This window comes from uncultured Tateyamaria sp., from assembly GCF_947497045.1.
Classification (GTDB): domain Bacteria; phylum Pseudomonadota; class Alphaproteobacteria; order Rhodobacterales; family Rhodobacteraceae; genus Tateyamaria.
In genome coordinates this window covers 393,506-506,846 of the sequence record NZ_CANMEU010000002.1, presented here as the reverse complement: position 1 = coordinate 506,846, position 113,341 = coordinate 393,506, and the positions used below count along the sequence as shown (strand labels likewise).

The window sequence follows — 113,341 nt, the reverse complement described above, 5'->3', positions numbered from 1 at the left end:
TGATGGAGTTTGCGCCCGAAACGATGGCCTTCGTCACCTTCCTTGGCGCGGCGACGGCGCTGTTCGCGGCCTCTGTCGGCCTTGTGCAGACCGACATCAAGCGCGTGATCGCCTATTCCACCTGTTCGCAGCTTGGCTACATGTTCGTAGCTGCGGGCGTGGGCATGTATTCGGCGGCGATGTTCCACCTGCTGACGCACGCCTTCTTCAAGGCGATGCTGTTCCTTGGGGCCGGGTCGGTGATCCATGCGATGCACCACGAACAGGACATGACCAATTACGGGGCCTTGCGCAAAAAGATCCCTTATACCTTTGCGGCCATGATGATCGGTACGCTGGCCATCACCGGGGTGGGTATTCCGGTCTGGATCTTCACGCTTGGTGAAATCCCGATCGGGTTCGCAGGCTTCCAGTCCAAGGACGCAATCGTCGAAAGCGCCTTTGCCGCCGGCACCGGCTTCAGTTTCTGGGCGCTGGTCATCGCGGCGCTGTTCACCAGTTTCTATAGCTGGCGGTTGATGTTCCTGACCTTCTACGGCGAAGCGCGCGGCGACAAGCACACGCATGACCACGCCCATGAAAGCCCTGCCGTCATGCTGATCCCCCTTGGGGTGCTGAGCCTCGGCGCGGTCTTTGCGGGGATGGTCTGGTATGGCTCGTTCTTTGGACACACGGACAAGGTCGCGACGTTCTACGGCATCCCATATGCCGAGGCCGGGGACCATGGCGCGGCCAAGGACGACCATGCTGACGACAGCCACGGTGACGACAAGGGCAAAAAGGATGAACACCACTATGCCTTTGCCGGGGAGCCGGGGCAGGGTGCGCTTTATATCGGGCCTGACAACACCGTTCTGGATGACGCGCACAAGGTGCCTTATTGGGTGAAAACTTCGCCCTTTGCGGCGATGCTGCTTGGGTTCCTGACGGCCTATTGGTTCTACATCAAGAACCCTTCGCTGCCCGGACGGCTCGCCGAGAACCAGCGCCCGCTCTACCTGTTCCTCAAGAACAAGTGGTACTTTGACGAGCTTTATAATTACATCTTCATCCAGCCCGCACTCTGGATCGGCAAGCAGCTGTGGAAAAAGGGCGATGGGGATGTGATTGACGGCACCATCAACGGTGTCTCAATGGGCATCGTGCCCTTTATCACGCGACTCGCCGGGCGGGCGCAGTCGGGCTACATCTTTACATACGCGTTTGCGATGGTGATCGGGATCGCGATCCTGATCACGTGGATGACGCTGAGCGGGGGCGCCAACTGATGCCACTGCTTGGCCTGATCTGTCTGGGGGTGATGTTTGCGGGTGTAATGTACATGCGCGACGACCGGCAGGATGTGCGGCGCGTCGCCAAGGGCGGTGTGATCGGCGGGACCATCGGGGCGACCCTCGTGGCGATGGTGGCGTTTGGGCCGATGATTGCCCTGATCCTTTTTGCGGCGTTTGTTGCGCTGTCCTTTCTTAATCAATTCTGGACCTGACACATGGACAACCTTCTTTCCATCGTCACCTTTATGCCGGCCCTCGCGGCCCTGATCCTAGCTGTGTTCCTGCGTGGTGAGGACGAGGCGGCGCAGCGCAACGCCAAATGGGTTGCGATGGCGACAACGGGGCTGACCTTTCTCGCCTCGCTGTTCATCCTGTTCGAGTTCGACCCCAACGACACCGGCTTCCAGTTCGTGGAAGAGGGCACCTGGATCATGGGTCTGACCTACAAGATGGGGGTCGACGGGATTTCGGTGCTGTTCGTGATGCTGACCACCTTTATGATGCCGCTGGTGATTGCGGCCTCGTGGTCGGTGACGGACCGGGTCAAGGAATACATGATCGCCTTCCTGCTGCTTGAGACGCTGATGCTGGGTGTGTTCATGGCGCTGGATCTGGTGCTGTTCTACCTGTTCTTCGAGGCCGGGTTGATCCCGATGTTCCTGATCATTGGTATCTGGGGCGGGGCGAACCGCATCTATGCCAGCTTCAAGTTCTTCCTTTATACCTTCCTTGGCTCGGTGCTGATGCTGGTGGCGATGGTGGGCATGTTCGCGGATGCGGGCACCACCGACATTGAACAGCTTCTGACCCACCAGTTCGGCTCCGAAAGCTTTTCGCTGCTTGGCATTCAGGTCGTGGGGGGCATGCAGACGCTGCTGTTCCTGGCCTTCTTCGCCAGCTTTGCGGTCAAGATGCCGATGTGGCCGGTCCATACGTGGTTGCCGGATGCGCACGTGCAGGCCCCCACCGCCGGATCGGTGGTGCTGGCGGCGATCCTGCTGAAACTCGGCGGCTATGGCTTTATCCGTTTTTCCATCGGGATGTTCCCGGTCGGCTCTGACGTGATGGCGCCGCTGGTCTTGTGGATGTCGGCCATCGCCATCGTCTACACCTCGCTGGTGGCGCTGGTGCAGGAGGACATGAAAAAGCTGATCGCCTATTCCTCGGTCGCCCACATGGGCTTTGTGACCATGGGCATCTTCGCTGCCAACCAGCAGGGGCTGGATGGCGCGATCTTCCAGATGCTCAGCCACGGGTTCATTTCGGGGGCGTTGTTCCTGTGTGTGGGCGTGATCTATGACCGGATGCACACGCGCGAGATCGACGCCTATGGGGGCCTCGTGAACAAGATGCCCGCCTATGCGCTGATCTTCATGCTGTTCACCATGGCAAATGTGGGCCTGCCCGGCACCTCCGGTTTCGTGGGCGAGTTCCTGACGCTGATGGCGGTGTTCCAGGTCAACACCTGGGTGGCGGCCGTGGCAACGACCGGGGTTATCTTTTCGGCCGCTTATGCGCTGTGGCTTTACCGCCGCGTGGTGATGGGCGATCTGATCAAGGAGAGCCTGAAGTCGATCACCGACATGAGCCGGCGCGAGCGTGCGATTTTTGCACCGCTTGTGGTGATGACGATCCTGCTTGGGGTCTATCCTGCGCTGATCCTCGACATCATCGGGCCATCGGTGGCCGCCCTTGTGACCCAATATGACACGGCCCTTGTGGCGGCAGAGGCCGCAACGCAATTGGCTGCAAACTAAGAACGGTTTTGAACAATGTCCGCTGATCTGACCATCATCCTGCCTGAAATCCTGCTGTCGGGGTTTGCCATTCTGGCCCTGATTGGGGCGGTCTATACGTCCAAGGACGACCTGGCCTCGCCCCTCGTTTGGTCAACAGCGGCTGTGTTCCTGGCGCTGGCGGCGTGGATCGGGTTCACGGGGGAGGGCAGCAACGCGGCCTTCTCCGGCATGTTCATCGATGACGGGTTTTCGCGCTTTGCCAAGGTGACGATCCTGATCTCGGCAGCTGCCGTTCTGTTGATGAGCGAAGGGTACATGGCCGCGCGCGGATTGCTGCGCTTTGAATATCCGGTGCTGGTTGCGCTGGCGGTCGTGGGCATGATGATGATGGTGTCAGCGGGCGATCTGATGGCGCTGTACATGGGCCTCGAGCTGCAATCGCTGTCGCTTTATGTCGTTGCGTCCCTGCGCCGGGACTCGGTCAAGTCAACCGAGGCGGGCCTCAAGTATTTTGTGCTGGGTGCGTTATCCTCGGGCTTGTTGCTGTACGGTGCGTCGCTGGTCTATGGCTATGCGGGCACGACGCTGTTTTCGGGTATCGTGCAGGTCGCACAAGAGGGCGTGTCGCTCGGGCTGCTCTTTGGTCTTGTGTTCCTGATGGCGGGTTTCGCGTTCAAGGTGTCTGCCGTGCCGTTCCACATGTGGACGCCGGATGTGTACGAAGGTTCGCCCACGCCCGTCACCGCCTTCTTTGCCACCGCACCCAAAGTCGCGGCCATGGCCCTGTTTGCGCGCGTGATGCACGACGCCTTTGGCGGCGCGGTCGCGGACTGGCAGCAGATCATGGCGTTGCTGTCCGTCTTGTCCATGTTCCTTGGGGCCTTCGCGGCCATCGGGCAGACCAACATCAAGCGGCTGATGGCGTTTTCGTCGATTGCCCATATGGGCTATGCGCTGATGGGCCTCGCGGCGGGCACGGTGCTTGGTGTGCAGGCGATGCTGGTCTACATGGCGATCTACGTGACGATGAACGTCGGTACCTTCGCCTTCATCCTGATGATGGAGAAGGATGGTCAGCCCGTAACCGAAATCTCGTCCCTCAACAGCTATGCCAAGAAAGAACCCGGCAAGGCGCTCGCGATGCTCGTCCTGATGTTCTCGCTCGCCGGTGTGCCGCCCATGCTGGGCTTCTTCGGCAAGTTCTATGTTCTGCGCGCCGCCTATGAGGGGGGCCTTGCGTGGCTTGCCATCGCTGGTGTGATCGCCTCCGTTATCGGAGCCTATTACTATCTGCGCATCGTGTTCTTCATGTATTTTGGCGATGCGGGCGAAGATCGTCTGAATGGCGGCAAATCCCCGATTTTGTGGGTGATGCTTATGGGCTCGGCTGCGGTCATGGTTCTGGGCATCGTCAACATGTTCGGTGTCGAAGGCGCGGCAGCGGCGGCTGCGGCCACGTTGGTGAACTAGGCGCCGTTGGTTAGCCGACCGTCCGTGAAACACCTTCGGAACGCGGGCACGTTATGACCGGGTGGCCTGAAGGCTATGGCCGCACTGTCCTGACCGAGGTTGATTCCACGTTGAGCGAAGCGGCACGTCGCGCGACTGATTTGGCGGGGCTTGAGTGGATCTTGGGACTGAACCAGACGGCTGCACGGGGGCGACGTGGCCGCGCTTGGTCCATGCCTGCGGGCAATTTTGCCGCGACTTTGGTGTTGCCGATGCGCGAGGCACCGGGCGATGCCGCGCTACGCTCTTTTGTCATATCGCTGGCCTTGCATGATGCTTTCGTGGCGGCCACGGGGCGTGGCGATGCCTTTGCGCTGAAGTGGCCCAACGACGTGCTGCTGCGCGATGGCAAGGTGGCGGGCATCCTGCTTGAGAGCATCAGCACAGGTGCGGCGGTGACACATCTGGCCATTGGTGTCGGGGTCAACCTGAAAACAGCACCGGGCGCGGATCAGGTCGAGGAGGGGGCTGTGCGCCCCGTGGCCCTGAAATCCGAGTTGGGAGTGAACATCACGCCGCAGGCGTTTTTGAACCTGCTGGCCCAATCCTATGCTCGCTACGAGGCCCAGTTTGTCACCTACGGCTTTGCGCCTATTCGCACCGCGTGGCTGGCCCGCGCCGCCCGTCTGGGCGAGGTCATCACCGCCCGCACAACCCGCGAGGCCTATCAGGGAACGTTCGCAGATGTGGACGCAGACGGCCAACTTGTTCTAGAGACGCCCAAAGGCCGGGTGCGCATCCCGGCGGGCGACGTTTATTTCTGAAGGGACGCACCCCATGCTCTTGGCCATCGACTGCGGCAACACCAACACCGTGTTTTCCATCTGGGACGGAGAGGCGTTTATCGGCACCTGGCGCACCTCGACCGAATGGCAGCGCACGGCGGATCAATACTATGTCTGGCTGTCGACATTGATGAAGTTCCAGAACATTGATGTTGAAATCACCGATATGATTATCTCCTCCACGGTGCCGCGGGTGGTGTTCAACCTGCGCGTTCTGGCAGATCGCTATTTCAACACGCGCCCCATCGTGGTGGGCAAGCCCGATTGCCTGCTGCCGGTGGGGGTGCGCGTGGATGAAGGCACACAAGTTGGCCCTGACCGTCTTGTAAATACGGTTGCGGGGCACGATCTCTATGGCGGTGACCTGATCATGGTTGACTTCGGCACCGCCACGACATTCGACGTGGTGGACAGTGATGGGGCCTATATCGGGGGGGTGATCGCACCTGGTGTGAACCTCAGCCTTGAGGCGCTGCACAACGCGGCTGCCGCACTGCCCCATGTGGACATTACCAAGCCCCAGGCCGTCATTGGTACCAACACTGTCACCTGCATGCAGTCGGGGGTGTTTTGGGGTTACGTCGGATTGGTGCGTGAGATATGTGCCAGGATCAAGGCGGAACGCGCCCGTGAGATGCGCGTGATTTCAACAGGGGGCCTTGCGCCGCTGTTTCAGCAGACTGAAGCCCTCTTTGATCATTATCAAGACGAATTGACGATGCATGGCCTGACGGTCATCCATCGCTATAACAAGGAAAATACCTGAAATTATGAGCAGTGAACGACTGATCTACCTGCCCCTTGGGGGGGCGGGTGAAATAGGCATGAACGCCTATGTATATGGCTATGGCAAACCCGAACAGGAACGCCTGATCGTGGTGGACCTTGGCGTAACCTTTCCGGATATGGACGGCTCGCCCGGCGTGGACCTGATCCTGCCCGACATCACATGGCTTGCCGAACGCAAGGATCGCATCGAGGCGATCTTTGTCACCCATGCCCACGAAGACCATGTGGGCGCTATTGCACACACCTATGACCAACTTGGCGTGCCTATCTATGCGCGCGCCTTTACCGCCAATATCGCGCGGCGCAAGATGGGCGAACATGGCCACGATGAAGAGGCGGTGCGCGTCACCGGCGCATGGCCCGAACAGGTCGAGGTGGGCCCGTTCAAGGTCGGCTTTCTGCCCATGTCCCACTCGATCCCCGAAAGTGCGGCCCTGATCATCGACAGCGCCCATGGCCGGGTGATCCACTCGGGCGACTTCAAACTGGACGAGACCCCCATCGTGGGCGAACCCTTTGACCCGGACCTCTGGGCCGAGGTGTCCAAGGGCGGGGTCAAGGCGTTCGTCTGTGACAGCACCAACGTCTTTTCACCCAATCCGGGTCGGTCCGAAACGAGTGTCGGGCCGGAGATTGAAAAGCTGGTGCGCGACCATACTGAGGGCGTCGTGGTTGCCACCACCTTTGCGTCCAATGTGGCCCGTGTGAAGACATTGGCGGATGCGGGTGCGCGGGCGGGCCGTTCGATTGTGCTGCTTGGCCGTGCCATGCGGCGGATGATCGAAGCCTCAATCGAGACCGGGGTCCTCAAGGATTTCCCGACCGTGGTCAGCCCCGAGGATGCGCGCAGCATTCCGCGCGAGAACCTGATGTTGCTTGTGACCGGATCACAAGGCGAGCGGCGCGCGGCGTCGGCCCAACTGGCCAACGGCAAATATATGGGGCTGGAGCTGAAAGAGGGCGATCTGTTCCTGTTTTCCTCGAAAACCATTCCCGGCAATGAACGTGGTGTAATCCGGATTATGAACCAGCTGTCCGAAAAGGGCGTGGATGTGGTCGATGACTCCTCGGGGCTTTATCACGTGTCGGGCCATGCGAACGGGCCGGATATCGCGCGCCTGCATGACATCGTTAACCCGCAGATCGTGGTGCCGATGCACGGTGAACACCGGCATTTGCGCGAACACGTCAAGATGGCGGAAAGCGCCGGGCGCACAGGTGTGCTGGCGGTGAACGGGATGATGATCGACCTGTCGGGCAATGCACCCAAAGTGGCCGAATATATCGAAACCGGGCGGACCTATCTGGACGGGTCGGTGCAAATCGGTGCGCTGGACGGGGTTGTGCGGGATCGTATTCGCATGGCGCTGAATGGGCACGTTCTGGTGACGCTGATCCTGGATGAAGAGGATGAGCCGCTTGGCGATCCATGGTGTGAAACCATGGGGCTGCCGGATATGGGCACCTCCAAGGCTGCATTGGTCGAAGTGTTGGAAGCGGATATCGGCCAGTTTCTGGGCCGAGCGGATGCCAAGACCTTACGTGATGATGACAAGCTGACCGAAGCCTTGCGCCGCATCGTGCGCAAATCCGGGCAGGACGAGATTGGCAAGAAGCCGGAAGTCACGGTCGTTATCAGCCGGATGCACTAGGAAAGGCACCGCCCCAATCTTGACAGAGCGGGGCGGCTCACGCCTTAAATGCAAACAGTATTGCAATCGGGTCAATTTGGGCCCGCACAGGCATTTTTTCGGCAAGGGCATTTCGATGGCAGATGAGAAGATAAAGAAACCGCCGAAGATGGATTTCAAGAAAAAAACCAAGCGGATGGATTTTTCTGTGCTTGGATCCAAAGGGCAAATCTGGGTGCAGCAGTTCTGGTCGTACAATTATACGACCAAGGGGGGCGCAACCGCGTGGACCTCGAAGGAAAAGAAGGATTTTCACAAGGAAATCGAAAGGGTCATTCGCAAGGCCTGGAACGGGAAATTCGTGCTATCTGTCAGCGGCACATCCGATTTTGCCAACTATTTCAAGGACAAGCCCTTTGTCGTGAAATTCGACATCGACCCCAAGACATCCGGCGCGCATTGGAAGGTGACGGCCGTGAAGGTGCCCAAGGGCAAGTTCAACGGCAGCGTGGTCAACTGGGGCAAGCAGGAGATGACGCTCGATACCGAGGATACCGTCGAGGTGAACAAGGGCGGGGGTAAAGGTGTCAAACAGTCGGGTGCGGCGCATGAGTTCGGGCACGCCATCGGAAATTCCAAACATTCACCGGCCGGGCACGGCGATGAGTACAAGAGCTCAAGCGCGTTCAAGGATCACAAGAAGTCGATCATGCATTCGGGCATGACGATCAAGAAGCGCCATGCGGACTATCTGGTGATCGAATTGAACAAGATGATTCCCGATACAACATTCAGTGTAAAAAGCGTCAAATGATGCGCGCTGCGGCGGCCCTTCTGGCGCTTGCTGGTCTGGCGTGGATCGCCGCAACACTCGTTCAAGGCAATGAGGGAGAGACACACGTGAACAAACAGATTGAACGGGATGCGCCGGTCGAGGCCTTTGTCGGCATTGACCAGGAAGGTGCACGGGACCTTCTTGGTGTCGCGCTGCGCGAAGAGACGTTCACCATGTCACCGGGCGTTCCCGAATTTCGGATCGAGCTGCGCAATATCTTTGACGCCGATCAGACGCCGGATATCCGCGAAGTGACATGGGCGCGCAGCAGTGAAGAAAACCTCACGCTGTGGTTTGCCCAAAACGATGGCGTGTGGCGGGCCGTGCATGGGATGTCATGGCACCCCGGTGCCGAGTTCTGAGCACACCTTTCAGCTGGCGCGCCGCTCGTCGAAACTCAGCTGGATGAAGGTTGGCGTGTGATCGCCCAGGCCGACAACCTTGTTACCACCTCGATCATCATTGCGCCCCTTGCCGCGTCCACCGCGGTCGGACGAACGCCCACCCCGGCTGCTTGACGCTTTGGCTGTCGCCTCCTGTTCAGGCTTGGGCGTTTCCTTCGCCTCGACCTCTTGCATGGGCGCGTCGGCCTTTACCTCTTCGGCGTGGGGGGCGTCGTCCTTGGCCTTACGTGGGCGGCGGGTGCGCTTGGGCTTGTCCTCGACCTTGTCGTCTGGGTTTGTGTCCGCAGGCTCGGGCGCCTTGGTGCCAAGCGGGTTGTCCAGACGCGGAATTTCCTTCTGGATCAGCTTTTCAATGGCATCGAAGTTCTTTTCATCGCGCGGCACGCAGATCATCATCGCCTTGCCGTCACGTCCTGCACGGCCCGTCCGGCCAATGCGGTGCACATAGTCTTCGGCGTGGCTTGGGACGTCAAAGTTGAACACGTGGCTGACCGAAGGCACATCAAGCCCGCGCGCGGCCACATCCGAGGCGACAAGGAAACGCAACTCGCCATTGCGGAACCCTTCCAGCGTGCGGGTCCGTTGCGATTGGTCCAGATCACCGTGGATGGGTGCCGCGTCATAGCCGTATTTTTTCAGGGACTTGGCAACCGTGTCCACATCCGTCTTGCGGTTGCAGAAGATGATGGCATTGGTGCATTTCTCACCTTCGCCATCAATTATCAGGCGCAGCACCTTGCGCTTTTCGCTGCCTTCACGATCCTTGCGCGAGCCTTTGAACATGACCACGCCCTGCTCGATTGTCTCGGAGGCTGTGGCCTGGCGCGCAACCTCGATCCGCTCGGGATTGGACAGGAAAGTGTTGGTGATCCGCTCGATTTCAGGGGCCATGGTCGCCGAGAAAAACAGGGTCTGGCGGGTGAATGGCGTCAGACCAAAGATGCGCTCGATATCGGGAATGAACCCCATGTCAAGCATGCGGTCAGCTTCGTCCACGACCATGACCTTGACGTCATTCAGGATCAGCTTGCCGCGTTCGAAATGGTCAAGCAGGCGGCCCGGTGTGGCGATCAGCACGTCAACACCCTTGTCGATCAGGATGTCCTGTTCCTTGAACGACACACCGCCGATCAGCAGGGCCTTGGTCAGCTTCACATGCTTGGCATAGGTGTCGAAGTTCTCGGCCACCTGCGCGGCCAATTCGCGCGTGGGGCACAGCACGAGGCTGCGCGGCATCCGTGCGCGAGCGCGGCCACGGGCCAGCATGGTGATCAGGGGCAGGGTAAAGCTGGCGGTCTTGCCGGTGCCGGTCTGGGCGATCCCCAGAACGTCGCGTCCCTCAAGGGCAGGGGGAATCGCACCCGCCTGAATGGGCGTGGGGCTTTCGTAGCCCGCTTCGTCGATGGCTTTGAGGACCTTTGGATTGAGGTTCAGATCAGAAAATTTTGTCATGTATGTCCGTATGTTGCGGACACTGACTTGGCCCGCGGCATCATCTGCTGCCGGCCCGAATGGCCCAAGCGGAGGCCTTTGGCCCCGACACGCGCTGCGTCCATAACAAAGGCGTGGGTTGGCGTCAAACCGCAGCGTCGGGGAAGTGTCGGGCGAGCGCGGCATCAAGGGCCAGATCAACCTCGCGCAGCAACCCCTGTTTTGACAGGCGCGCGCGCAAGGCGGGGCTGTCACTGATCACTTCGTCAAAAAAGGCGCGCAAGCCCTCCTCGCCCTGATCATCGTATAGGTGGGCAAAAAGATCATGCAGCGACATGCCGCCATTTTCGGGCGGGATCGCGGGGCGCAGATCCGACCGGTAAGAGCCTTTGGCGTGGCGATAGTCAAAGGCGGTGCGCCATGCGTCCCAGGACGGGGCATGACAGTGGGCAAGGTCAATCTGCGCAATGTCCGCGCCACTTTCAAGCGGACCGCCATTTTGAAACGCGTTGTGAATCTGGATCGAAATATCGTCCAACCCTTTGCGTACAAAAACCTTTCCCGCGACATGGCTGAGGAAACCACCTTTGACGTAGGCCCCGAATGTTGGGTAAATCTCGCTGACCAGCTTGCGGCGTGCGGGGCCTGCGGGAATGAACGTCTTAAAGGCCGTCGCACTGCCGCCAAGCAGTTCCATGGGCCGGATCCGTGCCACGGCCTGCTGCTCTGGCAGGCCTGACAACAGGTCGGCCACCGGGGCTTGGGGCACCAGAAATTCGTCGACATCCATATGGATCAGCCAGTCCACCTCGGCACGCCGATGATAGGCATGGGTCGCATTCATCGCCTGACGCACCTGATGCTTGCCGGGCCGCTTGCCCCCAAGCCGCTGCCAATGCGCGGTATCACAGGTCTGAACCCGTACTTTCGGGTGTGCTTTCAGATGGTTAAAGGCTGCGTCATTCGGCGCATCCAGATAGATATATAGCCGATGCGCGCCCTGTTCGAGATGATAGGCCGCAAAGCGCAGCACCTCGGGGGCAGGGGCGAGGATGGTGGCCACAAGGCCCCAGGTGGTCACGGCCTAATCCTCCAGCTTGCCGAAAATGCGGGTCACCTTGTCATCAAGGTCCAGTCGCGCTGTGATCAGCATGTCATGCGCCGCGAGGAGGTCAAGCCGTTCGGGTGTCGCCGCACTCATCTCCTGATGGAAATGGCGCAGCGCATTTGGGTCTGTATCCTCCAGCAACACGCGGATCAGGTGCCCAAGCGGGTTGGCGCGGCCTTTGCGGTCGTGATAGCTGCCCTTGGCGAGGCGATAGGCCATATGTCTTTGAAATGTCTCGAAATCCGGGGCATGGGCGTGACCAAGATAGAGGTCGGTGGTTGCGCCCAAACCGTCCATGTTGTGCCCATTGCGCTGAAACGCGTGGATGCCAAACCGGGCCTCTGGCAGGCCGCTGCGCGCGATCAGTTTCGGACTGAGCGTGCTGATGAAGCCGCCCGGAACATGAGGGCCATAAGTGGGATATAGGTGGCGAGCCGCCTTGGGCGTGGCCGCCTTTTTGAAATGATGCAGTGCGCCTGCGCTGTTGAGCATCTCGACCATGGGGACTTCGATATGGATCGTCTCGGCGCTCAGACCCCCGAGCAATTGGCGCATGGGGGCCGGGGCCAGTAAGTATTCGTCCACGTCGAAATGCGCGAGCCAGTCCAGTTTCGTTTGCCGATAGATGCGCGTCGCATTGAAGGCCTGGCGCATCTGGTGGTTTTGAAAGCTTTGCGGGTGTTTGCCCCGCCAATAGGCCGCATCGCATTGGAAAAACCTGACGCGCCGATGATCGAGGCGGTCGGCTAGGGCCGGGTCGGGCGCGTCCAGATGCACAAAGATTCTGTTGGCACCAAGGTGCAGGTAATGCGCCAAAAAGCGTGCCACCTGAGCGATCGGTGCTTTGACAGTGGTGACGACGCCCCACCGCAGATCCGGCTTTGCGGTTTCGCCAAGGGCCACCGTTCAGACCATCATTTCCTTGGTCGCGGTTAGTTTCACGTCCGGATAGTCGCGCCCGACCCGGTCGATATCCCACTGCAGACGGGTCAGGTAAACGATGTCGCCATCATTGTCGTGCGCGATATGTTGTTTGTTGCTTTCTGTAAATTTTTCAACGGCTTGCTTGTCCCCGCTCACCCACCGTGCCGAGGTGAACTGCGACTGTTCGAACCGTACGGGCAGTCCGTATTCCAACTCAATCCGGCTGGCGAGCACTTCAAATTGCAACTGGCCCACCACGCCGACAATGAACCCCGATCCAATAGACGGTTTAAAGACCTTTGCGGCCCCTTCCTCGGCGAATTGCATCAGCGCCTTTTCCAAGTGTTTCGCTTTGAGCGGGTCGCCCGCGCGCACCCCTTGCAACAATTCCGGCGCAAAGGATGGGATACCTGTAACACGCAAAGGTTCCCCTTCTGTTAACGTGTCACCGATGCGCAATTGGCCGTGGTTGGGGATGCCGATGATGTCACCGGCCCACGCCTCTTCGGCCAGTTCGCGATCCGAGGCCAGAAACATGACCGGGTTCGAGATGGCCATTGGTTTTTTGCTGCGCACATGGGTTAATTTCATGCCGCGTTTGAAATGCCCCGAGGCCATACGCAGGAAGGCCACACGGTCGCGGTGCTTGGGATCCATGTTGGCCTGAACTTTGAAGACAAAGCCGGAAACCTTTGTTTCTTCTGGTAAAATCTCTCGCGGTTGGGCCTTTTGGATTTGCGGTTGAGGGCCGTATTGGGCGATCCCGTCCATTAACTCTTTGACGCCGAACGAGTTAATGGCCGAGCCGAACCAAATCGGGGTCAATGTACCTTGCAACAGTGCTGTCGCATCGAGAGGCGGCAGCAATTCGCGCGCCATTTCAAGCTCTTCGCGCAGTTGGGCAAGCTGGTCGGCGGGTACATGTTCGGCCAGTTTGGGGTCGTCCAAACCGTTAATCTCGATGCTTTCGGCAACCTTGTTGCGGTCGGCGCGGTCCATCAACTCAAGCCGGTCGCGCAAGATGTCATAACAGCCGATAAAATCGCGCCCGACCCCGATTGGCCAAGAGGCTGGGGTGACGTCAATTGCAAGGTTTTCCTGAATTTCGTCAATGATCTCAAATATATCGCGACTTTCTCTGTCCATTTTATTGCAAAATGTCAGGATCGGCAGATCGCGCAAGCGGCAGACTTCGAACAGCTTTTGGGTCTGGCTTTCGACGCCTTTGGCCCCATCAATTACCATCACGGCGGCGTCCACCGCCGTCAGAGTGCGATAGGTGTCTTCCGAGAAATCGGAGTGACCCGGCGTGTCTACAAGATTGAACCGGAACTCTTTGAAATCAAACGACATTGCAGAGGCAGAGACCGAAATCCCGCGGTCTTTTTCCATCGCCATAAAGTCCGAGCGCGTACGCCGCGCCTCGCCCTTGGCCCGCACCTGCCCGGCCATCTGAATGGCACCGCCAAACAGCAGGAATTTCTCGGTCAGCGTCGTCTTGCCCGCATCGGGGTGCGAAATGATCGCAAAGGTGCGGCGACGGGCGACTTCGGGGGGCAATTCTGGACGGTTATCAAGCATATGTGCCCTATATCGGCGCGCGCCATACGGGGCAAGCACAGGCGTGATGGACGCTGGTCGGGTGCGATTTACCAAATGTTGATACATTCATGGAATACCCCCGGAGGAAGCGGCGCGATCAGCTTTGAAGGGGTGCTGACAAAATATGGCAGGGGCGAGTGCTATACCATAAGCATCACATCTATGGAGGGTGCCCCGATGAACTTGAATGAAATAGCCACAGAACTTGTAGCAGGCTGCCGCGAGAACCGGACGCAAGCCAATCTGGAGGTGCTCTATGCCCCTGATGCCGTGTCGGTTGAGGCCACTGACAACGGCATGGGCCGCGAGGCCAAGGGGCTTGAGGCAATTGCCGGCAAGCACGCGTGGTGGGACGCCACGTTTGAAATGCAGGGCGGTGATATCTCTGAGCCGATGATGCACGGCCCCGACCGGTTTGCCGTCATTTTTGAACTGACCGTCAAGCACAAGGAAAGCGGCGAGGTCAGCGATATGAAAGAGGTGGCGCTTTACACTGTTGCCGACGGGAAAATTGCACGCGAAGAATTTTTCTATCCAACCTGAAGGGTCGATTGATTGTGATCGAACCGCCGTAGAATGTCGGTTGCCGTATCTCGCCCCACCGTGCAAGCCTGCGCGGTGGAGGATGGGCGATGGACGAAATGGCGATAGGTATTCTGACGCACACGGCGGCGTTGAACCTTTTGGCAGCAATGCTTTGCGGTGCTATGATTGGATCGGAACGTCAGATCCGGCGGCGGATGGCGGGCCTGCGCACCAACGCATTGGTCGCCGTGGGGGCTGCGGGTTTTGTTGTCTTTGCGGCCTTGTTTCCGGATGATATGAGCCCCACGCGCGTGGCTGCGCAGGTGGTGTCGGGCATCGGTTTTTTGGGTGCGGGCATCATGTTTCGTCATGGGTTTACCATCCATGGTCTCAATACGGCAGCAACCCTGTGGTGTTCAGCGGCGGTCGGTTTGATGTGTGGCACAGGTGCGTATCTGATTGCGCTGACGATGACCGGCATCATCATGTTCATCAATATCGGTTTGCGCCCCGTGGTAACGTGGTTTTCGCGTCTGACCAAATCGGGGCACGATGCATCGGTCGAGTTTCACGTGACGCTGTCCTGCGCGCCAAGTGATGAAGGCGCGGTGCGCAATCTGGCCGCAGAGATCCCATCCACCCCCGGTTTCCGATTGCTGGGACTGGAGCGGGAACAGGAGGCCGAGCGCGTTCTGCTCGAAGTGATCATATGTGCTGGCACGCGCGGCGAAGAGGCGCTGCGCCAAAGTCTGATGCCCTTGCTGCGCGATCCGCGAGTGTCAAACCTGCATTGGGAGCGGGTGGGGGCCAGCAGGGTCTAGTGGTGACTTGTACTGGTTATGGTCAAAGAAGGTCGCCTGACCCGAAACACCATCACACTGCCTGGGTCGGTCCGCTTGTTCCAAAGAGGGCAGTGTGCCCGAGTGCGTCGTTTACAACCACAAATCACGCCCGCCGAAACGCCAACAACGCCCCGGTCGAACAGCCCGGATCGTAGGTCAGATTGGTTTGTGACATGCAATCCACGATCTTTTTGATCACACTTGGTGCGTATTTTCGCGGATGAAGTTCGACGATGACATGGCGGACAAATCGGGGCCACGGCTGGTCAAACAACGACTGCTCTGCCCCTTCAATATCCATGATGACCACGTGGGGGCGATAGGTCTCCAAGAGGTCGGCAAGCAGCAGGGTCGGCACCTCGACCACATCTTCGGGGGACGCGGTGTCGTCGGCGATGGACGACCCCCAAAAGACCCGGCCCACACGGAACAAGAGGTGATCGCTGCCAATGGACCCGCCGATAACCGCGCCGTGAATGACGCGCGCCGTGTTCGCCCCGTTGCGGTTCAGGTTTTGGCGGATGACGTCGACGGTCTTGGGGTTGGCCTCGACCGTGGTGACGTTCTGGGGGGCGGTGATCTGGGCGCAGATCGAACTGATATAGCCAATGCCGCCGCCCAGTTCGAGCACGCGGTGATCCTTTTGAACCCGCATGCGCACGGCCCGCGCTTCGGGGCCCTCATAATCCTTGGACGACATCTTTTGCGTCAGTTTCTTGTCCAGAAGTGCGTCGGGCACATCCAGCGAGACATCGTCAAATTCAAAAAGAGCCATGGGGCCGCCCGTGTCCTGAGGGTTGCATGAACGCTGCTGACTGCATTACCGGGTCGAGGCGCGGCGCAGGATCTCTACTGCATCCGGGCGATCGAGCAGAGTCTCCGTCACATCAAGGCCGGACAGCCCGGCATCTGTGTGCGCAGTCAGCAATGCGCTGACTTCGGTGGGCACCACGGGCGCGCTGCGCGTGTCGATCAGCATGGATTCCGCTGCGATCCCTTCGGCATAGATGATCTGATGGGTATCAAACAGCAGCTCGAAATAGTCGACAAAGCCGCCATCCTGCACGATCACCGTCTCGCCGTTGACCAGATGGCGCGCCTTGACCAGCAACTCGGAGCGGCCTGCCCCCAAGCGATCGGTGCGCTGGTAGATGAACAGGCGGTGGTCGGGCGAGACGATCAGATCTCGGTCATTGTTCAGCGTGCCCGCGCGGATGCGGATTGGGGCGAAATCACCCACCGCCCGCACGGTCGCTTCGCCGATCCAGCGGATGGCCTGCACGCCGTCATTGCGGGTGAGGATCCGGTCGCCCACGCGCAAATCCTCGATCGGGGTTTGTGCGCCCGAGGCCAGCGTGATGTGGGTGCCGCGTGTGAACCGCGCGCAGGTCAGGTGTGCAATGCGGGTGCGCAGGTTTTCCGTGTCGATACCCACAAGCGCATAGTTGGTCCGCGGTGCCAGCCGCGCCATCGGCAACAGGTAGGTCTGCGCGATGTGACCCATCATGTCGACCTCGACAAGCACAAGGGTATCGGTTGTTTGCCCATCCGGCGACATGAACGTGGCGGCGCAGTCGAGGTGGACCGAATTGCCCGGCTGCCCGCGGGCGCTGGTATCGGCCACAGTGAAGTGCGTGTCATCAATGACGTTCAATGTCAGGCGATCGGTTTCGGCAGCACTGGACAGCGTATAAACATCGTCGAGCATCAAATCGTCCGCACAACCGATGGCATCACCCAGATTTGCACCCTCGCTCACCACAAAGGCTTCGGCCTGAAAGACAGGCAGATTTTGGGTGGGGGGCAAGTGGGCTTGGGTCATATATATGGGTCTGTTGGTCCTGTTCGCCGACGGTGTAATCTAGAATTGTGGCACGATCCGGTCAACGCCCCGGTGTTTTACTGGCGCTTGTGTGAACAGCCCGTTACCGATGGGACAACAACGATCAAGGAGAGACGTGATGGATCTGGGACTTTCGGGCAAGCGGGCGGTCGTGTGCGCGTCCTCCAGGGGATTGGGTTTGGGCTGTGCCGAGGCGCTGGCGGCTGCGGGCGTGTCGCTGGTGATGAACGCGCGCGGTGCTGAGGCGCTTGAAGCCTCTGCGCAAGCCATTCGCGATGCCCACGGCGTTGAGGTGACGACCGTCGCCGCAGATGTGACCACATCCCAAGGGCAGGCGGCCTTGATCGCGGCAGCGGGTGACGCTGACATCCTGGTCAACAACGCGGGCGGCCCTCCTCCGGGGATGTGGACGGACTGGGATCGGGACGATTTCATTGCAGCACTGGATGCCAACATGCTGGCCCCCATCGCGCTGATTAAGGCGCTGGTGCCGGGCATGATGGACCGGGGGTGGGGCCGTGTGGTCAACATCACCTCGCAATCCGTCAAGGCTCCCATTGCGGTTCTGGGGCTGTCCAATGCGGCGCGCACGGGCCTCACGGGCTATGTCGCGGGCACCTCGCGGCAGGTCGCAGGCAGCGGCGTGACCATCAACAACCTGCTCCCGGGCATTCACGCCACGGACCGGGCTGACGCGCTGGATGGCGGAGTGGTGAAGGCCCAAGGGATCACGCTGGACGAGGCCCGTAGCCAACGCGCGGCCACGATCCCGGCGGGGCGCTATGGCACGCGCGAAGAGTTTGGCGCAGCCTGCGCGTTCCTGTGTTCGCAACATGCGGGGTTCATTGTGGGTCAGAACCTGCTCTTGGATGGCGGTGCGACGGTGGCCACGATCTGATGGCCCGCGCCCCGGCCACGTTTTCATTGAAGGACCAGTTGTTTAACGCAGAGTCCTTGGGTGATCTGGCGGGCGAATTTGCAGCCGGAGTTCCGGGGTTCGATCACGCCGCCTTTCACGCGGCGGCGTTGTCGGGGATTGCGGATCGCACGTTGATGGAGTGTCTGGATTGGTTCGCGGACTGTGTTGAGCCCTATCTGGCCGCCGACTTCCCAACCATGGCGGATCAGTTGGAGGCGGCCATGCCCGCACCACTTGACCCCACCTTGCGCGACGATGACTTTGGCCGCTTCATCCATGCGGTGCCGGGGGTTTTGGCGGTGCGTCATGGGCTTGAAGATCACCGCGACCGCGCCCTTGATCTGCTGCATGCGGCCACGCAGCGGTTTTCGATGGAGTTCTATATCCGTCCCTTCCTGAACCGCTGGCCGGACGAGGTGCTGGCCCGGCTGGCGATCTGGGCGCGAAGCGACAATTATCATGTGCGCCGTCTGGTCAGCGAAGGTACAAGGCCCAAGCTGCCATGGGCGCGCAAGGTCGAGGTGGGCGGGGCGCAAACCTTGCTGCTGCTGGATGCGCTGCACGGCGATCAGACCCGCTTTGTCACCCGGTCGGTAGCGAACCATCTGAATGACGTGGCCAAGGACGACCCCCAAACGGTGCTGGACCGTCTGGCCAAGTGGGACAAGGCAGGCAAGCAATCCCCGAAAGAGCTGGACTGGATGCGCCGCCATGCCTTGCGCACGCTGATCAAGGACGGGCATCCCGGCGCGATGGCGATGTTGGGCTATGCGCGCGATGTTGCCGTGGATGTGGCTCTTGAGGTGGCAACCCCTGTCGTCGCAATGGGTGATCCGCTGGACTTTGAGGTCACGATCACCACGTCCGAAGCGGCCCTCGTGTTGGTGGATTACCGCATCCGTTTTGCGCGCCCCGGCGGCAAGACGGGCGAAAAAGTGTTCAAGTTGAAGGTGGGCAAGGTTGCGCCGGGCATCCCTCTGGTCTTGCGCAAGGTCCACAAGCTGAAGGCCAACGCCACCACGTTTGCGCTGTATCCCGGTGCGCATGCGGTGATGGTGCAGGTGAACGGCGTGGACCGGGCCGAGGCGGCATTCGAGATCACCTGATGCGGGCGGTCGGAGGCTGGTCTGTTTTGAGCGATGCTCAAAAGGCACCCACCCACCGTCCCCCGAAGCCGTTCCATCACATTTGTGTGGCCGTGCTGGCGTGCGGGCCTTTGCCCTGTTAGGCCGCGCAAAAAAACCCATTGCGAGAGTACATCCATGTCCCCCACCATTCTGATCGCCAGCTTTGTATTCCTGATTGTGATCAGTGTGTTGGCCGCACCCCGCCGCGCGACGGTCGAGGGCTTTTTTGTGGGCCGTGCCGGGGTGCAGGCACCGGGATTGTGGGTGTTGGTCCTGAGCCAGGTCACCACATGGATTTTTGCGCGCAGTCTGATGAACGCGGCCATTTTGGGCTATTTCTACGGGATTGCGGGCACGTTGGCCTATGCGGCCTATTACGGCAGTTTCCTGACGGGTGGTTTTATCGTGACCCGCTTGCGCGCCGGTGGGGCAGGGTCGGTTCAGGACTGGCTGGGTGCGCGCTTTGGCATGATCGGGACGGGTACATATAACGTGGTGATCGGGCTGCGCCTGCTGTCCGAAGTCTTTTCCAATCTGCTGGTCGTCGGTTTGATCGCAGGTGCCGTGATTGCGGGCAGTGCGACCTATGCCATTGTGTTGGTGGCCATTGTCGGCCTTTCCTATGCGGCGTGGGGCGGCTTGAGTGCGGCCCTGCGCACGGATGTCATGCAGATGGCGGTGTTTCTGATCGTGTTTGTGGTCGCCTTCGTGTTTTTGATCCTCAGCCCCGGTTTTTCATGGGGTGCGGTGCTGAGCGCGCCGGGCACGGCGGGGGCCTATAACGGATGGGTTTTGCTGGTGGTCGCGCTGTTGCAGGTGTTTTCCTATCCGGCCCATGACCCCGTGATGATGGATCGCGGGTTTCTGGCGGATGAGGCCACGACCCGGCGATCATTTGTGCACGCGTTCTGGCTGTCCACCTTGTGTATCATTGGATTTGGCTTTTTCGGGATACAGGCCAGCCTTGTGGGCGCAGAATATGAAGGTGAGTTGATCGGCACATGGGCGGGGATGTTCCCGCCGTGGGTCTTTGCATTGCTGATGGTGTCATTGTTGGTCTCGGCCATGTCGACGCTGGATTCGGCACTGGCCTCGGCCGCCCGATTGGTGGTCGAAGAACTGCGCGCAGCGCCCCGTTCGCTCGCAGGCGGGCGGGCCGTGATGGGGGTGTTCATGGCGCTTGGGGCGGCGCTGACGCTTTGGGGCAATGCGACGCTGTTTGACGCGGTGGCGGTCAGCGGTACGGCTTCGATGTTTCTGACGCCCGTGCTGATTGTGGGCCTCGTGATGGGGCGTGCGGTGCCGGTCTGGTCTTATGGGGTCGCGTTCGGGGCTGCGATCCTTGGGGCCTTCGCCTATTTCGCGCGCGGTTGGCCAAGCATTGCCGCGCTGCTGCCCGAGGGACATAAATACGAGCAGCTGCTGGTGATCTGCGTCATGGTTTTTTTGGTTGGATTTGCGGCAGTGCTTGCGGGCGCGCGCCGTGCCTGATACCTCCCGACTGTTTTGATCGGGAATTGACGTGACGTGACTGCCCCTCGGCTTGAAATTCGCAATCTGGTCCGCAGTTTCGGAGGACGCCGCGTGGTCGATGGCGTCAGCCTGACCATTCAGCCGGGGCAGGTGACCTGTCTGCTTGGCCCGTCGGGATGCGGCAAGTCCACCACATTGCGTATGATCGCCGGGGTTGAGATGCAGGATTCGGGCGAGATTTACGTCGATGGTGCGTTGATCTGTGACACACGGTTCCGCGTCCCCCCCGAGCGGCGCGAGATCGGGCTGATGTTTCAGGACTTTGCGCTGTTTCCGCATCTGAGCGTGGCTGGTAACATCGCCTATGGGCTGAGCGGATCGAAGGCTGAAAAGCGCGCCCGGGTCGAGGAAATGCTGGACCGGGTGCGCATGTCGCGCTTTATCGACGCCTTTCCACATCAGCTGTCGGGCGGGGAACAGCAGCGCATTGCGCTTGCGCGCGCGCTTGCACCGCGCCCCCGGATTATGCTGATGGACGAGCCGTTTTCGGGTCTTGATAACCGCCTGCGCGATGGCATTCGCGACGAAACCCTCGCGATCCTCAAGGAAGAGGATACCGGGGTCTTGCTGGTCACGCATGAACCGGATGAGGCGATGCGCATGGCGGATGAAATCGCGCTGATGCGCGATGGGGTGATCGTGCAGCGTGGCGCGCCCTATAATGTCTACACGCGCCCCGTCGATCGCGCCTCAGTCGCGTTTTTCAGTGACGCCAATCGGTTGTGCTCCGTGGTTCAAGGCGCGCTGGCGATGACCCCCTTTGGCCGTTTTCTGGCCCCCGGCCTGCCGGATGGGACGCGCGTGGACATTGTGTTTCGTCCCCAACACGTCAAGATCGACTTTGACCGTGCAGGGGTCGGGCCCGGACCCACCCCGACCGAAGGCACCGCTGCGCGTGCCCATGTGATCCGCGCGCGGTTCATGGGCAACGAGAGCCTGATTGAGTTCCGCATGGATGACACCGGAGCTGTTATCAAATCCACAGTGCCCGGCGTGTTTTTGCCCCCTGCGGACACGGTGATGTGGCTGCGCATCCGGCGCGACAAATGTTTCGTTTTTGAAAGTGGAGAGGCCCCATGAGTGGACCAATGATTGTGGAATTCGGGTTCGGGACGTCGCTGCGGCGGGGCAGTTACACGCAAGCCGCTGCGCGCGCAGTCAGGGCGGCTCTGTGGCGCAATTCGATCAATCTGGCTGAATATATGGGCGTATCCAAAGAGGATATGGTGATTGAGGTGCGCATTGGATGCGCCCGGCCCGATCAGGTGGATGTCTCTGTTCTGGCTGAGGTTTTTCCTTATGGGGCCACATCCTTTGTGGTCGAAAAGGGTGGTCTGGATGTGGTGCGCCCCGAAGGTGTGGGCAATCCGACGGTGATGGCGCAAGCCGCGCTGATCGTGTCGGTGGAGGGCGCGGCATGAGCGGGCAGCGGTTGATCATTGAGATGGCCCAAGGCGTTGATCTGCACGGGCGCGACGACACCAAAGCGGCGCGACGTGCGGTCGAGCAGGCGTTGCAGGGCGCGTCCCTGCCGATCTTTAGGACGCTGGATGTGGAGCGTGATACCATGCGCGTCGTCGTCCATGTCGGCGTGCCACGGCCCGAAGCGGTCGATGTGGCGGTGATCGCCGGGCTCTTGCCCTATGGATCGGTTGAGGTCGTCGTGGAAAAGGGCGGTTTGGATGTTCCGGTCGCAGGCGAGGTGCATGTGATGGCCGTGGCCGCGCTTGAGGTGTTTTTGCCTGTGCGCTGATCGCCGGGCGGCTCTGTTTGCTGGCGCAAAAGCGCCCGCCCGCCGACCCCCGTGGTGGTTACAAATTCGGATCGTAATCGCTCAGCCGTTTGCCGGGTTCATCCACGAACATCTGCGGCAACGCTTCGGCAGATTGAATAAGATCGACCCGGAACACGCGAAAATCATTGCGTAATTCACACCATGACGTGAGCGTCCAGACCCGCCCCCAATATTCCATATGCAGCGGGCGGATGGTGCGTGTGGTGATCCGGTCGCCTTTGGAGTGATAGGTGAGGCGCAGCTTTTGCCGTGCCCGGATGGCCGCCCGCAGCGTCGGCATCTGGGCGAAGCCGCGCACCGCATCGGCAAAGGGATAGACCGCGAATTTCCATTTGTCCGCGTCGGCGACCGTGCGTTCGGGCAGTACCGCGTCGATTTTGTCCGCGAGACTTGTGGCGGCGGCTTTCAGGTCGTCATCCGCAGCCTGGGCGACGATGGCCATGCCGAGGTTCAGCGCCTCAAGTTCCTGGGCCGTCAGCGTCAACGGGGGCAGGCTGATCGCTTCGGTGATCATATAGCCGACGCCGCGTTCGCCCTGCACGGGTACGCCGGAGGCCACAAGCGTGTCCATGTCGCGATAAATCGTGCGCACCGACACCTCAAGCGCCTCCGCCATGTCCTGCGCGCGGTGCAATTGCCCGTCGCGCAGGATCTGGATGATGTCAAAAAGGCGGTCGGTGCGGCGCATGTCAGTCCGGACGCAAGTGAACGACTGCGTGGCGCATGACCATGTCCGCAGGCTCAATCAACGCCATGAACGGGCCGGCCTCGGGGCGTTCGAACATGGCCTTTGCAGCAGCATCAGCCGCAGTCCGGCTGGTCCATGTGATGTGATCGGTCCACAGCCCGTCCGCATCACAGCTGAGCGTGCGGGCGATCATGTCACCGGTGCCGGTCAGGAATGGCATCAACCCCTGAGCCGTTTTCACAAAGGCGGCTGTGTCAGTGTCTGGTTTCAAGCGGAACGTCACGATTTCAGCGGTGGTGGTCATTGAGATATCCCTCATCAAAGTTGCGATGGGGTGGGTATGGCAGAGTCCAACTGACATTAACCTGTCAGTTGAATCCACGCCAGCCCAAATTTATCGGTCAGCATACGGGTTTCGCGCGGTTTGCCTGCCGCAATGGGTTTGCGCGCGCGGCACTTGCCCCTAAAACGGAGCGCGACTGGCGGCATGACCGCTGCACGAAAATGGAGAAGATTTCATGTTGAACAATATTGGACTTCCGGGCCTGCTGCTAATTGCGGTTGTGGTTCTGGTTCTGTTTGGCCGTGGCAAGATTTCGAGCCTGATGGGCGAAGTCGGCAAAGGCATCACCAGCTTCAAAAAAGGTGTGAGCGAAGGCAATGACGAGCTGGAGGCCGCGAAGGTCGAAGAGGCCAAGGACATCACGCCTGAGGCGACGGATACGGACGTCAAAACGGACCTGAACGTCGAAAAAGACAAGGTTTAACAGATGTTTGACCTCGGCTGGACCGAGTTATTGGTCATTGGGATCGTGGCGTTGATCGTGATCGGGCCCAAGGATCTGCCGATGGTGTTCCGACAGGTGGGCCGGTTTGTGGGCAAGGCCCGTGGCATGGCGCGCGAGTTTTCGTCAGCCATGAACCAGGCGGCGGACGAATCCGGCGTGCGTGACTTGCAGAAAACGATCAAGACAGCGACCAACCCGGTCGGGTCTGCCATGGACGGGGTCAAGGATGCGGCGCGCGATGTGACGTCCTCACTCAGCAATCTTGATCCCGAAAGCGAGACGGGCAAGATGGCCGCGGAACGTGCTGAAAATGCGCGTAAAATTCAGGCCGCCACCGCCCGTGCGCAGGCCGAGCGCAAGGCCAAGGAGGCCGCAGCCGCCCTCAAGAAGGCCGAAGAGCTGGAGGCCGCCGCGCCGCCCGCCGCAGACCCTGCGAAAGACACCTGAGCCATGAGCGATACCCAAGACGTCGACGCCTCCACGGCCCCCCTGATCGAGCATCTGGCCGAGTTGCGCACCCGGCTGATCCGCTCGGTCATGGCGTTCATCGTCGGCATCGTGCTGGCCTTCACCGTGGCCGAACCGATCCTGCAATTCCTGCTCGAACCGATCGAGGCGACGCTGCGCGAGTTGGGTGATCCGTCACCCACGATGCAATACACCAGCCCGCAGGAATACCTGTTCACGCTGTTTCGCATTTCGATGGTGTTTGGCTTTGCGCTCGCCTTTCCGGTGATTGGCTATCAGATGTGGCGCTTTGTGGCACCGGGGCTGTACCGGCAGGAGAAAAATGCGTTTTTGCCGTTTCTGATCGCCTCACCGGTGATGTTCATCCTGGGCGCGTCGTTCGCGCATTTCGTGGTGACACCGCTCGCGATGGCCTTCTTCCTTGGGTTCGCCGATGTGCCCTCGATCATTGCGGACCTCATGGGCAGCTTTGTTGGCACTGGCGCGACCCCGTTGCCACCCGATGGTGGCTTGTCTGAAATCAGCGGCATTGCCCCTGTGACGGAGGATGGCATTCGCATTACCTTCTTCGGAAAGGTCAACGAAAGCCTTGATATTACACTCAAATTCATCATGGCCTTTGGGTTGTGTTTCCAGTTGCCCGTGCTGCTGACGCTGATGGGCAAGGCGGGTTTGGTCAGTTCCGAGGGTTTGGGCAATGTGCGCAAATACGCGATGGTTGGCATTCTGGTGCTGGCCGCGTTGGTCACGCCGCCTGATGTCATCACCCAAGGCATCCTGTTCACCGTGGTCTATGGCCTTTACGAAATTTCGATCTTCCTTGTGCGCAGTGTCGAAAAGAAACGCGATGCCAAGCTGCGCGCCGAAGGCTATTTCGATGATGAGGACGAAGACGACCTTGGCGATCTGCCCGAGGACTCGCCCAAGTGATTGACGACCCCATGGACCGCATCGCCGCCGCGCTCGAGCGGATGGCCCCCGCGCCGATGCCCGTGCCGGATTTTGATGCAGCGCGCGCCTTTGTGTGGCAAACGGGCCCCGACCGATTGGTGCCTGTGCCGGATGTTGCCCGCATACCGCTTGATCTGCTGGTCGGGGTTGACCGGGCGCGCGATACGTTGCTGGCCAACACACGCCAGTTTGCCAAGGGCTTGCCTGCGAACAACGCGTTGCTCTGGGGATCGCGTGGTATGGGAAAATCGAGCCTTGTCAAGGCGGTACATGGCGCGCTTGAAGCTGAATATCCCACCCTCAAGATCGTTGAACTGCACCGCGAGGACCTGCCAAGTGTGGGCCGTTTGCTGAATATGCTGCGCGAAGGCAGGCACGCGCAGTTTATCCTTTATTGCGATGATCTGTCCTTTAGCCATGACGATCAGCACTACAAATCCCTCAAGGCGGTGCTGGATGGCGGGATCGAGGGGCGGCCTGACAATGTAATCCTGTATGCCACGTCCAACAGGCGCCACCTGATGCCGCGCGACATGATCGAAAACGAGCGGGGCAGCGCGATCAACCCCTCCGAAGCGGTCGAGGAGAAGGTGTCGCTGTCGGATCGGTTTGGCTTGTGGCTGGGCTTTCACGCCTGCGATCAGGACCAGTATCTGGCGATGATCCGGGGCTATTGTGCCGCTTACGGTGTCGAGATTGACGACGATACGCTCTGGGCCGAGGCGATTGAGTGGCAAGCCACCCGTGGGTCCCGTTCGGGGCGGGTGGCGTGGCAGTATTTCTGTGACCTTGCAGGGCGGAGAGGCGTCGCCCTTTAAGCGGCCAGCAGCTTCGCCTCATACCCACGCAGGCAGGGCGCAACCATCGGCCCATACGTCGCGATATCGGGAAACAGGCGTTCGATTTCCGCACGCGCTGCGTCGTTGACGGCCCCCATGGCCACAGCGCCGGGATAGAGTGTTTCGCTCCAGACCCCATGCGCCTGCACCACCTGATGCTGGTCCAGAAGGATATGACAATAGGTGACCCGCCCGCCGACCTTACGATAGACGCCGTCCATGTTCAGCAGATCGACTGCGCGCACAAGCACCTGATCCTGTCCATAGAACAATTCGGCCCGCCAGTCGTCCAACAGGATCGCGTGTTGCGGAGAGACCACCAGATCGCGGTCGTTGCCGAGCGTCCCGGCAGTGATGACGATGGGGGCGAGTGCATCGTTGGCGGCCACCGTGGTGCTGCCCGCCCAAAGGATGGGGCGCGGGCCGTCAGATGCGGTCAGGACCAGATCGCCAGGCGCAAGGTCTTCGATCCGCACCGGCCCATCGGGCGTTTCGATACATGTGCCAGTGGTAAAGCACACCACTTGCGCGCCAAGGCCAAGGTGGGGCGTGCTGTCATCGTTTTCGACGATGGCCCCGGTGGTGAGGTCGGTATTGGGGGGCGGCATGCCATCGGGAAAAACCAGAAAGTAACCGTTTTCGCCCGCGTCCTGCACGTCGTTGTCATTGTTGAGGTCCACGTCAATGACGCCAATGCGCCATGTGGTCGTGCCGTCCGTCACCTCGAAGGTGTAGTCCCAGATGATCTGGCGCTCGACGCCGTCGACCACCGCGGTCTGTTCCCACGTGCCGCCAATGCGGTCGTTTACATCGACGAATTCATTGGTGTCGCCGTCACCGTTGAACAGGGTTGCCCCATCATTCTCCTCGACCACAAAATAGGTGGTGTTGCCCGAGTAGCTCCACGTGCCATTGGGCGCAAAGGCGTAGTCGACGGGTGCGCCGTCAATCGTGGTCTGCGTGCCCCGCAGAGCAAAGGTGTAGGCGTAGAAAACGGCCATAACGTGAAACCAATCCAAACTCTTTCGTTGGATTGTTTCTGAATGCGCAACAGGGCGTAGATGGGGCCGTACGGTGCCGTTTGAGCTAAATCAAAGGTCATTTTTAGGCAAATGCGGCGGATCTGCACGTCAGAGTAGGCATCCGGCCACAGTTGCCCCGGAACTGCCTTATTGCAGGTAGGGGCCGGGGTTCACGCTGTCAAAGCCGTCGCGAACCTCGAAATGCACATATGCGTCCTCATCATTGGTCCGCAATTTGGCGATGGGTTGGCCGCGTTTGACGGCATCGCCCTTGGATACGCTCACATCGGCTACATTGGCATAGACGGTCAGCAGGTTGTCCGGGTGGCGGACCACGACGATGGGCACGCCGTCCGCACTTTTGGTGATGGCCGCGACGGTGCCGTCGGTGGCGGCGTTGACAGGGGTGCCGGGGGCGGCCTTGATGTCGATGCCCTCGTTGCGACCCTTGGCGTAGTCGCGGATGATGCTGCCCTGTACGGGGAATGCCATGTCCGAGGTTTGTGCGGGCGCGGTTGTTGTGCCCACATCCGCGACAGGTTTGGCCGGGTCCGGCGTGGCGGCGGGTGGATTGGCGGTATCATCTTCGGGCAGGGGCTGCGCGGCACTTGGGGGCAGTGGTGTGGGTGACCCGGTGCCGGGCGCTGTTGTGTCACTATCGCGGGCGGGGGCGGCTGCGCGGGCCACGGGGATCAACAGGAACTGCCCTTCGCGCACGGCAAAGTCGGCGCCAAGCCCATTCCATTCGGCCAGCGACTTGGCCGGGACCTGATAAAGCCGCGCGATGGTAAACGCGGTCTCGCCCCGTTCAACCCGGTGGCGGATCGGCTCCTGACCCGTTTGGGGCAGGGGCGTTGTGGCCACGCCGGGGGCCGCAGGGGTGGGGGCTGCATTGTCAATGGCGGACCCGGCAAGGGTGGTCACATCGACCGCGCCGGGCTGGATCGGTCCTGTGCCGATGGCCCCTGTCGCCGGAGAGGGCTCGCTGACGCGGCGGGGCAGGGCGATCACTTCGCCGGTCCGCAAGGGCACATCCGGTGACACCCCGTTAAAGCGCCCAAGTTCGGCCGGGGGCAGGCCCACCCGGTTTGCCACATCCGCCAGCGTGTCACCGCGCCGCGCCACCGCCACCTGATAGTTGGGATAGGAGATCACACCTCGATCATCCGCCTGAGGCCGCGACGTTGTTGCATTGCGCACCGCCTCGCGGGTGTTGAACCCGCCATCCGGGCCGCGCAGGTCGAAATCAAGCGGTGTGTCACAGGCGGCCAGCAGCGCAAGCCCCCCGCAGGTAGCCATCAACAGCGCGCCACGGCGTGCGGGGAAATATCGGGTCATCTGCATCGTCCTCTGCCGGGCCCCTCGTAGGCGGGGGCGTTACCGGTTTGGCCCTGTTCTACACCAGTTTTATTCTTTGCCCAAGCCCTCGAGCAGCGGGACAAAGCGGACATCGCGCAATTCGTCATACTCAAGCCCTGTCGCGGTCTTGTGGACCCGGATCAGGCTTTGCACCGCGTCTGACTGACCCACGGGCAGCACCATGATCCCGCCCTCTTTGAGTTGGGCCAGCAGGGGGCCGGGGGGGTCTTCGGCAGCGGCTGTGACGATGATCCGATCAAAGGGGGCCTGATCGGGTAACCCGTGCGAGCCGTCGCCCGTGATGGCGGTGATCGTATGCAAATCAAGGTCTTCGAAGATCGCGCGCGCCTCGCGCACCAGCCGCCGGTGCCGGTCGATCGTATAGACCCGGCGCGCCAGTTTGGCGAGGATCGCGGCCTGATAGCCGGACCCGGTCCCGATTTCGAGCACCTTGTCGCGTGGCGTGATTTGCAGGGCCTGTGTCATCAACCCCACAACCGAGGGCTGGCTGATCGTCTGCCCGCAGGCAATCGGCAGCGGCATATCCTCATAGGCGCGATCCGCGAAAAGCCCACGTACAAAGGGCCCCCGGTCGATTTCTTCCATTGCGCCGAGCACCCGTTTGTCCGTCACCCCGCGCGAGCGCAGCGCGTAGAGGAACTGCATTTTGCGTGTGGCAAGGTCGGGCTCGCTCATGTGGTGATGCCGGGCAATTGGGTGAGCATGTCATGCGCTGTCAGATCCGCGCGCATCGGCGTGACAGAGACGTAGCCGTCAAGGTTGACCTCTGCATCTGTGCCGGGTGCGGTTTGAACCTGTTGATTGCCGCCCTTGATCCACAGATAGTCGCGGCCTGTGGGCGAGGTCGCCGCCTCGGTGTGAAAGCCCGTGCCGGGGCGCAGTCCCTGGGGCACCAGCTTGATGCCTTTGACGTCTGCGGCCGCGACGGGCGGCACGTTGACATTGTAAAACAGTTGATACCCCGGTTGGACCAGTGGGGTGGCGGCAATAATCCGCTCAACCACCGCTTTACCATGGGCAGCAGAGGCCTCGAACGGGTCCGGGAGGGCCCGGTTCGCAGGCCCAAAATATTGCGACAGCCCGATCGAGAGCACGCCCTGAAGCGCCCCTTCGATGGCCGCCCCGAGCGTGCCGGAATACAGCGCGTTTTCGGCAGAGTTGTTCCCGCGGTTCACCCCCGACAGGATCAGGTCTGGTGGCGTGTCGAGCACCTGGTGCAATCCGGCCAGAACGCAATCTGCCGGGCTGCCTTCGACAGCAAAGCGGGTTGGCCCGATCTCCTGGATCATAAAGGGGCGGGCGTAGCTGATGCAGTGGCCGACGCCCGATTGTTCAAAGGCGGGCGCGACAGTCCACACGGCCCCATCCGGGCCTGCAAGGTCATGGGCGATCTTGTCCAGCACCGCCAGTCCGGGTGCCGAAATACCGTCGTCATTTGTGATGAGAATGCGCATGTGCTGCCCCTTTGTCCCTTAGTAGGGCAGCGGCGGTGTGCGGGGCAACTGCGGGAGCCTCTCGGATGGACTTTTTTGGAAGACAGGCAAGCGAGCGTTGCGTGCAGGTTACGCCCGCTGCGCGATGTAGCCATAAGAGACCCGCGAGGGCGGGCCGCTGGTGAAGGGATGCGCGCTGATTGCGGTGAACCCGGCGGCCTTTAGCATGGCGTGGGCTTTATCGGGGGTATAGGCTGCATTGCCCCACCGCCAGCGCACCAGCGCCGTACACCAGTGCGGCTTGGAGATCGCCATGATCAGCGTACCGTCCGGGCGCAATCGGTCGCGCAGCCACGTGAGGGCGGCATGGGGGTCGTCGAGATGTTCAATGACATGCGCGCACAGCACGATGTCCTGGGGCGGCACGTGTGGCACCTCGTCCCCCACGCCAATGGTGAGCACTTGTGTCGCGGGCAGTCTGGTGGCCGCGACCTGCAACATGGCGCGCGAGATATCCGTCAGGGTGAGCGTTGCGGGTGTGCCATGCGCGTCGATCCAGGCCTGCGCAAATGCGCCGGTGCCTGTGCCCGCATCCAGCACCTTTGGCGGTGTGGCGGGTGAGGGTGCGTTGCGCATCAACTGGGCGTAGGCGTTGATAAATCCCAGTTTGGAAATCCCGTCCTGCCAGCCGGTGGCGGCAGCGTCATAGATCGCTTGCAACGCGCCTGACTGGGCAGCGCTGCGGGGGCGATCAAAGCGGGGCAGAAGGCGCAACATGTCCCATTGGGCCACGCTTGCGTGGTGTGATCAACCGTTGAATTCCGCCAGAATGCGGTCCGCTTCGATTTTGGGGTCGGTCAGGGCCGCGCGGTCTTCGCCCGGATGGAAGCGGGCGCGGGTGGCCGTGGGCATCGGGTGGGGCGTCGCGATATGGACACGCGGCCCGGTTTTGACCGTTTCGGCCTGCCAACTGCGCGCCAGCGCGATCTGCGCGGCCTTGGTGGCCCCGTAGCTGCCATAAAACGGCGCGCCCGAGGTCGTGTCATCAAAGAATAGCGCAGCACCGTCCGTGCCCAAAAGGGGTGCCATATAGGTGATCAGCGTCGCGGTAGCGGTCATGTTGGCGTTCACCGACTTGGCCATATCCTTGGCATCGATCATGCCCGCCGGCGCAAGCGGGGCGGCATGGATGGCGGCGTGGACCCATAGATCAAGGCGGCCCCACCGGTCATAGATCCCGCGGCACAGTGTCTGCATCGCGGCCTCGTTGGTGATGTCCATGGGCGCAAGTGTCGCCGCGCCGCCAAGTGCCTTGATCTGGTCATCCAGTTCTTCGAGGGCACCTGTGGTCTTGGCCACAGCGATGATGTGATGGGTGGGGGCAAGGGCCAGTGCCAACGCGGCCCCAAGGCCCCGTGACGCACCCGTGATAAGAGCGGTTTTGGTCATGCACGCGTCTTGCCCTGTGCGGCAAGGGGCGTCAAGCGGCGCTGGCGGTGGACGTGTCCCGGGGCATTTCGAACTGGCGCGTTCCGGTCCGCGTGCCGAGGATCACTGCACTGTCCGAAATTGCGACCACCGTGCCCTGACGCAACCTGGTTCCGGTGCTCACATGCACGATGTCCCCATTGGCGGTCCGCAGCAGGGCGCGCCGCGCCTCGACCGGGCCCACGATCCCGATCAGGTGCATTTGGCGCAAGGGCAGCGCATTGCTTTGAGTGGCCGCAGTGGCGGTGGTTGCGTTGGTTGTATCGCGCATGAGAGCCTCGGGTCATCATCAGTCGAGGCGGGCGCTATCACGCGGGTTTTGGGACGAAAATCCGCTTTTCCGTGATTTGAGCGCAGCTTTGCCGATGACGCATGGGCAACCGGCATCTGAATGCCTAGGCGGTCTGACGTTTCGTCAGGTGGTAGGTGAACGTGAGGTGCGCAAGTTGTCGCACGGCATCCGTGGGCAAGTCCGTGTCCAGATCAAAGCCCAGACTGCGCCGCCCGTCATTGTGGAACGCGCAAGGAAAGCGGGCGGCCATCTGATCGGCCAGATCGGTTTTGCAATCCACATAGGCCATCAGGCGGTCAGGTGCAGCGCGGGACCAATCCAGCCGCAGCGTGGACCCGGTGCGCGGCTTGCGGGGCCGCCATGCGGGCTGCCCCCATTTCAGTGACTCCTCAAGGGGGCCGATATCTGCCTGCGCCGCCACGTCAAGAAACAGCGCGCGCATCGCGCCAAAGTGGTGCTGCGCGGTATCTGGCCATCCGGCGATGAGGGTCAGTTGACCGGGGTGCATGTGGGTCATGCGGGCAGGCTAGCCCGCTGTGCTGTCAGGTATCGGCAGCAGGTGTGGTGGTGCAGCGCGCGCGCAACATGGCGATATTGGCGGTGCCAACGCCCGTCCATGCGGTCAGCACTTCGGGGTGGCAGGTGGGGTCAATCTCTTGCAGGGCGATCTGCGCATCCACGATCACCACATTGCGCCGCTTTGGATGGAAAAACGGCCATGACCCATAGAAGTCCCACTCCGTGCTTTGGGTGATGGACACGCCTTGCGCCCCGAGCGTGGCGATGTCGTCGGACACGCCAAGCGCCTCCAGATGCGGGTCTGTGACGGGGGCTGCACTGTCAACAAAGATCAAGAATGCCTCGGCCTGGTCGGCCACGGGCCTGTCGTCGCGAATGGCACCGCTTATGTCAAAAAGCTCCGCCCAAGGGGCGAACGTCTCACCGGACCCATCGGACAGGGCGACACCCCACGTTTTCTCAAGATAAATTGCCGCGACGGGTTTGCCTGTCAGTGTGGTGCGCCAGGTCGAGTGGGGCGCGTAGGCTTCGATCATCGCGAGGCCAACTGACCATAACCACACCCCTGCAACGAGGATGACAGTCGCGATGGCCGGACCTTTGATCGACATGCGGCCCTATTCCGCCGCTTTCATCTCGAACCCTTTTTCGATCATGTCCGCAGGCTCGACCGGGTACTCGCCCGAAAAACACGCATCGCAATATTGCGGGCTTGAGGCGTCGCGCCCCTTTGCCTCGCCCACGGCGCGATAAAGCCCGTCGAGCGAGATGAACTTGAGGCTGTCGACGCCCAGATGTTGGGTCATTTCGGCCTCGGACATGGTCGCGGCCAGCAGCTTTTCGCGTTGCGGTGTGTCCACGCCGTAAAAACAGGGCCATGCGGTCGGGGGTGAGGCGATGCGGAAATGGACCTCGGCAGCGCCCGCGTCCAGGATCATCTCCTTGATCTTGCGCGAGGTCGTGCCGCGCACCACGCTGTCATCTACGAGGATCACGCGTTTGCCCCGGATCAGGGCCCGGTTCACGTTCAGTTTCAGGCGGACACCCATGTTGCGGATGCTCTCGGACGGTTCGATGAAGGTGCGGCCCATGTACTGATTGCGGATGATCCCCATCGCATAAGGGATGCCCGATTCCAGCGAATAACCGATGGCGGCAGGTGTGCCGCTGTCGGGAACGGGGCAGACCAGATCGGCCTCGACCGGCGCCTCCTTGGCCAGTTCGCGCCCGATGTTTTCGCGAGTCTCATAGACCGAGCGACCCCCGAGAATACTGTCGGGGCGGCTGAAATAAACATGTTCAAAGATGCAGAACCGGGATTTCTTGGGCCGGAAGGGGTGGCGGCTTTCGATGCCTTGTTCGGTGATCACCACCATCTCGCCCGGTTCGATCTCGCGGACGAACTCGGCCCCGATGATATCCAGCGCGCAGGTCTCGGAGCTGAGCACATAGCCGGTTTCCAGCTTGCCCAGCACCAGTGGGCGCACGCCAAGCGGGTCGCGCACGCCGATCAGTTTGGTGCGGGTCATGGCGACGACGGAAAACGCGCCCTCAACCCGGCGTAGCGCATCCTCCATCCGCTCAGGGATGTTGCGTTGCAGGGACCGCGCCATGAGGTGGATGATGCACTCGCTGTCAGAAGAGGACTGAAAGATCGAACCGCGTTCGATCAACTCGCGGCGCAGCGCATCGGCATTGGTGATGTTGCCGTTATGGGCAATCGCGGCCCCGCCCATGGCAAACTCGCCAAAGAACGGCTGTACGTCGCGGATGGCCGTCTGACCTTTGGACCCGGCGGTGGAGTAACGCACATGTCCGATCGACAGGGCACCGGGCAGAGTCTCCATGACCTTTTGCGAGGTGAAGTTGTCGCGCACATAGCCAAAGCGGCGCGCCGAGTTGAAGCCGTGATCGGGGTCGTATGATACGATCCCGCCCGCCTCCTGGCCCCGGTGTTGCAGGGCGTGCAGGCCGAGGGCCACAAAGTTGGCTGCATCCATGGTGCCAAGGACGCCAAAGATCCCGCACTCTTCTTTCAATTTGTCATCATCGAAGGGATGGGCAGGGGGCATCAGCGCGTCAGCGTCAAAGTCGGACAAGGGGCAGCTCCGAATCCAGTGCGGGTTGAGGCGGGGTGTACCAAGCGGGGCACGCCCTGTCACGACGCGATAACGTGTTGTGATGATGACTTTGCGTCTTGTGTTGCCGCACCGATACGAAAGAGACGGATGTGGGCCGCGTCCCTATTCGCCGCAATTGCCCACAAGGGTTTCGTATTGGGTTGTGATCCAGCCAAGCGCCTGTTCGGGGTTCTGATCTTCGATCTGGCCGGTAAAGCGGCCAAAGACAGCCGCGGACCGGCTTTCGTCCACAATCGTGAACTCCTGACCTGTGATCACGGTGTCATAGACAAAGAACGCAATCGCAACCAGCAAGACGCCGCGTGCGACCCCAAACAGGAACCCGAGCCCCTGATCAAGTCCCCCAAGAGCCGAGCGTTGGACGAGGGACGAAAATAGCGGGGTAAACAGCGACACCACGATCAGCGCGAGGGCAAAGACGAGCGCGAAAGCCCCGATAATGCTCAGCTCGCAACTGTCGGCGATGAATTCGCCCACAACCGGGATCTCGCGCACCAGCGGTTCGACCCGTGGCGCAAACAGAAAGGCGAGGATGGCAGCGGCGATCCAGCCTGCGATGGCCATGGCTTCGCGCACCAATCCGCGCCCATAGGCCAAAAGGGCCGACAGGATAATGACCACGGCGACTCCGCCGTCAATGATAGTGAACCCTTCCATGGTCCTTGTCCTTCTTACTGCCCTTGTCGCCGCTATCCTGCGCCGAACACTTCGCCCACGAAACCTGTCAGATCGCTCATCTGGTTCAGTGCCATGCCTTGAACGCCAGGGGCTTTACCCCCTTTTGGCGCGATTGCGCTGGTGAAACCAAGTTTTTGTGCTTCTTTCAACCTATTTTCGGTCTGGGGGGCAGGGCGCAGGGCCCCTGACAGGCTGATTTCCCCGAAAACAACGGTGTCGGCGGGCAATGCACTATCCTCGCGTGCACTGAGCAGGGCCGCGGCCACGGCCAGATCGGCGGCGGGTTCGTTGATCTTCATGCCCCCGGCCACGTTCAGGTAGACATCCAGGCCCGCAAAAGGAATGCCGCAGCGCGCTTCGAGCACGGCGAGGATCATCGCAAGTCGTCCACCGTCCCAGCCTACGACCGTGCGCCGGGCTTGGGAATGGGGCGAGGGGGCGACGAGCGCCTGCAATTCGCACAACACGGGCCGCGTGCCTTCGATCCCGGCAAAGACGACCGATCCGGGTGAGGGCGTGCCACGTTCGGACAGAAACAGGGCCGAGGGATTGGTCACTTCGGCCAGACCCGCGCCCGTCATTTCGAATACTCCGATTTCGTCGGCGGGGCCAAAGCGGTTCTTGACCGCGCGCAGGATGCGGAACTGGTGGCCGCGCTCGCCCTCGAAATACAGCACGGTGTCGACCATGTGTTCGACGACGCGGGGGCCTGCGATCTGCCCTTCCTTGGTGACGTGGCCCACCAGCACGACACTGATGCCCTTGCGTTTGGCGAATGTGGTCAGTTCATGCGCGGCGGCGCGGACCTGACTGACCGAACCGGGCGCGCTGTCCACGGTATCGAGCCACATGGTCTGGATCGAGTCGATGATGGCAAGGCCGGGGGCTTCGGCTTCCAGAGTGGTGAGGATGTTGCGCAGGTTGGTGTCAGCGGCGAGTTGCACGGGTGCGTCATCCAGCCCGAGGCGTTGGGCGCGCATGCGCACCTGTGCGCTGGCCTCTTCCCCGCTGACATAGATCGTCTTCATGCCCGCCTTGGCGAAATGCGCCGCCGCCTGAAGCAGGAGGGTCGATTTGCCGATGCCCGGATCACCGCCCACGAGGATCGCCGAGGCGGGGACAAGGCCACCGCCCAACACGCGGTCCAGTTCGGTCATTCTGGACTGGGTGCGAGGGGGTGGCGTTTCCTTGGCGCGCAAATCGGTCAGGGTGACGCCCGTGCCGCGTTTTGCGCCAAGCGCCTTGGCCCCGGGGCCGGTGGACAGCCCAGCATCTTCGGTGATGGTGTTCCATTCGCCGCACCCATCGCAGCGCCCGGACCATTTGGTAAAGGACGACCCGCAAGCCGAACAGGAATAGGTGGGGTTTTTAGCCATGGCCGAGGGTGTGCCAGCGCAGGGCGGGGGGGTAAAGCCCTATTCTTGACCCTACTCTGCGCCCTGTTCCAGCCGCGTGGGCAGCTTGGTGATCTTGGCCGTCGTGGCCAGTTTGGGTGTGGGCGTGTTCAACTCGGGCAACATGGTTTCCAACTCGTCCAGCAAACGCTCCATCTGAGTGCGGGCCACGGCCTCGTCCAACTCGATCCGGTTGATCCACAGCGAGAATTCGGACTGGATTGCGGTGGCATGGGCCAGCCGCTCGTTAAAGCGGTCGACCTCGAACTGGCGTTCCTTGATGAAAGACCGGGCGCGTTCGACCCGATCATCCGAGAACGCTTCGGCCAGATCGCGGCTGACATGGGACATCTTGGCCGCAAGTTCCAGCACCTCGGGTTCCAGCTGGGCCAGATCGGGGTGGTCGCGCATATGCATCATCCGGTCGCGCATTTCGTCAAAGGCGTCGTTGATGCGAAACGCGCCCTGCCGGTCAGCGGTGTGGGCCAGATGATAGGCGCGAGTCACATCATCAAGGCTGATGTCAAAGCGGCGATGTGAAGTTTCAAGTTGCAGGATGCGCCAGTTGGACGGCAGGAAGAAACACAAGGTGAGCGCAAAGACGGTCAGTCCGACCTGGGCGTAAAGGCCCGCATTCGCGACACTTTGCCCGTTCCATTGAACTGCAAGGTCCACCCAAGGCCAGATGCCCGCGGCTGCAAGTCCGGTGCTGATCAGCAAAACCAAGGCAAGAGCAGCAAACAGGATGAGCGAGATACGCTGCATGAAGACGGTCAGAACCTGACCAAAAAATCGTAACTTTTCCATAAGCCTTCCCCCCAGAAGACGTGACTTGGATCAGCTTACAGGGCTAAGATCCTGTGCAGCAACGATTATTTATATGAATTTACGCGGGCGGTGGCGACAAAGGGCTTTGGATCAGGGAATTGTTTCTGATTTTGGATCAATCGCGCGGGCTTTTGTGCGTCGATCTGTGCGCCAACTGACCCAAAGCGAGGTCAGGATGCAGGCGGTGAACAGGTACAGCCCCCATGCGGTTTCAAGCCGGCCCACCCCGATTCCCTTGGCCAGCGTGATGTAGAGCGCGATCAGGAAGATGTCTGCCATGGCAAGCTTGCCAAGGATGCTCAGCACAGGCGTGAGACGCGGGCTGAGCAGGTCCCAGTGGATCAGTGCCAGCCCGATGGTTTTTAGCAGCGGGGCCACAAGTGCAAAGAGGGTGACGATCAGCGCGAGGATCACATCGGTTTTCCACAGGGATTGCAGGCCGGTGATGACGGAGATTTCCTTGAGATTGAACAGCGGCAGCAGACCGGCGCGCATCAGCGGCGCAAACCACGACAGCGGAAAAAGAACAAGAAGGCAGAGGTTTATCCAGCGGTGCATATCTACTCTTGATGGGGGCGGGATGGGACTGTTTGGCCCCTGAACGGGCCCAAATGCGCCCACCCGCCGCCCCTCTATCTGACGGCCTCGATTGGTCCTGTGGCGCGTCCATGGATGAATTGATCGAGATAGGGATCGCCTGCGCTGTCCATCTCGCTGACCGGGCCTGTCCAGCGGATCTTGCCAGCATGCAGCATCGCCACATGGTCCGCAATCGTGCGCACGCTGCTCATGTCGTGGGTGATTGTCATGGTGGTCGCTCCCATTTCATGCACGATTTCGCGGATCAGGTCGTTGATGACCCCGGCCATGATTGGATCAAGCCCGGTGGTGGGTTCGTCGAAAAAGATGATCTCGGGGTCGGCGGCGATGGCGCGCGCCAGTCCGACGCGCTTTTGCATGCCGCCGGAGAGTTCTGCCGGAAGCCGATCGGCCACATCCGGGGTCAGACCGACCCGTCGCAGTTTTTCGATGGCGATGTCGCGTGCCTCGTCGCGTGGTTTGGCAAGGCTGCCGCGCAGCAGCCTGAACGCGACGTTTTGCCAGACGGGCAGGGAGTCAAAGAGTGCGGCCCCTTGAAACAGCATCCCGAAACGCGCCAGAAATGCGTCGCGGTCGGTTTGCGTGACGTCTGTGCCGTCCACCGTGATTGTACCTGCATCGGGGCTCACAAGCCCCAGCACGGATTTGATCGCGACCGACTTGCCCGTCCCTGATCCGCCGATGATGACCATGGATGTGCCTTTGGCCACGTGCAGGTTCACGCCCCGCAGGACGTGGTTGGTGCCGAATGCTTTGTGCACGTTGTCCAGTGTGATCATCGGTTCGCGCTCGCTGCGGGGGCGGGATTCGAGTTTATTTGGCAAGATGAAGAGGGGGATCGGGGTCGGGTCATAATGAAAAGAACACCCCCGTCAGGACAAAATTGGCGGCGAGGATCAGCACCGCTGCGGCCTCGACCGAGCCTTTGGTGGCACGCCCGACGCCTTGTGCACCGCGCCCCGAGTTCATGCCGAAGTAGCATCCCATCAGCGCCGCGATACAGCCGAACACCGCCCCTTTGGCGAGGCTTGAGGTGATGTCGCGCAGTTGCAGGAAATCGACTGTGTTCTGGATGTAGGCGGCGGCGTTGAACCCGAGTGTGCCCGTGGCCACCGCATAGCCGCCGAAGATGCCGATGATGTCCCCGACGCCCACAAGCAAGGGCACCACCAGCGTGGCGGCCACCACCCGCGGTGCGGTCAGGTATTTCATGGGATGTGTGGACAGGGTCACCAGCGCGTCGATCTGTTCGGTCACTTTCATCGTCGCGATTTCGGCAGCGATGGAGGACGTGACCCGTGCCGCGATCATCAGCCCCACAAGGACTGGGCCTAGTTCGCGCACCATCCCGATAGCGACGATCTGTGGCACGACCGCTTCGGCGTTGAACCGCGCGCCACCTGCGTAGATTTGCAGCGCCAGCGCGCCGCCGGTGAAGATCGCCGTCAGCCCGACGACCGGCAGGGACAGCCATCCGATGTTCAGAAGGGCCAGCCCGAACTCGCGCGGGTAGAAGGGGGGTGTCAGCGCATGGCGCAAGGTCGCAATCCCGAACAGGCTGACCCGCCCGATGGCGGCCAGCATGCCAAGCACCAGGTGCCCAATCGCGGCCAGAATCCTCATTCGGCGTAGGTCCGGTGGTACCGCTGGCCGAGGGATGTCAGGATTTCATAGCCGATGGTGCCTGCGGCCTCGGCCACCATGTCCACGGTTTGACGGGCACCCAACAATTGCAGCGTGTCCGGGTCATGCCCCAGATCGGTCACATCGGCGGTGATCAGGTCCATCGACACACGGCCCACAACCGGGCAGGGGGTCGCGTCCGCAAAAAGCGTTGCATGTGCCCCCATCGCGCGGATCAGCCCATCGGCATATCCCCCTGACACGGTGGCAATGCGCGCATCGCGCGGTGCCTGCCAGACGTTGCCGTAGCCCACGGTTTCACCCTTGGTGACATCGCGCACCTGAATGACCGGCAGATCGAGGCTGACCACGGGGGCGGCCCCCTCGAACGGCAACCCGCCATAAAGGCCCACGCCGGGGCGGGTCATGTCGAAATGGTAGGCTCCGCCCATCAGCGTCCCCCCCGTGGCCGCCAGCGAGCGTGGTGCATCAAGCCCGTCGGTCATCGCGTGAAATTCCGAGAGTTGATGTGCATTCATCGGGTGGTCAGGGTCGTCCGCGCAGGCCAGATGCGACATGATCAGCTGCGGCCCCTGGGCGATGGCGATATCGCGCACCGCAGACCATTCCGGCGGCTCCATCCCCAGACGGTTCATGCCTGTATCAAGCTGGATGCCAAAGGGTGCGCCCGGCAGCGCCTCCACATGGCGCAGCATCTGATCGACGGAGTTGAGCAGTGGGGTCAGCGCAGCCTCGCCCATGAGGCGCGTGTCCCCGGCCATATGTCCCGAAAAAATATAGATCGCGGGGCCTTGTCCCAAAGCGGCGCGCAGGATGGCCCCCTCATCTGCGGTGGCCACGAAAAAGCTGCGCACCCCCGCGCGCGCCAGGGCCCGCCCGGCGACAGGTGCCCCGATGCCGTAGCCGTTGGCCTTGACCACGGCCCCTGTTTCCCCCTCTGACAGCGCGTCCAGCGCTTGCCAGTTGCGCACCAAGGCGCCCAGATCAATTGTCAGCGTCGCAGAAGTCATGGGCGCGGTTTTGACAGGCAACGTCGCGGGGGGAAAGGGGAAAAAGGGAAATGTCAGCACGTCAGGCGCTGCGGTAGCAACCAGTCAGGGCAGCACAAAGAGGTCGCGGTTACGCTCCCAGATCTGTTCGCCGATCAGGCAGTCATAGCGACGGGTCTGCGCGCGATAGATCCGTTCGGGCCCACCTGCGATTTCAAGAACCAGTTTGCGCCGCACCGCATCCTCAAAGGCGGTCCAGGTGTAGACCGGCACCACAAAGGCCCCGGTGCCGCCGATCACGCAGGCGGTGTAATAGGCGTCGAGATCAGGGATGTTCCAGCGCGAGGTCAGATCATCACTTTGGGTCATGAGGGGCAGGCCGTTGATGGTGATCCCTTGGGCCAGGACCGTATCGCGTGCTGCCGTGACCGGGGGCCCCATATTGTTGGGCCCATCGCCCGAGACATCGATCACCCGGCGCAACCCGTCAAAGGCGTTGTCCTGGATGGAACCTGCCGCAAAAGCCAGTGCGCCGGAGATCGAGGTGCGGCGCAGCGCATCGCTGTAATTGGCGGTGATCTGCGTGGCGACACGGGCGGCATCCTGCGGTGTGGCGATCACTGTCCATGGCACGATTGTACGCTGATCATAGGCCCCGGCCCATTCCACATAGGTCAGTGCGACCCGGCCCAACAGGCCCGAAGCGATGGCCCCTGTAACCTCGTCCGAGGTCAGGGCCGCCGCATATCCGCGCCGCTGAATTTCCAACTCGAAAGGCTGCATGGAGCGGGAGACATCGACCGCCAGAAACAGCTCGATATCGACTTCTACCCGGTTTTGGGCAGACATCGGGCTGGCCCAGATCGTCAATAACAAGAGTAAGGCACGCATGAAACCAAAGGGCCGCACATTGGCGGCCCTGTCCAATCAAAACTGCGTAGAGCAAGCCTGGGGTGGTCTGGTGATTAGAATTCGCGCGTGCCGTCGCCGCCGTTTTGCCAGGGCTGCACAAGGTTGCCAAAGCGGGTGAAGCGCCCTTCAAAGGACAGATCGACCGTGCCGATGGGGCCGTGGCGCTGCTTGCCGATGATCACCTCGGCGCGGCCGTGCAGGCGCTCCATCTCGGCCTGCCATGTCGCCATCGCCTCAAGCTGGTCATCGCCGGGTTTTTCCCGTTCTTTGTAATACTCTTCGCGGAATACGAACATGACCACATCCGCGTCCTGCTCGATCGAGCCTGATTCCCGCAAGTCTGACAGCTGGGGGCGTTTGTCTTCGCGGTTTTCAACCTGACGGGACAGCTGGGACAGGGCCACAACGGGGATGTTCAGTTCCTTGGCGATGGCTTTCAGGCCCATGGAAATCTCGCCGATCTCCTGTACCCGGTTTTCGGCGACACCGCGCACAAGCTGGAGGTAATCCACGATCAGCACATCGAGCCCATGGGTCCGTTTCAGGCGGCGGGCGCGGGCGGCAAGCTGGGCAATCGGGATCGCGGGCGTGTCGTCGATATAGAGCGGGCAGGCCTCGAGCTCCTTGGCGGCGTCCACAAAGCGGCGGAATTCCGTTTCGGTCATATCGCCGCGCCGGATCTGTTCGCTTGGCACTTCGGAGGCTTCCGACAGGATGCGCGCGGCAAGCTGTTCGGCGCTCATCTCGAGCGAGTAGAAGCCGACGACGCCGCCCTCGATTGCACCCTCGGACCCGTCGGGTTTCACGCCGCGCTTATAGGCCTTGGCGATGTTGAAGGCGATGTTCGTCGCCAATGACGTCTTGCCCATCGATGGACGCCCCGCAAGGATCAGCAAGTCAGAGGGGTGCAGCCCCCCCAGCTTTTTGTCCATGTCGATCAGACCGGTCGAGATGCCGGCCAGCCCGCCTTCGCGCTGATAGGCCGCGTTTGCGACATTAACCGCGTCCGTTACCGCCTTGAGAAAGCTCTGAAATCCACCCTCTGAGGTGCCTTGTTCGGCCAGTTTGTAAAGCGCCTGTTCGGCTTCAACGATCTGTTCCTTGGGTTCGTTGGCCACATCGACCTTGGCCGCCTTGGCCGAGATGTCGCGGCCCAGAATGATCAGATCGCGGCGCACGGCCAGATCATAGATCATCTGGGCATAGTCGCGCACCGCAAAGGCACTGATCGCCGCGCCCGCGAGACGGGCAAGATAGGCGGGGCCGCCCAGTTCCTTGAGGCCCTCGTCATCTTCCATGAACGATTTGAGGGTCACCGGGCTGGCGAGGTTGTTCTTGGCAATCCGTGCGGCGGAAATTTCGAAGATGCGGGCGTGGACGGGATCGTAGAAATGCTGTGGATTGATGATTGCCGCGACGCGGTCATAGATGTCGTTATTGGTCAGGATCGCGCCCAAAAGCTGCTGCTCTGCCTCGATGGAATGGGGCATCGTGTCGGCATCCTGGACGGCGACTCCGGTTGGATTGATTGCTGCGATTTCGTTCATGCCTGACCCCGTTGTCCCGTGTGTCGATCCCCGGTGTCGTCTTAGCGGAGGGGCGCGCGGAGGTGCAAATTGTATAAGTCTGGGGAAAACGTGTGGACGCCCCGTGCGCCACTACATATTGGCGCAGGTAAGGTGCGCGCGTCAATATAAAGTGGGTGCGCTCGCGAGGGCGCGCGCAGAAATCAGCTGCGCGCCGCTTGCCAGCCGCGTGGATCGTTCAGAAATTCCTCAACACCGCTCAGGGTTGCAGAATCAAAGGCCCCACTCGCGTGAGCCTCGGCCAAAACGTCCCACCATGTGCACAGGGCGTGCAAGGTGACCCCGTGATCCCCAAGTGTCTTATCGGTTTCGGAGAAGATGCCGTAGTTGAAGATCACGGCCGTGTGGGCGCAAGTCGCACCGGTGTCGCGTATCGCATCCACAAAGGACAGTTTCGAGCCGCCATCGGTGGTCAGATCCTCGACCAGCAGCACGCGCTGGCCTTCGCGCATGTCGCCTTCGATCCGGGCGTTCTTGCCGTAACCTTTTGGCTTTTTGCGCACATATGTCATGGGCAGCGCCATGCGTTCGGCCACGAATGCGGCAAATGGAATGCCTGCGGTCTCGCCACCGGCGATGTTGTCGAACGCTTCGAACCCTGCGTCGCGCATGACGGTTACGGTCAGGAAATCCATCAGCGTGGTGCGGATGCGCGGATGCGAGATCAGCTTGCGGCAATCAATATAGGTCGGGCTTGGCAGGCCCGAGGCCAGCGTGAACGGCTCGGCCGCGTTGAAGTGGACGGCCTTGATTTCGAGCAGCATCCGGGCGGTCAGGCGCGCCATCTCTTCGGGGGTTGGGTGGCTTGTCGGGATCATATGCGTGACTTTCGAATGGTGCGCCGGGTGTGGGGTGGGGAGCCTCCGGCGGGAGTTTAGGTGGCAAGATGAAGACAGATCAGCGCACGGACCACTCAAGATCAAAACCGGGGTCAAAGACGGTGACAGGGCCATCTTCGGTGTCGATATGGGCAGGGTAGTCGGGCGCGGATTTGGTGAGCGTGATTGTGTCGGAATTGACGGGCAGGCCGTAAAAGGCGGGGCCGTTGCGCGATGTGAAGGCCTCGAGCCGGTCGAGCGCGGCGTCCTGTTCGAACACCTGCGCAAGGATCGCCATCGTGTTGGGGGCGGTGAAACAGCCCGCGCATCCGCAGGGCAGCAGTTTGTTTGCATCCGTATGCGGCGCACTGTCGGTGCCAAGGAAAAAGCGCGCCTCGCCCGATGTCGCAGCGGCGCGCAGGGCAAGCCGGTGCTCTTCACGTTTGGCGACGGGCAGGCAGTAATAATGCGGTTTGATCCCCCCGGCGAGGATGTGGTTGCGGTTGATCACCAGATGATGCGTCGTGATCGTCGCCCCGAGGCTGTCGTCCTGGGCGCGGGCATAGTCGACCGCGTTGGAGGTGGTGATATGTTCCATGACAACGCGCAAACCGGGCGTGGCGCGCCGGATCGGGTCAAGGACGCGGTCGATGAACACGGCCTCACGGTCGAAAATGTCGATATCCGCGTCCGTTACCTCGCCGTGGACACACAAGGGCAGGCCGATCTCGGCCATGCGTTCGAGCGTGGCGCGCACGATATCGAAATTTGCTACACCAGAGGCCGAATTGGTGGTGGCCCCCGCGGGATAGAGTTTGACCGCCTTGATCAGCCCGCTGGCATGGGCTGCGGCCACATCGTCGGGGTCGGTGTCTTCGGTCAGGTAAAGCGTCATCAACGGCTCGAATGCCAACCCATCGGGCAACGCGGCGAGAACCCGGTCGCGGTAGGCGCGCGCCTGATCGCCTGTCACCACAGGGGGGACCAGATTGGGCATGATGATGGCGCGTGCAAAATGCTGGGCTGTATGCGGCAGAACGGCGCGCATCATCGCACCGTCGCGCAGATGCAGGTGCCAATCGTCGGGGCGGGCAATCGTCAATGAAGTCATGGTCGCGCGTTAGCACGGGGTGCGGGGCGGTTTCTAGCCCTCCTTGGCGACGTTCTGTGCTGCTGCGGCCTCGCGGGCGGCCTCAAGCTTGGCAAGACGGCGTTGAAAGCGCGGCTCTTCCATCCGGGCGGTCACGTTTTTGATCAGCATATGCGTCAGCGCAGTGCGGTCCTGACGATCAAGTGCCGCCAGCACACGGCGCAGATACCAGGGATGGGTGCGCCGGGCACGGTAGGCTTTGGCAAAGCTGAGATCGTCAAGCGTACCGTCAGCCACCATGGTCAGCAGATTGGGCAGGATATCGTCCATGGCCAGAAGGTCGCCCTGAATGGCACCCCCCATATTGCGCAGGCGCAATTGCTTGACGGCTGCGCGGGTGAACAGGGCGGCATGCATCGCATCCATCGTCTCGGCCGGATCATAAAGCACAAAGGCCTGATCGCAGGCATCCAGCATGTCCGGCGCATAGCCATAGCGGGAGGTAAAATCGGTGCGCCGCATCTCGCGAAACCGATCGTCCCATTCGGTCACACGCGGATCAAGGGTGGCTTGGGGCTGCACGATCATCACGCGTGCGCCGGGTGCTGCGACGGAAAAGGCGGCGGCCCCATATCCGCAAGGGCCTGCGCCGTAAAAGATAACCTGTTCGAAATCATCGAAAAAACCGTCATCGATCATCCGGTCAAACAGACCGATCACGTGGCGGTCGCGAAACCATGTGTCTCCGTCCGAAGCCACGCACAGGTGGGACCAGCCTTGCTTGCGTACCATGGACCAGCCGAACGGTTCGGCTGATTTTGCCAAGCCGCGCATGCCCTGCACGGATTCAAAGGTCACAAGCAACGTGTCGCCGCGCCGGATGTGGGCCGCAAAATGCTTGCGCCCAAGGGGTTGGAAAAACCCTTGCTCTTCAGCCACCTTTGCCAGTTCGGTCAGCCACTCACCTTTCGGCAAGCCAGCCAGATCGGTGTAAAAATCGTACTCTGCGTCCTGCATCGCATCATCCTCATCTCCCGCGTTTTTGGGCGGGTTGGCAGTGGGATTAGACGCCCAATACGGCAGAAATAAGAAAAATTTGAGCGACTATTGCGCCGGTGGGGTGGTGATGGGTCAATCTTGGGCGGCTTTTGCCATGTTGGCAAAACGGATCATAAACTGTGCCGCCTTGGCAGGCACGGGGCGTGTGGGTGAGGTCATCAGCAGCCGGCCAAAAAGCGCGCGAAACGGTTCGTGCGTCATCAGCGTCTCAAAGCGTGCCTTGCGCCAGGCGACGGCATCGTTGTGCAGCGCCGCAAGGGTGTAATCGCTGCGCAGTTCGGCCAAATGCGTGTCGCGTGATGCGTCGTAGCGGCGGATCGAAGTGTCTGTTTGTGAACAAAAATTCCGCTCGACCCAGTAATCCAGACCCAGCATGTCATCCGAATGCACCGCGCGCCCCCGGTCGGCTTTGAGCACATAGCTTTCCATGGCCCCAAGAGGGTAGTGATTGATCTGTGCCAGCCCGTAATTGGGCCGTCCATAGTTCGAAAAAATCCGTCGGGTTTTGAACTGATCGTCCAGCGCGCGGCCATGGCTGTCATACCAGCGTGCGGCGACCAGTTTGGCCTCATCCGCGTCGCGGGGGCGGTGAACGCCCGGTTTTCTGTAGGTGCCATCATTGGCGTAAAGCGTCTTGAACATCGACGCCCGCCACGGCCAGTTCAGGATATCGGGGGCCCCTTTGATAAACGTCTCGGTCACAGGCGAATCGGCATAACGCACCTGATCATCATTGCCGAACAGCCGCCACGTGAGGGTGATCGCGCTGGCATCCGGCAGGGCGGCGTGCAGGGCAGACAGGGTTCCGTCGCCGGTGTGAATGTTCACAAACTCGTCCACATCCAGCGGCAAGATCCAATCGGCCCGTTTGACCCGCCCCATCTTGGCCGCGTGTTTCAGAGCGGTAAATTGGATGCCGCCCTTGTCGTAGGGGCCATCATTGCGCACATGTTTGAGCCAACCCATCGTGTCCAGCCGGTCCAGAATCGTGTCGGTGCCATCATCGCAATCGTTTGAAAAGACAAGGAAGTCATCAAAGCCAACGGCGCGGTGATGGGCCAGCCATTCCAGCAGAAACGCGCCTTCGTTGCGCACCGTCAGGATGGCCAGATGACTCACTTGGCCACGAATCCAACAAGGCTTCCGGCGCTGATTGAGGGGTCATAGGCAAGGTTGGCGGCTGCCATCGCCTCAAACACGCGCGCGATGCCAGCAGGGCCGATGCGGTCTGGGTTCAGCTTGATCAGGGCCTGCCGTACGGTTGGCAGCGGAACGCCCTTGAACACATCCGCCTCGCCCCCCTCGATATTGCACAGGATCACGGTCGGCTTGATATCTTTCATCACGCCCTTGGTGTTGACCATATCGACAGTCACGGGTGTGGCCTCGCGCCCGTCAAACGGCAACAGCGACGACAGCGGCGCATAGGATTGCAGCAGAAACGGGACCTTGGATTTACGCGGGCCCAGAACGGCGTTCGTCAGTTGAACATTCTGAATACCGTTGGTGGCAAGCATGGCCTCGGCATAGCGCACAACAGCCGCGTTGCCATCATAGCCGTGGATCATGGCCACCTCGCGCCGCTTGGCGATCATGCCGGTCACAAAACCAAGCCCGCTGCCCAGCTCCAACACTGTGTCGCCCGGTTGTACCACCTCAAGTGCTGCGGTCAGAAAGCCCTGATCATAGCGGCTCAACCGCAATTTCTTGTGAATTTTCGGGGTCAGATAGTCCGGGTCCAGGGGGAACTTCAGCGCGCCCACCTTGATATGCCCATCCGGGTCGATTGTGCTGCTGCCGTCCATGTCAACTTTCCATATCGAGGGCCAAAGCATAGGCCACACGTTCGGTTTCCGTCAATTTGACCTTGAGGGCCTGATCATACAGTTCCTTGAATTCGGGGTTCTTGTGCAACTCGTCCGCCTTGGCGCGGTGCCATTGCAAGCCCTTTTCGTGCCATGCGCACAGTTCCTTGTCTTCCATCAGGATTTCGAATTCGGCGTGCAGGCGGGGCAGGTTGCGCTTGATGGTGATGTCGCGGAAATCGGACCAATCCATGCGGATCCAGTAGTTGATCCCGATGGAGCGATCCACGTGTAGCGCGCGACCCCTCTGGCGCTTGATCAGAAAGGATTCAGCCGAGCGTAGCGCGTAGTGATTGAGTTGCAGTAGGTCATAACCGATTGACTTTTTCGAACTTCTCCACCCGTTTTCTGCTGCTTCTTTCGTCATATCCTTGCCGGAACCATTCACCCACCGTACTTTATCCCTTTTCTCGGGGACAAGCTTGTTGGGGCGGTGGCAACTTATCTTTTCATAGGCCCCGATGTTCTTGAACATGGTCTTGAAACCCCAGACCGTGTGGGGTTTGGGGCAGTATTTGGGGGCGCAGTGATCAAACTGGTCGATGACAAAGTCGTCCGCCAGATCGGTGACGCCGTTATGTCCAAACAGCCGCCATGTCATCGCTACGTTCGTCGCATCCGGCACCGCATCAAAGAAATCCTGCAAGGTGCCGTTGCCGGTGCGCACATTCATAAATTCGTCCACGTCGATGTGGATAATCCAGTCCGCGTTTTGGATCAGCGGCTCTTTCAGCGACTGGTTCAGCGCGTATTGCTGGGGTGAATTGCCCTTCCAGCCGTCGTTGTTGCGGTGCTGCACGACGCCCATCTCTTGCAATCGGTCGAGGATTTCGGTCGTCCCGTCCTCGCACCCGTTGGTGTAGATCAGGAAGTTATCGACGCCCATCGCGCGGTGATAGGCGACCCATTCGATGATATAGGGGGCCTCGTTTTTCATGCAGCCGACGATGACATTCCCGGTCGAGCCCTTGGGCAGATCGCGGGGCGGGACCGGGGTGTAGGCGACGGCCATCTCTTCTTCGTTCACCGCGCCAAGGCGATTGTGCGGCGCAAAGGACGATGTGCGCAGCTTTTCAAAGTTCTGCACGGCCAGCGGGGGCATGAGCGCGCGCGCGCTGTCGCTCAGCCCGTCGGTCTTGGTATCGGGGGCAACCTCAGCTGGTTCGGGTGAGGGGCTGGTGTTGATGCGGGCCAGATCAGCGGCCTTGGATTTGCGTTCTTCCTGCGTGGCCTTGTTAATGCGCCACATGAACCCCAGCAAATATTGCGATGCGCGAAAGCCTCGGGTCGGGTCCGCCTCGACCCAGGCGTCTTGCGCCGGTGGAGCTTTTAACAGCGCTTTGGGCAAATCATGGTCGGCCGTCAACACCTTGTTTTTTGTCGAAAAAACCTTTGAGATCGCCGACAAGCTGCTGGGATCAATCGGGTCGCCGCCCACCTGAATTTCATGCACGAATGAGCGCCACAACTGACGCGGCAGGATCAGCTTTTCGCCCTCCAGCACACGCAGGATCAGCGCGTTCAACTGACGCCCCCGGGCCAGCCATGCGGCAGAAATCGGGGCAGGCGGTTCGTCAGCCGCAGCCTTGCCGATGGCGCTTTCAATCTGAAAGGCCGCACGAATTTCGTCCGTGACGGTTTCGGCCGCAAATGCTGACGCATCATAGGCCCGGAACGTCAGCGCACCATCCCCGAACACCGCGTTCCAATGGGCCTCAAGTGCGGTGTAATCCAGCCAGAACGCAGCCCCCTGGCTTTCGGCAAAAATCCCGGCCTGCGCGTTGATGGCAGGCGTAGCGGCCAGCGCGGCATCCCACCACCGATCCGCCCCGACAAGCGCCAGTTCCTGATCCAGCGATGCGCCGCGCCCCTCGAATATCTGCTCGCCGTAGTGGCGCGCCAGCAGGCGGGCGGGTTCATCGATGTGGGCGATGATGCGGATGTCGGAGGATAGCGGCACCAGCATGTCCCGCAGCCGCTCCAGTTCGGACCGCGAGGCGAGCGAAACACCCAGTTGCGACGCCGACAGGATCAGATGATCGGGGGTGTGCTGCGCCACTTCCTTGGTCAGATCGGCGATCAGCGCCTCGCGCAGCACCTGCTGTTTGTCGCCCGTGATATAGCCGCGATTATAGCGCAGCGGGTCGATATGCTCAGGATCCGTTACGGCCATATAGAGGCGCGTGTGGTTCTTGTTTCCGGGGCTGCGCGCGAACAGGATGCCCTTGGTGATCAACTGATCACGTTTGGCGGCAAGTACGGATTGCAGCCGGTCCGCGCCCACCTGTTCAAGCCCGATGTGCAGGTGGATCTTCATCCCACGACCTCACTAAGTGTGTTCACGTTAAGCTTGCCCCACCAGGGCAGGTCAAAGCCCAGAAATGCGCTAATCTGATCGCGGGCATCCGGGGCGGCCACGTCATATTCAAAGAAATTCGGATCGCCGCGAAAGATGGCGCGCATATGGGCGTAATGTGCCTCGATCCACTGGACCCGCTGTGCGGTCGTCTCGCCATAACCTGCGGGCAGGCCGGGCGCATTTGTGGCGGGCAGGCGCGATGTGCCCAGATCGGACCACGCCAGCATGGACTGCGAAGTCTTGAAGCTGTCCCGGTTGGAGGCCAGAAACTTGACGCCTGGATGATGGGTGCGAATGGCCTCGATCAGCCCATGATCCATCTGCGGCCAAAGCGAGCGGGAATGTTGCAGCACGCTCATCTCGCTCAGCGCTTCGAACCCGGGCAGGTAAGTGGCGGGATCGCCAGTTTCGTAATATCCGCGATAAAGCAGATCCGCGACGAACTGGCCATGCAACTCGGTGACCGGGGTCTGATGGGGCAATATCCTGTGGTCTGCCGCGTGCAGGCCACCACGGCGCAGCGCCTTTGCCAGCGTCGTGGTCCCGGTTTTGGGCAGACCAAGGTTGACGACCTTCAACGTCATGCAGCCGGATCCATCAAGCCCAGAGAGATCAACATCGCCTCTTCCTGCGGGGGCAGAGTTGATGCGGCACGCAGCTGCGCCCGCATCTCGCGGTAGCTCTCCTGCTTCAGCAATTCGTCCCGCTTGGCGATATGCGCCTTGACGCAGGCGTCGTGCAGGCCTTTGATATCCTTGTCTTTCTTCAGCTCGGTCAGCGCCTTGTTCAGATCAGGCAGGTAGCGTTGAATGCTGGTATCTTCCCATGCCGGATCATTGCGTTCGCGCCAATATGTGTCGTCAAAGGCGCGGTTTTCGCGGTTCACATCGCCCCGGTCGTTCTTGACGAGATAGCTGTCGAGGCTGCGCAACGCATAGTGGTTTAACGTCGCGTGCAAGCGTGCCCCATGGGCCGGAAAACGACGGATGCGGCGCGGGTTTGCGGCCACCAGAAACCGATGAGGTACGCGGCGCGCGGATCCATCCGTCCACTTAGGTCGTTCTTTCCCCTTTTGAAACGGGCGATGGGCCCCATAGTATTTCAGGGGGAAATCGTGACGCACCAGTGACTTGACCTCGATCGCGGCCTCACCGCACCACAGATCCGGGTTGTGGGATCGGGTGAACTGGCCGATCACAGGGGCATCCTCGAACGCCTCGATCCCGTCATTGGCAAAGAACTGAAAGTTGATCGATATCGCCTGCGGATCGTCGCAGGCTTCGACCAGCGCCGAAATCGTATGATCGCCCACATGGATGTTCAAAAACTCGTCCACATCCGCAATCCAGACCCAATCGGCCTGCATCACGATATCCCGGCGGCGCGCGTCCTTCAGCGCCTCCATCTGGTAATTGCGCCCCTCGGCGGGGTTGGGCAGGTGCTGGCAAATGCCCCGCGCGGCCAGCGCATCCAGCAGATCATCCGTCCCATCAGTGCAATCGTTGGAGTAAAACAGATGGTCCGTCACCCCGATCAGCTGATTGAACGCGATCCATTCCAGCAGGAACGGGCCCTCGTTTTTCACACATGTCACAGCCGTCACGCGCATGCGCCGTCCGCCTCGGTTGTTGGGGTCATCGCCCGCCGCCTCTCGTGGGTCCGGGTGCGTTATGCCTCGGACCTCGTTTTCATCACCTTAACATCATGCCAGTTGTGGTGAATCCCGTCAACGACAGGGGGTTGACGCAGCCCCCCCACGGTGCAGTTTGGACACGCAAAGGGGAGCATCATGCCGCAAACAGATACCATCGACGCCGTCCAGAAAATGCTGGGCGATCAGGGCTATGTCTGTGACCGCGCGCTTGGGACGGTCGTGTTCCTCAGCCTGTCGCTCGGGCGGCCTCTGTTTCTTGAAGGTGAGGCAGGCGTGGGCAAGACCGAAATTGCCAAGGCGCTGTCCGCAGCACTTGGGCGTCGTCTGATCCGGCTGCAATGCTATGAGGGGCTTGATGCGTCCTCGGCAGTGTATGAATGGAACTTTCCTGCCCAGATGGTCGCCATTCGGACAGCCGAAGCGGCCGGGGGCGCGGATCGCAAAGCGTTGCAAAGTGAGCTGTTCAGCGATGACTACCTGATTGAGCGCCCGCTGTTGGATGCGATGCGCCCGGATGAAAACGGCGCGCCGGTGCTGCTGATTGACGAACTTGACCGCACAGATGAACCGTTCGAGGCGTTCCTGCTCGAAGCCCTCAGTGACTTTCAGGTCACCATCCCCGAACTCGGCACGATCAAAGCCCCCGAACCGCCCATTGTGATCCTGACGTCCAACCGGACGCGCGAAGTGCACGATGCGCTCAAACGGCGCTGCCTCTATCACTGGGTGGACTACCCCACGTTCGATCGGGAACTCGAAATCCTGACCGCGCAAGCGCCCGAAGCTGCCGCCAATCTCAGCCGCGAGGTGGTCGCCTTTGTGCAACGCCTGCGCACCGAGGATCTGTTCAAGAAACCGGGCGTGGCCGAAACCATCGACTGGGCCAAATGCCTGCTGGCCCTGGACGTGATCACGCTCAGCCCGGAGGTGATCGCTGACACGCTTGGGGCGATCCTGAAATACCAGGACGACATCCAGAAACTGCACGGCTCAGAGGCCAAACGACTTCTGGACGAGGCAAAAGCCAGCCTTGATCCCGCCTGATCCTCTTCATCTTGCAAGATAAACTCCGGGGGTCCGGGGGCTGGCCCCCGGGAACAACAGATGCCTGAATATGCGCCGCTTGATCTGCCTGATGACCCCAAACTGGCGGGGAACATCACCCATTTTGCACGGGCCTTGCGGCGCGCGGGCATCCCGATTGGACCCGGTCGGATCATCGATGCGATCCGCGCGGTCGAGACAGCAGGGTTTACGGAAAAGCGGGACTTTTACTGGGCTCTTCATGCGTGTTTTGTCTCAAAGCCCGAACAACGCACGGTCTTTGCCCAGATATTCCGGCTCTACTGGCGCGATCCGCGCTATCTTGAGCACATGATGGCAGCGATGTTGCCTGCGGTGCGCGGCGTGCAGGAGGATCGCGGCGCGCAAGCGGCGGAAAAACGGGCCGCCGAGGCATTGCTTGACGGGGCAGGGGCCCCTGATCTGGATGAGCCCGAAGCAGAGGACGGCACCGAGATTGAAGTCGATGCCTCGCTCACCATGTCGGCCGAGGAAAAGCTGAAAACGCTCGATTTCGAACAGATGAGCACGGCGGAGATGGCGCAGGCCAAGGCGATGCTGGCGCGCATGCGCCTGCCGATTGACCCGATCCCGACGCGGCGCACCAGGGTGGCCGGTCTGGGTCGTATCGATGCCGCCCGCACCTTGCGCGCCGCGATGCGGCAGGGCGGTGAACTCCATGATCTAAAATGGAAAACCCCGCGCACCCGCTATCCGAACCTCGTGGTGCTGTGTGATATTTCCGGCTCGATGAGCCAATATTCCCGCGCGGTACTGCATTTCCTGCACGCGGTCAGCAATGCCAGAGGGGCCGGGTGGGCGCGGGTGCATGCGTTTACCTTCGGCACACGACTGACCAATATCTCGCGCCATCTCGATCAGCGTGACGTGGACGCAGCGTTAAAGTCTGCGGGGGCCGAGGCGCAGGATTGGGAAGGAGGCACCCGGATCGGGGCCTGCCTTGAGGCGTTCAACCGCGACTGGTCGCGGCGCGTCATGGGGCAGGGGGCGGTGGTGTTGCTGATCACCGATGGGCTTGACCGCGACGACCCCAATGCGCTGGCCAAGCAGATGGAGCGGTTGCATCTGTCATCGCGCCGCCTGATCTGGATCAACCCGTTATTGCGATGGGACGAATTTGCCCCCAAAGCGCGGGGCATTGCGGCCATGCTGCCCCATGTGGACAGCTTTCGCGCAGGCCATTCTATCGCTTCGCTTGAGGAATTGGCGGCGGTCATTTCAAAGCGCGATGATGTGGGCGACCGCGACCGGCTGTTGTTGCGTCAGGTTGCGTCCTGAGGGGCGGGACCGGGACTGTTTTGGCGCTGCCAAAAGGCAACCGCCCACCGACCCTTTTTCAGGCAAATGTCTCGGCAAAGCTGTTGCGGAAGATCGCACTGAGTTCAGCCAGCGGTGCGCCGGATTGGCCGAACCATACGCTATCGGAGGTGAACTTGCCCACCGATTTGATCGGCACACCCGCGCGCCCTGCAGCGATCATCAGCGCCTCGGCCTTGTCGAAGTTGCAGGCCACCAGATAGCGTCCCTGATCCTCGCCAAAGAGCGTGCCCATGTCGCCGCTGTCGAGCCAGACGCCGACCCCCGCCGCTTCCGCCAGCTCGAACGCGGCAAGCGCAAGGCCACCATCCGAGAGGTCCGTGCACGCGGTGATCAGCGCGCGGTTGTCGCGGATGAAATCGCCATGGCGCTTTTCGATGTCGAGGTCCACCGCAGGCGCGTCTCCTTCGGCGCGACCAAACACTTCGGCAAGCAGGGCGGATTGACCCAAATGCCCACCACATTCGCCGATCATCAGCGCCACATGCCCGTCGCGCACATCGCAGCCGATCATCTCATCATCCGCGGCCAAGAGCCCGACCGCCCCGATGGTGGGGGTCGGCAGGATGCCCGCCCCGTCGGTTTCGTTGTAAAGTGAGACGTTGCCTGAAACGATGGGCATGTCGAGCGCGCTACAGGCCTGTCCGATCCCGTCCAGTGCGCCCACGAACTGGCCCATGATCTCGGGTTTTTCGGGATTGCCGAAGTTGAGGTTGTCGGTGGTGGCCAGCGGGCGCGCGCCCACGGCTGTGAGGTTGCGATAGGCTTCGGCCACGGCCTGTTTGCCACCCTCGACCGGGTTGGCCTTGACATAGCGCGGGGTCACATCGGACGTGAAGGCGAGCGATTTGCCCGTACCGTGCACGCGCACAACGCCCGCGCCCATGCCGGGCGTGCGGGCGCTGTCGGCCATGACCATGGTGTCATATTGCTCGTAAACCCACTGTTTGGCCGCGTAGTTCGGGCTTGAAATCAGCGCGCGCAGCCCGTCGATGGGATCGACCGCCGGCACCTCGCCAAGCGGTTCTGCGGTGGGCGTGGGCACCCAGGGGCGATCATATTCGGGCGCTTCGGATGAGAGTTTGGACAGCGGCAGGTCGGCTTTGACCTCGCCCCCATGTTCGATCACAAACCGATCTTCGGCGATGGTTTCGCCCACGATGGCAAAATCGAGGTCCCATTTGTCGAACACCGCTTTGGCCTCAGCCTCAAGGTCGGGGTTCAGGACCATCAACATACGTTCCTGCGACTCCGACAACATCATCTCGTAGGCTGTCATGGCCGTTTCGCGCACGGGCACCGCGTCCAAATTCAACCGCACGCCAAGGCCGCCTTTGTCGCCCATTTCGACGGCCGAACACGTCAGGCCCGCAGCCCCCATATCCTGAATGGAAATAACAGCGCCGGTTTGCATCAGCTCAAGCGTCGCCTCCATCAGCCGTTTTTCGGTGAAGGGATCGCCGACTTGGACGGTGGGGCGTTTTTCCTCGATTGTGTCGTCAAATTCGGCAGAGGCCATCGTTGCCCCACCCACACCATCGCGGCCCGTCTTGGCACCCAGATACACAACCGGCATGCCGATGCCCGACGCGGCGGAGTAGAAAATCTTGTCCGCATCCGCAAGGCCCGCGGCAAAGGCGTTCACGAGGCAGTTGCCGTTATAGGCCGGGTCAAAGCGAACCTCGCCCCCGACGCAGGGCACACCAAAGGCGTTGCCATAGCCGCCCACGCCTTCGACGACGCCGTGGACAAGCTGACGGGTCTTGGGATGATCGGGCATGCCAAAGGACAGCGCATTCATCGCCGCAACCGGGCGCGCGCCCATGGTGAACACATCACGCAGGATGCCGCCCACCCCTGTGGCCGCCCCCTGATAGGGTTCGATATAAGAGGGATGGTTGTGGCTTTCCATCTTGAAAACAACAGCTTGGCCGTCGCCAATGTCGACGACACCTGCGTTCTCACCGGGGCCACAGATTACCTGTGGGCCGGTTGTGGGCAGGGTCCGCAGCCATTTCTTGGACGATTTATAGGAACAATGTTCGTTCCACATGGCCGAAAAGATACCCAGTTCGGTGAAGGTCGGCGTGCGCCCGATGATTTCAAGGATGCGCGCGTATTCATCAGGGCTGAGACCGTGGCTTGCGATCAGGTCTGGTGTGATCTGTGGTTCTTGCATGGTCTGTCCCCCGGCGACGTTGAGGCGCTCTTTAGAGCAGGTGACGCCGGGGGGAAAGAGGGCAAGGGGGCAGTGCCGGTCTGTGGGTTGTGCGCGCGATCTGTTTGCACCATTTCAAGTGCCCCGATTTCGGAGCGGGTGTGATTGGGGCATGGCGACGCGGGCGCGACGGTCCAGAGGTCGTACTGACCCGATTTTGCACCCCGCCTTAGCGTGGGTTCAACAGAATGACCTCGATCGGGGAGCTGTCATCTGTAAAGGACTTTTTGGCCTTGGTGCGCAGACGCTGTTTGTCTGCATCAAGCACCAGATCACCACCGCGCAGCGTCAGTTGACTGGTCAGCACAGTGATCACGATATCCTTGCCGCCACTGGGCAGGAACACCCGACCGCCGCGTGGCCGCAGGAACATCCGGGTGCGATCTGTGTTGATCTTGATGCCATTCGAGACGCCGACCACGACACCATCCGATGACAACACGCGGAACCCGCTTTTGCCATTGAGGGCGTTGATGTCCGAGGGGCTAAGCTCGGCTTGGGCGGCGGGGGTCGTGAGCGCCAATGCGGCTGCGGTGAACAGAGCGGAGGCAGTGAGTTTGAATTTGGTCATTCCATTTCCTTTCGCTGAGTATAGGCAACACGTGGGGCCGACGTTTCCAAAGGCAAAGGCTGGTCACAAGTCTGTGTGCCTATATCAGCGGCGACTGAGCCAACGCCGACGAAAACGCCGGGTCGATGTTCGCTCTGGCCCGAGATGCCTATCAGATCAGGGGGGAGGGGGGCATAACGTCACCCGTGTCGCTTGCCTAGTTCCCCGGCTTGTCAGGTTTCGGGCTGTCTTCCGCCAGTTCCAGTGCGGCTTGCGTGGCGGCGGCGGCGATGGATTTCTTGTCATCTCCGGTCAGCCTGTGCCCCTCTTCCAGACCCGGCAGGGCGACACGCACCTCGCGGCGGGCAAATTCCAGCCCGTTTTCCTCGAAGGCCTTGTTCACCCGGTTGTAGATTTCCTTGCGCAGCACGAACTGGGTGCCGGGCTTGGCCATGAACTTGCCACGGATCACGATGCCTACATCGTCAAACTCAAACACACCCTGACTTTTGAACGGTTGCAGGAAGTCATCCTTGAACTGGTCCAGGGCCATCATCTCCTGGCCGATCTTCTTGAACAGCTTGCGCACTTTTTCGGGATCGGTGCCAAAGGGCACGGTAAAGCGCAGTTTCATAATCACCCAATCGCGGGAAAAGTTGGTGATCTTGGGGATCTCGCCATAAGGCAGCGTGTGCACGGGCCCCTTGTGGTGGCGCAGCTGCATGGACCGGATCGAGATTTTCTCGACCGTGCCCATGGTGCCTTCGACCTCAACATATTCGCCGGTGCGAAAGGCATCATCGACCAGAAAGAAGATGCCCGACACCACGTCCGTTACCAGTTTTTGCGCGCCAAAGCCGATAGCGAGGCCGACAATGCCCGCACCTGCGAGCAGGGGGGTGGTGTCCACGCCGATGTTCCCCAGCCCAAGCAGGATGAACACGATTGCGATGGTGGCGCGTGAGACGCCAAGGATCAGCGGCAAGACGGTGGACAGGCGCGAGCCGCCCGCGCCACCCCCGTCGCCCAGATCCTCGTTTTCAAGGTCATGGCCCGCAGCCGTCTGTTCAGCCGCCAGCTTGCTGTTGATCCAGAGCGAGACGACCTCATAGGCCAGATAGCCGATGGACAGGATCATCATAAATTCGATCAGCGAAGCGGCAAAGCGTTCGCCCACGCCAGCCGTCGCAATCGAGCCGGGCGTCATCCCCCAGAACCGTGCAATCAGGATCAGCACAAGCCCGAATACGATCACCCGCCCGATGCGGATGAACGAGCGTGTGGCCGCATAATGAGCGCGCTCGGCCACGGGACCTTCCCCGGTCATGGGCGGAGCAGCATGGCGCACGATCGCGCGAATGGCGGTGTCCATGGATGGCGCAAAGAACAGCAAGAACATGGTTTTATAGTGCGGCGCGCTGCCAAGCAGGGCGAAGTTGCCAAAGCTCGCCACGACGCTGACGACCCACCACGTGCCAAGCGAGACCACGATCCCAAAGATCGGAAAGGCGCGCGCGATCCGCTCTTCTATGGGGGATACATCCGGATCACTGCCTCGCATCATCATGGTCAGCCCCGCCCGGTAACGCCAGATCAGGACGGCCGCATAGATATGTACGGCAAAGTTCAGCCAGAACCCGATGCGGGTTTCACCCACTGGCACACCGTTGGCGGCATTGAAGGGGATGATGACCGCGCCCAACCCGATCAGAAAGGCGAGCCAGAAGTTGTGAAAGACCATCGCGCGCGCTGTGCGATCATCGGCATGCACGATCCTGTAGGCGGGATTTTCCGGTGCCATCAGAAAGCGTATGACCGCCGTGGCCATCCGGGGAAAGCCGATCAGAAACGGGCCAACCAACAGCATGAACGGGTGATAAAACTGCGGCACGACCTGATTTGTGATGATCCGGTAGGCCAACATGAACACCGCTACGGCGATGATATTGCCCGTCAGACGGACCCCAAGCGCCCAAAGCTGGTTGCGCAGCGTCTGATCCGCGGGCGGAGTCGGCGGCAGCACAAGCCATCGGCGCACCACCCGGCGGAACACGAACTCGATCGCGAGTGCGCCAAAGATGCTCAGCGCAAAGAACCCCGCCAGCCGCGCCAACCCGTCCCCGCCCAGAAAATTCCCAAAGTTTGAAAATGCTTCGGCCTGACTGCTGAACAGGATGGGCAAGCGTGCGATGGCCTCGGTGATGGTCGAGGCGGCCCCTTCGGTCAGATGATAGAAAAAGTCGTTCACATCGGTGTCTGCGGTGCTGTCATCGACCATTTTCGCATTGAGTTGATCAAGCAACAGGTCGCGCACCTGCGCATCCGAGAGCCGCGAAATCAGCGCATTGGCCGCCTCTTCGGTCAGGAGGGTGGGCAGGGCCGGGGCTGCGTTGTCGGTCGTGTTCGAAGTGGTCGAGAATAACGACTGTGCTTGGGCAGGTGGTGCTGCAACCAACAGCGTTGTCACAATCAGGCACAATGCCCCCATGAGTGCATGTTTGATGGTCATATGTCCCCTCGTGCGCGTTTTGCGTCTTCTGGACATAGCCTGCGTGTCTGTGCCGCGCGACGCAAGGGGGATGTATCTTGTGGCAAACACCAAAAAAAAGGCCGAGCGCGAAGCTCGGCCAAGTCCAACAGGGAGGTATGAAGATCGCGCCGAAGCGCCAGTCTCTTCAGCGCTCGAGGTAGGCCCGCCAATGCCCCCAATCAAGGCACTTTGTGAATTTCACATGACATGTCCGGCATGCGCCAAGCGCATAGCTCAGGCGTTTTCTTTTTGCCTCAATATCTTACGGTATGCGGCCAGCTCTTCCTGTACGAAGTCGCGGAAGGCGGCGATCCGCTTGGATTGCCGTAATTCTTCCGGATATGCCAGAAAAACAGGCACATCAGCGGATTCGATGTCCGGCAACACCTGCACGAGTCGTGCATCGTTCAGTGCCACATAGTCCGGCAAAATCCCAAGGCCGAGGTCCTGCAAGACGGCCTGAAGCACCCCGAAGTAGTTGTTGACAGTCAGCAGGCTGCGCACCTCGTAGGTCAGCAAATGCTGCACCAGAGACGAACTTGCCCCGACCTGCGCGGCATTCACGCTTTGGCAGATCAGGCGGTGATCGCGCAGATCGTCCAGATCATCGGGCACCCCGTTGGCATCCAGATATTTTTGTGTGGCAAAGAGTTGCATCTTTACCGTCATCAGCTTTTTGCGGACCAGATCGGCCTGACTTGGTTCCTTCATGCGGATGGCCACGTCGGCCTCGCGCATGGGCAGGTCCAGCACCCGTTCTTCCAGCATCAGATCGACACGCAGGTCAGGGTATTGCGCATAAAGTTTCGCCAGCCGCGGGGCCAGCCACAGCGTGCCGAACCCGATCGTGGTGGTGACGCGCAGATCGCCAAACACTTCTTCTTCGCTGTCGCGAATGCGCGCGCTGGCGGTGTCGAGCCGCTTGTTCATCGCGGTGGTTGCGTCAAACAGCAACTCACCCTGCTCGGTCAGGATCAGGCCGCGCGCATGGCGGTGAAACAGCGTCGCATTAAGCGATTCCTCAAGCCCGCGGACCTGGCGCGACACCGCAGACTGGCTGAGGTTCAGCTTGTCGCCCGCATGGGTCAGGCTGCCTGCATCTGCGACCGCGTGAAAAATTCTGAGCTTGTCCCAATCCATATTCCGAACATCCGTAAAGTTTGCCTGACACTACATCAATTGACTTAGTTTCATACCGCACCGGTAAGGGGAACATGAAGATAGCAAAAATATATGTATGCAGGTCAGTCTTTGTGACCTATATTTGGCGTAGATATGCAAGATTAGGTTGTATCTTATAATATCAGTCGGGCAGGGAGGCCGCGCATGAGCACGCAAAAGATTTCACTGAACGACCGCTATGACCTGGACAAAAGCCCGGTGCTGCTCAATGGCACCCAAGCCTTGGTGCGTTTGATGCTGATGCAAAAGGCGCGTGACGTTGCTGCAGGGCTCAAGACCGCCGGCCTTGTCACGGGCTATCGCGGATCCCCGCTGGGTGCGGTGGATCTGCATATGATGCGGGCGCTCAAGCAGCTGTCGGCCGCCGACATAACCTTTCAACCCGGCCTGAACGAAGACCTTGCCGCCACTGCGCTTTGGGGTGCGCAACAGGCCGAGGTGCGCGGTGAGGGCAGGTATGATGGTGTCTTTGGTCTGTGGTATGGCAAGGGGCCGGGCGTAGACCGGACCGGCGATGTCATGCGCCACGCCAATATGGCGGGTTCGTCGACCCATGGCGGCGTGCTGATGGCGATGGGAGATGACCATACCGGCGAATCCTCGACCGTGCTGCACCAATCCGAATTCGCGATGGTGGATGCGTATATGCCCGTGGTTTCACCCGCAGGTGTGCAGGAAATCATGGATTACGGCCTTTATGGAATCGCGCTCAGCCGGTTTGCGGGGGTCTGGGTTGGCCTCAAGACGATGAAGGACACGGTCGAGGTGACGTCGGTGGTCGACGGCAACCCGCATCGCTTGAACTTCGCCCCCGCTGACTACCCGATGCCCGAGGGGGGCCTGAACATCCGCCTTGTGGATGAACGCATCGCGCAAGAGGCGCGCCTGATCGATCACAAACGCTATGCCGCCGAAGCCTTTGCCAACGCCAACAAGATGGACAAGCGCATGTGGGGCAAGCCCGGTGCCAAGATCGGCTTTGTGGCTGCGGGCAAGAACTGGCTTGATCTGGTGCATGCGTTGTCGCTGCTGAACATTGATGCGAACGAGGCCGAGCGCCTTGGCATCACCACCTACAAAGTGGGCCAGACCTGGCCGCTGGACATGAAGGGGTTCAACGACTGGGCTGATGGGCTGGATCTGATCGTGGTGGTCGAGGAAAAGCGCAAGCTGATCGAGGTGCAGATCAAAGAGGCGATCTTTGACAACCGGCAGGGCCGCCGTGTCTATGGCGGCACCAAGGATGGGCGCGAGTTTTTCACCGCGAAATGGGCGCTCGACCCGGTCGAGATTGCCACCAAGCTGGGGCAGGTCCTGATCGATGAAGGCCGCGAGACGGACGGGATCAAGGCGGGTATGCTGACGCTGGATGAGGCCCGCCGGTCCGACAATGCCGAAGAGATCGCGGCCCGTTTGCCTTATTTCTGTTCGGGCTGTCCGCACAACTCATCCACCAAGGTGCCCGAAGGCAGCCGTGCCTATGCGGGCATTGGCTGTCACTTCATGGCGCAGTGGATGGACCGCGAAACGCTCGGCTATACCCATATGGGCGGCGAGGGCGCGAACTGGATTGGCGAGGCCCCGTTTTCCAAGCGCAGACACGTGTTCCAGAACCTTGGCGACGGCACCTACAACCACTCAGGTGTGCAGGCGATCCGCGCGGCTTTGGCGGCGGGCACCAGCATCACCTACAAGATCCTCTACAATGATGCGGTCGCCATGACCGGCGGGCAAACCAACGAAGGCGGGCTTGACCCCTACCGCATCGTGAACGAGGTCCGCGCGATGGGCTGCGAAAACGTGGTCGTGGTCTATGACGACAAGGAAGACGTGGACCTGTCCCGCTTCCCATCTGGCGTGCCGACCCATGAGCGTGCCGACTTGCAGGCCGTGCAGGAACGGCTGACCAAGACCGAAGGGGTCAGCGTCATGGTTTATGTTCAGACCTGTGCTGCCGAAAAGCGCCGTCGCCGCAAGCGCGGAACCTTCCCCGACATCGACAAGCGCGTGTTCATCAACACCGATGTCTGCGAGGGCTGCGGGGATTGCGGGGTGCAGTCCAACTGCGTCTCTATCGTGCCTGCCGAAACCGAATTGGGGCGCAAGCGGGCGATTGATCAATCCTCCTGCAACAAGGATTTTTCCTGCGTCAACGGGTTCTGCCCGTCCTTTGTCACGCTGGAAGGGGCGCAGGTGAAGAAACAGGCGACCACCACGCTGGACCTGCCGGACCTGCCGATGCCACGGCTGCCTGCGATCCGGGGCACGTGGAATGTCGTCATTACCGGGGTGGGGGGCACAGGTGTGGTCACCATCGGGGCCGTCATGGCACAGGCCGCCCATATCGACGGCAAGGGCGCGGGCATGATGGAGATGGCGGGCCTGGCCCAGAAGGGCGGCGCGGTGCACATCCACTGCCGTATCGCCAATGACCCCCACGACATTAGTGCAATCCGTGTGGCGACGGGCGAGGCGGACGCGCTGATTGGCGGTGACCTGGTGGTGAGTGCGGGGGCCAAAACCCTAGGGCTGACATCGGCGGGGCGCACGGGTGCGGTCGTGAACAGCCATGAAATCATTACCGGCGATTTCACCCGTGACACCGAATTCCTGTTGCCCACCGACCGTCTGGCCCTCGCGCTTGAGGCGCGGATGCGCGACCGGGTTGATATGTTTGATGCCTCGGATCTGGCCAAGGCCACGATGGGGGACTCGATCTTTTCCAACATGATGATCTTTGGCGCAGCATGGCAGCGCGGCCTCGTGCCCCTCAGCCTTGAGGCGATCCTGCAAGCGATTGATCTGAACGGTACGGCGGTCGACAAGAACACGCGCGCCTTCAATATCGGGCGTTGGGCTGTGCTGCACCCCGAAGACGTGGCGCGGGTGTCTGCCCCGAACGTGGTTCAACTGCCCAAAACGGTTGAGGACAAGATCGCCTTCCGCGCGGATTATCTGGTGAAATACCAGTCCAGGCGGCTCGCCAAACGCTATCGCAAGCTGGTGGACGGCATCGGGGACGAGGCGGTGAAAGAGGCGGCTGCCAAAGGCTATCACAAGCTGCTCGCCTACAAGGACGAATACGAGGTCGCACGACTGCATCTGGACACCGAGGTCAAGGCGCGCGCGCAGTTTGACGGCGATTTCAAGATGAAGTTCCACCTTGCCCCGCCGCTGTTGTCCAAGGAAGGGTCAGACGGGCGACCCGTGAAAAAGGAATACGGGTCCGGTATGATGCGCAACTTCCGCCTGCTGGCGCGGCTCAAGGCGCTGCGGGGCACCCCGCTGGATCCGTTCGGCTACACAGCCGAGCGCAGGATGGAACGCGCGCTGATCAAGCAATATGAGGCGGATATGAAAACGGTGTTGCCCAAGCTTGATGTGCAGACACGGGATGCGATTTTGGCACTGGCGGCCCTGCCACTGGATATTCGCGGCTTTGGACCCGTCAAGCAAGCCAATGAGGCCAAGGCGGCAAAACGGCGCGAGGAATTGCTGGCTGTGATCAACGCAGGCGGTGCTGTTCAGGCACAGGCGGCGGAATGATCACGGTAAATGGATGCCATAAAGGCTAGGCAGAGCTGGCGCGGCCCACTACATTGCCGCGACGTGCAACGACCTTTCCAGAGGCTCACATGCCCAGCCGGCAACGCCAGATCACCCGCGAAATCAGCTATTCCCATTCGGCGGAAACCAAGGGGGGCCGTGCCCTCATCCGGCTGATGGAAAACACGACCGGGCGGTTGCGCCTGATCAAGCGCGCGCAAGGCTACGAGGATGAGGTCGCGGCGGGCCGTGATTTCTGGGCGGTGATGGTTGAACGCTATGGGCTGAGCCTTGATGTCGTTGGCGGATCGCTTGACAATATTCCGCGTGATAAGCCGCTGATTTTGATCGCAAACCACCCTTATGGCATTCTGGATGGTCTGATCATGGGCCATATCCTGTCGATGGTGCGGGGTGATTTCCGGATCATGGCCAACTCGGTCTTCAAAAAGGCCGAAGAGTTGAACCGCGTCCTGCTGCCCATCAGCTTTGATGACACCCGCGCGGCGATGGCGTTGAATATGGCCACGCGCAAGGAATCCCTGCGCTATTTGGGGACGGGTGGGGCCATCGGTATCTTTCCTGGTGGCACTGTCAGCACCGCTGCCAAGCCGTTTTCACGCCCCATGGACCCCGGCTGGCGCAGCTTTACCGCCCGTATGGTGGCCAAATCACAGGCGACGGTGGTGCCGCTCTATTTCGACGGACACACAAGCCGTTTGTTTCAGATCGCAAGCCACACCCACAACACGCTGCGCCTTGGTCTGCTGATCAAAGAGTTCAAAAAGCGCGTCGATACCCCTGTGCGTGTTGTGATCGGCGACCCTATCGAGCGGGCGGTTTTGGACCCAATGGCCGGGAACCCCAAACAGATGATGGAATTCCTGCGCAAAGCCACGTATGAGCTGAACCCGAACCCGGTGAAGGTCTTTGATTTGGGCTATGAATTCGAAGAGCGGCACCGCAGCTAGGGCAGCGCAACATGGCAGTTGGCATTTTTGATTCCGGTCTGGGCGGCTTGACCGTTCTGGAGGCCGCGCAGACGCGGTTGCCGGATGTGGAATTCGTATACCTCGCGGACAGTGCCAACGCGCCCTATGGGGTACGCACCGCCGATGACATCTATACCCTGACATGTGCGGCGGTGCAGCGGCTGTTTGATGCGGGCTGTGATCTGGTGATTTTGGCCTGCAACACCGCCTCGGCTGCTGCCTTGCGTCGGATGCAGGAAGGCTGGGTGCCTCAGGACAAGCGTGTGCTTGGGGTGTTTGTGCCCATGATTGAGGCGCTGACCGAGCGGCAATGGGGTGACAATTCCCCGCCCCGCGAAGTCGGTGTGCAGCATGTCGCGCTGTTTGCGACGCCTGCGACCGTTGCGTCCCGCGCGTTCCAGCGCGAGTTGGCGTTCCGGGCTATCGGGGTCGATGTCGAGGCGCAGGCTTGTGGCGGCGTGGTTGATGCCATTGAAGATGGGGACATGATCCTGGCGGATGCGTTGGTGCGCAGCCATGTGGACGCGTTGAAACGCAAGATGCCGGAACCGCAGGCCGCCATTTTGGGCTGCACGCATTATCCGCTGATGCAGGACCAGTTTCAGGAGGCTTTGGGGCCGGACGTGGCCGTCTATTCCCAGGCCAGTCTCGTGGGCGAAAGCCTTGCCGACTACCTGACCCGCCATCCCGACAAGATGGGCACAGGGGCGGCAGCCTATCTGACGACGGGCGATCCCAAGACCGTCAGCACGCGCGCCACCCAGTTCTTGCGACGACAGATCAGCTTTGACGCCGCTTGATCTGACCTCTTTTCTGGATTTGAAAACATGACCTATAACATCGCAATTCTGGGCGCGTCCGGCTATACGGGCGCTGAACTGATCCGGTTGATTTCTGGACATCCTTCCATTGATATCAAGGCTTTGGGGGCGTTCTCTAAAGCGGGCCAATCGCTTGCGACTGTGTTCCCGCATCTGCGTCACCTCGATCTGCCCGATATGGTCGCCTTTGATCAGATCGACTGGGCTGGCATTGATCTGTGTTTCTGCGCGCTGCCGCACAAAACGAGCCAGGAGGTGATCTCGGGGCTGCCGCGCAATCTGAAAATCGTGGATCTATCCGCCGATTTCCGGCTGCGTGATCCGGAGGCCTATGCAAAGTGGTACGGCAATCCCCACAGCGCGGTCGAGATGCAGGGCGAGGCGGTTTATGGGCTGACCGAGTTCTACCGGGACGAGATCGCAGGCGCACGGCTGGTGGCGGGCACGGGGTGCAACGCGGCCACGGGCCAGTTCGCACTGCGTCCGCTGATCGCGGCGGGGGTGATCGACCTTGATGACATCATCCTTGACCTCAAGGCGGCGGTTTCCGGGGCGGGGCGGGCGCTCAAGGAAAATCTGCTGCACGCGGAATTGTCCGAAGGTTATCATGCCTATGCCACTGGTGGGACGCATCGGCACCTGGGCGAATTTGACCAGGAATTCAGCAAGGTGGCCGGGCGCGATGTGCACATCCAGTTTCAACCCCACCTGATCCCGGCCAATCGGGGCATTCTGGGCACCGCTTACGTCAAAGGGGAGGCGCAGGTGATTTATGACACGCTCGGGTCCGCCTACCGGGATGAACCCTTTATTGAGGTCCTGCCCATGGGCGAGGTCCCGAGCACGCGCCATATTCGCGGATCGAATTTCTGCCATATCGGTGTTGCTGCGGACCGCATTCCGGGACGGACTGTTGTGGTCGCTGCGTTGGACAATCTGACAAAAGGGTCATCGGGCCAAGCGTTGCAAAATGCCAATCTGATGTTAGATATATCGGAGACCGAGGGGCTGATGATGGCCCCTCTTTTCCCGTGAGACGTGACAGTATCCTATGAAAAGCCTGAAGAAACAGCGCCGAATCCAGATCATCGCCCTTGCGGCGGTGGCATTGACCGTGTCGACGGTGCTGATTGGTTACGCGATGCGCGACGGCATAAATTTCTTTCGCGCGCCCAGCCAAATCGTGGCCGAACCACCCGGCCCCAATGAGGTGTTCCGCATTGGCGGATTGGTTGCTGACGGGTCGCTGATCCGGGGGCAGGGCGAATCGATCCGCTTTGAGGTGACAGATGGCGGCGCGGCTGTGCCCGTCGTCTTCACCGGCGTTTTGCCGGATCTGTTTGAGGAAAACCAGGGGATGGTCGGCACAGGCCGCTACATCAACGGCGTCTTCGAAGCCTCTGAAATTCTGGCCAAACATGACGAGACCTATATGCCGTCCGAGGTGGTTGACGCGCTCAAGGCGCAAGGCGTGTACCAAGACCCCAACGGCTAGCGTACGCAGGGGTTAAGACCCATTAACCAACATGAATGCAGTGTTGCCCCATGGAACGCCATGAGGGGGCAGACATGCACACCGTTCGCCAGATTGCCAAAGAGATCGTCGCCCGCGAGGGCGGCTATGTGAATGATCCCGACGATCCCGGAGGGGCCACGAATTTCGGAGTCACGATCCACACCATGCGCCGTTTGGGCCTTGATCTGGATCGGGACGGGGATGTGGATGTGCGCGATGTGCGCCGCCTGACGCGGGCGCAGGCCGTCGACATTTTTGTGACCCATTATTTTGAGCGTCCGCGCATTGCCGAGCTGCCTGATGTTCTGCACGCAACCGTCTTTGACATGTATGTGAACGCAGGGGGCAATGCGATCAAGATCCTGCAACGTCTTCTGACCGAGATGGGTTTTCCTTGCAGTGTGGACGGTGCGTTGGGGCCGCAATCCATTGGGGCCGCGCGTGCGGCCTACGACTCTGCGCCACAGCATCTGGTGGACGCCTATGGGATTGCCCGGCGTAACTATTATTTCCGCATCGCCGATCAGCGCCCGGCCAGCCGTAAATACGCCCGCAGCCGGGCTGGGGGAAAGGGCGGATGGATCAAACGCGCCGAGGAATTTATTGCACCGCGCTTTCATCTCAGCGCGACTCAGTTTCAGGAAAGGGTTGGGACATGGGGTTGATGGAGCGGGTGTTGGGCCTCGTCTTTGGGGGCGGGCGCAATGTGGTCAAGGATACGGTCGAGGTGTTTCGCGAAAATGCGGAGGCTGGGTCGGTGCGCGCCCAAGCCGTGCAGATGCAGGCGATGCGCGAGTTTGGGCAAGAGTTCATCGTCCCCCGTCAGGGCGTGTTTGATCGGGTGATGGACGGGCTGAACCGGCTGCCACGCCCCGCGCTTGCGCTTGGCACTTTGGGTCTGTTCGTGTCGGCGATGATTGCGCCGTTGTGGTTTTCCGAGCGCATGCAGGGGCTTGCGCTGGTGCCGGAACCGCTGTGGTGGCTGTTGGGCGTGATCGTATCGTTTTACTTTGGGGCACGCCATCAGGTCAAAGCGCAGCAGTTCCAGCGCGAAATTGTCGAGACAATGAACCGCGTGCCACAGGTGATGGAAAATGTGGGCGCGTTGCGCAGGATGCGTGCGGGCAGTGTGGGTGCGGCTGAAACCGGCGCGAACGCGCGTCTGACAACCGCGTCGCTCGTTCCGGATGTGAACGCAGCACTGGACGAGTGGCGCCGCGCCGCCTGAGGGCGAAAGAGGGCCTCTGCCCCCGGCCATGCGGCCAGGAGTTTCCAGATGAGGAGGCTCTGCCCGAGGCCATGCGACCGGGAGTTTCCAGATGAGGGGGCTCTGCCCCCGGCCTTGCGGCCTCCCCCGCGGTATTTGTAGTCAAAAGAAGAGGCTGGCGATGTCGTGATGCGACATATCGGTCTGACCCATTGGCGAAGTGGTTCGGCCCCTCTATAATTCAGAGTATGATTACAGAACTCGGCCACTTTGCCCTCGTCCTCGCCTTTGTTGTCGCCATCGTTCAGGCAGTAGTGCCCATGATTGGAGCCTGGCGGGGAAATGCGGGCTGGATGGCGATGGCCCAACCTGCCGCATCTGCGCAATTTTACCTGATTGCTGTCGCCTTTGGCGCACTGATGTACGCGTTTATCGTGTCTGACTTTTCGTTGCGGTTGGTGGTGTTGAACAGCCATTCGGCCAAGCCGATGCTTTACAAGATTTCGGGCACATGGGGGAACCATGAGGGCTCCATGTTGCTCTGGGTGCTGATCGTGGCCCTGTTTGGCGCGATGGCGGCATGGTTCGGGGATAATCTGCCGCCCTCCTTACGCGCCCGTGTTCTTGGGGTGCAGGGGGCGATTGGGGTCGCGTTTCTGGCGTTTATTCTTTTCACCTCCAACCCGTTTCTGCGGCTGGCGGTACCGCCCTTTGACGGGCAGGACCTGAATCCCCTGTTGCAGGACCCCGGTTTGGCGTTCCATCCACCGTTTCTGTACCTTGGCTATGTGGGGCTGAGCATGGCGTTTTCATTTGCCGTGGCCGCGCTGATCGAAGGTCGCGTGGATGCGGCCTGGGGGCGGTGGGTCCGCCCCTGGACCCTGGCGGCCTGGGTGTTTTTGACCATCGGCATCGCACTTGGGTCCTGGTGGGCCTATTACGAGTTGGGTTGGGGTGGGTTCTGGTTTTGGGATCCGGTCGAAAATGCGTCCTTCATGCCGTGGTTGCTGGCAGCGGCCCTGGTCCATTCGGCCATTGTCGTGGAAAAACGCGAGAGCCTGAAGTCCTGGACCATTTTGCTGGCCATCCTCGCCTTCGGCTTTTCGCTGATCGGGACGTTTATTGTCCGTTCGGGCCTGCTGACATCTGTGCATGCCTTTGCCAACGACCCCGAACGCGGCGTGTTCATCCTGATGATCATGGGCTTTTTCATGGGCGGTGCGCTGATCCTGTTTGCCTTTCGGGCCAGCGCAATGGAGGCGCGGGGCGTCTTTGGCATGGTCAGCCGCGAAAGCGCGCTCGTGGCCAACAATGCCTTGCTGGCGGTGAGCTGTTTTGTGGTCTTTGTCGGCACCATGTGGCCGCTCGTGGCCGAGATGTTCTTTGATCGCAAGCTGAGTGTGGGCCCGCCGTTTTTCAACATGGCATTCACCCCGTTCATGGTGATTTTGGGCCTGATCCTGCCGGTCGGTGCGATGGTGCCGTGGAAGCGGGGGCAGTTGACCCGCGCCATGCGCCCCTTGCGCTATGCCTTTGTGCTGGCACTCGCCTTTGGCGGGCTAGCCTGGGCGATGCAGACCGGGCGCAGCCTGATCGGGCCGATGGGCGCGTTTTTGGGCGCGTGGCTGGTCATGGGCGCGGCCGTGGACATCGCAAGCCGTACCGGGCAGCGGTTCAATGCTGCGCGCCTGTTCCGTCTGCCGCGCGCTGATTGGGGCAAGGCCATCGCGCATGGGGGCCTTGGGATCACGATGCTGGGTGTTGCGGGCCTGACGTCGTGGCAATCCGAGGACATTCGCGTGGCCCAGATTGGGGCACCGTTCGAGGTCGGGGGTTACACGCTGACCCTTGACGGGGTCGAGGATGTCGAGGGGCCGAACTTTCTGGCTACGGTCGGCACGCTGACCCTGGCCAAGGATGGCCGGTTTATCGCGACACTGAAGCCGGAAAAACGAATCTACCCCGTGGCGCAGATGCCGACAACCGAAGCGGCCATCGACTATAATCTGGCGCGCGACGTCTATGTGGTGATCGGGGATGCACAAGCCAACGGAGGCTGGGCGGTGCGCACCTATATCAAGCCGTTGACCAACTGGATCTGGATCGGGTGTGCGCTGATGGCGCTTGGGGGTTTCCTCAGCCTGACGGACCGCCGGTTTCGCGTCGCCGTTGGGGCGCGCAAAATGGCCAAGCCGGTGCCTGCGGAATGAGGTGGCTTACCGTTACCTTGTGGTTTGTGTTGAGCGGGGCGGCCCTTGCGCTTGATCCGTCCGAGATGCTGGAGGATCCGGCCCTTGAAGCGCAGGCGCGCGAACTGGATCACGCATTGCGCTGTGTTGTGTGTCAGTCCGAATCCGTCGCGTCGTCCAATGCGCAATGGGCCGTGGACACCCGCCGCGTGATCCGCGAGCAGGTGGCCGCAGGGCAGACCAACGCCCAGATCACCGACTTTTTCGTCGAACGCTATGGCGAGTTTGTGTTGATGAACCCGCGCGTGTCTGGATCGAACTGGCTGTTATGGGCCGCGGGTCCACTGATGCTGCTGATGGCCGCGATCATGGGGTTTGTGTACCTGCGCGGGCGCAGCACGGCCCCGGCTGTCATGGATGCGGGCCTGAATGAGGCTGAAACCAGACGCTTGCGCGAGATTATGGATGAGTGACGGCGCGTCGGGGCTGTTCCAGACGGATCGGTTTGATATGCAAGGCTGATACCCACATGGGAGAGCTTTGGGCATGAACTACGAGACGCTGACATATGACCTGACAGATGGTGTGGCCCTGATCACGCTGAACCGTCCGGATGTGATGAACGCGCTGACCACGCAAATGCGGGCCGAGATTGAAGTGGCCGTGACAGAGGCGGGCAAGGTTGCACGGGTGGTTGTCCTGACTGGCGCTGGCCGGGCCTTTTGTTCGGGGCAGGATCTGGGGGACCGGGCGAATGCCGCGAACCTTGATCTGGAACGCACCCTGCGTGATGAATATACCCCGATGTTGAACGCGATTGTCGACTGTCCCGTGCCAACGATTGCGGCGGTGAATGGGGCGGCAGCCGGGGCGGGGGCGAACCTTGCGTTGGCTTGTGATGTGGTGATCGCATCGGAAAAAGCGTATTTTTTGCAAGCCTTTACCCGAATCGGCCTGATCCCGGATGCGGGCGGCACCTATGTGATGCCGCGCACCATGGGCATGGCCAAGACGATGGGTGCTGCGCTGTTTGCCGACAAGATCACCGCCCGCCAGGCCGATGATTGGGGTATGATCTGGGAAGCGGTGGCGGATGAAGGTTTTGATGCGCATTGGCGCGCCCGGGCCGCCCATCTCGCCAACGGACCCACCAAAGCCTATGCTGCGGCCAAACGGGTCATCCGGGGAAGCTGGGCCAACAATTTTGAAGGCCAGCTTGCCATGGAAGCCGCCGAACAGGGCGATTGCGGTCAAAGCAGAGACTTCCGCGAGGGCGTACTGGCCTTTGTCGAAAAACGCAAACCCGGCTTTGAGGGGCGCTGAGCCGCTATTTGATGGGCACGGCAGCTATGTTGGCGAGAAAGGCAGGCGTGGTCGAGGCCGCGTCAAGGCCGATCAGGTTCGCATAGATCGTTCCGGCAACGCACGAGGTGGCGGTGCCCCTCTCATCGGTGATGGTCACAGGCTGGCTTGAACCCATCCAGTTACCCAGCACAAGGGTGTCGCCCGTTGCGATATCGTGCTGCTCAGAAACAGGATGTCGTGCTGCGTGGTGCCATTCAGCGCATCGCTGAAACCTGTGTCGCCGGGGAGGTTGATCAGGGCCGATAAAGGTTTCATCGTCGACTGCAACCCCGGTCATGTCGGGTGCGTCAGAGGGCACGTTATTTTACGTCCCGCTGTCGTAACCCTCAAAGACGCTGACCAAAAGCGTGGCACTCAACAGCGCCAGAATTACAATTCCAAAGCCCATCACACATCTCCCCCAAGATATATGAAGCCAGCCAAGCGGGTGCAGATGACGCGATCAAACGTCAGTCCGGCGCTGTTTCCTAAATCGACACAAGCTCAGGTAAATGGTTGAACCGGATGGAAAAGCGCCCCGGCGTTCAGCCGGGGCGCGAGAAAACCCTAGCGGCTTTCGATGTCGATATAATTGCGCGTGATCTCGCCCAGATACAGCTGACGGGGACGCCCGATTTTGTTTTGTGGGTCTGCGATCATTTCTTTCCACTGCGAAATCCAGCCCACGGTGCGGCTTAGTGCGAAGATCGGCGTGAACATTGACGTTGGAAAGCCCATCGCCTCAAGAATGATGCCCGAATAGAAATCGACGTTCGGGAACAGCTTTTTCTCGGCGAAATACGGATCTTCGAGCGCGGCCTTTTCCAGTTCCTTGGCGACTTGCAGCACGGGGTTGTTTTCCACGCCAAGCAGTTCCAGCACCTCGTCGGCGGACTGTTTCATCACCGTCGCGCGGGGGTCGAAGTTCTTGTAGACGCGGTGCCCAAAGCCCATCAGGCGGAAGGGGTCGTCCTTGTCCTTGGCGCGGGCGATGTATTCGGGAATTTTATCGACCGTGCCGATTTCCTTGAGCATCTCAAGGCAGGCCTGGTTGGCACCGCCATGGGCCGGACCCCATAGGCAGGCAATTCCGGCAGCGATACAGGCAAACGGGTTCGCACCCGAGGACGAGGCCAGTCGCACGGTCGAGGTTGATGCGTTCTGTTCGTGATCGGCATGCAGCGTAAAGATACGGTCCATCGCCCGGCTGAGGATTGGGTTGACCTCGTAATCCTCGGCAGGCACCGCAAAGCACATGCGCAGGAAGTTGGAGGCATAATCCAGATCATTGCGCGGATAGACAAAGGGCTGTCCGATGGAGAACTTGTAGGCCCATGCCGCAATGGTCGGCATCTTGGCAATCAGGCGGATCGAGGCCACCTCGCGCTGGTGCGCGTCATGGATATCGGTGCTGTCATGGTAGAACGCGGACATTGCGCCGACGACTCCGGTCATAATGGCCATAGGGTGCGCGTCACGGCGGAACCCACGGAAGAAATAGGTCATCTGCTCGTGAAGCATCGTGTGGTTTGTCACGAGGCTTTCGAATTCTTCCAGCTCTTTTGCGGATGGCAATTCGCCATAGAGCAGCAGGTAACACACTTCGAGATAGTGAGACTTTGCAGCCAGTTGCTCGATGGGGTAGCCGCGGTGCAGCAGCACGCCTTCGCCCCCGTCGATAAAGGTGATGGTGCTGTCGCAGCTTGCCGTCGAGGTAAAGCCGGGATCGTAGGTGAATACGCCCGCCTGTCCATAGAGCTTGCGGATGTCCAGAACATCGGGGCCAGCGGTGGGGGAGTGAATGGGCAGATCGTAAGTGTTGTCGCCAATCGTCAGCGATGCAGATTTGGGTGCGTCAGCCATCAGGTTTTCCTTTTCGTCACAGGGCAAGGGCGGCTTGCCGATCGTCACAATGCAAGCGTGCTTGCCGGGGGCGACAGCGGGTGTCGCGGCCCCATCGTTAGACTGCGCGCATGTAACGATGGGTTAAGACCCCGCGTCAGGCGGCAGCATCCGTCAGTCTGGCAAGGGTTTCTTTGCGCCCCAGAACCAGCATCATGTCAAAAACAGAAGGCGTTACGGCCCGGCCAGCAAGCGCTGCCCGCAGCGGGCCCGCCAATTTGCCGAATTTGGTGCCCTGATCTACTGCGAAATCGTTCAGGACGGCCTCCAAACTGTTACGATCCCAAGTAACGGTTTGCAAATGCGGCGTCAATTGGCTCAGCATACCACGGGATACCGTATCAAGTGCTTTTGATGCCTTGTCGTCCGGCGTGATGGGACGTCCCGTCAGGATAAAGTGCGCTTTATCAAGGAGTTCGGGGAAGGTTTTGGACCGTTCCTTGACAAATGGCATCGCCGCCAGAAGTCCCTCGGCCTGCGATTGTTTCAACGCGGGCTGACCCGCCGCTGTCAGAAATGCGCTGATTTCCTGCTGCAATGCGGCATCATCCATCCCGGCCATGTGCTGCCCGCACAGGTTTTCCAGCTTTTTGAGGTCGAACCGCGCCGGGCTCTTGCCGATCCCGTTGAGATCAAACCACTCTTTCGCCTGCGCATCATCAAAGAATTCATCGTCCCCGTGGCTCCATCCGAGCCGGGTCAGATAGTTGCGCATCCCCGCCGCCGGATAGCCCATCACCTGATATTCCTGGGCCCCAAGTGCGCCGTGCCGTTTGGACAGTTTTTTGCCGTCCGGCCCGTGGATAAGCGGAATATGCGCCCAGGTCGGCACATTCCAGCCCATCGCGCCGTAGATCATCATCTGGCGCGCCGCGTTGTTAAGGTGATCATCGCCCCGGATCACGTGCGTCACACCCATATCGTGATCATCCACGACGACGGCCAGCATATAGACCGGCGTGCCATCGCCGCGCAGCAGCACCATATCGTCAAGCTGGCTGTTACGGATGGTCACGTCGCCCTGCACCGCGTCGCGGATTACGGTCTCGCCGTCCCGGGGTGCCTTGATCCGTACCACATGGGGCATGTCGGGATGCGTGTCTGGGTCCGCGTCGCGCCACGGTGACTGATACAGCGTCGAACGCCCCTCGGCCTTGGCCGCCTCGCGAAAGGCGGCGATCTCGTCCTGAGTGGCAAAGCATTTGTAGGCCTTGCCCTCTGCCAGCAACCTGTTGGCCACCTCGGCGTGCCGGTCGGCGCGGGCGAACTGGCTGATCACCTCACCGTCATGGTCCAATCCCAGCCATGCCATTCCATCAAGGATCGCCTGCGTCGCCTCGGGCGTGGAACGGGCGCGGTCCGTATCCTCGATCCGCAGCAGGAACTTGCCGCCGCGGCCCCGCGCAAACAGCCAGTTGAACAGCGCCGTGCGCGCGCCGCCAATATGCAGAAAGCCGGTGGGCGAGGGGGCGAAACGGGTGACAACGGGCTGAGACATAAGGAGGCCGTTTACCTTTCAGTAACCATGGGAGGGATAGGGTTCGGGCTCCTGATACTCAGCATGGGCCACAGGGGCAAGCATGGGCCTTGGCCAATCCATTCGCGACACGTTTCTGTACCAGCGCGGCCATCTGTTCGGCTGGCTGCCCGTCGGCATGGCCATCGGGATTGCGGTATTCTTCGGGTTGCGGTTCGAGCCATCTGTGGTGCTGATCGCCACCGTCCTCGCGGCCGGCGGCATTGCGTCGCTGTCGGTGCGGTACGTGGATGAAAGGGTGTCGCCGCTGCTGGTTCTGGGTGCGATGATCGCCCTTGGCTTTGTGCTGGCGGGCTGGCGTGCGCAAAGCGTGGCGGGGCCGGTGATCGACTGGCGCTATTATGGTCCGGTCGAGGGGCGGATCGTGGGCATGGATCGCAGTGGTTCGGATGCGGTACGCCTGACGCTTGACCGGGTCAAACTCGACCGGGTGTCGCCCGATGAGACGCCCACCCGCGTGCGGATTTCCCTGCACGGCGACGCCACCCTCGGGGTGGTGCCAAGCCCCGGCCTGCGGGTGATGACCACCGCACATCTCAGCCCGCCGGGCGGGCCGGTCGAACCGGGCGGCTTTGATTTCCAGCGCCATGCGTGGTTTGCTGAACTGGGGGCCGTGGGGTATACCCGCGTGCCTCTGGTCGCCATTTCTGCGCCCCGGTTTGATCTGCGGCAAGTGGTGTTCGGCATCCGCATGCGCGCCTCCGCTCGGGTCCAGGAGGTGCTGCCCGGCGATGTGGGAGGCTTTGCGGCTGCCGTCACCACCGGGGATCGCAGCGGCATTTCTCAAGACGGGCTGGACGATTTGCGCGCGTCCAATACAGCGCATTTGCTGGCAATCTCGGGGCTGCACATGGGCTTGCTCAGCGGGTTTGTGTTCGGCCTGTTGCGGCTCATCTTTGCGCTGATCCCGTTGATTGCCCTGCATTGGCCTGCGCGTAAGATGGCGGCAGTGGGGGCATTGGCGGCGGCTTCGATCTACCTCGCCCTGTCAGGGGGCAATGTTGCGACCGAGCGGGCCTTTGTCATGGTTGCGGTGGCCTTGTGCGCGATCCTGATTGACCGGCGCGCCATCAGCCTGCGGGCGGTGGCGATCGCCGCGCTGATCGTGCTGTCCCTGCGCCCCGAGGCGCTGATGGGGCCGGGGTTTCAGATGTCCTTTGCGGCCACCACCGCGCTTGTCGCCGTGTTCGGCTGGATGCGCGATGCGCAGTGGCAGTTGGGGCCGAAATGGGCGCAGCCGATCATTGGCGTGGTGCTGTCCTCGGCCATTGCGGGGCTGGCGACCGCACCTATCGGGGCCGCACATTTCAACGCCATCGCCCATTACGGGCTGATCGCGAACCTTGCCAGCGTGCCCTTGATGGGAGTGCTTATCATCCCCGCAGCGGTGCTGGCACTGGTCTTGGCTCCGTTCGGGGCGGAGGCGGTGGGCCTGTGGCTCATGGGGGCGGGGTTGCAGTGGATCTTGTGGGTGGCCGATTGGGTATCATCGCTTGAGGGCGCACGTGGTTATGTGCCGGGGCCGGGGCCATGGGTGCTGCCCCTGATGGCGGTGGGCGCGCTGTTCGTGATCCTCTGGCAAGGGCGGGTCCGTTTTGCCGGAGGTGTGGCGATGGTGGGCGCGTTGATGCTGTGGCAGTCGGGGGGACGTCCGACGGTGTTGATTGCGGATACCGGGGGGCTTGTCGGCGTGATGACCGATGCAGGGCGGGCGCTCAGCAAACCCAAAGGGGCCGGGTTCGTCGCGCGCAACTGGTTGGAAAATGACGGCGAAGGGATCGACCAGGAGGCCGCCGCCGCACGTTGGCCGGATGACGTGCCGGTGATCCACCTGAGCGGTAAGCGGGCACTTGCGGCCTTCAGCGGCTGCGCTCCGGGGCAGATCGTGGTGGTCAACGGCACGCTTGAGGGCGCACAAGAAGCGGAATGTCTGGTACTGGATGCGACGGTGCTGCGGAAAACCGGATCGGTTGCGGTGCTGGGGCAGGGCGCGGACGCCAAACTGATCACCGCACGGGATGTGACGGGGGATCGGATGTGGTCCGGGTGGCGGCGCTATGCGGCACCTGCCTTGGTGATATCGCACACGGATTTGACGCTGGCACTGTCGCAAGAGTAAGGCGGACCTGTTGGTCCGCCCTCGCCTTGGTCATCCAAACACGTCTGATCAATATGTCCGGATCAGTCCGACCAGCTTGCCTTGCACCTTTACATGTCCGACCGGGAACACGCGGGTCTCGTAGGCGGGGTTGGCTGCTTCCAGCGCAATCGTATCGCCCCGCCGCATATATCGTTTCAGGGTCGCCTCGTGATCTTCGACCAGCGCAACGACGATATCGCCATTGTCCGCGGCAGAGGTCTCGCGGATCACAACGACATCGCCGTCATTGATCCCGGCATCGATCATCGAATCCCCTTTGACTTCAAGGGCATAGTGATCGCCTTGCCCGGACAGCATCTGCCCCGGCACAGCCACCGAATGGGACACTTCCGAAATGGCAGAGATGGGCACACCAGCCGCGATCCGGCCCATCACGGGCAACTCAACAGCATGGGCTGCCTCGACCGACAGGGCAGAGGGGGGCGGGGGCACATCGGGACGGTCGCCATCAATGACCTTGGGCGTAAAGCCAGAAGCCGCGCCGCCAAGCGCTTCGGGCAGGCGCACCACCTCGATGGCGCGTGCACGGTGGGCAAGGCGGCGGATGAACCCACGCTCCTCAAGGGCTGTGATCAGCCGGTGGATCCCGGATTTGGAGCGCAGATCAAGCGCCTCTTTCATCTCGTCAAAACTGGGCGGCACGCCGTCGCGCTGCACCCGTTTATGAATGAACTCCAGCAGATCCAACTGCTTTTTCGTCAACATGCCCTGTCCTCCGTTTTGTCGCGTACCAACGACCGTGGTTTGCGTTTGTTCTACGGACGTTCTTGTTTTGTGTCAACTGTTCAGGACAAAGCGATGGTATCGACCAGATCGCCGGGGGCGCGGGCGGGATCGTGTGGGGGGCGCACGATCAGCGCGTTGGAGCGGGCAAGCACCGACAAAAGCGAGCTGTCTTGCGCGCCTGCACCCTGCACCGTGCCGCCTTGGATCGAGCTGCGCATGTAGTGCTCGCGTGGCCCGTTCTGATCCAAAGGGGCCGAGAGCGGCAAAGGGACCCGCGCCGCAGGTGTGTGCCCCAAACCCAGCATTGCGCTGATCATCGGCGTCAGAAATACGGTGCCGCAAACCATGGCCGACACCGGATTGCCGGGCAGGCCCACCATAGGCGTGCCGTTCAGACGCCCCGCCATCAGCGGTTTGCCGGGGCGCATGGCCACTTTGTAAAACGATTGTTCCATGCCCAGATCAGCGGCCACCCCGGCGACCAGATCGTGATCCCCCACCGATGCGCCGCCGATTGTGACGATAAGATCAGCCCCGTCCGCGAGCGCAAAGACGGTACGCAGCGCACTGTCGCGGTCTCGCGCAATCGGCAGCATGCGGGTTTGTGCGCCGACATTCTCCAGCATCGCCGCCAGTCCGAACGTGTTGGAGGCGATGATCTGGTCCGGGCCGGGGTCGTCACCCGGCTGCACCAATTCATCCCCGGTCGAGATGATGGCCACCACGGGCGCGCGATGTACGGGCACCGCCGCGATATTCATGGCCGCCAGCAAGGCGATGTCGCCGGGCGACAGGCGGCGGGGGGCCTCAAGCGCCATGCCTGCGGCGAAATCAACGCCAGCGGGGCGGATGTTGTCCTTCGGGCCGGGACCGTCGGTGATGGTGATCAGATCGCCTGTGCGGGTCACGTCCTCCTGGATGACAACCTTGTCGGCCCCCTCGGGCACAGGTGCGCCGGTGAATATCCGCACCGCCTGACCTGCGCCAAGCGTGCCGGTCCAGCGGTGCCCGGCAGCTGCTTCGCCAACGACTTTGAACTGGGCGTGCAGGTCGGCCTCAACGCTCTTGAGCGCGTAGCCATCCATGGAGGAGGCGGCGAAAGGGGGCTGGGTGCGCCGGGCTTTGACCGTTTCGGCGAGGATGCGGCCATGCGCGGCGCGCAGCGGGACCGTTTCGACGGGCAAAGGGTCGGCAAGGGCAAAGAGGTGGTCAAGCGCTTGGGCAACAGTGATCATGGTGCCTCGTACCGTCCTGATTTTCCGCCATCCTTCAGGCGCACGCGCAGCCCGCCGATTTCCATACCCTTATCGACGGCCTTGGCCATGTCGTAGACTGTCAGTGCAGCGGTGGAGGCGGCGGTCAGTGCCTCCATCTCGACCCCGGTCTGGCCCGTGGTTTTGACTGTCGCGGTGATGCGCAAGCCGGGCAGGTCCGCGTCAGGGTCGATCTCGACCGACACCTTGGTGATGGGCAGGGGGTGACACAGGGGAATGAGGGTCGATGTCTGCTTGGCTCCCATGATCCCGGCGAGGCGGGCCACCCCGATCACATCGCCCTTCTTGGCGCGCCCTTCGGTAATGATATCAAGGGTTTCAGGGTTCATCTTGATCCATGTCTCGGCCATGGCAATGCGGTCCGTGACATCCTTGTCGGACACATCGACCATATGCGCGGCCCCCGAGGCGTCGAAATGGGTCAGCGCCATATCACATGCCCCCGCCTGAGGTGAGCGGATTGGCGAGCAGCGTACGGGTGGCTGAGGCCACATCATCCTGCCGCATCAGGCCTTCGCCAATCAGGAAGGTGCGCGCGCCATACATGGCCAGATCAGCCAGATCGGCGGGGGTGTTCAGCCCGCTTTCGGCTACGATCATCCGATCTATCGGCACCTGTTTTGACAGCATACGCGTGGTGTCCAGCGTGACCTCAAAGGTCTTGAGATTACGGTTGTTGATGCCGATCAGCGGGCTTTTGAGGGCAGAGGCCCGTTCCAGTTCGGCGGCGTCATGGACTTCGATAAGGGCGTCCATACCCCAGCTTGTGGCCGCCTCTTCCAGCTCATGGGCCTGTGCATCGCTGACCGAGGCCATGATGATCAGGATACAGTCCGCACCAAGGGCGCGCGCCTCGGCGACCTGATAGGTGTCGTACATGAAATCCTTGCGCAAGGCGGGCAGGTCGCAGGCGTTGCGCGCCTGGGTGAGGAAGTCCTTGGCCCCCTGAAAACTAGGCGTGTCGGTCAGGACCGACAGACAGGTGGCCCCGCCTTCGGCATAGGCAGCAGCGAGGGCCGTGGGGTCAAAGTCTTCGCGGATCAACCCTTTGGAGGGGCTTGCCTTCTTGATCTCGGCGATCAGCCCATAGGCTTCGCGGCTGGCATATTGCAACGCCTCGGCAAAGGGGCGGACGGGGCCTGCCTCGTGGGCTTCGGCCTCGACCGTCTCAAGCGGTTTGGCGGCCTTGTCGGCGGCGATCTCTTCGAGCTTGTAGGCCTTGATTTTGTCGAGGATCGTGTCGGTCATGGGCGGTGGTCCTTGCGGATGGAGTGGGACCGAGGGGCCTGCCCCTCGGGCTCCCCGCGGTATTTTTGGTCAAAAGAAGAGGTCAGGCGGTACTTTGTGTGATCTCTGCGACTGCCTTTAGTTTAGCGTGTGCCGCGCCGCTGTCGATGCTGACGCGCGCCTGTTCCACTCCGTCCTTGAGTGTGTCCGCGTGCCCCGCGACCCTGAGTGCTGCGGCCGCATTGAGCAGTACAGCGTCGCGATAGGCGCTTTGCACCCCGTTCAGCAGCGCATCGAAGGCCTTGGCGTTGTCTTCGGGTGTGCCGCCCACGATGTCCTCGAACGGGTGGGTTGGCAGCCCGGCCTCTTCGGGGTGGAGTTCGAAGTCGGTCACGGTGCCGTTTTCCAGCGCAGACACCCAGGACACACCCGTGATGGTGAGTTCGTCGGTCCCATCCGAGCCGTGCACAAGCCATGCCGCGTCCGAGCCGAGTTGCCCGAGTGTCTCGGCCATGGGGCGGATCAGATCCCGCGAGAACGCGCCCGTCAGTTGCCGTTTGACCCCTGCGGGGTTGGTCAGGGGCCCCAGAATATTGAAGATCGTGCGCGTCCCAAGTTCCGCCCGTGTCGGCATGACATGGGCGATGGCCGGGTGGTGCATGGGGGCCATCATAAAGCCGATCCCGGCCTCATGGATTGCCTTTTCAACGACCTTTGGGCCGACCATCACGTTGATCCCCATCTGGGTCAGCGCATCTGCCGCGCCGGATTTGGAGCTGAGGTTGCGGTTGCCATGTTTGGCCACGGGCACGCCTGCACCGGCCACCACGAAGGCGGTCGCGGTCGAGATATTCAGCGTGCCTTTGCCATCTCCGCCGGTGCCGACAATGTCCATCGCGCCCTCGGGGGCCTTCACCGCGTTGCACTTGGCGCGCATGACGGCGGCGGCGGCGGCGTATTCATCGACCGTTTCACCGCGGGTGCGCAGGGCCATGAGCAGCCCGCCGATCTGGCTTGGCGTGGCCTCGCCGTCAAAGAGAATCTGGAAGGCGGCCTCGGCCTGTGCGCGGGTCAGCGGCCCGTTGGCGGCCGCATCGATGAGGGGTTTGAGAGCGTCACTCATGCCGGCACCGCCATCAGATCTGTAAAATTCCGAAGCAGTGCGTGCCCGTGTTCGGAGCGGATGGATTCGGGATGGAATTGCACCCCGTGGATCGGCAACTCGCGATGAGCAAGGCCCATGATCGTGCCATCCTCGATCTCGGCCGTGATCTCGAGGCAGTCGGGCAGGGTGGTCCGGTCCACCGTGAGCGAGTGATAGCGCGTTGCCTCGAACGGGGTGGGCAGGTCTGCGAACAGCCCGGTGCCGGTGTGATGCATCGTGCCCATCTTGCCATGCACGATATCGGGCGCGCGCACCACTTTGCCCCCGAAGGCCTGCCCGATGGTCTGGTGTCCAAGGCACACCCCCATGAGCGGCACGCGGGTTTCAGCCGCCGCCTGGGTCAGTGCCAGACAAATCCCTGCCTGATCCGGATCGCATGGGCCCGGAGACAGCAAGATCCCTTCGGGACGCATCCCCATTGCCTCTTGAACGTCCAGCGCATCATTGCGGCGCACCACCACGTCCGCGCCCAATTCGCCCAGATAGTGGACCAGATTGTAGGTAAAACTGTCGTAATTGTCGATCAGCAGCAGCATCGTGAAATCTCGTGTTCCAAGGGGGCGCATAGGGCCTTATAGTTGCGCGCATACATGCTCAGGCTTGCCCGTGACCGTCAAGGGGACGCGCAGTCTGGACCACGGGATAAAGCAGACGGCACGCTACACCGCAAAGCGGGGGCGGCCACGAAACGGGCGGAGACAGCGACATGGCACGGGGATTTCTGAGCGGCTTGGTATGGGGCGGCGTGGCCAGTGTGCTGGGGGCCGGGGTTGTGTCGGTCGTGGCGGACGGCCCATCGCGGCCCGATGCGGTTATCGAGGCTCCGACTGAAACCCGGGCCCCCGAGGCCGGAGAGGCGAGTACGGCGGCGGGGGTCACTGACGCGGATCTGGCCCGCGACGCAAACGCGCCCGAAGTGACGGAGCCGGAGGCGGACGATGTGGCCTCCGTTGCCGAGGCGGGATCGGACACGGCTGTGGTGCCTGAAACAGGTGCTGCGGATGATCTGGCTGGCCCCGCCGAGGCTGCCGAAACAGGTGCCGTCGATGTGGGCGATGTGGCCCCTGTGCAACCCTCGACCCAAGGGGACGCGCCTGTGGTGCCCGGCTCCGAAACCGAATTGTCGATCTCGACCGATCCTGCGCAGCCTCCGGCCCCTGAAGTGTCGGATACCTCCACCGCGTTTGCCCCCGAGGCGGACGCCGCGCCAGACAGCCCGGCGTCCGAAGATCCCGCGCCACAGGCACCTGATACAACACCTGCACCCAGTGCACCTGATGTGGCTGATGCCCCGGCAGATCCGCCCGCTGACGACATTGCGGCCCCGGCCCCCGAGGACGAGGTGCAACCGGGCCGACCAACGATTGGTGAACCAGCGGGATCGCTGGTGGATCGCAATCCCGAGGTTCCCGCGACCGCCGATACCCCCGCCGAAACCGAGGCAAGCCCATCTGATGCCCCGCCCATCGTGGCCTTCGCCGCACAATTCGAGAACCCGGATGCCAAGCCGCTGATGTCCATCGTGCTGATCGACAGTGGCGTTGACCTGACAAGTGGGCCGGTGGGCCTCGCCGCCTTGCGGACCTTTCCTTATCCGCTGAGTTTTGCGGTCGAGGCGACCTTGCCGGATGCGCAGGCCCGCATGGCAGACTACCGCGCCGAAGGGTTCGAGGTCATGGCGCTGATGGATTTGCCAGCGGGGGCCACGGCGAGTGATGCCGAAGTCGCCCTGTCCGCTGCCCTTGACGCCGTGCCTGAAGCGGTTGCGGTGATGGAAGGGACAGGCGAGGGGGTGCAGGCCAGCCGCGACGTGTCGGACCAGATCACCGAGGCGCTGTTGGCCTCGGGTCATGGTCTTGTGCTGCAATCCAAGGGGCTCAACACTGCGCAAAAACTTGCGGCGCGGGATGGCGTGCCTGCAGGCCTGGTCTTTCGCGACTTTGACAGTGCGGATCAGACCCCGACGGTGATCCGCCGTTTTCTGGATCAGGCCGCGTTTCGCGCCGGTCAGGAGGGGGGCGTGATCATGGTGGGTCGCGTGCGTCCCGATACGATTTCGGCACTGTTGCTTTGGGGGTTGCAGGACCGGGCCGAGCGGGTCGCGCTTGCGCCGATCTCGGCGGTGCTGACCACGCTGAACGCGGCGCAATAAACCTCAGATAATCTCGTCTTCGTCAAACAGGGGATCGGTGTCGAGCTGCGCGGTCAACGCCTCGACCGTGTCCTCATCCGCCTTGGGGCTGAGGGCAGCGAGGTGAAACACCGCGTCGCCCTCGTTCACGACAGGCAGAACCGCCCGCCCGATCAGGATGCCGGGGGCTGGGGCCAGCAATTCGGTTTCGACCTCGCCTGCGGGATCAGAGACGGCGGCCAGCACATCGCCCTTTTCAACGATGTCCCCCTCTGCACGGAAGGTGCGCAGCAGCCCCCCCACGGGCGCGCGCAACCAGGATGAGGCAAGACAGATCAGCGACGGAGCGCGGGCCTTGGCGATGCCTTTGGAGGCCACCATCCCCTGATCGCGCATCACCCGCAGAATGCCCGCCAGCCCGACGCGTACCGCGAACTCGTCAAACCGCAATCCTTCGCCCGCTTCATAAAGCAACACGGGCGTGCCACGCTCTGCCGCCTCGCCGCGCAGGGACCCGTCGCGCAAGGGCGAGGTCAGGATCACTGGCGCGCCAAAGGCCTGCGCCATGCGCGCGGTGGTCTGATCGCGCGGTGTGACCCGGATCTGGGGCAGGTTGGTGCGGTGCTCGGCGGCAGAGTGCAGATCAATGCCGAAATCACAGCGCAGCACGACTTCGTGCAGGAAAATATGCGCCAATCGTGACCCAAGCGACCCCGATGACGAGCCGGGAAAACAGCGGTTCAAATCGCGCCGATCCGGCAGATAGCGCGAGCGGGCAAGAAAGCCGAAACTGTTGACGACCGGCACCACCAGCAGGGTGCCGCGCAGGGCGTTGATTTGCGGCGCGCGCAGCAGCCGGCGCACGATCTCGACGCCGATCACTTCATCGCCATGCACTGCGGCGCTGACAAACATCGTGGGGCCGGGGCGCTTGCCATGAATGACCTCGACGCTCAGGTTGATGGGCGTGTGATCGGGCAGCGCCGACACAGGCAAAGCGACCGTCGCGCGCGTTCCGGGGGCGACTTGGACGCCGCCCAGGGTAAACGGCTCAACAGGCACGGCAGTCTTCATCGGAGGGGACAGTCGCAGCGATCAGACACATCACCGATTGCCTCCGGCAAAGCGCGCCGCATCCTCGGCCGCGCGCCGGATCGCGCCGGATTTGTGCACGGTTTCCATGAATTCGGCCTCGGGGTCGCTGTCGTAGACCACGCCACCCCCGGCCTGAATATAAAGCTTTTGGTCCTGCACCACGGCGGTGCGCAGCGCGATGCACATGTCCATGTCGCCGCCCGCGCTGAAATAACCGACGCCGCCGCCATAGACGCCGCGCTTTTCGGGTTCCAACTCGTCGATGATCTCCATCGCGCGGACCTTGGGCGCGCCAGACACGGTGCCCGCTGGCATGCCTGCGAAAAACGCATCGAGCGCGTCCTTGCCCTCGGCCAATTCGCCCACGACGTTGGAGACAATGTGCATCACGTGGGAATAACGCTCGACGATGAATTCCTCGGTCGGGCGCACGGTGCCGATCTTTGCCACGCGGCCCACATCGTTGCGCCCCAGATCAAGCAGCATCAGATGCTCGGCCAATTCCTTCTTGTCGGCCAGCAGATCGGCTTCGAGCGCGCGGTCCTCTTCCGGGGTGGCTCCGCGTTTGCGGGTGCCTGCGATGGGGCGGATCGTGACCTCGTTGCCAAAGACCCGGACAAGGATTTCCGGGCTGGCCCCGATCACCTGAAAGCCGCCGAAGTTGAAATAGAACATGAAGGGCGACGGGTTCGTGCGGCGCAATGAGCGATAGAGCGCAAAGGGCGGTTCGCGAAACTCCTGCGTCCAGCGTTGCGCCGGGACCACCTGAAAAATGTCGCCCGCCTTGATATAGTCGCGCGCCGCCTCAACCGCCTCCATATATCCCGACTTGGTGAAGTTCGACACCGGGTCGGCCATGGTGCCCGCATCGCCCAGATCGCGGGTTTCGGAGGGCATTGCGCGCTCCAGATCGCGCACGGCGTCCATCACCCGCTCGGCGGCCTGGGCATAAGCGGCGCGGGCCGATTGTCCTTCGCTGATCCATGCGGGTGAGACCACGGTGACCTCGCCCTTGACCCCATCAAGCACCGCAATGACCGAGGGGCGCAGCATGATTGCGTCCGGCAGGCCAAGCGGGTCAGGGTTCACATCGGGCAGATGTTCGACAAGGCGCACCATGTCATAGCCCAGATAGCCAAACAGGCCCGCCGCAGCCTGGGGCAGATCGTCTGGCAGATCGATGCGGCTTTCGGCGATCAGATCGCGCAGCACATCCAGCGGGTCGCCCGTGACGTCCTGAAACGCGTCCCCGTCATAGCGGGCCGTGCGGTTGATGGCCGAGGTTGTGCCGCGACAGCGCCAGATCAGATCGGGTTTCATCCCCACGATGGAATAGCGCCCCCGCACCTCACCACCCGTCACCGACTCAAGCACAAACGCATCTTTCTGCGCGCCCGTCAGCTTGAGCATCAGCGACACCGGCGTGTCCAGATCCGCCGCCAGCCGGGTATAGACCACCTGATTGTGCCCCGCGTCATAGGCCGCGGCAAACCTGTCGAAATCAGGGACCAGTGCCATTAGGGAAAGTTCACATGCACAGCGTCCAGCGCCTGCTGGTTGATCTGTGGGCTGGCGCGCACGACCACGTCCTCGGAAAAGATATTGAACAACTCGGTCGCAACCATCTGGCCCACTTCCGCGCTCAGCCCTTCGGTTTCACCCTGCAAGTCGTTATTTTCGGTCACAGGGTTGATCGCATCCAGACGCACGATCAGGACCGCCCCGAAATCAGGAACAACGCGCACGTCACCCGCCTCCATCTCGAAGACGGTGCTCATAAAGGAGGGCGGGGTGCCTTGGACAAAGGCGCTGCGATCCTGATCTTCTTCGATAATGGAATCAAGGGATTGGCTGGCGAAACTCTGCCCTTCTTGCAATGCGGGCAGGATCGCCTCGGCTTGCGCGGCCAGTGCGGTCTCGGCCTGCGCGGCCTCCCAGTTGGTGCGTACGTCGTCCCTGACATCCTCGAAGGGGGCAGGGCGCGGCGGCAGGATTTCGTCAAGGCGCAAGGCGACGATGCCACCTTCGTCCAGCGCGATGATCTCGGGGAAATCGTCGATTGTCAGGGCGGCTGCAGCTGTGCGGAAATCGTCATAGGCCGCGATGCCTTCGTCCTGCGCTGGAAACCAGTCCACAGTTCCAAGCTGCATGTCCGTCTCGGCACCCAACTCTTCGAGCGTGGCACCCCCGGCCAGCAGATCGTCATATTCCTCGGCTGAAAAGGCGACCTGACGGCTGGCGGCATCCAATGCCATTTCCTGCTGAATCTCGGCGCGCGCATCCTCGAACGAGGTTTGTTGGGCGGCCAGAACACCATTCACCCGGAACAGCGCTGGCCCGAGGGTCGAGGGCAGGGGGCCGACCACATCGCCGACCTCTGCGGTAAACACGGCCTCACCCGCTGCATCCAGTTCAAGGCGGGACACATCGCCCAGATCCACATCCGCAAGCGTCAGGCCACGGTCCTGCACCAGCGCGTCAAACGTGGTGCCGTTCACCTCAAGCTGTGCGGCGGCCTGATCGGCTGACGCCTCGTCCAGATAGACCAGTCGTTCAACCAGCCGCCGCTCGGGGCGGTTATACTCGTCGGCGCGCGCCTCGTATTCGGCGCGCAAGGTCGCTTCTTCGACCTCGACACTGTCGAGGATCATGTCAGGCAGGAGGCTTGCATAGGTGATCCGCTTGGTCTCGGGCAGTTCGTAGTCGTCAATGTTCTCGTCGTAAAAGGCGCGCAGCACCTCGTCCGTGGGCGTATCAAGCGGGGTGGTCAGATCGCTTTGATCAAGGCGGACCCACGTGAAGTCACGGGTCTCGCCCAGAAAGGCCACGAGCGTTTCGGCGTAGGTGTCGGGCATCGAAATCCCCGACATGATCGCACCTTGCAGCAGCGACCGTGCCACCTCGTCGCGCAATTGTTGTTCGAACTCTGCTTCGCTGCTGCCCGAATTGCTGAGCGCAAAGCTGTAGGCCTCACGATCAAAGCTGCCATCGAGGCCGCGGAAGGAGGGGATGTTCAGGATTTCATCACGCAGGGTTTCGTCCCCCACACTCAGGCCCATCTGATCGGCTTCGTGATCAAGCGCGCGGGCGCGTACCAGTTGGGACAGAACCGCCTGATCAAGCCCGATGGCTTGGGCGCGCGCAAAGGTCAATTGGTTGCCGGTTTGCTGGCTGACGGCCTGGATTTCCTGCTGGAGATTGCGGGCATAGTCCTGCACGTCGATATATTTATCGCCCACCTGACCCACGGTGCGGATCGTGCCGCTGAGGTTGGTCGCCCCAAAGCCGCCAAGTGCCAGAATAAGCAGACCCAACAGGATCCAGACTGCGGTTTTCGAAAAGGAGTTCGTGCCCTTGGCCATGCGTGCTCTCTTGGGTAAGAAACGGGTTTCGCGTTGTCTATCCGCGCACGCGGGGGCGGGCAAGGGTCGTTGCGCTCAGAGGTCCAGTGCCGAGAGCCTCGCGTAAAGATCGGCAATGCCGCGTGTGTCGAGATTTGCGAAGGCGATGCGCAACTGTCGCGCGCCTTCGGGCGATCCGTCAGGCCAGAACATCGTGCCCGGCAGGCACAGGATGCCGGCATCCTTCACCAGTTGGAGCGCAAGGTCGGCCGAGGAGATGTCGAACGGGTGTTCGAGATAGGCGAAATAGGCACCGAGGCCGAGCAAGGTCCAGCCTTTGGCCCTGAGTGTGTCAAAGCCGCCCGCGATGGCGGCGCGACGTGAAAGGATTTCATCGCGTTCCCCCGCGACCCACTGGCTGAGGTTTTCCAAGCCCCAGAGGGCGGCGTATTGCCCGATCTGGCCGGGGCAGATCGCGACTGTGTCGAGGAACTTTTCCGCCTCTGCCAGCCGCTGCGCGGATGTGACCAGCGCACCCACGCGGTGCCCTGTCAGGCGGTAGGCTTTGGAAAAGGAATAGAGGTGAATAAACGTCTCGTCCCACTTGTCTTGAGAAAAGAGCGGGTGGGGCGCGCCGCTGCGGCTGTCGAAATCGCGATAGGTTTCGTCCACGATCAACGCGATGCCGTGATCCTGCGCCAGTTTGAAAAAGGCCAGCGCCAGATCGGTGGGATATTCGACGCCCGCCGGGTTGTTGGGGGTGACAAGGGCGATGGCGCGCGTGCGCGGTGTGATCAGGGCGCGCGCCGCATCAACGTCCGGCAGCATGCCAGCGGCGACAGGCAGGGCGATAGCATTCACACCGGTCATATCCAGCCACATTTTATGATTGAAATACCAAGGGGTTGGCAGGATAACCTCATCCCCTTCGGCACACAGCGAAGACAGTGCAGCGGCAAAAGCCTGATTGCAGCCCGAGGTGATGGCCACCTGATCCGGGGTGGTGCGCGCGCCGTAATGGGCATTGATCTGCGTGCTGAGGCTCGCGCGCAATGCGGGCATCCCCAGAACCGGGCCGTAGAGATGTGCGTCGTCCTGCGTCAGAACTGCGTCCGCCATGGCTTGGCGCAGCGCGGGTGGGGGTGGATCAATCGGGGCGGCTTGGCTGACGTTGATCAGGGGGCGTTCGGGCGCAAAGGTGGCCCCTTCAAGCCAGCGCCGCGCCTCCATCACCGGGGGTGGGAATGTGGCGGCGGTGCGGGTGATCGGCATGATGGCCTCCGTCTCGATGGCACCGGAGCCTCCGGCGGGATTTCTTGGGAACTGAGAAAAGGGGGGAGGCGGCGTGCCTTAATCGGTGCCGCGATAGGGTTGGACGTATTGCAGGGCCATGTCCCAGGGAAAGAAGATCCATGTGTCCTGACTGACGCCCGTGATGAACGTGTCTACCATCGGTTCGCCCTTGGGCTTGGCATAGACGGTCGCGAAATGGGCCTTGGGATAAAGCGCGCGGACCACTTCGAGTGTTTTGCCCGAATCCACCAGATCGTCGATGATCAGGATGCCGCTGCCATCGCCCATGAGGTCCGCATCGGGAGATTTGAGCACCTGTGCGTCGCCTTGGGATTGGTGGTCATAGGATTTGACTGAAATCGTGTCGACCGTGCGCACGTCCAACTCGCGCGCAATAATCATGGCCGGGGCCATGCCGCCCCGCGTAATGGCCACGATGCCACGCCAGATGCCCTCATCCGGCCCTTTGCCGTCCAGTCGCCATGCCAGCGCGCGGCTGTCGCGGTGGATCTGATCCCAACTGATGTGGAACCCTTTTTCGTGGGGCAGGCGGCTTTGGTCGTCAGAGGGCATGTTATTTCTCCAGAATCAGGCGCAGGCCAAGCGCACCCAGCAAGGTGGCGGCAATGCGGTCAAGCAGGGGTTTGAGGCTGACATAGCCCGCACGCGCAGGCCCCGAACTGAGCAGGGTCGCAAGGAGGCCGTAAAAGACCAGTTCGAGCATCCAGTGGTTCAGCACGATCAGTGCGATATCTCGCGCCGCCAGCCCTTGGGGGAAGATGACCACGATGACAGCGGCAGCGAACAGCATGGATTTCGGATTGCCCGCATTGACCAGCAGCCCGGATGCAAAGGCGCGCCCTTTCGGCGTCGGGGCATCCCCCAAAGGCTGACGGGCGTTGCGCCACGTCTGGATCGCGATCCAGATCAGATAGGCCGCGCCCCCGAGTTTCAGCGCGGTATAGGTCCATGGAAACAGGGTGAACACCGCCTCAAGCCCCAGAAAAGCCGCCAGCGTCCAAAGGGCCGCCGCTGTGCCAAGTCCAACGCCCGTGGCCAGACCCGCCATCCGCCCCGAGGCGACTGTCATCCGCGTAATATAGAGCATCGCCGCCCCCGGTGAGGCGAGGGCGGCCAGCAAAACAGCGTTGAAAGCCAGCAGATCGGGAAGGGTCAGGCCCATAGCTTAACCCTTGGAAATGTCAGGGGCGTCGACCGCCTTCATGCCGACCACGTGATAGCCTGCGTCCACATGCAGGTTCTCGCCCGTTGTGCCCGAGCCAAGGTCCGAAAGCAGGTAGAGCGCGGATTTGCCCACATCATCGATGGTCACATTGCGGCGCAGGGGCGAATTATATTCGTTCCACTTCATAATGTAGCGAAAGTCGCCGATGCCGGAGGCGGCCAGCGTCTTGATCGGTCCGGCGCTGATGGCGTTGACGCGGATACCGTCCTTGCCCAGATCCTCGGCCAGATATTTCACCGACGCCTCAAGCGCGGCCTTGGCCACGCCCATGACGTTGTAATGCGGCATGACCTGCTCGGCCCCGTAATAGGTGAGGGTCAGCGCACTTGCGCCCGGGTTCATCATCTTTTCGGCGCGCTGCATGATGGCGGTGAAGGAATAGACGGAAATATCCATCGTCAGGGCAAAGTTGCCCCGGCTGGTGTCGACATAGCGCCCGCGCAATTCATTTTTGTCCGAGAACCCAATGGCATGGACGACAAAGTCAAGGCTGTCCCACCGCTCTTTCAGGCTGGAAAACAGCGCATCTATTGACGCCTCGTCGCCCACATCGCAGGGCAGGACGATGTCGCTGTCAAGTTGACCTGCCAACGGGTCGACCCGCTTCTTCAGCGCATCGCCCTGATAGGAAAACGCCAGTTCCGCGCCTGCCTCGTACAGGGTGCGTGCAATGCCCCATGCGATCGACTTGTCGTTGGCCAGCCCCATAATAAGGCCCCGTTTGCCCGCCATCAAATTGCTTGCCATATGCTGCGCGTCCCGTCCCCTTGTTTTATGACGCACAGCTTTAGGCCATTGCCCCAGACGCATCAAGAGAGGGCAGCGCGGTTGAAGCGGGGCTGTGACAACGCTAGCTGTGCGCAAACCCTTGAGGAGATGTGAAGTGGCGGACCGGGACGGAAAATTTGCAGGCGACAGCCCGTTTGAGATCGTGCGCGCGTGGATGGCAGAGGCCGAGGGCACCGAGGTCAACGATCCAAACGCCATAGCGCTCAGCACGGTGGATGCTTCGAGCATGCCCAATGTGCGCATGGTGCTGTTGAAAGATGTCGAGGATGACGCGTTTGTCTTTTACACCAATTACACCTCCGCCAAGGCGGGAGAGTTGGACAGCGCCCAAAAGGCGGCCTTTGTGATGCACTGGAAGTCGCTGCGCCGACAGGTGCGGGTGCGCGGCCATGTGGAGAAAGAGGACGGCCCGAGGGCGGATGCCTATTATGCCTCGCGGTCGCTGAAATCACGGCTTGGGGCGTGGGCGTCGGATCAAAGCGCGCCGCTCGACAGCCGCGCCACACTGATGGCAGAGGTCGCCAAGGTCACCGCCAAACATGGCCCCAACCCCAAGCGCCCGCCGTTTTGGGGCGGGTACCGCATCATTCCGACCGAGATCGAATTCTGGGCAGACGGCGCATTTCGACTGCATGACCGGTTCCGCTGGAGCCGCCTAAATCCCGGAGAACCTTGGCAAATTATACGTCTGAACCCCTGAATTTCATGCGACATGAAATGCAATTGACTGTAAGTAAACAACTTTTTCGGGTTGAAACCGGTGTGCAAAATAGCGCAAGTCTAGTGGTATGTCATAAGACACTCAGGGAAAGACACGCAGTGTCAGATCACATGGAAGACCCGGACCTGGTTGCAGGTACAGTTAAATGGTTCGATCCGGTCAAAGGGTTCGGCTTTATTGTTGCGACCTCCGGGGGGCCGGACATCTTGTTGCACGTCAATGTGCTGCGCAATTTTGGCCAGTCCTCCATCGCGGACGGGACGGCCATTGATGTGCGCGTGCAAAAGACCGACCGGGGTGTGCAGGCGGTCGAAGTGGTCCAGATCGTCCCGCCCCATCAGGAAGACGGTGCCCCGCTGAGCGACATTGCCGATCTGGACATGTTGGAAGTGTCCAATGCGCCGTTGCAGCCAGGGCGGGTCAAGTGGTTCGACAAGGGCAAGGGGTTTGGTTTTGCCAATGTGTTTGGACTGACCGAGGACGTGTTCCTGCATGTCGAAGTGCTGCGCCGCTCGGGCCTGTCGGATTTGCAACCGGGCGAGGCGCTGGCGATGCGGGTCATCGATGGCAAGCGCGGGCGTATGGCGGCAGAGGTATTGGCATGGGAAGCGGCTCTGATACGCGATGATGAGTAACGGCTGCGTTTTACGGATCCGGATGGTGGCGGCACTTGTCGCGCTCGTGTGGTGCGCGGCTCAGGCTGCGGCGCAATGCAATGACGCCCAGGTTTGGGTGCGGGGCGAGTTCGGTCAGGCCCGTTTCAATGTCGAAATAGCGGATGATGATGCAACGCGCGCCCTGGGGCTGATGAATCGCCCTCAGATGGCGACGTCCGCCGGAATGCTGTTCATCTATCCTGCGCCGACTCGGCTGTCATTCTGGATGCGCAACACGCTTATTCCGCTTGATATGCTGTTTGCCGACGAAACAGGTGTGATCCGCCACATCCATGAAAACGCGATTCCGCTTGATGAAACGCCGATCCACGGCGGCGATGGGTTGACCCATGTGCTTGAAATCAATGGCGGGTTGGCGGGCCAGTTGGGAATTTCGGTGGGTGATGCGCTGCGCCACCCCAGCTTTGATCAGATGGACGCGGCTTGGGCGTGTTAGGTCTTTTCAATCGCGCAAAGCACGTCTAAGAGAGGCGCACGGTCGGAGCGTGGCGCAGCCTGGTAGCGCACCTGTTTTGGGTACAGGGGGTCGGAGGTTCGAATCCTCTCGCTCCGACCAGTTTCCAGAAATCTGATGTGATACGGTCCGCAGCAGGCCATTATACGCTGATTGGGTCGGATGCTGTCGCTCGCAAGCGGCGTGCTAGTCGTCTCGTCCCGGTTCATCCGGATCGCTGGAAAACAGTGCGATCTTGTTGCCTTGGGGGTCGCGCAGATAACTGACATAGAAATGGGGGCCGTAGGATGCGCGAAAGCCGGGCTGCCCCTCATCAATCCCACCGGCCGCCAGCGCGGCGGCATGCAGGTCGCGCACCTGACGTTGACTGCCCGCCTCAAAAGCCACCATCACACCATTCCCGGCAGAGGCGGGATGCCCGTCAAATGTTGGCTTGACGTAAAAGTCTGGCAGAACGGGACGCTGGCCGGGGGTGACGGGCAGCGCATAGCTCAGACCTTCGGGCCCCTCTGAGAGCCCGTAGTCGAGGGCTGGCAGGAACGCATCGTAAAACCGTTTCGCTTGGGCAATGTCATCAGCACCGACGGTGACATAGGCAATCATGCGGTTTGTGTCCTTTTGGCAGGTTTCGGTCTGGCCTTGAGGATACAACATTGTATCAGACCACACACGCGCCGTGGCGCTGCACCCGGAGGGTGCGTCAGTTTTCAGCTATTCGCCGCCGTGCCGCCCGTCGCCGCAAGCAGGCGGTCCATCAACCCATCCAGCGCGCGCTGCTTGAAATAGATGCGCCGCGCATTGCCAGATTTCTGCACCACCTCGGCAAAATAGGACAATTCGACCACGAAGTTGCCTGCATCCTCATCCGTCTTTTTTTGAACCACAAGGGTGGGGGCCTCAAGTGCGCCGTCATATTGCAGCAGCAGGAACGCCGCCACATCGGGTGGGGGCAGGATGCGGCACTGTAAAACGTCGCTGGAGACCTCACGCAGAACATCGCCCGGCGCGTCGCACGAGGCACGGAAAGCCGAATCTAGCGGCTCGGGCATTGTGGCAAAAAACGCACGGCGAACGGGCAGGTCTTGTTCTGAGCTGACCGTTCTCTCTACATATTGTGGCGCGCAGGCGCCAAGGGCGACCAACAAAAGGGGCAAAATGGATCGCATGTGGGGCCTTTGGATGGGGGGTGCAGACAGATGATCATATTTTCCGCAGCGCGGCAAAAGCTTTCTCCTCAAGCGTGCGTGATCTGTGGATAACCTGAAGTGAAACATCCACAGGACCACCTAAGTCAGCCCCTTTCCTTGAGAAATCCGGGTCCGGTCGGGGGATGGATTTACGCGGCGTTAACGAAGTGAATCACGCTTAGGTGAACGGGAGAGGCGAAGTGCGTCCGGTCAAGGCAAAAGTTGTCAAAAAAGTTTTAAAATTACGTTGACGATGCCCCCTCCGATACGTCACCTTGTGCAAGCCGGATCGATCACCACAACATTTAGTGGCTAACACTAGGGGCGATGGGTCAGGTGCGAGGGACACACATACACGCCAATTCATAGGCTTTTCGATCCGTATGCCAGATTTCCATCTGCGCACACCCATATCGTTTTGTTTGTCCGTACGTATCGGCACCACATGAGGGCCTCCGCAACGTCGGGCCAGCCCTTGGAAACGACACATGCTGGAAACGAGGCAGCGCGATGAAAATTGAACGTCAATTCACCAAGACCGGTCAGGACGCCTATGCCGACCTTGATTTCGTGACCACAGTGTCCGAAATTCGCAATCCGGACGGTACGATCGTCTTTCGTCTGGACGAGGTCGAAGTGCCTGCCAAGTGGTCGCAGGTGGCTAGCGATGTCATCGCGCAGAAATACTTCCGCAAAGCGGGCGTGCCATCCGAACTGGTGAAGGTCAAAGAGGCCGGCGTGCCCGAGTTCCTGTGGCGTTCAACGGCGGCTGAGGGTGCCGAAATGGGCGGTGAGACGTCCTCCAAGCAGGTGTTTGACCGTCTGGCCGGTGCCTGGGCCTATTGGGGCTGGAAGGGGGGCTATTTCACCACCGAAGAGGACGCGCGCGCCTATTATGACGAGATGCGCCACATGCTGGCGACGCAGCGCGCCGCGCCCAATTCGCCCCAATGGTTCAATACGGGTCTGCACTGGGCATACGGCATCGACGGGCCGGCCCAAGGCCACCACTATGTCGATTACAAGACCGGCAAGCTGACCAAATCCAGGTCCTCTTACGAACATCCGCAACCGCATGCCTGCTTTATCCAGTCCGTGTCCGACGATCTGGTCAATGACGGTGGCATCATGGATCTGTGGGTCCGCGAGGCGCGTCTGTTCAAATACGGCTCCGGCACCGGCACCAACTTCTCCTCGCTGCGCGGTGAGGGCGAAAGCCTGTCGGGTGGCGGCAAGTCCTCGGGCCTCATGGGCTTCCTGAAAATCGGTGACCGGGCCGCTGGCGCGATTAAATCCGGTGGCACAACCCGCCGTGCGGCCAAGATGGTGATCGTCGATGCCGACCATCCCGATATCGAAGACTTCATCAACTGGAAGGTCATCGAAGAGCAGAAGGTGGCGAGCATCGTCGCAGGCTCCAAGATGCACGAAGAGAAGCTGAATGGCCTCTTTGCAGCCATCAAGGCATGGGACGGGGCGATTGAAGACGCCTATGATCCCAAGAAGAACGACGCCTTGAAAGACGCCGTGCGTGCCGCCAAAAAGGTCGCGATCCCCGAGACTTACGTCAAGCGTGTGCTCGACTATGCGCGCCAGGGCCACACCAGCATCGAGTTCCCCACATACGACACCGATTGGGATAGCGAGGCCTACAATTCCGTTTCGGGTCAGAACTCCAACAACTCGATCCGCGTCACCAATGCCTTCCTGACGGCGGTCGAAAAGGACGCTGATTGGGAACTGATCAACCGGGTGAACGGCAAGGTTCAAAAAACCGTCAAGGCGCGCGATCTGTGGGCGCAAGTCGGCCACGCGGCCTGGGCCTGCGCCGATCCCGGCATCCAGTACCACGACACCGTCAACGATTGGCACACATGCCCCGAAGATGGTGCGATCCGCGGCTCGAATCCTTGTTCGGAATACATGTTCCTTGATGACACGGCCTGTAACCTGGCGTCGATGAACCTGCTGACCTTCCTCAAGGACGGCCAGTTTCAGGTCGAGGATTACATGCACGCATCGCGTCTGTGGACCGTGACGCTGGAAATCTCGGTGATGATGGCGCAGTTCCCCTCCAAGGAAATCGCGCAGCGGTCCTATGACTTCCGCACGCTTGGTCTGGGCTATGCCAATATTGGCGGTCTGCTGATGAACATGGGCCATGGCTATGACAGTGAAGAGGGCCGTGCGCTTTGTGGTGCGTTGACCGCGATTATGACCGGCGTGGCCTATGCAACATCGGCCGAAATGGCGGGCGAGTTGGGGCCATTCCCCGGCTACAAGAAAAACGCTGATCACATGCTGCGGGTCATGCGCAACCACCGCACAGCTGCGTATGGGTCGACAGAAGGCTACGAAAAGCTGGCGGTGAAGCCCGTCGCGCTGGATCATGCCAACTGCCCTGATCCGCGTCTGATTGATCTGGCCATGTCCACATGGGACGAGGCGCTGAAACTGGGCGAGGCGCACGGCTATCGCAACGCGCAGTCCACCGTGATCGCGCCCACCGGCACCATCGGTCTGGTCATGGACTGCGACACGACAGGGATCGAGCCTGACTTTGCACTGGTGAAGTTCAAGAAGCTTGCGGGCGGTGGGTACTTCAAGATCATCAACCGCTCGGTGCCAGCCGCGCTGGAAAACCTTGGCTACGGTTCGGCTCAGATCGAGGAAATCGTGTCCTACGCGGTCGGTCACGGCTCCATCGGGAACAGCCCTGCGATCAACCACACCACGTTGACCGGCCACGGTTTCGGCCCCAACGAGTTGGCCAAGGTGGATGCGGCCCTCGAGTCGGCCTTCGACATCCGGTTCGTGTTCAACCAGTGGACGCTTGGCGAAGAGTTCTGCACCCAAGCCCTTGGTATCCCTGCGGAAAAACTGAACGATCCGACCTTTGACTTGTTGAAATCGCTTGGTTTTTCCAAGGCGGATATCGACGCGGCCAACGACCACGTGTGCGGCACCATGACCCTCGAAGGGGCACCGCACCTCAACGAAAGCCACTACCACATCTTTGACTGCGCCAACCCGTGCGGCAAGAAGGGCAAGCGGTTCCTGAACGTCGACAGCCACATCACCATGATGGCCGCGGCCCAATCGTTCATCTCGGGTGCGATCTCCAAGACGATCAACATGCCCAATGATGCGACCATCGAGGACTGTCAGAAAGCATACGAACTCAGCTGGTCCCTCGGGGTCAAGGCCAACGCGCTCTACCGCGACGGCTCGAAACTCTCGCAACCACTGGCGGCGGCCCTGGTCGAGGATGACGAGGATGCGCAGGAGGTGCTGGAAAGCGGCGCACCCTCCGAAAAGGCGGCTGTGTTGGCAGAAAAGATTGTCGAGAAGATCATCGTCAAGGAAATCGTCAAATCGCACCGCGAGAAGATGCCGCAGCGCCGCAAGGGCTATACCCAAAAGGCGATTGTGGGCGGCCACAAGGTCTATCTGCGCACCGGTGAGTATGAAGACGGCAACCTCGGTGAAATCTTCATCGACATGCACAAGGAAGGGGCGGGCTTCCGTGCCATGATGAACAACTTCGCCATCGCGGTGTCGGTTGGGCTTCAATACGGTGTGCCGCTCGAAGAGTTCGTCGATGCCTTCACCTTCACCAAGTTCGAACCTGCGGGCATGGTACAGGGCAATGACAGCATCAAGAACGCGACATCCATTCTGGACTATGTGTTCCGCGAACTGGCCGTCAGCTATCTGGATCGCACCGATCTGGCGCATGTGAAACCAGAAGGTGCCACGTTCGACACACTGGGGCAGGGCGAAGAGGAGGGCGTGTCCAACCTCTCCGAACTCAGCGAGACGGCGGCATCCAAGTCCTTGGAAGTGCTGAAACAAATCAGCTCGACCGGCTATCTACGCAAGCGTCTGCCACAGGATCTGGTGGTGTTGCAGGGCGGCATGGCCGAGACGAGCGGGATGGCCGTAGACGCAGCCGTCGCCCTCGAAACCCTCGTGCCCGAAGTGGCGGTCAGCGGCGGTGTTGCGGTCAGCGCGACGACCACGGCAGTCTCATCAGGAGCGGTAGGTCTGGATGCGCGCACCAAGGCGAAAATGCAGGGTTATGAGGGCGAGGCATGCGGCGAATGCGGCAACTACACCCTGGTGCGCAACGGCACCTGCATGAAATGCAACACCTGCGGCGGAACGTCAGGGTGTAGCTGAGAAATTGAGAGTTGGTGGGGAGCGGTGCGCCAACACCACCCCCCAGCTCGGTCTCCCGCTTCAACAGCGCGGGCGAGAGACAAAGCAGATCGGCCTGAGTCGGCCGTAATGAGAGGAGATACACGGTCGGAAACTGCGTTCAATGACGCGCTGCCGTTCCACAGAAGATACATGGCGATACAGAGAACATACCTGAATTGCCCACAGTCTTCGGTGGATAAGTGGAGGGCTAAATATGGCTCGACGCAGGAATTCGGAAGTAACGAGTGCCAAAGCTGCATCTGCTGCAGCTAAAGTATTACGTAATCCGAAGTCTTCTAAGGCTGCCAAGATGGCAGCCGCGTCGGCGCTCACGCAGCGACCGAACAAGAAGAAGTAATTCTTCTGAAATGACCGAGATGCCCCACTAAATGGGGGCATCTCAACCAAAATACGTGTCCCGGGGAAGGGGCGCGAGGGGGCTGGGGCGGTTCGCCGGTCTGGTCCCCGACGAAGATAGGGTGGGGCGGTACTTTGTCCCCCCACCTTTACACGGGGCGGGTGCGCTCGCCCCTGACGACGTTCAGGCCGCAGGCAAAAAAAGTACCGGGCGGTTAACATATTGAGCCTGAACGGCGAAACTAACGGGGAGCGTTCGCGCTCCCCTTTTTTGTGCGGGATATTTGTGCGCTGACTCCGGGTTCGGCTGCGCCAAGCCCGGAGTCGGGGGAGCGTGCATTTGCGGTGCAAATACCCGCAGAACGGCGAAACGACAACGAAGGGCTTCGGCTCTCCGTTTTTCTGTTTGGTAGCGGGTTAGGGCGGAGTAGAGCTGGCATTGATTTTGACGTGCCAGTAAGGGTTGAGGGTACTCAGTCAGGTATATCGACCCCAGAAATATATGATTTATCTCATTATTCCCATCGCACTGTTCTTTATGCTCAGTTGCATCGCCTTTGTCAGTTTCAGGTTTGCCTCAACCTACCCGCGTGACGAGGAAAATCTCGAGTCTGGGCAGCATGGCTGTCTTTTGACGCTGGCAAGTCTGTTTCTTAGGCCGGTCCCGATTATTTTCGCCTTTTATGTTTTCGGGTTCATACCGGCAGTCGTTGTCGCGCTCGCTATGTGGCTGTTTTCGCGTTGCTTGGAGTTTTACCGAGGCAAAATAGGGGCGAGCGCTGACTGGCGCTTGTTGGTGTTGCCGCTTGGTGCGGGCCTGACCTTGTTCACGGAAAATTACTTGTACTTTCAGCTTATTCCGAGCGCCTGGTGTGCGCTGAACGCTTTGGAGCAATTGGTTGCACTGATATTGAAGAAGACCCAGCTCTTCGGCGAAAACAGCGAAACAGGTTTTTCGAAAGAAGAGGTGAAACTGGCCCGTTATGGCATACTTGCTACTTGCCTAATTGCGCTAGGGATCAGCGAGTACTGTAGGCACAACTTATCACTGTCGAACTGGATCTGGTATTATGGGTACCTACGGCTCGAGTTCCTGCCGATTATGTTGGGGTCTATCGCGCCCGCCATGATCAAGATGATAAGACGGTCAGAGGGTGAGTAAACCAGCTCTGTGTTTGGGACGTCAGCCTGCCTCATCATGCGCGCCAATGACCAATGCGTTGACCTTGCCTTTCGATTTAGGAGATTTGGGCGAAGCAAGGGGCGCGCTACTTTCGGCATCGGTTCTTGGAGGCGCTTTGTTTCCGTCATCAATGGCGTGCCCCAAGTCCGTCAGGCTCTGACCAGCGCGTGCACTCCATCGCTTAGGCGTGGACATGTTGCCCGCAGCAAATCCCCAAACCCAGTCGCCGCACCCTCAATCTTCCGCCAGCGTTACCCGCAACCGTGCCCGCGCCCGTGCCAGCCGTGACATGACCGTCCCAAGCGGCAGCCCCGTGGCGCGGGCCAGTGCGCGGGGGGAGGTTTCGCCTGCGATCACCAGATCCAGCAGTTGCCGCTGCGGCGTGGGCAGCATCGTGATCGCCGCCAGCGTGTCCGCGCAATCCAGCCGGATCAGCGCGTCGGGTTCGGTCATGGCGTGATCCTCTTCCAACTCGTCCGTGGCCACGCGCCGCCAGTCGCGCCGGGCGCGGTTGGTGAGGGTGCGCATCGCATAGGCGTTCAGGTCGTCGATGTTTTTGCCATCCGCGATCCGCTGGCACAGGCTGAGCAATGTGTCCTGCACGATATCCTCAGCTTCGGTGCGCGAGCGGGCCAGGCGTCTGGCCCGTCGGGTCAGCATCGGGATCAGCGGCACAAGGCGGGGCGGGGTGTTATGCATGGTGTGTGTCATAAAGATAAGGTGCGCCTTTGCAGGCTCTCTGCCTAGCCCGGGGGTTTTTGCCGATCACCGGAATGCCCCTTTTTGGGCAAAGCCCCGCCCATGTCTGAGGCACCAATCGGCGTGGCCTCGCGGGTTTTCGGATACGTATGCAAGTGTTGGATGCGTGAGGCCCTTTGCGGCTCATACACTGTGAGGGTACCACTCACGGACCCTCGCAATGCAAAACTCAAAGGGAGTTTCCAATGACCAAAATTGCTTCGCTGACGTTCATGGCCGCGCTGGCCATTCCTGCCCTCGCAATGGGACAAAGTGCGTCCGGGCTGGATGTGAACGGCGATGGGGTTCTGACCATTGACGAGGTTCAGGCCAGCTTTCCAGAGGTGACATCAGATGCATTCACCGCGATGGACCTGAATGCGGACGGTGCGCTGGATGCAGATGAGGTCGCAGCCGCACAAGAGGCGGGCCTCATGCCTGCCACCGACGGCTAACGGGACTTGCTGATCCGTCCGGGTATTTCTGGATGATCAGTAGGCTGTGAGGTCCGGTCTCCCCCCAGGGGCCGGGCCTCATTTTTTTCGTGGATGTGTTTGGGGCTGCCCTGCGGCCCGAGGGCACCGGGGTCGTTATCTGGAGGGCACAGGCGCGCGCCAGAGGCTTGGCGTCAATATCCAGGGCGCTCTGTCTCCGCTCTGGCGGCGTCCTCCGGGAAATTTGTGGAACTTTTGGGACAATGAATAGGGCGGGGCACGCGTAAGGCGGACGTGTCGTCCGCCTGTTTGAGCGTAAGCGCATACGACGAAAGCGCGCAGGCCATTTGCATCGCCTGCGCGCTTTCGTTTCTTGCTTCATGTTCTGCCTAGAAGCGGATCGCGCCGCGCACGGTCAGCGTCGTAGCGTCGGCGTCTACGCCCGTACCACTGATGTCGTCAAAATTGTGCTCAAGCAGCTCGGCGCCGACAGTATACTGGTCCGTGATCTGGTAGGATACACCGATGCCGTAAAACTCACCGGATTCCGAGCCGAGCGAGGTGTCCACTTCCGCGACACCTGCGGTGAAATATCCAAGCGTCTGCCCGAAGTCGTAACCGGCTTTGAGTTTAAGCCGTGCGACATCGTCCACATCGACACCACCGCCCAGATCGATATCGGTAAAGTCGTAGTCGAGTTCGCCGCCCAGAACGAATGTGCCGAAGTCGTAGTTGTAACCGACATGCACACCGTAAAGGAAATCGTCCCCGTCCGCGCCACCTGAGGCATCTACATCGCCGTATCCAAGTTGCACACCAGCATATCCACCGGTCCAGTCGCCGCCCAAGGCCGGAGGCGGCGCGGAAGGGACCGGGGCAGCGGGTATCGGGGCTGCGGCATCGGGCGCGGGCGCACCGACGCTGCCTGCAAGGACCGGGCCGGCTGCGAGTGTCAGTGCAGTGACCGTGCTGGCGGTGATCAGATTGGCTCGTATCATGTTCTCTGCTCCTTTGCTTCGGATGGCTGGTGCGTGTCTGTTTTGACCATTCCTGATGATCAATTGGGGGGAAATAACGTCAGTTTCACCCCTCGTGTTGTTGGTGCCGTGGCAGTGGGCGGTCCCTTGCACATTCCCGCTATGTGCTGCGCAAGGGGCCGCCTGTCGGGCGTCGCAAACAGGACAGATTGGCGCAAACCGGTGCATTAGGCTGGCCCGAGGACCCGGACACAACCGCGAGCCGGTGTTGGTCCATTGATCTGGTGATGAGCAGGGAGGCTTGTCATGCAAGGATGTCGCAGCAAGATCGCGCTGGTGGCGCGGACCATCGGAGCCGAGCGTGGCCGTGCGGCCCGGGGGCGCCCCTTATCTGGTTGACCCATTGCCTTTCAATTGACGCCCAGACAAATGGACACCCCCCGAACATGAACGAACAGACCCCCTTGCGTACAGGTGGCCGTGCCGCCCGTCGTGCAGCCCGTGCTGCCCCTTTGGCTGACCATCTGCGCCCCATTCGCGCGGGTATGGAAGGGGGGCGCTATAACCCCCTGACCGAGGCCGAAGTCCAGCGCATCCATGTCGCAGCACTTGATGCGCTTGAAACCATCGGCCTTGCGGATGCGCCGCCAAGCGGGGTGGCATACCTCACCGCCGCCGGGGCCGTGCAGGGCGCGGATGGCCGTATCCGTTTTCCCCGCGCGCTGGTCGAAGACACCTTGGCGCGGGCCAACCGCACATTGACCCTGCATGGCCGCGATCCGGCGCATGATTTGCATCTGTCGGGGGCCCGCGTCCATTATGGCACCGCCGGCGCCGCAGTGAACCTTGTCGAAGTGGACGGTGAAAACTATCGCGAGTGTGGCGTGCAGGATCTGCACGATGCGGCCCGCATTGCCGACACGCTCGACAACATCCATTTCCTGCAACGCCCGATGATCTGCCGCGACATCCCCGACACGTGCGAGATGGAGTACAACTCGATCTTTGCCTGCGTGTCGGGCACCACCAAACATGTGGGCACCAGCTTTTCCGAGCCCGAATTCGTCGCCCCCGCGATGGAGATGCTGCACATGATTGCGGGTGGTGAGGACAAGTGGCGCGAGCGCCCCTTCGTGTCCAATTCGAACTGCTTTGTCGTGCCCCCGATGAAATTCGCCCCTGAAAGCTGCCTTGTGATGGAGGAGTGCATCAAACATGGCATGCCCGTGTTGCTGTTATCCGCAGGCATGGCCGGGGCGACCGCCCCTTCGACCATCGCAGGCGCGATTGTACAGGCCACGGCGGAGTGTCTGGCGGGCCTTGTCTATGTCAACGCCGTCAAACCCGGTGCGCCTGCGATCTTTGGTACATGGCCCTTTGGCCTTGATCTGCGCACAGGGGCCATGTCCATCGGGTCGGGTGAGCAAGCCTTGCTGACGGCGGGCTGTGGTCAGATGCACCGGTTTTACGATCTGCCCGGCGGGTCCGCCGGGGGCGCGTCGGATTCCAAACTGCCCAACATGCAGGCCGGGTGGGAACAGATGTGTTCCAACCTCACTGCGGGACTATCGGGAGTGAACATGGTCTATGAGGCGGCGGGCATGCATGCCTCCTTGCTGGGGTTTTGCCACGAGTCGTTGATTTTGGCGGATGATGTGATTGGACAGGCCTTGCGCTGCGTGCGGGGCATCGAGGTGACGGATGAAACGCTCGCCCTCGATCAGATTGCGGATGTGTGCATGAACGGTCCCGGTCATTATCTGGGCACCGAGCAGACGCTGAACCGGATGCAGTCGGACATGGTCTATCCCGCCTTTGGCGATCGCACCTCTCCCAAGGAGTGGGTGGAACTGGGAAAGCCCGACCTGCTGGCCCGTGCCGCCGCACGCAAGGAGGAGATCTTGGCGGCCAAACCCGCCGCCGCGCTTGATCCGGGGCTGGATGCCGCCGTGCGGGCGCGGTTCAACATCCATTTGCCGGCGCGTTAGGACGGGGCAGGGCGGAGGACACCTCCGCCTTACGCTGCTTGCCGTAAGGCGTACCTGTGGTGCGCCTCAGGCCCGCGTTTCGGCGAAATGGCAGAGGGTTTTCAAGGCCGTCTCAAAGGCTTCGTCCTCAATTGTCATCGCAACCCGTACATGGCCTGCGGCGGACTCTCCGAAACTTTCACCGGGCATGACGGCGATATGATGCGTGTCGAGCAGGGCATTGGCGAACGCGTCCCCGCTGAGCCCGGTCGCGCGGATGTCGAGCATCAGGTACATCGCCCCCTGCGCCGGGATCAGCCCCACAGTGTTCTGCTGTGCCAGTACGTTGCGCGCCAATGCGCGCCGCCGTTTGAAGGGGGCTGCAATCTCGGCCTCAAACGCGGACCCTTGTGAGAGCGCATAGGCGCTTGCGTCCTGAATAAACCCCGGCACCCCGTAGGTCGTGTGCGTGGCAAAGGTGATCAGGTGGTCGATCACCTCGGGTGGTGCGATCAGCCAGCCGCAGCGTGAGCCGGTCATTGCGTGGCTTTTGGACATGGAGCCCACAACCAGCGTGCGCCCGGCCATGTCGGGCAGGGCGCGTGGGCTTATATGCGTCCCCTCCCAGATTTGCGTGTCATAGACCTCGTCCGAGATCAGCCACAACCCGTGGCTCTGGCAGGCTTGGGCGATCCCCTCCATCGTGCTTTGGGAATAGACGGTGCCTGTTGGATTGTTGGGCGAGTTGATCAGCAGGCTTTTGGCGTTCTTGACGGCGCGTGCGGCGGTATCGATGTCGCTGGCGCGGGGCTGAAACGCGTCCTCGGCCCGCGTCTTGATCGCGTGCGGGATGGCAGACACCCCGCGCAATGTGCCAGGATAGGTTGCATAGTAGGGATCGAGATACAGTGCGGTGTCCCCGGGATCGCAGGTTGCGGCGTGGGCTGCAAAAAGCGCGGATTGTCCGCCCGGCGTGATCAGCACATTGTCGCGGGTGGTGGGCACGCCTGTGCGCTCTTGCGTGCGCCGCGCGACGGTATCGCGCAAGGCGTCGGTGCCCGGTACCATGGCGTATCCTGTGTGCCCGTCCATGGCTGCGCGGTGCATGTCCTGCAGGATGGGTGCAGCGGTGCGGATGTCGTGTTCGCCGATGGTCAACTCTGTCACGGGCGTGCCTGCCGCAATCATCTTGCGCGCCTTGATAAAGACGTCCCACCCGTCGGAGCCGCCTCCGGTGAGAGTGGTGATCCGCTTGGACATGGGGGTGTGGATGGTCATGCGCGTCTCGGAGGCTTTGAGGTTTGGTCCAAGGGGGCAGAGGGGGGATGGTTTGTCAATATGCAGGCGACGTGCGGGGCGTGCTGTTTCATTATCGAGGGGGCTCTGCCCCCGGCTGCGCCTCCCCCGCGGTATTTCTGGTCAAAAGAAACTGGTGTGCTCAGTCGGGCAGCTGCACAGGGCCGAGGGTGGCTTGCAGCTTTTTGGGCAGGCTGGCGCGGACAATGCTGTAGGATGTCAGGATCCGGTCCCGCATTTCGTTTGCGTCCTTGCCGTCAAAGGGGATGCGCACCCACGAACGGTGAAAGTATTTCGCCTTGGTCGCTGCCCCGATTTCGATCAGAAACTGCGCGCTGTCCACATCCGCGCATTTCACCGATACCCCATCATTTGCCATCCCGATGCAGGCGAACATTTTGTCCCCCACTTTCCAAGCGTCCAGCCCACCCTCGTGGTGGCTGGCCCAGTGCGCGCCGGGCAGCGCAGCACAGATCGCATCGACGGTTTCGCGGCTCATGGGCACAGAGTGGCGCGAACCGAGCCTTGAAACAAGCCTTGACCCCAAGTCGTGTCGCGCGTTACGCCTATGCCCATGACCCGGATGATTTGCATTTCCTGCTGCATTATCTGCTGAGCACCTCAGCGGGCCGGTTCACTGTTTTCATAGCATCTGAGACTTGATAGGCCCGCGCCAACCCATCTGCGCGAGACCGCCTTTATGTCCATCACTCTTTACAACACCGCCACACGCGCCAAAGCGCCGTTTGTGCCAATCGATCCTGCGAATGTGCGCATGTATCTGTGTGGCCCTACGGTGTATGACCGCGCCCATCTGGGCAATGCGCGCCCGGTGCTGGTCTTTGATGTGCTCAACCGGTTGCTGCGCCATGTTTATGGGACAGATGCTGTGACCTATGTGCGCAATTTCACGGATGTGGATGACAAGATCAACGCGACTGCTTTGGCCCGACGCGAGGCCGGGGCGCGCGGATCACTTGAGGATTTGGCGGCCGAGCGCACGGACGAGACCATCGCGTGGTATCACGCGGATATGGATGCGCTTGGGGCTTTGCGCCCTGATCACGAACCCCGCGCGACCCAGTATATCGCGCAGATGATCGCCATGATTGAAGGGCTGATCGCGGATGATTTCGCCTATGCGCGCGAGGGCCACGTGCTGTTTCGGGTGCGCGCCTACGAGGCTTATGGCGCGCTGTCGGGCCGGTCGGTCGACGACATGATCGCGGGCGCGCGGGTCGAGGTGGCACCTTATAAAGAAGACCCGATGGACTTTGTCCTGTGGAAACCCTCAAGCGATGACTTGCCCGGATGGGACAGCCCATGGGGGCGGGGTCGACCGGGCTGGCATATCGAGTGTTCGGCCATGGCCTATGAGTTGCTCGGCGACCAATTCGACATTCACGGCGGTGGCAATGATCTGCAATTTCCCCACCACGAAAACGAGATCGCGCAGAGCAAATGTGCGGGTCACAGGTTCGCCAATGTGTGGCTGCACAATGAGATGTTGCAGGTCGAGGGCAAGAAGATGTCCAAGTCCCTGGGCAATTTCTTTACCGTGCGGGATCTCCTGGATCAGGGCGTGCCGGGGGAGGTGATCCGGTTTGTGATGCTGAGCACGCATTACCGCAAGCCGATGGACTGGACCGAGAAGAAGCGGGCGGAGGCAGAGGCGACGTTGCGCAAGTGGCGGGCGATGACGGATGGGATCGATCTGGACCTGACACAAGAGCAGGCGGCGGAGGCGCTGTCTGATGATCTGAATGTGTCCGAGGTGATCATGCGGATGCACCGGCTGGCCTCTGAGAATAACGCGGGGGCCTTAAAGGCCACGGGGCATATGATCGGGCTGTTGGATACCCATATGGGGGCGTGGGTGGAAGCGTCGCACGCGGACTTGTCGGAGTGGACGGCGGCACTGAGCGCGGCGCGGGATGCCGCGATGCAAAGCAAAGACTTTGCCCCGGTCGATGCGATGAAGGCCCGATTGACTGCCGCAGGGGTTGAGGTGCGGATGAGCAAGGCGGGTGTTGAGTTGCTGCCCGGCCCCGGCTTTGATCCGGTGCGACTGGAGGAGCTGACATGAACAAACCTATGCTGCTCGTGGCGCACGACACGTGCGCCTTACCGCGTGTATGTAAGGCGTACCTGTGGTGCGCCGATATGTTGGTGATGCCATGACCCGCGAACGCCTTTCCCTCTTCGACACCACCCTGCGCGATGGGCAACAAACCCAAGGGGTCCAGTTCTCCACCTCGGACAAGCTCCAGATCGCCACCGCCCTCGACACCCTCGGTGTAGACTATATCGAAGGCGGCTGGCCCGGGGCGAACCCCACCGACAGCGCGTTTTTCGAGGCCCCTCCGAAAACCCGCGCGACCTTCACCGCCTTTGGCATGACCAAGCGCGCTGGCATCAGTGCGGAGAATGATGATGTGCTGGCCGCCGTACTCAACGCAGGCACGCCGGGCGTCTGCCTTGTGGGCAAAACACATGACTTTCACGTCAAAACCGCTCTCGGCATCTCGCTGGACGAAAATACCGCCAACATTGCCCAGTCCTTTGCCCATGTGGTGGCACAGGAGCGCGAGGCGGTGTTTGACGCTGAACACTTCTTTGATGGCTACGCCTCCAATCCCGACTATGCGTTACAGGCGATCCATGCTGCCCATGATGCGGGCGCGCGCTGGATTGCGCTGTGTGACACCAATGGCGGCACGTTGCCCCATGACATCCACCGGATCACCAAAGCGGTCATCGCGTCGGGCATTTCCGGCGACCGTCTTGGCATCCACACCCATAATGACACCGAAAGCGCGGTGGCCGGGTCGCTAGCGGCCGTGGATGCAGGTGCGCGCCAGATTCAAGGGACCCTCAACGGCCTTGGTGAGCGCTGCGGCAATGCCAACCTGACGGCGCTGATCCCGATCCTGTTGCTGAAAGAACCCTATGCGAGCCAGTTCGAGACGGGGGTGAGCCTTGAGGCCCTCAAAGGGCTGACCAAAACCTCGCGCATGCTCGATGATATCCTGAACCGGGTGCCGCAGAAACAGGCGGCCTTCGTGGGGGGCTCGGCCTTTGCGCACAAGGCGGGGCTGCATGCCAGCGCGATCCTCAAGGATCCGACCACATACGAACATATCGACCCCAGCCTTGTCGGCAATGCACGCGTCATCCCCATGTCCAATCAGGCGGGCCAGTCCAATCTGCGCAAACGGCTTGGCGATATGGGGCTTGAGGTTGCGCCAAAGGACCCGGCGCTGTCGGTGATCCTCGACCGGATCAAGACGCGCGAGGCGGACGGGTACAGCTATGACACCGCTCAGGCCTCGTTCGAGCTGCTGGCGCGGGATGCCTTGGGGTTGATGCCGGAATTCTTCGAGGTCAAGCGCTACCGCGTCACCATTGAGCGGCGCAAGAACAAACGTAATCGTATGGTGTCGCTCTCCGAGGCCGTTGTGGTGGTGAAGGTCGATGGCAAAAAGATGCTGTCGGTCAGCGAGTCCATGGACGAACAGGGCACCGATCGCGGCCCCGTCAATGCGCTGTTCAAGGCCCTGGCCAAGGATCTGGGCCGCTATCAGTCCAATGTCGAGGACATAAGGCTTGTCGATTTCAAGGTGCGCATCACCCAGGGCGGCACCGAAGCCGTCACCCGCGTCATCATCGACAGCGAGGACGGGCAGGGGCGGCGCTGGTCCACGGTGGGCGTGTCCGCCAACATAGTGGATGCAAGCTTCGAAGCACTTCTGGACGCGATCCGCTGGAAACTGGTGCAGGACGGGGTGGCATGAGGGGGGCCGCAAGGCGCACCTGTGGTGCGCCCGCGTGAGCCTTGGCCCCGATACAATCGCCTGCGCGCGCATCGTCGAACAGGGCGATCCGGACCGGTTTCGCACTGTTATGGCGGCCCCGGTCACGGCCCGTGCGGTGCTGTTCCCGATCTATGCAATGAACGTGGAAATCTCGCGTGCGCCCTGGGTCACCCAAGAGGCGATGATTGCCGAAATGCGCCTGCAATGGTGGCGCGATGCGCTGGAAGAGATCGCGGCAGCATCAGCGGTGCGCAAACACGAGGTGACGACGCCTCTGGCGCAGATCCTCACGCCTGCGCAGGCCAAGATGCTGGATGAAAGCGTGGCCGCGCGCCGATGGGATATCTACCGCGAGCCGTTCGAGGACGAGGCGCACTTGGACGCCTATATCGACCAGACTGCGGGGCATCTGATGTGGACGGCCAGCGCCGCCCTCGGCGCGCCAGCAGAGGCAGAGAGTGACGTGCGTGATCTGGCCTTTGCGGCCGGTATGGCGGCGTTTCTGCGGGCCGTCCCCGCCTTGGCTGCGGCGGGCCGTATTCCGCTGCTGGACGGGACGTATAAGGGGCTGATTGCGCTCGCCAAACGGGCCAGAGCACGGATCACTCGGCCTCACCTGCCCAAGGCCGCGCGTCCGGCCTTATGGCCTGCAATCGGCGCTGCCAAAGTGCTGGATCAGGTGATCGGCACTCCACAAGTCGTGAGTGAGGGGACGCTGCCTGTGCCCCTCACGCCGCTGCGCCTGGCGGTGAGCGCCACAACCGGGCGCTTGATGCTCTAGGCTGTGGCGGCGCGCTGGCGCATCACCAGCCAGATGATCGAGGCCCCCGCCAGCACGAGGAAGGGGACCATAGCGATGTTGACCGCCGCCCAGCCCTCGACCGGGTCGCCCCCGATGCAGTTCATCAACCCGCCCGAGGCCAGCGAGGCCACAGTCACGCCTCCAAAGACGATCAGGTCGTTCATGCCTTGCATCCGGCCCCGCTCTTGCGGGGTGTGGGCACCGGCGAGCATGGTGGTGGCTCCGATGAACCCGAAATTCCAGCCAAGGCCAAGCAGGAACAGTGCCACGTAAAAGTTGCTCAACTCGACCCCGTTCAGTGCCACGACTCCGGCCCCGCCAAGGATCGCGAGGCCAAGGCCCATGATCCGCTCGACCCCGAACCGGGTGATCAGGTGACCCGTGAAAAAGGACGGCGCGAACATCGCAAGTACGTGGACCGTGACCACATTGGCTGCGTCCGGCTCAGTGAACCCGCAACCCACAACCGCCAGCGGTGTCGAGGTCATCACAAGGTTCATCAGCGCGTAGGACACCGCCGCACAGATCACCGCGACGGCGATGCGCGGGCTGGCGAGCAATTCGGCGCGGCTGCGTCCGGGGCCATCCGTGGCCGAAGGCGGTGGTGGCTTGGGGATATCGAGCAGCAGGAACAGCGCCATGCCCATCAGGTTGAACCCCATCGCGACCCAGTAGATCGGGATATAGCGCGACACCGTGGCATCGACGGCCCCCGCGGTGACGTAAGCGACAACCTGGGGGCCGATGATCGCCGACAGCAAGCCCCCCGCCATCACGTATGAAATCGCCTTGGGCCGGAACGCGTCCGACGCGGTGTCGGCAGCGGCAAAGCGGTAAAACCCTTGCGCCGACATATAGATACCCGTCATGTAGCTGCCCACAAGGAACAACCAGAAGCTGCCGATGCTCAGCGCCCATACCCCGATAGCAGCCCCCACAAGCCCACCAAGGGCACCCAGTATGAACCCGGTCTTGCGCCCGAACTGTTGCATCACGTTCGACAACCACGGTGCGGTCGTCATGGACCCGAACACGATCAGCGAGATCGGCAAGGTGGCCAGACAGGCAATGGGTGAAAGCTGCTGACCCGCCAGTCCGGCAACAACAAACATCATGGTGATCTGGCTGCCCAGAAAGGCTTGCGCGGCCACCAGCACGGCTACATTGCGCCTGGCGCGGGTATCATCAACTTGGGTCATAAGCACTGACTAGACCCGTTGCCTGTGCGCGGCAAGCGCCCTGTGTCCCGCAGGGGCGCACAAACGGTTGCGCAGGGCAGGGATGGCACTAGGGTGGGGCCATGACCACATCCCCGTTGATCGCTGTTCTGCCCGGTGCCCGCGAGGTGCACGACGCGGTTGCGTGGCTGAAGGCGGCGGATGCGCGGGCCTGTGTGGTGTGGGGGCGCGAGGGCGAAGCGGTGCCGCTTGGGCTGCCTGAACATGCCACCGTGCCTGCCGACACCCGCGCCATTCTGGATGTAAGCCACGCCTTTGATGTGTTCACGCGGATTGGCGCACTGGCGGCTGTTCCGCAGGCCGCATATGCCCGAGTGGGCCGCGATCTGTGGGTGCCGGGGGTGGGGGACAACTGGCAACAGGTCAACACCATCGAACAGGCCGTCGCCGCCTTGCCGTCCGGTGTGCGGGTGTTTGCCGCCACCGGACGCGGCAGCCTCAGCGAACTTGCCCGTCATCCGGGCCGTGTGTTCCTGCGTCAACTGAACACGCACCGCGAGCCGACAGGCTTTGGCAATTGCGAATTCGTGTTTGGGCCTGCCCCTCTGGATGCGGCGGGCGAGGCTGATCTGCTGAAACGTCTTGAGATTGACGTGGTTCTGGCCCGCAATATCGGGGGACCGGATGCCTTTCCCAAGGTGCGCGCGGCCCGTGATCTGGGCTTGCCGGTGGTGATGTTGCGCCCACCCGGATTGCCGTCCGGGCCACGGTTGCGCAGTGCCGAACAGATGGCCGATTGGCTCAAGACCTTATGAGCGGACGCATCATCGAAACAGAGGCGGATGTGGCCGAAGGGGCGGCGTGGCTGGC

The 113,341-nt window shown here is 61.3% G+C and carries 110 protein-coding genes and 1 tRNA gene (2 of these 111 cut by a window edge); 48 read left to right on the top strand and 63 right to left on the bottom strand.

The features are described 5' to 3' along the window. The 9 genes from nuoL to Q0859_RS05950 all read left to right on the top strand — a co-directional run. Positions 1-1,268 carry the 3' portion of an NADH-quinone oxidoreductase subunit L gene (gene nuoL, locus Q0859_RS05990; protein WP_299148587.1) on the top strand. The gene continues 841 nt to the left of window position 1, outside the view, so only the last 1,268 of its 2,109 coding nucleotides appear in the window; its start codon lies off the left edge, out of view; it ends in the stop codon at positions 1,266-1,268. Continuing rightward, a complete protein-coding gene (locus Q0859_RS05985) occupies positions 1,268-1,486 on the top strand; it encodes a hypothetical protein (protein ID WP_299148584.1) in 219 nt (72 codons plus the stop codon). Before nuoL ends, Q0859_RS05985 begins: the two co-directional genes overlap by 1 nt. A gap of 3 nt (positions 1,487-1,489) precedes the next feature. Then, positions 1,490-3,031 carry an NADH-quinone oxidoreductase subunit M gene (locus tag Q0859_RS05980; protein ID WP_299148583.1) on the top strand — a complete coding sequence of 514 codons (1,542 nt, stop codon included), beginning with the start codon at positions 1,490-1,492 and terminating at the stop codon, positions 3,029-3,031. A gap of 15 nt (positions 3,032-3,046) precedes the next feature. Further along, positions 3,047-4,483 (top strand): NADH-quinone oxidoreductase subunit NuoN, encoded by a 1,437-nt coding sequence (nuoN, locus tag Q0859_RS05975; protein WP_299148579.1) that lies wholly within the window; start codon positions 3,047-3,049, stop codon positions 4,481-4,483. 53 nt (positions 4,484-4,536) lie between these two features. Further along, positions 4,537-5,286, top strand: a complete 750-nt coding sequence (locus Q0859_RS05970; protein ID WP_299148577.1) for a biotin--[acetyl-CoA-carboxylase] ligase — start codon at positions 4,537-4,539, stop codon at positions 5,284-5,286. Between the two features lie 13 nt (positions 5,287-5,299). Next, on the top strand, positions 5,300-6,073 hold the full coding sequence (locus tag Q0859_RS05965) for a type III pantothenate kinase (protein ID WP_299148574.1): 774 nt from the start codon (positions 5,300-5,302) through the stop codon (positions 6,071-6,073). Positions 6,074-6,077: 4 nt separating this feature from the next. Continuing rightward, complete coding sequence (locus Q0859_RS05960; RefSeq protein WP_299148572.1) at positions 6,078-7,748, top strand: ribonuclease J; 1,671 nt, start codon at positions 6,078-6,080, stop codon at positions 7,746-7,748. A 148-nt stretch (positions 7,749-7,896) separates the two neighbouring features. Beyond that, entirely contained in the window at positions 7,897-8,541 is a 645-nt protein-coding gene (locus tag Q0859_RS05955; protein WP_299148569.1) for a hypothetical protein, read from the top strand. Then, on the top strand, positions 8,538-8,924 hold the full coding sequence (locus Q0859_RS05950; RefSeq protein ID WP_299148567.1) for a hypothetical protein: 387 nt from the start codon (positions 8,538-8,540) through the stop codon (positions 8,922-8,924). Before Q0859_RS05955 ends, Q0859_RS05950 begins: the two co-directional genes overlap by 4 nt. A 9-nt stretch (positions 8,925-8,933) precedes the next feature. Here Q0859_RS05950 and Q0859_RS05945 read toward each other — a convergent pair whose 3' ends face one another. The 4 genes from Q0859_RS05945 to Q0859_RS05930 form a co-directional block, all read right to left on the bottom strand. After that, positions 8,934-10,418: a DEAD/DEAH box helicase gene (locus Q0859_RS05945; protein ID WP_299148564.1), complete on the bottom strand. Its 1,485-nt coding sequence runs from the start codon at positions 10,416-10,418 to the stop codon at positions 8,934-8,936. Positions 10,419-10,542: 124 nt separating this feature from the next. Continuing rightward, entirely contained in the window at positions 10,543-11,478 is a 936-nt protein-coding gene (locus Q0859_RS05940; protein WP_299148560.1) for a glycosyltransferase family 2 protein, read from the bottom strand. Between the two features lie 3 nt (positions 11,479-11,481). Continuing rightward, positions 11,482-12,408 (bottom strand): glycosyltransferase family 2 protein, encoded by a 927-nt coding sequence (locus Q0859_RS05935; RefSeq protein ID WP_299148558.1) that lies wholly within the window; start codon positions 12,406-12,408, stop codon positions 11,482-11,484. Between the two features lie 3 nt (positions 12,409-12,411). Further along, positions 12,412-14,010 (bottom strand): peptide chain release factor 3, encoded by a 1,599-nt coding sequence (locus Q0859_RS05930; protein ID WP_299148555.1) that lies wholly within the window; start codon positions 14,008-14,010, stop codon positions 12,412-12,414. A 198-nt stretch (positions 14,011-14,208) separates the two neighbouring features. Between Q0859_RS05930 and Q0859_RS05925 the strand changes: the two genes are divergently transcribed. Further along, complete coding sequence (locus Q0859_RS05925; RefSeq protein WP_299148552.1) at positions 14,209-14,574, top strand: nuclear transport factor 2 family protein; 366 nt, start codon at positions 14,209-14,211, stop codon at positions 14,572-14,574. Positions 14,575-14,663: 89 nt separating this feature from the next. Continuing rightward, a complete protein-coding gene (locus tag Q0859_RS05920; protein ID WP_299148551.1) occupies positions 14,664-15,377 on the top strand; it encodes an MgtC/SapB family protein in 714 nt (237 codons plus the stop codon). A 124-nt stretch (positions 15,378-15,501) separates the two neighbouring features. Here Q0859_RS05920 and Q0859_RS05915 read toward each other — a convergent pair whose 3' ends face one another. After that, positions 15,502-16,173, bottom strand: coding sequence for an FkbM family methyltransferase (locus tag Q0859_RS05915; RefSeq protein ID WP_299148549.1), 672 nt, complete (start codon positions 16,171-16,173; stop codon positions 15,502-15,504). 45 nt (positions 16,174-16,218) lie between these two features. Then, positions 16,219-17,205 (bottom strand): Hint domain-containing protein, encoded by a 987-nt coding sequence (locus tag Q0859_RS05910; RefSeq protein WP_366523178.1) that lies wholly within the window; start codon positions 17,203-17,205, stop codon positions 16,219-16,221. A gap of 154 nt (positions 17,206-17,359) precedes the next feature. Between Q0859_RS05910 and Q0859_RS05905 the strand changes: the two genes are divergently transcribed. From Q0859_RS05905 to Q0859_RS05880, 6 genes are all read left to right on the top strand, one after another. Then, positions 17,360-18,139: an SDR family oxidoreductase gene (locus Q0859_RS05905; RefSeq protein WP_299148546.1), complete on the top strand. Its 780-nt coding sequence runs from the start codon at positions 17,360-17,362 to the stop codon at positions 18,137-18,139. Next, the gene (locus Q0859_RS05900; protein WP_299148544.1) at positions 18,139-19,266 is read left to right on the top strand and encodes a DNA alkylation repair protein; all 1,128 of its coding nucleotides are present in this window, start codon (positions 18,139-18,141) and stop codon (positions 19,264-19,266) included. Before Q0859_RS05905 ends, Q0859_RS05900 begins: the two co-directional genes overlap by 1 nt. 156 nt (positions 19,267-19,422) lie before the next feature. After that, a complete protein-coding gene (locus tag Q0859_RS05895; protein ID WP_299148542.1) occupies positions 19,423-20,778 on the top strand; it encodes a sodium:proline symporter in 1,356 nt (451 codons plus the stop codon). Between the two features lie 36 nt (positions 20,779-20,814). After that, positions 20,815-21,900 (top strand): ABC transporter ATP-binding protein, encoded by a 1,086-nt coding sequence (locus Q0859_RS05890; RefSeq protein ID WP_299148540.1) that lies wholly within the window; start codon positions 20,815-20,817, stop codon positions 21,898-21,900. Further along, on the top strand, positions 21,897-22,241 hold the full coding sequence (locus Q0859_RS05885; protein ID WP_299148538.1) for a Lin0512 family protein: 345 nt from the start codon (positions 21,897-21,899) through the stop codon (positions 22,239-22,241). Before Q0859_RS05890 ends, Q0859_RS05885 begins: the two co-directional genes overlap by 4 nt. Next, a complete protein-coding gene (locus Q0859_RS05880; protein WP_299148535.1) occupies positions 22,238-22,573 on the top strand; it encodes a Lin0512 family protein in 336 nt (111 codons plus the stop codon). Before Q0859_RS05885 ends, Q0859_RS05880 begins: the two co-directional genes overlap by 4 nt. A 58-nt stretch (positions 22,574-22,631) precedes the next feature. On the opposite strand, the gene Q0859_RS05875 is transcribed toward Q0859_RS05880, so the two are convergent. Together Q0859_RS05875 and Q0859_RS05870 are read right to left on the bottom strand one after the other, a co-directional pair. Continuing rightward, the gene (locus tag Q0859_RS05875; protein WP_299148532.1) at positions 22,632-23,303 is read right to left on the bottom strand and encodes a YafY family protein; all 672 of its coding nucleotides are present in this window, start codon (positions 23,301-23,303) and stop codon (positions 22,632-22,634) included. 1 nt (position 23,304) lies between these two features. After that, complete coding sequence (locus Q0859_RS05870) at positions 23,305-23,607, bottom strand: hypothetical protein (protein WP_299148531.1); 303 nt, start codon at positions 23,605-23,607, stop codon at positions 23,305-23,307. Between the two features lie 214 nt (positions 23,608-23,821). On the opposite strand from Q0859_RS05870, the gene Q0859_RS05865 reads away from it, so the two are divergent. Genes Q0859_RS05865 through Q0859_RS05850 form a run of 4 tightly spaced genes read left to right on the top strand, consistent with a single transcriptional unit; the run spans position 23,822 to position 26,328 of the window. Further along, positions 23,822-24,070: a twin-arginine translocase TatA/TatE family subunit gene (locus Q0859_RS05865; RefSeq protein WP_299148529.1), complete on the top strand. Its 249-nt coding sequence runs from the start codon at positions 23,822-23,824 to the stop codon at positions 24,068-24,070. A gap of 3 nt (positions 24,071-24,073) precedes the next feature. After that, complete coding sequence (gene tatB, locus Q0859_RS05860; RefSeq protein ID WP_299148527.1) at positions 24,074-24,538, top strand: Sec-independent protein translocase protein TatB; 465 nt, start codon at positions 24,074-24,076, stop codon at positions 24,536-24,538. Positions 24,539-24,541: 3 nt separating this feature from the next. Further along, positions 24,542-25,489, top strand: coding sequence for a twin-arginine translocase subunit TatC (locus Q0859_RS05855; RefSeq protein WP_299148526.1), 948 nt, complete (start codon positions 24,542-24,544; stop codon positions 25,487-25,489). Further along, complete coding sequence (locus Q0859_RS05850) at positions 25,486-26,328, top strand: ATP-binding protein (RefSeq protein ID WP_299148524.1); 843 nt, start codon at positions 25,486-25,488, stop codon at positions 26,326-26,328. The genes Q0859_RS05855 and Q0859_RS05850 overlap by 4 nt, the downstream gene beginning before the upstream one ends. Here the strand turns inward: Q0859_RS05850 and Q0859_RS05845 are convergent. The 27 genes from Q0859_RS05845 to Q0859_RS05715 all read right to left on the bottom strand — a co-directional run bounded on the left by Q0859_RS05845 (position 26,325) and on the right by Q0859_RS05715 (position 52,055). Continuing rightward, positions 26,325-27,350 (bottom strand): Hint domain-containing protein, encoded by a 1,026-nt coding sequence (locus Q0859_RS05845; RefSeq protein ID WP_299148522.1) that lies wholly within the window; start codon positions 27,348-27,350, stop codon positions 26,325-26,327. The two genes, Q0859_RS05850 and Q0859_RS05845, sit on opposite strands and share 4 nt — an antisense overlap. Positions 27,351-27,518: 168 nt before the next feature. Continuing rightward, on the bottom strand, positions 27,519-28,709 hold the full coding sequence (locus Q0859_RS05840) for a peptidoglycan DD-metalloendopeptidase family protein (RefSeq protein WP_299148520.1): 1,191 nt from the start codon (positions 28,707-28,709) through the stop codon (positions 27,519-27,521). Positions 28,710-28,778: 69 nt separating this feature from the next. Then, the gene (locus Q0859_RS05835; RefSeq protein WP_299148518.1) at positions 28,779-29,426 is read right to left on the bottom strand and encodes a protein-L-isoaspartate(D-aspartate) O-methyltransferase; all 648 of its coding nucleotides are present in this window, start codon (positions 29,424-29,426) and stop codon (positions 28,779-28,781) included. After that, on the bottom strand, positions 29,423-30,205 hold the full coding sequence (gene surE, locus Q0859_RS05830) for a 5'/3'-nucleotidase SurE (RefSeq protein ID WP_299148516.1): 783 nt from the start codon (positions 30,203-30,205) through the stop codon (positions 29,423-29,425). The genes Q0859_RS05835 and surE overlap by 4 nt, the downstream gene beginning before the upstream one ends. Before the next feature lie 108 nt (positions 30,206-30,313). After that, positions 30,314-30,976: a methyltransferase domain-containing protein gene (locus tag Q0859_RS05825; RefSeq protein ID WP_299148514.1), complete on the bottom strand. Its 663-nt coding sequence runs from the start codon at positions 30,974-30,976 to the stop codon at positions 30,314-30,316. Positions 30,977-30,991: 15 nt separating this feature from the next. Next, a complete protein-coding gene (locus tag Q0859_RS05820) occupies positions 30,992-31,633 on the bottom strand; it encodes an SDR family NAD(P)-dependent oxidoreductase (protein WP_299148512.1) in 642 nt (213 codons plus the stop codon). A 31-nt stretch (positions 31,634-31,664) separates the two neighbouring features. Continuing rightward, on the bottom strand, positions 31,665-31,943 hold the full coding sequence (locus Q0859_RS05815) for a hypothetical protein (protein WP_299148510.1): 279 nt from the start codon (positions 31,941-31,943) through the stop codon (positions 31,665-31,667). 124 nt (positions 31,944-32,067) lie between these two features. Continuing rightward, the gene (locus Q0859_RS05810; protein WP_299148508.1) at positions 32,068-32,481 is read right to left on the bottom strand and encodes a hypothetical protein; all 414 of its coding nucleotides are present in this window, start codon (positions 32,479-32,481) and stop codon (positions 32,068-32,070) included. 25 nt (positions 32,482-32,506) lie between these two features. After that, the gene (locus Q0859_RS05805; protein ID WP_299148506.1) at positions 32,507-33,094 is read right to left on the bottom strand and encodes a hypothetical protein; all 588 of its coding nucleotides are present in this window, start codon (positions 33,092-33,094) and stop codon (positions 32,507-32,509) included. A 6-nt stretch (positions 33,095-33,100) separates the two neighbouring features. Continuing rightward, positions 33,101-34,555 carry an amidophosphoribosyltransferase gene (gene purF / locus Q0859_RS05800; RefSeq protein WP_299148942.1) on the bottom strand — a complete coding sequence of 485 codons (1,455 nt, stop codon included), beginning with the start codon at positions 34,553-34,555 and terminating at the stop codon, positions 33,101-33,103. Positions 34,556-34,726: 171 nt separating this feature from the next. Next, positions 34,727-35,281: a CvpA family protein gene (locus Q0859_RS05795; RefSeq protein ID WP_299148504.1), complete on the bottom strand. Its 555-nt coding sequence runs from the start codon at positions 35,279-35,281 to the stop codon at positions 34,727-34,729. Between the two features lie 32 nt (positions 35,282-35,313). Continuing rightward, positions 35,314-36,678 carry a DNA repair protein RadA gene (radA, locus tag Q0859_RS05790; protein WP_299148503.1) on the bottom strand — a complete coding sequence of 455 codons (1,365 nt, stop codon included), beginning with the start codon at positions 36,676-36,678 and terminating at the stop codon, positions 35,314-35,316. A 51-nt stretch (positions 36,679-36,729) separates the two neighbouring features. Next, entirely contained in the window at positions 36,730-37,503 is a 774-nt protein-coding gene (locus tag Q0859_RS05785; protein ID WP_299148500.1) for a DNA repair protein, read from the bottom strand. 111 nt (positions 37,504-37,614) lie between these two features. Next, positions 37,615-38,082, bottom strand: a complete 468-nt coding sequence (locus tag Q0859_RS05780) for a paraquat-inducible protein A (RefSeq protein ID WP_299148499.1) — start codon at positions 38,080-38,082, stop codon at positions 37,615-37,617. A gap of 74 nt (positions 38,083-38,156) precedes the next feature. Further along, positions 38,157-38,903, bottom strand: a complete 747-nt coding sequence (locus tag Q0859_RS05775) for an ATP-binding cassette domain-containing protein (RefSeq protein ID WP_299148940.1) — start codon at positions 38,901-38,903, stop codon at positions 38,157-38,159. Positions 38,904-38,973: 70 nt separating this feature from the next. After that, positions 38,974-39,747 carry an ABC transporter permease gene (locus tag Q0859_RS05770; RefSeq protein WP_299148497.1) on the bottom strand — a complete coding sequence of 258 codons (774 nt, stop codon included), beginning with the start codon at positions 39,745-39,747 and terminating at the stop codon, positions 38,974-38,976. After that, positions 39,744-40,778, bottom strand: coding sequence for an alanine racemase (gene alr, locus Q0859_RS05765; protein WP_299148495.1), 1,035 nt, complete (start codon positions 40,776-40,778; stop codon positions 39,744-39,746). Before alr ends, Q0859_RS05770 begins: the two co-directional genes overlap by 4 nt. A gap of 84 nt (positions 40,779-40,862) precedes the next feature. Then, a complete protein-coding gene (locus tag Q0859_RS05760; RefSeq protein WP_299148493.1) occupies positions 40,863-41,648 on the bottom strand; it encodes a DUF1194 domain-containing protein in 786 nt (261 codons plus the stop codon). Positions 41,649-41,722: 74 nt separating this feature from the next. Next, entirely contained in the window at positions 41,723-43,216 is a 1,494-nt protein-coding gene (locus Q0859_RS05755; RefSeq protein ID WP_299148491.1) for a replicative DNA helicase, read from the bottom strand. Between the two features lie 182 nt (positions 43,217-43,398). Further along, entirely contained in the window at positions 43,399-44,073 is a 675-nt protein-coding gene (locus tag Q0859_RS05750) for an orotate phosphoribosyltransferase (protein ID WP_299148489.1), read from the bottom strand. A gap of 79 nt (positions 44,074-44,152) precedes the next feature. Beyond that, on the bottom strand, positions 44,153-45,184 hold the full coding sequence (gene pyrC, locus Q0859_RS05745) for a dihydroorotase (protein ID WP_299148487.1): 1,032 nt from the start codon (positions 45,182-45,184) through the stop codon (positions 44,153-44,155). 33 nt (positions 45,185-45,217) lie between these two features. Next, positions 45,218-46,180 (bottom strand): phosphoadenosine phosphosulfate reductase, encoded by a 963-nt coding sequence (locus tag Q0859_RS05740; RefSeq protein ID WP_299148486.1) that lies wholly within the window; start codon positions 46,178-46,180, stop codon positions 45,218-45,220. 114 nt (positions 46,181-46,294) lie between these two features. Next, positions 46,295-47,341 carry a glycosyltransferase family 2 protein gene (locus tag Q0859_RS05735; protein ID WP_299148484.1) on the bottom strand — a complete coding sequence of 349 codons (1,047 nt, stop codon included), beginning with the start codon at positions 47,339-47,341 and terminating at the stop codon, positions 46,295-46,297. Continuing rightward, positions 47,338-48,027, bottom strand: a complete 690-nt coding sequence (locus Q0859_RS05730) for a methyltransferase (protein WP_299148482.1) — start codon at positions 48,025-48,027, stop codon at positions 47,338-47,340. The genes Q0859_RS05735 and Q0859_RS05730 overlap by 4 nt, the downstream gene beginning before the upstream one ends. Position 48,028: 1 nt before the next feature. Beyond that, positions 48,029-50,404, bottom strand: a complete 2,376-nt coding sequence (locus Q0859_RS05725) for a glycosyltransferase family 2 protein (RefSeq protein WP_299148480.1) — start codon at positions 50,402-50,404, stop codon at positions 48,029-48,031. Then, complete coding sequence (locus Q0859_RS05720; protein WP_299148478.1) at positions 50,401-51,030, bottom strand: hypothetical protein; 630 nt, start codon at positions 51,028-51,030, stop codon at positions 50,401-50,403. The genes Q0859_RS05725 and Q0859_RS05720 overlap by 4 nt, the downstream gene beginning before the upstream one ends. Continuing rightward, positions 51,027-52,055 (bottom strand): glycosyltransferase family 2 protein, encoded by a 1,029-nt coding sequence (locus Q0859_RS05715; RefSeq protein ID WP_299148477.1) that lies wholly within the window; start codon positions 52,053-52,055, stop codon positions 51,027-51,029. Before Q0859_RS05715 ends, Q0859_RS05720 begins: the two co-directional genes overlap by 4 nt. Positions 52,056-52,235: 180 nt before the next feature. Between Q0859_RS05715 and Q0859_RS05710 the strand changes: the two genes are divergently transcribed. Both Q0859_RS05710 and Q0859_RS05705 read left to right on the top strand, forming a co-directional pair. Continuing rightward, positions 52,236-53,144: a MoxR family ATPase gene (locus Q0859_RS05710; RefSeq protein ID WP_299148475.1), complete on the top strand. Its 909-nt coding sequence runs from the start codon at positions 52,236-52,238 to the stop codon at positions 53,142-53,144. A 60-nt stretch (positions 53,145-53,204) separates the two neighbouring features. After that, complete coding sequence (locus Q0859_RS05705; protein ID WP_299148473.1) at positions 53,205-54,461, top strand: VWA domain-containing protein; 1,257 nt, start codon at positions 53,205-53,207, stop codon at positions 54,459-54,461. Between the two features lie 58 nt (positions 54,462-54,519). Here the strand turns inward: Q0859_RS05705 and purL are convergent, their stop codons facing one another. From purL to Q0859_RS05685, 4 genes are all read right to left on the bottom strand, one after another. Continuing rightward, a complete protein-coding gene (gene purL, locus Q0859_RS05700; protein WP_299148471.1) occupies positions 54,520-56,679 on the bottom strand; it encodes a phosphoribosylformylglycinamidine synthase subunit PurL in 2,160 nt (719 codons plus the stop codon). 208 nt (positions 56,680-56,887) lie between these two features. Further along, complete coding sequence (locus tag Q0859_RS05695; RefSeq protein WP_299148469.1) at positions 56,888-57,289, bottom strand: hypothetical protein; 402 nt, start codon at positions 57,287-57,289, stop codon at positions 56,888-56,890. Between the two features lie 196 nt (positions 57,290-57,485). Next, positions 57,486-59,777, bottom strand: a complete 2,292-nt coding sequence (locus tag Q0859_RS05690) for a mechanosensitive ion channel family protein (RefSeq protein WP_299148467.1) — start codon at positions 59,775-59,777, stop codon at positions 57,486-57,488. A gap of 255 nt (positions 59,778-60,032) precedes the next feature. Next, a complete protein-coding gene (locus Q0859_RS05685) occupies positions 60,033-60,938 on the bottom strand; it encodes a LysR family transcriptional regulator (protein ID WP_299148465.1) in 906 nt (301 codons plus the stop codon). 186 nt (positions 60,939-61,124) lie between these two features. Between Q0859_RS05685 and Q0859_RS05680 the strand changes: the two genes are divergently transcribed. From Q0859_RS05680 to Q0859_RS05635, 10 genes are all read left to right on the top strand, one after another. Continuing rightward, positions 61,125-64,526, top strand: coding sequence for an indolepyruvate ferredoxin oxidoreductase family protein (locus Q0859_RS05680; RefSeq protein ID WP_299148463.1), 3,402 nt, complete (start codon positions 61,125-61,127; stop codon positions 64,524-64,526). Between the two features lie 89 nt (positions 64,527-64,615). Beyond that, on the top strand, positions 64,616-65,497 hold the full coding sequence (locus Q0859_RS05675) for a lysophospholipid acyltransferase family protein (protein WP_299148461.1): 882 nt from the start codon (positions 64,616-64,618) through the stop codon (positions 65,495-65,497). An 11-nt stretch (positions 65,498-65,508) separates the two neighbouring features. After that, the gene (locus tag Q0859_RS05670) at positions 65,509-66,318 is read left to right on the top strand and encodes an aspartate/glutamate racemase family protein (RefSeq protein ID WP_299148459.1); all 810 of its coding nucleotides are present in this window, start codon (positions 65,509-65,511) and stop codon (positions 66,316-66,318) included. A gap of 27 nt (positions 66,319-66,345) precedes the next feature. Next, positions 66,346-67,374: an N-acetyl-gamma-glutamyl-phosphate reductase gene (gene argC, locus Q0859_RS05665; protein WP_299148457.1), complete on the top strand. Its 1,029-nt coding sequence runs from the start codon at positions 66,346-66,348 to the stop codon at positions 67,372-67,374. Between the two features lie 16 nt (positions 67,375-67,390). After that, entirely contained in the window at positions 67,391-67,834 is a 444-nt protein-coding gene (gene ccmE / locus Q0859_RS05660) for a cytochrome c maturation protein CcmE (protein ID WP_299148455.1), read from the top strand. A 74-nt stretch (positions 67,835-67,908) separates the two neighbouring features. Continuing rightward, positions 67,909-68,520, top strand: a complete 612-nt coding sequence (locus Q0859_RS05655; protein WP_299148937.1) for a holin-associated N-acetylmuramidase — start codon at positions 67,909-67,911, stop codon at positions 68,518-68,520. After that, complete coding sequence (locus Q0859_RS05650; RefSeq protein ID WP_299148454.1) at positions 68,511-69,083, top strand: holin family protein; 573 nt, start codon at positions 68,511-68,513, stop codon at positions 69,081-69,083. The genes Q0859_RS05655 and Q0859_RS05650 overlap by 10 nt, the downstream gene beginning before the upstream one ends. A 227-nt stretch (positions 69,084-69,310) precedes the next feature. Further along, positions 69,311-71,272 carry a heme lyase CcmF/NrfE family subunit gene (locus tag Q0859_RS05645; RefSeq protein ID WP_299148452.1) on the top strand — a complete coding sequence of 654 codons (1,962 nt, stop codon included), beginning with the start codon at positions 69,311-69,313 and terminating at the stop codon, positions 71,270-71,272. Beyond that, positions 71,269-71,724, top strand: a complete 456-nt coding sequence (locus Q0859_RS05640; protein WP_299148450.1) for a cytochrome c-type biogenesis protein — start codon at positions 71,269-71,271, stop codon at positions 71,722-71,724. The genes Q0859_RS05645 and Q0859_RS05640 overlap by 4 nt, the downstream gene beginning before the upstream one ends. A gap of 73 nt (positions 71,725-71,797) precedes the next feature. After that, a complete protein-coding gene (locus Q0859_RS05635; protein ID WP_299148448.1) occupies positions 71,798-72,574 on the top strand; it encodes an enoyl-CoA hydratase-related protein in 777 nt (258 codons plus the stop codon). A gap of 4 nt (positions 72,575-72,578) precedes the next feature. On the opposite strand, the gene Q0859_RS05630 is transcribed toward Q0859_RS05635, so the two are convergent. The 4 genes from Q0859_RS05630 to gltX form a co-directional block, all read right to left on the bottom strand. Next, entirely contained in the window at positions 72,579-72,713 is a 135-nt protein-coding gene (locus tag Q0859_RS05630) for a hypothetical protein (protein WP_299148446.1), read from the bottom strand. Beyond that, entirely contained in the window at positions 72,710-72,871 is a 162-nt protein-coding gene (locus Q0859_RS05625; protein WP_299148444.1) for a hypothetical protein, read from the bottom strand. The genes Q0859_RS05630 and Q0859_RS05625 overlap by 4 nt, the downstream gene beginning before the upstream one ends. A gap of 291 nt (positions 72,872-73,162) precedes the next feature. Then, positions 73,163-74,458: a citrate synthase gene (gene gltA, locus Q0859_RS05620; protein WP_299148442.1), complete on the bottom strand. Its 1,296-nt coding sequence runs from the start codon at positions 74,456-74,458 to the stop codon at positions 73,163-73,165. Positions 74,459-74,594: 136 nt separating this feature from the next. Next, positions 74,595-75,995 (bottom strand): glutamate--tRNA ligase, encoded by a 1,401-nt coding sequence (gene gltX, locus Q0859_RS05615; RefSeq protein WP_299148440.1) that lies wholly within the window; start codon positions 75,993-75,995, stop codon positions 74,595-74,597. An 82-nt stretch (positions 75,996-76,077) separates the two neighbouring features. On the opposite strand from gltX, the gene Q0859_RS05610 reads away from it, so the two are divergent. Continuing rightward, complete coding sequence (locus tag Q0859_RS05610; protein ID WP_299148438.1) at positions 76,078-78,153, top strand: ComEC/Rec2 family competence protein; 2,076 nt, start codon at positions 76,078-76,080, stop codon at positions 78,151-78,153. Positions 78,154-78,201: 48 nt separating this feature from the next. On the opposite strand, the gene lexA is transcribed toward Q0859_RS05610, so the two are convergent. The 6 genes from lexA to Q0859_RS05580 all read right to left on the bottom strand — a co-directional run bounded on the left by lexA (position 78,202) and on the right by Q0859_RS05580 (position 83,123). Continuing rightward, on the bottom strand, positions 78,202-78,900 hold the full coding sequence (gene lexA / locus Q0859_RS05605; RefSeq protein WP_299148436.1) for a transcriptional repressor LexA: 699 nt from the start codon (positions 78,898-78,900) through the stop codon (positions 78,202-78,204). An 80-nt stretch (positions 78,901-78,980) separates the two neighbouring features. After that, a complete protein-coding gene (glp, locus tag Q0859_RS05600; RefSeq protein WP_299148435.1) occupies positions 78,981-80,156 on the bottom strand; it encodes a gephyrin-like molybdotransferase Glp in 1,176 nt (391 codons plus the stop codon). Beyond that, positions 80,153-80,626: a cyclic pyranopterin monophosphate synthase MoaC gene (moaC, locus tag Q0859_RS05595; protein WP_299148433.1), complete on the bottom strand. Its 474-nt coding sequence runs from the start codon at positions 80,624-80,626 to the stop codon at positions 80,153-80,155. Before moaC ends, glp begins: the two co-directional genes overlap by 4 nt. 1 nt (position 80,627) lies before the next feature. Then, positions 80,628-81,443, bottom strand: a complete 816-nt coding sequence (gene trpC, locus Q0859_RS05590; RefSeq protein ID WP_299148431.1) for an indole-3-glycerol phosphate synthase TrpC — start codon at positions 81,441-81,443, stop codon at positions 80,628-80,630. Positions 81,444-81,525: 82 nt separating this feature from the next. Further along, positions 81,526-82,545 carry an anthranilate phosphoribosyltransferase gene (gene trpD, locus Q0859_RS05585; protein ID WP_299148429.1) on the bottom strand — a complete coding sequence of 340 codons (1,020 nt, stop codon included), beginning with the start codon at positions 82,543-82,545 and terminating at the stop codon, positions 81,526-81,528. Beyond that, entirely contained in the window at positions 82,542-83,123 is a 582-nt protein-coding gene (locus Q0859_RS05580; RefSeq protein WP_299148426.1) for an aminodeoxychorismate/anthranilate synthase component II, read from the bottom strand. The genes trpD and Q0859_RS05580 overlap by 4 nt, the downstream gene beginning before the upstream one ends. Positions 83,124-83,293: 170 nt before the next feature. Between Q0859_RS05580 and Q0859_RS05575 the strand changes: the two genes are divergently transcribed. Continuing rightward, positions 83,294-84,739, top strand: a complete 1,446-nt coding sequence (locus Q0859_RS05575; RefSeq protein WP_299148424.1) for a divergent polysaccharide deacetylase family protein — start codon at positions 83,294-83,296, stop codon at positions 84,737-84,739. 3 nt (positions 84,740-84,742) lie between these two features. Here Q0859_RS05575 and Q0859_RS05570 read toward each other — a convergent pair whose 3' ends face one another. From Q0859_RS05570 to fabI, 7 genes are all read right to left on the bottom strand, one after another. Beyond that, complete coding sequence (locus tag Q0859_RS05570) at positions 84,743-85,792, bottom strand: succinylglutamate desuccinylase/aspartoacylase family protein (protein ID WP_299148422.1); 1,050 nt, start codon at positions 85,790-85,792, stop codon at positions 84,743-84,745. Between the two features lie 30 nt (positions 85,793-85,822). Next, entirely contained in the window at positions 85,823-87,331 is a 1,509-nt protein-coding gene (trpE, locus tag Q0859_RS05565; protein WP_299148421.1) for an anthranilate synthase component I, read from the bottom strand. Beyond that, positions 87,331-89,175, bottom strand: coding sequence for a peptidyl-prolyl cis-trans isomerase (locus Q0859_RS05560; RefSeq protein WP_299148419.1), 1,845 nt, complete (start codon positions 89,173-89,175; stop codon positions 87,331-87,333). The genes trpE and Q0859_RS05560 overlap by 1 nt, the downstream gene beginning before the upstream one ends. A 75-nt stretch (positions 89,176-89,250) precedes the next feature. Continuing rightward, the gene (locus Q0859_RS05555) at positions 89,251-90,426 is read right to left on the bottom strand and encodes an aminotransferase (protein WP_299148417.1); all 1,176 of its coding nucleotides are present in this window, start codon (positions 90,424-90,426) and stop codon (positions 89,251-89,253) included. A 78-nt stretch (positions 90,427-90,504) separates the two neighbouring features. Continuing rightward, entirely contained in the window at positions 90,505-91,020 is a 516-nt protein-coding gene (gpt, locus tag Q0859_RS05550) for a xanthine phosphoribosyltransferase (protein WP_299148415.1), read from the bottom strand. A gap of 1 nt (position 91,021) precedes the next feature. Continuing rightward, on the bottom strand, positions 91,022-91,630 hold the full coding sequence (locus tag Q0859_RS05545) for a LysE family transporter (RefSeq protein WP_299148413.1): 609 nt from the start codon (positions 91,628-91,630) through the stop codon (positions 91,022-91,024). A 3-nt stretch (positions 91,631-91,633) separates the two neighbouring features. Then, positions 91,634-92,440, bottom strand: coding sequence for an enoyl-ACP reductase FabI (gene fabI, locus Q0859_RS05540; RefSeq protein ID WP_299148411.1), 807 nt, complete (start codon positions 92,438-92,440; stop codon positions 91,634-91,636). A 136-nt stretch (positions 92,441-92,576) separates the two neighbouring features. Here fabI and pdxH point away from each other — a divergent pair, with 136 nt between their 5' ends. The 4 genes from pdxH to Q0859_RS05520 all read left to right on the top strand — a co-directional run bounded on the left by pdxH (position 92,577) and on the right by Q0859_RS05520 (position 94,436). Further along, the gene (pdxH, locus tag Q0859_RS05535; protein ID WP_299148409.1) at positions 92,577-93,182 is read left to right on the top strand and encodes a pyridoxamine 5'-phosphate oxidase; all 606 of its coding nucleotides are present in this window, start codon (positions 92,577-92,579) and stop codon (positions 93,180-93,182) included. Positions 93,183-93,313: 131 nt separating this feature from the next. Further along, on the top strand, positions 93,314-93,838 hold the full coding sequence (locus tag Q0859_RS05530; RefSeq protein WP_299148407.1) for a cold-shock protein: 525 nt from the start codon (positions 93,314-93,316) through the stop codon (positions 93,836-93,838). Between the two features lie 22 nt (positions 93,839-93,860). After that, positions 93,861-94,316 carry a DUF192 domain-containing protein gene (locus tag Q0859_RS05525; RefSeq protein WP_299148405.1) on the top strand — a complete coding sequence of 152 codons (456 nt, stop codon included), beginning with the start codon at positions 93,861-93,863 and terminating at the stop codon, positions 94,314-94,316. A gap of 43 nt (positions 94,317-94,359) precedes the next feature. Further along, positions 94,360-94,436, top strand: a tRNA-Pro gene (locus Q0859_RS05520). Between the two features lie 84 nt (positions 94,437-94,520). Here the strand turns inward: Q0859_RS05520 and Q0859_RS05515 are convergent. Both Q0859_RS05515 and Q0859_RS05510 read right to left on the bottom strand, forming a co-directional pair. Further along, positions 94,521-94,937 (bottom strand): VOC family protein, encoded by a 417-nt coding sequence (locus tag Q0859_RS05515; protein ID WP_299148403.1) that lies wholly within the window; start codon positions 94,935-94,937, stop codon positions 94,521-94,523. Between the two features lie 104 nt (positions 94,938-95,041). Beyond that, entirely contained in the window at positions 95,042-95,383 is a 342-nt protein-coding gene (locus Q0859_RS05510) for a hypothetical protein (protein ID WP_299148400.1), read from the bottom strand. A gap of 648 nt (positions 95,384-96,031) precedes the next feature. Here Q0859_RS05510 and Q0859_RS05505 point away from each other — a divergent pair. Further along, entirely contained in the window at positions 96,032-99,703 is a 3,672-nt protein-coding gene (locus Q0859_RS05505) for a vitamin B12-dependent ribonucleotide reductase (protein ID WP_299148398.1), read from the top strand. An 880-nt stretch (positions 99,704-100,583) separates the two neighbouring features. Next, the gene (locus Q0859_RS05500; RefSeq protein WP_299148395.1) at positions 100,584-101,243 is read left to right on the top strand and encodes a hypothetical protein; all 660 of its coding nucleotides are present in this window, start codon (positions 100,584-100,586) and stop codon (positions 101,241-101,243) included. Between the two features lie 255 nt (positions 101,244-101,498). Here the strand turns inward: Q0859_RS05500 and Q0859_RS05495 are convergent, their stop codons facing one another. Beyond that, positions 101,499-101,963 carry a sigma-70 family RNA polymerase sigma factor gene (locus Q0859_RS05495; protein ID WP_299148392.1) on the bottom strand — a complete coding sequence of 155 codons (465 nt, stop codon included), beginning with the start codon at positions 101,961-101,963 and terminating at the stop codon, positions 101,499-101,501. A gap of 245 nt (positions 101,964-102,208) precedes the next feature. On the opposite strand from Q0859_RS05495, the gene Q0859_RS05490 reads away from it, so the two are divergent. Then, on the top strand, positions 102,209-102,457 hold the full coding sequence (locus tag Q0859_RS05490) for a hypothetical protein (protein WP_299148390.1): 249 nt from the start codon (positions 102,209-102,211) through the stop codon (positions 102,455-102,457). A gap of 368 nt (positions 102,458-102,825) precedes the next feature. On the opposite strand, the gene Q0859_RS05485 is transcribed toward Q0859_RS05490, so the two are convergent. Then, entirely contained in the window at positions 102,826-103,434 is a 609-nt protein-coding gene (locus Q0859_RS05485) for an outer membrane beta-barrel protein (protein ID WP_299148388.1), read from the bottom strand. Between the two features lie 425 nt (positions 103,435-103,859). On the opposite strand from Q0859_RS05485, the gene Q0859_RS05480 reads away from it, so the two are divergent. Continuing rightward, positions 103,860-105,401 (top strand): trimethylamine methyltransferase family protein, encoded by a 1,542-nt coding sequence (locus Q0859_RS05480; protein WP_299148386.1) that lies wholly within the window; start codon positions 103,860-103,862, stop codon positions 105,399-105,401. A gap of 66 nt (positions 105,402-105,467) precedes the next feature. Here the strand turns inward: Q0859_RS05480 and Q0859_RS05475 are convergent, their stop codons facing one another. After that, positions 105,468-106,658 carry a pyridoxal phosphate-dependent aminotransferase gene (locus Q0859_RS05475; protein WP_299148383.1) on the bottom strand — a complete coding sequence of 397 codons (1,191 nt, stop codon included), beginning with the start codon at positions 106,656-106,658 and terminating at the stop codon, positions 105,468-105,470. Between the two features lie 160 nt (positions 106,659-106,818). Beyond that, positions 106,819-107,175, bottom strand: coding sequence for an MmcQ/YjbR family DNA-binding protein (locus tag Q0859_RS05470; RefSeq protein WP_299148381.1), 357 nt, complete (start codon positions 107,173-107,175; stop codon positions 106,819-106,821). Positions 107,176-107,376: 201 nt separating this feature from the next. Here Q0859_RS05470 and cysS point away from each other — a divergent pair, with 201 nt between their 5' ends. The 3 genes from cysS to Q0859_RS05455 all read left to right on the top strand — a co-directional run bounded on the left by cysS (position 107,377) and on the right by Q0859_RS05455 (position 111,272). Further along, entirely contained in the window at positions 107,377-108,762 is a 1,386-nt protein-coding gene (cysS, locus tag Q0859_RS05465; protein WP_299148379.1) for a cysteine--tRNA ligase, read from the top strand. Positions 108,763-108,853: 91 nt separating this feature from the next. Next, entirely contained in the window at positions 108,854-110,470 is a 1,617-nt protein-coding gene (gene cimA / locus Q0859_RS05460) for a citramalate synthase (protein ID WP_299148934.1), read from the top strand. A gap of 34 nt (positions 110,471-110,504) precedes the next feature. Beyond that, entirely contained in the window at positions 110,505-111,272 is a 768-nt protein-coding gene (locus tag Q0859_RS05455) for a squalene/phytoene synthase family protein (protein ID WP_299148376.1), read from the top strand. Here the strand turns inward: Q0859_RS05455 and Q0859_RS05450 are convergent. Then, the gene (locus Q0859_RS05450; RefSeq protein WP_299148373.1) at positions 111,269-112,492 is read right to left on the bottom strand and encodes an MFS transporter; all 1,224 of its coding nucleotides are present in this window, start codon (positions 112,490-112,492) and stop codon (positions 111,269-111,271) included. The genes Q0859_RS05455 and Q0859_RS05450 overlap by 4 nt on opposite strands. Positions 112,493-112,593: 101 nt before the next feature. Here Q0859_RS05450 and Q0859_RS05445 point away from each other — a divergent pair, with 101 nt between their 5' ends. Beyond that, positions 112,594-113,286: a precorrin-6A/cobalt-precorrin-6A reductase gene (locus tag Q0859_RS05445; protein WP_299148370.1), complete on the top strand. Its 693-nt coding sequence runs from the start codon at positions 112,594-112,596 to the stop codon at positions 113,284-113,286. Further along, on the top strand, positions 113,283-113,341 hold the 5' end (the start) of the coding sequence (locus Q0859_RS05440; RefSeq protein ID WP_299148367.1) for a DNA-3-methyladenine glycosylase 2 family protein. 571 nt of this gene lie beyond the right edge of the window; 59 of the gene's 630 nt are visible here — the first part of the coding sequence; it begins with the start codon at positions 113,283-113,285; its stop codon lies beyond the right edge, outside the window. Before Q0859_RS05445 ends, Q0859_RS05440 begins: the two co-directional genes overlap by 4 nt.

Coding starts and splice junctions, on each gene's coding strand:
- trpD (WP_299148429.1), bottom strand. CDS start 82,545: ATGAGTGACGCTCTCAAACCCCTCATCGATGCGGCCGCCAACGGGCCG.
- Q0859_RS05730 (WP_299148482.1), bottom strand. CDS start 48,027: ATGGACGGCAGCAGCACAATCGACCCGGATGGGCATATCAAGGTGGGC.
- Q0859_RS05760 (WP_299148493.1), bottom strand. CDS start 41,648: ATGCGTGCCTTACTCTTGTTATTGACGATCTGGGCCAGCCCGATGTCT.
- Q0859_RS05970 (WP_299148577.1), top strand. CDS start 4,537: ATGACCGGGTGGCCTGAAGGCTATGGCCGCACTGTCCTGACCGAGGTT.
- Q0859_RS05960 (WP_299148572.1), top strand. CDS start 6,078: ATGAGCAGTGAACGACTGATCTACCTGCCCCTTGGGGGGGCGGGTGAA.
- Q0859_RS05680 (WP_299148463.1), top strand. CDS start 61,125: ATGAGCACGCAAAAGATTTCACTGAACGACCGCTATGACCTGGACAAA.
- Q0859_RS05775 (WP_299148940.1), bottom strand. CDS start 38,903: ATGATCACACTGGACAACGTGCACAAAGCATTCGGCACCAACCACGTC.
- Q0859_RS05475 (WP_299148383.1), bottom strand. CDS start 106,658: ATGACCATCCACACCCCCATGTCCAAGCGGATCACCACTCTCACCGGA.
- Q0859_RS05950 (WP_299148567.1), top strand. CDS start 8,538: ATGATGCGCGCTGCGGCGGCCCTTCTGGCGCTTGCTGGTCTGGCGTGG.
- Q0859_RS05560 (WP_299148419.1), bottom strand. CDS start 89,175: ATGGCCAAGGGCACGAACTCCTTTTCGAAAACCGCAGTCTGGATCCTG.
- Q0859_RS05855 (WP_299148526.1), top strand. CDS start 24,542: ATGAGCGATACCCAAGACGTCGACGCCTCCACGGCCCCCCTGATCGAG.
- Q0859_RS05570 (WP_299148422.1), bottom strand. CDS start 85,792: ATGAAGACTGCCGTGCCTGTTGAGCCGTTTACCCTGGGCGGCGTCCAA.
- Q0859_RS05870 (WP_299148531.1), bottom strand. CDS start 23,607: ATGACCACCACCGCTGAAATCGTGACGTTCCGCTTGAAACCAGACACT.
- Q0859_RS05905 (WP_299148546.1), top strand. CDS start 17,360: ATGGATCTGGGACTTTCGGGCAAGCGGGCGGTCGTGTGCGCGTCCTCC.
- Q0859_RS05985 (WP_299148584.1), top strand. CDS start 1,268: ATGCCACTGCTTGGCCTGATCTGTCTGGGGGTGATGTTTGCGGGTGTA.
- Q0859_RS05805 (WP_299148506.1), bottom strand. CDS start 33,094: ATGTCGATCAAAGGTCCGGCCATCGCGACTGTCATCCTCGTTGCAGGG.
- Q0859_RS05795 (WP_299148504.1), bottom strand. CDS start 35,281: ATGGAAGGGTTCACTATCATTGACGGCGGAGTCGCCGTGGTCATTATC.
- Q0859_RS05555 (WP_299148417.1), bottom strand. CDS start 90,426: ATGCCGATCACCCGCACCGCCGCCACATTCCCACCCCCGGTGATGGAG.
- Q0859_RS05720 (WP_299148478.1), bottom strand. CDS start 51,030: ATGACGTTGAAGGTCGTCAACCTTGGTCTGCCCAAAACCGGGACCACG.
- Q0859_RS05780 (WP_299148499.1), bottom strand. CDS start 38,082: ATGCACCGCTGGATAAACCTCTGCCTTCTTGTTCTTTTTCCGCTGTCG.
- Q0859_RS05480 (WP_299148386.1), top strand. CDS start 103,860: ATGAACGAACAGACCCCCTTGCGTACAGGTGGCCGTGCCGCCCGTCGT.
- Q0859_RS05635 (WP_299148448.1), top strand. CDS start 71,798: ATGAACTACGAGACGCTGACATATGACCTGACAGATGGTGTGGCCCTG.
- Q0859_RS05710 (WP_299148475.1), top strand. CDS start 52,236: ATGCCGCAAACAGATACCATCGACGCCGTCCAGAAAATGCTGGGCGAT.
- Q0859_RS05510 (WP_299148400.1), bottom strand. CDS start 95,383: ATGCCCGAGCCGCTAGATTCGGCTTTCCGTGCCTCGTGCGACGCGCCG.
- Q0859_RS05980 (WP_299148583.1), top strand. CDS start 1,490: ATGGACAACCTTCTTTCCATCGTCACCTTTATGCCGGCCCTCGCGGCC.
- Q0859_RS05915 (WP_299148549.1), bottom strand. CDS start 16,173: ATGGCTCTTTTTGAATTTGACGATGTCTCGCTGGATGTGCCCGACGCA.
- Q0859_RS05695 (WP_299148469.1), bottom strand. CDS start 57,289: ATGACCAAATTCAAACTCACTGCCTCCGCTCTGTTCACCGCAGCCGCA.
- gltX (WP_299148440.1), bottom strand. CDS start 75,995: ATGTCTCAGCCCGTTGTCACCCGTTTCGCCCCCTCGCCCACCGGCTTT.
- Q0859_RS05705 (WP_299148473.1), top strand. CDS start 53,205: ATGCCTGAATATGCGCCGCTTGATCTGCCTGATGACCCCAAACTGGCG.
- Q0859_RS05885 (WP_299148538.1), top strand. CDS start 21,897: ATGAGTGGACCAATGATTGTGGAATTCGGGTTCGGGACGTCGCTGCGG.
- Q0859_RS05865 (WP_299148529.1), top strand. CDS start 23,822: ATGTTGAACAATATTGGACTTCCGGGCCTGCTGCTAATTGCGGTTGTG.
- Q0859_RS05750 (WP_299148489.1), bottom strand. CDS start 44,073: ATGATCCCGACAAGCCACCCAACCCCCGAAGAGATGGCGCGCCTGACC.
- glp (WP_299148435.1), bottom strand. CDS start 80,156: ATGATCACTGTTGCCCAAGCGCTTGACCACCTCTTTGCCCTTGCCGAC.
- Q0859_RS05625 (WP_299148444.1), bottom strand. CDS start 72,871: ATGAAACCTTTATCGGCCCTGATCAACCTCCCCGGCGACACAGGTTTC.
- Q0859_RS05545 (WP_299148413.1), bottom strand. CDS start 91,630: ATGGGCCTGACCCTTCCCGATCTGCTGGCTTTCAACGCTGTTTTGCTG.
- Q0859_RS05670 (WP_299148459.1), top strand. CDS start 65,509: ATGGCAGTTGGCATTTTTGATTCCGGTCTGGGCGGCTTGACCGTTCTG.
- Q0859_RS05525 (WP_299148405.1), top strand. CDS start 93,861: ATGGTGGCGGCACTTGTCGCGCTCGTGTGGTGCGCGGCTCAGGCTGCG.
- Q0859_RS05470 (WP_299148381.1), bottom strand. CDS start 107,175: ATGAGCCGCGAAACCGTCGATGCGATCTGTGCTGCGCTGCCCGGCGCG.
- Q0859_RS05445 (WP_299148370.1), top strand. CDS start 112,594: ATGACCACATCCCCGTTGATCGCTGTTCTGCCCGGTGCCCGCGAGGTG.
- Q0859_RS05490 (WP_299148390.1), top strand. CDS start 102,209: ATGACCAAAATTGCTTCGCTGACGTTCATGGCCGCGCTGGCCATTCCT.
- Q0859_RS05945 (WP_299148564.1), bottom strand. CDS start 10,418: ATGACAAAATTTTCTGATCTGAACCTCAATCCAAAGGTCCTCAAAGCC.
- Q0859_RS05755 (WP_299148491.1), bottom strand. CDS start 43,216: ATGAACGAAATCGCAGCAATCAATCCAACCGGAGTCGCCGTCCAGGAT.
- purF (WP_299148942.1), bottom strand. CDS start 34,555: ATGCCCCCTGCCCATCCCTTCGATGATGACAAATTGAAAGAAGAGTGC.
- Q0859_RS05690 (WP_299148467.1), bottom strand. CDS start 59,777: ATGACCATCAAACATGCACTCATGGGGGCATTGTGCCTGATTGTGACA.
- Q0859_RS05505 (WP_299148398.1), top strand. CDS start 96,032: ATGAAAATTGAACGTCAATTCACCAAGACCGGTCAGGACGCCTATGCC.
- pyrC (WP_299148487.1), bottom strand. CDS start 45,184: ATGACTTCATTGACGATTGCCCGCCCCGACGATTGGCACCTGCATCTG.
- Q0859_RS05530 (WP_299148407.1), top strand. CDS start 93,314: ATGGAAGACCCGGACCTGGTTGCAGGTACAGTTAAATGGTTCGATCCG.
- argC (WP_299148457.1), top strand. CDS start 66,346: ATGACCTATAACATCGCAATTCTGGGCGCGTCCGGCTATACGGGCGCT.
- Q0859_RS05640 (WP_299148450.1), top strand. CDS start 71,269: ATGAGGTGGCTTACCGTTACCTTGTGGTTTGTGTTGAGCGGGGCGGCC.
- Q0859_RS05820 (WP_299148512.1), bottom strand. CDS start 31,633: ATGACCAAAACCGCTCTTATCACGGGTGCGTCACGGGGCCTTGGGGCC.
- lexA (WP_299148436.1), bottom strand. CDS start 78,900: ATGTTGACGAAAAAGCAGTTGGATCTGCTGGAGTTCATTCATAAACGG.
- Q0859_RS05810 (WP_299148508.1), bottom strand. CDS start 32,481: ATGACCCACATGCACCCCGGTCAACTGACCCTCATCGCCGGATGGCCA.
- alr (WP_299148495.1), bottom strand. CDS start 40,778: ATGACTTCTGCGACGCTGACAATTGATCTGGGCGCCTTGGTGCGCAAC.
- Q0859_RS05930 (WP_299148555.1), bottom strand. CDS start 14,010: ATGCTTGATAACCGTCCAGAATTGCCCCCCGAAGTCGCCCGTCGCCGC.
- gpt (WP_299148415.1), bottom strand. CDS start 91,020: ATGCCCTCTGACGACCAAAGCCGCCTGCCCCACGAAAAAGGGTTCCAC.
- Q0859_RS05835 (WP_299148518.1), bottom strand. CDS start 29,426: ATGAGCGAGCCCGACCTTGCCACACGCAAAATGCAGTTCCTCTACGCG.
- purL (WP_299148471.1), bottom strand. CDS start 56,679: ATGCAAGAACCACAGATCACACCAGACCTGATCGCAAGCCACGGTCTC.
- Q0859_RS05840 (WP_299148520.1), bottom strand. CDS start 28,709: ATGACCCGATATTTCCCCGCACGCCGTGGCGCGCTGTTGATGGCTACC.
- Q0859_RS05900 (WP_299148544.1), top strand. CDS start 18,139: ATGGCCCGCGCCCCGGCCACGTTTTCATTGAAGGACCAGTTGTTTAAC.
- moaC (WP_299148433.1), bottom strand. CDS start 80,626: ATGGCGCTGACCCATTTCGACGCCTCGGGGGCCGCGCATATGGTCGAT.
- Q0859_RS05770 (WP_299148497.1), bottom strand. CDS start 39,747: ATGAGGATTCTGGCCGCGATTGGGCACCTGGTGCTTGGCATGCTGGCC.
- radA (WP_299148503.1), bottom strand. CDS start 36,678: ATGGCTAAAAACCCCACCTATTCCTGTTCGGCTTGCGGGTCGTCCTTT.
- Q0859_RS05580 (WP_299148426.1), bottom strand. CDS start 83,123: ATGCTGCTGCTGATCGACAATTACGACAGTTTTACCTACAATCTGGTC.
- cimA (WP_299148934.1), top strand. CDS start 108,854: ATGACCCGCGAACGCCTTTCCCTCTTCGACACCACCCTGCGCGATGGG.
- Q0859_RS05920 (WP_299148551.1), top strand. CDS start 14,664: ATGGACGAAATGGCGATAGGTATTCTGACGCACACGGCGGCGTTGAAC.
- Q0859_RS05675 (WP_299148461.1), top strand. CDS start 64,616: ATGCCCAGCCGGCAACGCCAGATCACCCGCGAAATCAGCTATTCCCAT.
- Q0859_RS05925 (WP_299148552.1), top strand. CDS start 14,209: ATGAACTTGAATGAAATAGCCACAGAACTTGTAGCAGGCTGCCGCGAG.
- Q0859_RS05655 (WP_299148937.1), top strand. CDS start 67,909: ATGCACACCGTTCGCCAGATTGCCAAAGAGATCGTCGCCCGCGAGGGC.
- fabI (WP_299148411.1), bottom strand. CDS start 92,440: ATGGCAAGCAATTTGATGGCGGGCAAACGGGGCCTTATTATGGGGCTG.
- ccmE (WP_299148455.1), top strand. CDS start 67,391: ATGAAAAGCCTGAAGAAACAGCGCCGAATCCAGATCATCGCCCTTGCG.
- Q0859_RS05650 (WP_299148454.1), top strand. CDS start 68,511: ATGGGGTTGATGGAGCGGGTGTTGGGCCTCGTCTTTGGGGGCGGGCGC.
- Q0859_RS05875 (WP_299148532.1), bottom strand. CDS start 23,303: ATGCGCCGCACCGACCGCCTTTTTGACATCATCCAGATCCTGCGCGAC.
- gltA (WP_299148442.1), bottom strand. CDS start 74,458: ATGGCTGACGCACCCAAATCTGCATCGCTGACGATTGGCGACAACACT.
- cysS (WP_299148379.1), top strand. CDS start 107,377: ATGTCCATCACTCTTTACAACACCGCCACACGCGCCAAAGCGCCGTTT.
- Q0859_RS05495 (WP_299148392.1), bottom strand. CDS start 101,963: ATGCATAACACCCCGCCCCGCCTTGTGCCGCTGATCCCGATGCTGACC.
- Q0859_RS05685 (WP_299148465.1), bottom strand. CDS start 60,938: ATGGATTGGGACAAGCTCAGAATTTTTCACGCGGTCGCAGATGCAGGC.
- Q0859_RS05610 (WP_299148438.1), top strand. CDS start 76,078: ATGGGCCTTGGCCAATCCATTCGCGACACGTTTCTGTACCAGCGCGGC.
- tatB (WP_299148527.1), top strand. CDS start 24,074: ATGTTTGACCTCGGCTGGACCGAGTTATTGGTCATTGGGATCGTGGCG.
- trpE (WP_299148421.1), bottom strand. CDS start 87,331: ATGGCACTGGTCCCTGATTTCGACAGGTTTGCCGCGGCCTATGACGCG.
- trpC (WP_299148431.1), bottom strand. CDS start 81,443: ATGACCGACACGATCCTCGACAAAATCAAGGCCTACAAGCTCGAAGAG.
- Q0859_RS05845 (WP_299148522.1), bottom strand. CDS start 27,350: ATGGCCGTTTTCTACGCCTACACCTTTGCTCTGCGGGGCACGCAGACC.
- Q0859_RS05955 (WP_299148569.1), top strand. CDS start 7,897: ATGGATTTCAAGAAAAAAACCAAGCGGATGGATTTTTCTGTGCTTGGA.
- Q0859_RS05725 (WP_299148480.1), bottom strand. CDS start 50,404: ATGAAGATCCACCTGCACATCGGGCTTGAACAGGTGGGCGCGGACCGG.
- Q0859_RS05785 (WP_299148500.1), bottom strand. CDS start 37,503: ATGGAAAAGTTACGATTTTTTGGTCAGGTTCTGACCGTCTTCATGCAG.
- Q0859_RS05645 (WP_299148452.1), top strand. CDS start 69,311: ATGATTACAGAACTCGGCCACTTTGCCCTCGTCCTCGCCTTTGTTGTC.
- Q0859_RS05880 (WP_299148535.1), top strand. CDS start 22,238: ATGAGCGGGCAGCGGTTGATCATTGAGATGGCCCAAGGCGTTGATCTG.
- Q0859_RS05740 (WP_299148486.1), bottom strand. CDS start 46,180: ATGCAGGACGCAGAGTACGATTTTTACACCGATCTGGCTGGCTTGCCG.
- Q0859_RS05575 (WP_299148424.1), top strand. CDS start 83,294: ATGGCACGGGGATTTCTGAGCGGCTTGGTATGGGGCGGCGTGGCCAGT.
- Q0859_RS05815 (WP_299148510.1), bottom strand. CDS start 31,943: ATGCGCGATACAACCAACGCAACCACCGCCACTGCGGCCACTCAAAGC.
- Q0859_RS05485 (WP_299148388.1), bottom strand. CDS start 103,434: ATGATACGAGCCAATCTGATCACCGCCAGCACGGTCACTGCACTGACA.
- Q0859_RS05515 (WP_299148403.1), bottom strand. CDS start 94,937: ATGATTGCCTATGTCACCGTCGGTGCTGATGACATTGCCCAAGCGAAA.
- nuoN (WP_299148579.1), top strand. CDS start 3,047: ATGTCCGCTGATCTGACCATCATCCTGCCTGAAATCCTGCTGTCGGGG.
- Q0859_RS05450 (WP_299148373.1), bottom strand. CDS start 112,492: ATGACCCAAGTTGATGATACCCGCGCCAGGCGCAATGTAGCCGTGCTG.
- Q0859_RS05500 (WP_299148395.1), top strand. CDS start 100,584: ATGATTTATCTCATTATTCCCATCGCACTGTTCTTTATGCTCAGTTGC.
- Q0859_RS05895 (WP_299148542.1), top strand. CDS start 19,423: ATGTCCCCCACCATTCTGATCGCCAGCTTTGTATTCCTGATTGTGATC.
- surE (WP_299148516.1), bottom strand. CDS start 30,205: ATGCGCATTCTCATCACAAATGACGACGGTATTTCGGCACCCGGACTG.
- Q0859_RS05715 (WP_299148477.1), bottom strand. CDS start 52,055: ATGCGCGTGACGGCTGTGACATGTGTGAAAAACGAGGGCCCGTTCCTG.
- Q0859_RS05965 (WP_299148574.1), top strand. CDS start 5,300: ATGCTCTTGGCCATCGACTGCGGCAACACCAACACCGTGTTTTCCATC.